The 83,657-nt window shown below is 45.2% G+C and carries 68 protein-coding genes, 1 pseudogene and 1 riboswitch; of the genes and pseudogenes, 41 read left to right on the top strand and 28 right to left on the bottom strand.

Translation table 11 applies throughout. The features are described from left to right. Window positions 1-59 precede the first annotated feature (59 nt). Complete coding sequence (locus tag QUB52_RS10715; RefSeq protein ID WP_332976171.1) at window positions 60-176, bottom strand: helix-turn-helix domain-containing protein; 117 nt, start codon at window positions 174-176, stop codon at window positions 60-62. A gap of 633 nt (window positions 177-809) precedes the next feature. Here QUB52_RS10715 and QUB52_RS10710 point away from each other — a divergent pair. The 3 genes from QUB52_RS10710 to QUB52_RS10700 all read left to right on the top strand — a co-directional run bounded on the left by QUB52_RS10710 (window position 810) and on the right by QUB52_RS10700 (window position 3,101). Further along, the gene (locus QUB52_RS10710; protein ID WP_332969546.1) at window positions 810-1,841 is read left to right on the top strand and encodes a glycosyltransferase family 2 protein; all 1,032 of its coding nucleotides are present in this window, start codon (window positions 810-812) and stop codon (window positions 1,839-1,841) included. A gap of 26 nt (window positions 1,842-1,867) precedes the next feature. Beyond that, window positions 1,868-2,179, top strand: coding sequence for a hypothetical protein (locus QUB52_RS10705; RefSeq protein ID WP_332973626.1), 312 nt, complete (start codon window positions 1,868-1,870; stop codon window positions 2,177-2,179). Between the two features lie 154 nt (window positions 2,180-2,333). Further along, the gene (locus tag QUB52_RS10700) at window positions 2,334-3,101 is read left to right on the top strand and encodes a DUF1350 family protein (protein WP_332969544.1); all 768 of its coding nucleotides are present in this window, start codon (window positions 2,334-2,336) and stop codon (window positions 3,099-3,101) included. A 15-nt stretch (window positions 3,102-3,116) separates the two neighbouring features. Here the strand turns inward: QUB52_RS10700 and QUB52_RS10695 are convergent, their stop codons facing one another. Further along, the gene (locus tag QUB52_RS10695) at window positions 3,117-3,623 is read right to left on the bottom strand and encodes an ATP-binding protein (protein ID WP_332969542.1); all 507 of its coding nucleotides are present in this window, start codon (window positions 3,621-3,623) and stop codon (window positions 3,117-3,119) included. Between the two features lie 521 nt (window positions 3,624-4,144). Between QUB52_RS10695 and QUB52_RS10690 the strand changes: the two genes are divergently transcribed. After that, window positions 4,145-5,281 carry a PP2C family protein-serine/threonine phosphatase gene (locus tag QUB52_RS10690; RefSeq protein WP_332973625.1) on the top strand — a complete coding sequence of 379 codons (1,137 nt, stop codon included), beginning with the start codon at window positions 4,145-4,147 and terminating at the stop codon, window positions 5,279-5,281. 56 nt (window positions 5,282-5,337) lie between these two features. On the opposite strand, the gene QUB52_RS10685 is transcribed toward QUB52_RS10690, so the two are convergent. From QUB52_RS10685 to QUB52_RS10670, 4 genes are all read right to left on the bottom strand, one after another. Beyond that, window positions 5,338-5,664 carry an STAS domain-containing protein gene (locus QUB52_RS10685; protein ID WP_265236924.1) on the bottom strand — a complete coding sequence of 109 codons (327 nt, stop codon included), beginning with the start codon at window positions 5,662-5,664 and terminating at the stop codon, window positions 5,338-5,340. 232 nt (window positions 5,665-5,896) lie between these two features. Continuing rightward, window positions 5,897-6,529: a helix-turn-helix transcriptional regulator gene (locus tag QUB52_RS10680; RefSeq protein ID WP_332973624.1), complete on the bottom strand. Its 633-nt coding sequence runs from the start codon at window positions 6,527-6,529 to the stop codon at window positions 5,897-5,899. 168 nt (window positions 6,530-6,697) lie between these two features. Continuing rightward, window positions 6,698-7,249 (bottom strand): DNA starvation/stationary phase protection protein Dps, encoded by a 552-nt coding sequence (gene dps / locus QUB52_RS10675; RefSeq protein WP_332973623.1) that lies wholly within the window; start codon window positions 7,247-7,249, stop codon window positions 6,698-6,700. 57 nt (window positions 7,250-7,306) lie between these two features. Continuing rightward, window positions 7,307-7,567 carry a sulfiredoxin gene (locus tag QUB52_RS10670; RefSeq protein ID WP_332973621.1) on the bottom strand — a complete coding sequence of 87 codons (261 nt, stop codon included), beginning with the start codon at window positions 7,565-7,567 and terminating at the stop codon, window positions 7,307-7,309. 146 nt (window positions 7,568-7,713) lie between these two features. Here QUB52_RS10670 and QUB52_RS10665 point away from each other — a divergent pair. The 3 genes and pseudogenes from QUB52_RS10665 to QUB52_RS10655 all read left to right on the top strand — a co-directional run. Next, window positions 7,714-7,812: pseudogene (locus QUB52_RS10665) on the top strand (DUF433 domain-containing protein); the annotation flags it as partial. 129 nt (window positions 7,813-7,941) lie between these two features. Further along, complete coding sequence (locus QUB52_RS10660; protein WP_332973620.1) at window positions 7,942-8,412, top strand: hypothetical protein; 471 nt, start codon at window positions 7,942-7,944, stop codon at window positions 8,410-8,412. Beyond that, window positions 8,409-9,077, top strand: coding sequence for a hypothetical protein (locus QUB52_RS10655; protein ID WP_332973619.1), 669 nt, complete (start codon window positions 8,409-8,411; stop codon window positions 9,075-9,077). Before QUB52_RS10660 ends, QUB52_RS10655 begins: the two co-directional genes overlap by 4 nt. 79 nt (window positions 9,078-9,156) lie before the next feature. Here the strand turns inward: QUB52_RS10655 and QUB52_RS10650 are convergent, their stop codons facing one another. Next, window positions 9,157-9,843 carry a DUF1345 domain-containing protein gene (locus QUB52_RS10650; RefSeq protein WP_332973618.1) on the bottom strand — a complete coding sequence of 229 codons (687 nt, stop codon included), beginning with the start codon at window positions 9,841-9,843 and terminating at the stop codon, window positions 9,157-9,159. A gap of 179 nt (window positions 9,844-10,022) precedes the next feature. Here QUB52_RS10650 and QUB52_RS10645 point away from each other — a divergent pair, with 179 nt between their 5' ends. The 8 genes from QUB52_RS10645 (at window position 10,023) to QUB52_RS10610 (ending at window position 21,528) form a co-directional block, all read left to right on the top strand. Beyond that, window positions 10,023-10,277: a hypothetical protein gene (locus QUB52_RS10645; RefSeq protein WP_332973617.1), complete on the top strand. Its 255-nt coding sequence runs from the start codon at window positions 10,023-10,025 to the stop codon at window positions 10,275-10,277. A 206-nt stretch (window positions 10,278-10,483) separates the two neighbouring features. Next, entirely contained in the window at window positions 10,484-11,440 is a 957-nt protein-coding gene (locus QUB52_RS10640) for an Hpt domain-containing protein (protein ID WP_442923193.1), read from the top strand. A 233-nt stretch (window positions 11,441-11,673) separates the two neighbouring features. Beyond that, window positions 11,674-12,138: a Fur family transcriptional regulator gene (locus tag QUB52_RS10635; RefSeq protein WP_265236906.1), complete on the top strand. Its 465-nt coding sequence runs from the start codon at window positions 11,674-11,676 to the stop codon at window positions 12,136-12,138. A 957-nt stretch (window positions 12,139-13,095) separates the two neighbouring features. Then, on the top strand, window positions 13,096-15,345 hold the full coding sequence (locus tag QUB52_RS10630) for a hypothetical protein (RefSeq protein ID WP_332973616.1): 2,250 nt from the start codon (window positions 13,096-13,098) through the stop codon (window positions 15,343-15,345). A gap of 40 nt (window positions 15,346-15,385) precedes the next feature. Continuing rightward, complete coding sequence (locus QUB52_RS10625; RefSeq protein ID WP_332973615.1) at window positions 15,386-17,332, top strand: DUF3685 domain-containing protein; 1,947 nt, start codon at window positions 15,386-15,388, stop codon at window positions 17,330-17,332. A 220-nt stretch (window positions 17,333-17,552) separates the two neighbouring features. Beyond that, window positions 17,553-18,038: a CRR6 family NdhI maturation factor gene (locus tag QUB52_RS10620; RefSeq protein ID WP_265236902.1), complete on the top strand. Its 486-nt coding sequence runs from the start codon at window positions 17,553-17,555 to the stop codon at window positions 18,036-18,038. 304 nt (window positions 18,039-18,342) lie between these two features. Continuing rightward, window positions 18,343-19,875, top strand: coding sequence for a phytoene desaturase family protein (locus QUB52_RS10615; protein WP_265236900.1), 1,533 nt, complete (start codon window positions 18,343-18,345; stop codon window positions 19,873-19,875). A gap of 438 nt (window positions 19,876-20,313) precedes the next feature. After that, entirely contained in the window at window positions 20,314-21,528 is a 1,215-nt protein-coding gene (locus tag QUB52_RS10610; protein ID WP_332970336.1) for an FAD-dependent oxidoreductase, read from the top strand. Window positions 21,529-21,653: 125 nt separating this feature from the next. On the opposite strand, the gene QUB52_RS10605 is transcribed toward QUB52_RS10610, so the two are convergent. After that, the gene (locus tag QUB52_RS10605) at window positions 21,654-22,526 is read right to left on the bottom strand and encodes a pentapeptide repeat-containing protein (RefSeq protein ID WP_332973614.1); all 873 of its coding nucleotides are present in this window, start codon (window positions 22,524-22,526) and stop codon (window positions 21,654-21,656) included. Between the two features lie 886 nt (window positions 22,527-23,412). Between QUB52_RS10605 and QUB52_RS10600 the strand changes: the two genes are divergently transcribed. Then, window positions 23,413-23,676, top strand: coding sequence for a helix-turn-helix domain-containing protein (locus QUB52_RS10600; RefSeq protein ID WP_332973613.1), 264 nt, complete (start codon window positions 23,413-23,415; stop codon window positions 23,674-23,676). After that, on the top strand, window positions 23,673-24,590 hold the full coding sequence (locus tag QUB52_RS10595; protein WP_332973612.1) for a hypothetical protein: 918 nt from the start codon (window positions 23,673-23,675) through the stop codon (window positions 24,588-24,590). Before QUB52_RS10600 ends, QUB52_RS10595 begins: the two co-directional genes overlap by 4 nt. On the opposite strand, the gene QUB52_RS10590 is transcribed toward QUB52_RS10595, so the two are convergent. Continuing rightward, window positions 24,556-25,641, bottom strand: coding sequence for a DNA methyltransferase (locus QUB52_RS10590; protein ID WP_332973610.1), 1,086 nt, complete (start codon window positions 25,639-25,641; stop codon window positions 24,556-24,558). The two genes, QUB52_RS10595 and QUB52_RS10590, sit on opposite strands and share 35 nt — an antisense overlap. A 132-nt stretch (window positions 25,642-25,773) precedes the next feature. Continuing rightward, a complete protein-coding gene (gene surE / locus QUB52_RS10585; protein WP_332973630.1) occupies window positions 25,774-26,451 on the bottom strand; it encodes a 5'/3'-nucleotidase SurE in 678 nt (225 codons plus the stop codon). Between the two features lie 697 nt (window positions 26,452-27,148). Between surE and QUB52_RS10580 the strand changes: the two genes are divergently transcribed. From QUB52_RS10580 to QUB52_RS10570, 3 genes are all read left to right on the top strand, one after another. Beyond that, window positions 27,149-29,125 (top strand): carotenoid oxygenase family protein, encoded by a 1,977-nt coding sequence (locus tag QUB52_RS10580; protein ID WP_332973608.1) that lies wholly within the window; start codon window positions 27,149-27,151, stop codon window positions 29,123-29,125. 74 nt (window positions 29,126-29,199) lie between these two features. After that, a complete protein-coding gene (locus QUB52_RS10575) occupies window positions 29,200-34,491 on the top strand; it encodes an AAA family ATPase (RefSeq protein ID WP_332973607.1) in 5,292 nt (1,763 codons plus the stop codon). Between the two features lie 360 nt (window positions 34,492-34,851). Continuing rightward, window positions 34,852-36,282, top strand: coding sequence for a DUF3370 domain-containing protein (locus QUB52_RS10570; protein WP_332973629.1), 1,431 nt, complete (start codon window positions 34,852-34,854; stop codon window positions 36,280-36,282). A gap of 305 nt (window positions 36,283-36,587) precedes the next feature. Here QUB52_RS10570 and QUB52_RS10565 read toward each other — a convergent pair whose 3' ends face one another. From QUB52_RS10565 to QUB52_RS10555, 3 genes are all read right to left on the bottom strand, one after another. Continuing rightward, complete coding sequence (locus QUB52_RS10565) at window positions 36,588-37,883, bottom strand: dihydrolipoamide acetyltransferase family protein (protein ID WP_332973628.1); 1,296 nt, start codon at window positions 37,881-37,883, stop codon at window positions 36,588-36,590. Between the two features lie 179 nt (window positions 37,884-38,062). Further along, the gene (locus tag QUB52_RS10560) at window positions 38,063-38,503 is read right to left on the bottom strand and encodes a YlqD family protein (RefSeq protein WP_265236890.1); all 441 of its coding nucleotides are present in this window, start codon (window positions 38,501-38,503) and stop codon (window positions 38,063-38,065) included. Between the two features lie 243 nt (window positions 38,504-38,746). Next, window positions 38,747-40,696, bottom strand: coding sequence for an AMP-dependent synthetase/ligase (locus QUB52_RS10555; RefSeq protein WP_332973606.1), 1,950 nt, complete (start codon window positions 40,694-40,696; stop codon window positions 38,747-38,749). A gap of 135 nt (window positions 40,697-40,831) precedes the next feature. On the opposite strand from QUB52_RS10555, the gene QUB52_RS10550 reads away from it, so the two are divergent. Genes QUB52_RS10550 through QUB52_RS10540 form a run of 3 tightly spaced genes read left to right on the top strand, consistent with a single transcriptional unit; the run spans window position 40,832 to window position 42,855 of the window. Then, the gene (locus QUB52_RS10550; RefSeq protein WP_332973605.1) at window positions 40,832-41,980 is read left to right on the top strand and encodes a leucine-rich repeat domain-containing protein; all 1,149 of its coding nucleotides are present in this window, start codon (window positions 40,832-40,834) and stop codon (window positions 41,978-41,980) included. A 55-nt stretch (window positions 41,981-42,035) separates the two neighbouring features. Further along, window positions 42,036-42,437, top strand: a complete 402-nt coding sequence (locus QUB52_RS10545) for an STAS/SEC14 domain-containing protein (protein WP_332973604.1) — start codon at window positions 42,036-42,038, stop codon at window positions 42,435-42,437. Continuing rightward, complete coding sequence (locus tag QUB52_RS10540; RefSeq protein ID WP_332973603.1) at window positions 42,430-42,855, top strand: HNH endonuclease; 426 nt, start codon at window positions 42,430-42,432, stop codon at window positions 42,853-42,855. Before QUB52_RS10545 ends, QUB52_RS10540 begins: the two co-directional genes overlap by 8 nt. Here the strand turns inward: QUB52_RS10540 and QUB52_RS10535 are convergent. From QUB52_RS10535 to QUB52_RS10520, 4 genes are all read right to left on the bottom strand, one after another. Beyond that, on the bottom strand, window positions 42,825-43,163 hold the full coding sequence (locus tag QUB52_RS10535; protein WP_332973602.1) for a UPF0175 family protein: 339 nt from the start codon (window positions 43,161-43,163) through the stop codon (window positions 42,825-42,827). The genes QUB52_RS10540 and QUB52_RS10535 overlap by 31 nt on opposite strands. 181 nt (window positions 43,164-43,344) lie before the next feature. Next, entirely contained in the window at window positions 43,345-46,548 is a 3,204-nt protein-coding gene (locus QUB52_RS10530; RefSeq protein ID WP_332973601.1) for an efflux RND transporter permease subunit, read from the bottom strand. A 236-nt stretch (window positions 46,549-46,784) separates the two neighbouring features. After that, window positions 46,785-48,563, bottom strand: a complete 1,779-nt coding sequence (locus QUB52_RS10525; protein WP_332973599.1) for an efflux RND transporter periplasmic adaptor subunit — start codon at window positions 48,561-48,563, stop codon at window positions 46,785-46,787. A gap of 455 nt (window positions 48,564-49,018) precedes the next feature. Then, window positions 49,019-49,558 carry a PadR family transcriptional regulator gene (locus tag QUB52_RS10520; protein WP_265237381.1) on the bottom strand — a complete coding sequence of 180 codons (540 nt, stop codon included), beginning with the start codon at window positions 49,556-49,558 and terminating at the stop codon, window positions 49,019-49,021. A gap of 84 nt (window positions 49,559-49,642) precedes the next feature. On the opposite strand from QUB52_RS10520, the gene QUB52_RS10515 reads away from it, so the two are divergent. Beyond that, the gene (locus QUB52_RS10515) at window positions 49,643-49,777 is read left to right on the top strand and encodes a hypothetical protein (protein WP_332973597.1); all 135 of its coding nucleotides are present in this window, start codon (window positions 49,643-49,645) and stop codon (window positions 49,775-49,777) included. Window positions 49,778-49,885: 108 nt separating this feature from the next. Here QUB52_RS10515 and QUB52_RS10510 read toward each other — a convergent pair whose 3' ends face one another. Genes QUB52_RS10510 through recQ form a run of 3 tightly spaced genes read right to left on the bottom strand, consistent with a single transcriptional unit; the run spans window position 49,886 to window position 53,973 of the window. Then, complete coding sequence (locus tag QUB52_RS10510; protein WP_265237378.1) at window positions 49,886-50,584, bottom strand: hypothetical protein; 699 nt, start codon at window positions 50,582-50,584, stop codon at window positions 49,886-49,888. Then, a complete protein-coding gene (locus QUB52_RS10505; protein ID WP_332973596.1) occupies window positions 50,581-51,726 on the bottom strand; it encodes an ATP-binding protein in 1,146 nt (381 codons plus the stop codon). The genes QUB52_RS10510 and QUB52_RS10505 overlap by 4 nt, the downstream gene beginning before the upstream one ends. A gap of 60 nt (window positions 51,727-51,786) precedes the next feature. Then, window positions 51,787-53,973, bottom strand: a complete 2,187-nt coding sequence (recQ, locus tag QUB52_RS10500) for a DNA helicase RecQ (protein WP_265237374.1) — start codon at window positions 53,971-53,973, stop codon at window positions 51,787-51,789. 97 nt (window positions 53,974-54,070) lie between these two features. Here recQ and QUB52_RS10495 point away from each other — a divergent pair, with 97 nt between their 5' ends. Beyond that, window positions 54,071-54,355: a DUF427 domain-containing protein gene (locus QUB52_RS10495; protein ID WP_190656114.1), complete on the top strand. Its 285-nt coding sequence runs from the start codon at window positions 54,071-54,073 to the stop codon at window positions 54,353-54,355. Window positions 54,356-54,665: 310 nt separating this feature from the next. On the opposite strand, the gene QUB52_RS10490 is transcribed toward QUB52_RS10495, so the two are convergent. After that, the gene (locus tag QUB52_RS10490; RefSeq protein WP_265237369.1) at window positions 54,666-55,331 is read right to left on the bottom strand and encodes an L-threonylcarbamoyladenylate synthase; all 666 of its coding nucleotides are present in this window, start codon (window positions 55,329-55,331) and stop codon (window positions 54,666-54,668) included. Between the two features lie 75 nt (window positions 55,332-55,406). Here QUB52_RS10490 and larC point away from each other — a divergent pair, with 75 nt between their 5' ends. Then, on the top strand, window positions 55,407-56,843 hold the full coding sequence (larC, locus tag QUB52_RS10485) for a nickel pincer cofactor biosynthesis protein LarC (protein ID WP_332973595.1): 1,437 nt from the start codon (window positions 55,407-55,409) through the stop codon (window positions 56,841-56,843). A 155-nt stretch (window positions 56,844-56,998) separates the two neighbouring features. On the opposite strand, the gene QUB52_RS10480 is transcribed toward larC, so the two are convergent. Both QUB52_RS10480 and QUB52_RS10475 read right to left on the bottom strand, forming a co-directional pair. Next, window positions 56,999-57,847 carry an energy-coupling factor ABC transporter ATP-binding protein gene (locus tag QUB52_RS10480; RefSeq protein WP_265237366.1) on the bottom strand — a complete coding sequence of 283 codons (849 nt, stop codon included), beginning with the start codon at window positions 57,845-57,847 and terminating at the stop codon, window positions 56,999-57,001. A 180-nt stretch (window positions 57,848-58,027) separates the two neighbouring features. After that, on the bottom strand, window positions 58,028-58,897 hold the full coding sequence (locus tag QUB52_RS10475) for a class I SAM-dependent methyltransferase (protein WP_265237364.1): 870 nt from the start codon (window positions 58,895-58,897) through the stop codon (window positions 58,028-58,030). A 212-nt stretch (window positions 58,898-59,109) separates the two neighbouring features. Beyond that, window positions 59,110-59,265: riboswitch (cobalamin riboswitch) on the bottom strand. Between the two features lie 164 nt (window positions 59,266-59,429). Between QUB52_RS10475 and QUB52_RS10470 the strand changes: the two genes are divergently transcribed. From QUB52_RS10470 to QUB52_RS10460, 3 genes are all read left to right on the top strand, one after another. Continuing rightward, complete coding sequence (locus QUB52_RS10470; protein WP_332973594.1) at window positions 59,430-60,488, top strand: metal ABC transporter substrate-binding protein; 1,059 nt, start codon at window positions 59,430-59,432, stop codon at window positions 60,486-60,488. 157 nt (window positions 60,489-60,645) lie between these two features. Continuing rightward, window positions 60,646-61,422 carry a metal ABC transporter ATP-binding protein gene (locus tag QUB52_RS10465; protein ID WP_332973593.1) on the top strand — a complete coding sequence of 259 codons (777 nt, stop codon included), beginning with the start codon at window positions 60,646-60,648 and terminating at the stop codon, window positions 61,420-61,422. Continuing rightward, window positions 61,422-62,276 carry a metal ABC transporter permease gene (locus QUB52_RS10460; protein WP_332973592.1) on the top strand — a complete coding sequence of 285 codons (855 nt, stop codon included), beginning with the start codon at window positions 61,422-61,424 and terminating at the stop codon, window positions 62,274-62,276. Before QUB52_RS10465 ends, QUB52_RS10460 begins: the two co-directional genes overlap by 1 nt. Before the next feature lie 52 nt (window positions 62,277-62,328). Here QUB52_RS10460 and QUB52_RS10455 read toward each other — a convergent pair whose 3' ends face one another. Both QUB52_RS10455 and lepA read right to left on the bottom strand, forming a co-directional pair. Next, a complete protein-coding gene (locus tag QUB52_RS10455; protein WP_332973591.1) occupies window positions 62,329-62,922 on the bottom strand; it encodes a Uma2 family endonuclease in 594 nt (197 codons plus the stop codon). 446 nt (window positions 62,923-63,368) lie between these two features. Continuing rightward, a complete protein-coding gene (gene lepA, locus QUB52_RS10450; protein WP_332969959.1) occupies window positions 63,369-65,183 on the bottom strand; it encodes a translation elongation factor 4 in 1,815 nt (604 codons plus the stop codon). Window positions 65,184-65,697: 514 nt separating this feature from the next. On the opposite strand from lepA, the gene QUB52_RS10445 reads away from it, so the two are divergent. Further along, a complete protein-coding gene (locus QUB52_RS10445) occupies window positions 65,698-65,925 on the top strand; it encodes a type II toxin-antitoxin system CcdA family antitoxin (RefSeq protein ID WP_265237347.1) in 228 nt (75 codons plus the stop codon). Between the two features lie 757 nt (window positions 65,926-66,682). After that, window positions 66,683-68,581 carry an ATP-binding protein gene (locus QUB52_RS10440; RefSeq protein WP_332973590.1) on the top strand — a complete coding sequence of 633 codons (1,899 nt, stop codon included), beginning with the start codon at window positions 66,683-66,685 and terminating at the stop codon, window positions 68,579-68,581. Window positions 68,582-69,223: 642 nt separating this feature from the next. Here the strand turns inward: QUB52_RS10440 and QUB52_RS10435 are convergent. Beyond that, entirely contained in the window at window positions 69,224-70,750 is a 1,527-nt protein-coding gene (locus QUB52_RS10435) for a PAS domain-containing protein (RefSeq protein WP_332973589.1), read from the bottom strand. A 634-nt stretch (window positions 70,751-71,384) separates the two neighbouring features. Between QUB52_RS10435 and QUB52_RS10430 the strand changes: the two genes are divergently transcribed. The 7 genes from QUB52_RS10430 to QUB52_RS10400 all read left to right on the top strand — a co-directional run bounded on the left by QUB52_RS10430 (window position 71,385) and on the right by QUB52_RS10400 (window position 79,289). Then, the gene (locus QUB52_RS10430) at window positions 71,385-72,035 is read left to right on the top strand and encodes a DUF3386 domain-containing protein (protein ID WP_265237341.1); all 651 of its coding nucleotides are present in this window, start codon (window positions 71,385-71,387) and stop codon (window positions 72,033-72,035) included. A 129-nt stretch (window positions 72,036-72,164) separates the two neighbouring features. Continuing rightward, window positions 72,165-72,404: a NifU family protein gene (locus tag QUB52_RS10425; RefSeq protein WP_193975189.1), complete on the top strand. Its 240-nt coding sequence runs from the start codon at window positions 72,165-72,167 to the stop codon at window positions 72,402-72,404. A gap of 313 nt (window positions 72,405-72,717) precedes the next feature. Next, entirely contained in the window at window positions 72,718-74,964 is a 2,247-nt protein-coding gene (locus tag QUB52_RS10420; RefSeq protein ID WP_332969960.1) for a glycoside hydrolase, read from the top strand. Window positions 74,965-75,132: 168 nt separating this feature from the next. After that, a complete protein-coding gene (locus QUB52_RS10415; RefSeq protein WP_332976169.1) occupies window positions 75,133-77,727 on the top strand; it encodes a PAS domain S-box protein in 2,595 nt (864 codons plus the stop codon). A 406-nt stretch (window positions 77,728-78,133) separates the two neighbouring features. Beyond that, a complete protein-coding gene (locus tag QUB52_RS10410; RefSeq protein ID WP_265237324.1) occupies window positions 78,134-78,526 on the top strand; it encodes a response regulator in 393 nt (130 codons plus the stop codon). An 82-nt stretch (window positions 78,527-78,608) separates the two neighbouring features. Beyond that, on the top strand, window positions 78,609-78,971 hold the full coding sequence (locus QUB52_RS10405; RefSeq protein ID WP_265237322.1) for a hypothetical protein: 363 nt from the start codon (window positions 78,609-78,611) through the stop codon (window positions 78,969-78,971). A gap of 105 nt (window positions 78,972-79,076) precedes the next feature. Beyond that, window positions 79,077-79,289 (top strand): hypothetical protein, encoded by a 213-nt coding sequence (locus tag QUB52_RS10400; RefSeq protein ID WP_265237320.1) that lies wholly within the window; start codon window positions 79,077-79,079, stop codon window positions 79,287-79,289. A gap of 192 nt (window positions 79,290-79,481) precedes the next feature. On the opposite strand, the gene QUB52_RS10395 is transcribed toward QUB52_RS10400, so the two are convergent. Further along, the gene (locus QUB52_RS10395) at window positions 79,482-79,625 is read right to left on the bottom strand and encodes a chlorophyll a/b-binding protein (protein ID WP_015176459.1); all 144 of its coding nucleotides are present in this window, start codon (window positions 79,623-79,625) and stop codon (window positions 79,482-79,484) included. A gap of 832 nt (window positions 79,626-80,457) precedes the next feature. Between QUB52_RS10395 and QUB52_RS10390 the strand changes: the two genes are divergently transcribed. Both QUB52_RS10390 and rnc read left to right on the top strand, forming a co-directional pair. Next, entirely contained in the window at window positions 80,458-80,958 is a 501-nt protein-coding gene (locus QUB52_RS10390; protein WP_332975434.1) for an NYN domain-containing protein, read from the top strand. 150 nt (window positions 80,959-81,108) lie between these two features. After that, complete coding sequence (rnc, locus tag QUB52_RS10385; protein ID WP_332975433.1) at window positions 81,109-81,822, top strand: ribonuclease III; 714 nt, start codon at window positions 81,109-81,111, stop codon at window positions 81,820-81,822. Window positions 81,823-81,945: 123 nt separating this feature from the next. Here the strand turns inward: rnc and QUB52_RS10380 are convergent, their stop codons facing one another. Continuing rightward, window positions 81,946-82,881 carry a polysaccharide deacetylase family protein gene (locus tag QUB52_RS10380; protein WP_265237312.1) on the bottom strand — a complete coding sequence of 312 codons (936 nt, stop codon included), beginning with the start codon at window positions 82,879-82,881 and terminating at the stop codon, window positions 81,946-81,948. A 216-nt stretch (window positions 82,882-83,097) separates the two neighbouring features. On the opposite strand from QUB52_RS10380, the gene QUB52_RS10375 reads away from it, so the two are divergent. Beyond that, window positions 83,098-83,577: a DUF1824 family protein gene (locus QUB52_RS10375; protein WP_332975432.1), complete on the top strand. Its 480-nt coding sequence runs from the start codon at window positions 83,098-83,100 to the stop codon at window positions 83,575-83,577. The last annotated feature ends 80 nt before the right edge of the window (window positions 83,578-83,657 follow it).

The raw sequence follows: 83,657 nt of genomic DNA, 5'->3' as shown, positions 1-83,657 counted from the left end.
CATCATTAAATGGTGCACACCCGATCATTGCCTTTTTGTCAAGTACAATTTATACCAAATTAGATGAGCTTGCCCTGGGCATCATTCCAGACTACCCGAACACAGCCAAACAACTTAGCTAAGCTAATTCTTTGTTCAATTGTCGGATAGAATCTGTATTGATAACGCCCTTTCATTATTCTTCCTTTGTATTCTTAATTTACTATATCATAGTATACTAAACAATCAGGAAGATTGGTAAATTAATTTCAAGGCGGTTGAAACCGCGCCTGACTTCATCCCCATATCTGAAGCTAGGGGCTTTCGTCTCGTTTTTCTGGTAACACTGTAAAAATTGCTTCCTTGCAAAATTCCTATATAATATTTCGATCGCCCTCGCTACAGCCCCAACGGCTCCAACAGACGGCTCTCCGGCCCAGAAACCAAGCGCAATATTGGCCGCGATCCCCTCCTGAAATTTGTCCCCTAGTCGATCGCACTTAGATCTGAAGCCTGTTATATTAGCTGTACGTAGGCAATCCGGGTGCAACTGTTAAAAGGTTCCAGTCCCCCTTACCTGGTGCGGGAGCTGGAAGCCGAAAGACTTACCACCTTTTTAATTGAGCACTAAACAGGTGTCTAACTCACGAGTTAACAGCTCAAACCCGATCGAGCTTTCATCGCGCTCGATCGCAGTCTGTGCGTTTCACAGCCAACAATTTTCAGTTTCAGCGCAAAATCCTTACTTTCTCCGTATTCCAATTCAGGGATCATATGTGGCGAAGACTATACTTCGGCGAACAACTAACAAACCACAACTAATTAAAGTTATGAACAGCCCAAAAGTCAGTGTAATCATTCCTGCATTCAATGCAGCCGAAACTCTGGCCGAGGCCGTTGCCTCCGTAGTTAATGGCAGCCACAAGCATCTAGAAATTTTAATTGTTGATGACTGCTCGACGGACGATACTAGCAATGTTGGTGCTAGGCTAGCCAAGCAAGATTCGAGAATTAAGTTCTATAGAAATCCCCAAAATTATGGCGTTTCCAAGTCTAGAAATTTAATGATCAAGCGGGCCACTGGCAAGTATGTAGCGTTTCTAGACAGCGACGATACCTGGGAACCCAACAAGCTAGAAGTTTGTTTGAAGATGCTCGCAGACAATCCCGAAGTCAAAACAGTTGCTCATGCCTTGCGGTATTTAGACAAGCGCGGCAACAAGTTGAGTTACGTTCCTACCTATCCTACAACTAAAGCAGAAATGCAGGCGATTAAGGAGACAGGCGAAAGTCCTTGGGTTTTCCCGTCTTCTGTGGTAGTCGATCGCTCCATTCTTCTCAAAGAAGGCGGGTTTGCAGAAGATTGGGAGGTAGGAGAAGATACAGAGTTATTTACCAAACTTGCTCAAAAGCACGGCTTGCTAGCGGCGACAGCACCTTTGGGAAATTATCGAATTAGAGGAAACTCTCTCACAGATAAGCACTGGCTGAAAAAGCGCATAGCTTCTGAGTGTGTCAAGGAAAATCAACTGCGACGCTTACGGGGAGAAAAAGAGTTATCGCTCAATGAGTACGAACAGTTATGCTTTAACAGTTTGCCCCTTTTGCCAAGGCTCAACAAATTCCGAGAAATTTTGGCACTGCACTACATGAGAAAGCTGGGACAAAGTTGGTTAAATCGGGAGGTTTTGCCTACTATTGTTTACGGCGTCGCTACCACAGTGCTTAATCCTCAAGCTACTGTGCACAAGTGGAAATGGATGAAGTCTCACGAAAAGTTGAGTCATCAAACCGCAGAAGGTATCAGTCATTCGGCAGAATTAAATCGCCAGCGATCGTCTGAAATCGGGGGGCTGTCCTAAAGGATGTTTCCTAAAGAATGTTATAGTTGTATGCGGGTTTAGTCAAGAAATTAGGTGCTGCCAATAAAGCCGAATCGAAGCCGATCGCCCAGAGACTGGTTAATACGCGATATTGGGGTTTTGAGCCGTATTTGACTGTTAAGATCCTGTCGGGTCAATTACCCGCAATACCAGCTACAGCGGCTTGCAGCCGTGCGATGGGACACGATATACAAATCTTTGAAAGCCGCGATCGGATGTCAGCCTTGATTTATTCTGCCACTAGCTTCAAGCCTATACAGGACGCTAATAGAAGCGTTCCCGCACCGTGCTATTTGTCGCCAAAACAGTTATACTAAATATCATATATAAGTAAAGAGCAAAGTTTATTGAATGAAAAAATGGGTGGCAAACCCTTTTTTGAAGCAGAAAATAAAAGCAAAAATTTAGCAAAAATTCTGCTTTCTACCTTCAGAGGACGATCGCCTTTTTACTTTAAACTTGATGAAATTTATGGACTGGCAAGAAGTTTCCGGCAACTGGGTATTAATTCCCTCTAAACCGATCGCGATCGTACATTTTCTCGGCGGTGCATTTGTGGCGACAGCACCGCAACTAACCTATCGCTGGCTGTTAGAGGCTGTGGCAAATCAAGGATATGTGGTAGTCGCAACACCGTTTGTGAATACTTTGGATCATATTGCGATCGCCCGCGATGTCCTCAACAAATTTGAAAATGCCCTGGATAGGTTGCATACCACTAAATTGCTCAAATCTTCGTATCTTCCAGTTTACGGCATGGGGCACAGCATGGGATGCAAACTGCACTTGCTGATCGGTTCGGTGTTTGATGTAGAAAGGGCAGGCAATATTCTGATCTCTTTCAACAATTATGCGGCATCCGAAGCAATCCCGATGGCCGAGCAAATTTCCCCCGTCTTTAAAGTAGAATTTACGCCTTCCCCGCAAGACACCAATCGCCTAGTGCAAGATAGCTATCAAATCCGGCGCAATCTTTTAGTCAAATTTAATGGCGACAACATCGACCAAACCCTGCTGTTGACAAATCTGCTCAAACCTAGATTTCCCGACATGATTACAGTTCAAACCCTGACGGGGAACCATCAAACGCCATTAGGTCAAGATGTTAGCTGGCCTGTGGGTCAAATTTTTACACCCTTCGACGCTCTTGGCCAATGGGTAAAACAAGAAGTGTATCGAGAATTAAATCAATTAAAACGGACAATTCTACTGTGGCTAAATCCTCTGTCGCGCGTTTAAAAACCGATCGGCCGATTAGCCCAAAAGTTCGTCCGGCAATTGCAAAATATCATCTTCGTCGCCCATCTCGGAGATAGGAGTATAGTTTTTGACGATCAACAGACAGTTACGGTCATCAGCCGTTCTCGTATAACTAAGACTGTCTGCGATGTCTTTCATCAACTTGAGCCCCCGCCCGCCCGAAGCTTCAGGATCGATTTCTGACATATCTCTAATTTTTTGGTCTAAATTAAAGATTGGGCCCGAATCCCAAATTTTAATCTCTACAGATTCAGTACACACCGTCACCTCAATATCAACCGGCAAATTCGGCTGTTTGCCCTGGTGGGCGTGGCGCACCGCATTGGTAAAGCCCTCAGCCAAAGCCAACTGACAGCGTATCCACACGCTGGTGGGAATTGCCCGATCGTACAATTGTGCAAACCACGACAAAACTGGGTCTAAAGCACTCAGACCAGTATTGATTTGAAGATCCGCTTTCTTTAGGACTTGCAACTTTTGGGAACCTTTTAATTCAATCACGCTCTGCCACTGAAATTATAGTTTTATAAAATAGAGGCAAATATTTTATTGCCTGTACTTTACGTTTTTAACTTTTTTGCCAAAAGCCGGGCCAACATCACCCATCGGAGTTATTCACAGGCAGCGTCATTTTCCACATTCTCGATCGGCTGCGGGCAATGTCAAACCGGGCAAAATTGAATGGGAGTTTTATAAGACTAGCTTTTGCGACCAGCAAAGTAAACGTCAAATCCACTAATCAGCTATTTATGATACCAGAAGTCCCGCCCAGATGTCAATTCGGCCCTGCTGCCCAAAAAAGTCCATCAAAGTTTATATTCTGAGTATAAACTGGGGGTGAAGTTCGATCGCGACCAAATTTCCATCAAATTTCAACGTAAATAGAACTCAATGGCTGGCAGGAAAAAGTATTTACCTGAAAAGCGATGTCAATAAACTATACTCTATCTCAGACAAGCGCGCTGATAAGATATATTTTTAATGACCCCCAGACCTTGAAAGACTTGTAGTACCTGAGTGCCATGTTTCAAATTCTGGTTATTGACGATGATACGGCTGTTCAAGAACTGCTGAGAAGAACCCTGAAAAAACAGGGTTACGAAGTGACAGTAGCAAGTAATGGCGAAGACGGTGTAGCCCAGGCGCAAAAATTGCGTCCGGCCCTGATAATTTGCGATTGGATCATGCCGCGCTTGACGGGCATAGATGTTTGCCGTCGAGTTAAGGCAGATCCAGATCTGTCAACTACACAATTCTTTTTGTTGACTTCTTTGGGTTCGATCGCCGATCGAGTCAAAGGGCTCGACGCCGGTGCCGACGATTTTATCTCAAAGCCGATCGAACTCAACGAATTGCAGGCGAGAGTACGCGCGGGATTGCGGCTGCACCAACTCAGCCGAGATTTAAAAATTGCCAAGCAAAATCTGGAAGCAGAATTAGCCGAGGCGGCGGAGTACGTGCAATCGCTGCTGCCAGATCCGATGACGGAACCTTTCAGCATCGAGGCAAAATTCATTCCCTCCCGGCAGTTAGGGGGAGATTGTTTCGACTACAACTGGCTGGATGCCGATTATTTGGCGATTTACTTGCTCGACGTAGCCGGTCACGGTTTGCGGGCGGCGCTGCCTTCTGTGGCCGTGCTGAATTTGCTGCGATCGCGCGCACTGCCCAACATTGACTACTACAAACCCAGCGACGTTTTGCGAGCCCTCAACACCACCTTCCAGATGAGCTACCAAAATGACAAATACTTCACCATCTGGTATGGCGTTTACAACCGCATTACTCGCCAGCTAACTTACGCCAGCGCCGGTCATCCCCCTGCCGTGTTGATTTCCCAGTCCCCTGCGAGCACTGCTAAAATCCAGCGATTAAAAACCCCCGGAATGCCAGTCGGGATGTTCCCGGACGCCCCCTATGTCGATAATTGCTGCGATGTCGAGGATTTAAGCACTCTCTACATCTTTAGCGACGGGGTATACGAGATCCACCAACCTGACGGCAATATCTGGGGGCTTGACCCTTTCATCGACCTGCTAGCAGCTTACAACGGTGCAAGTGCCGACCAGTTAGAACTGGTTTTGAACTACATTCTAAAGTTGAACGCTAAAGCAGTTTTTGATGATGATTGGTCTTTACTCAAGGTGAACTTTGGCTAGCTGACCTCTTGCAGCACATCTGCGACCAAATAGCAAGAAGGCAGCAGCCAAAAAAGTTAACTGGTAGAGAGAATTTTGCTATTAAAAGCATCGCGGGTCACAAATATCTCGAAAACTCGATCCATGCTGGTGAGTTCAAATAAGATGCGGATTTGCTCGTTGATAGAACAGACGACTAATTGACTCCCAGCGGCCCGGACTGTTTTGAGCGCCAAGACTAAAGCGCCCAAACCAGAACTATCCATAAATGTCACATCAGTGAAGTCTATCAATACCACATCGGCTCCCGCTTCCACTAGGTCGCTAATCTCTTGGCGGAATTGACTTGCCTTGGTGCCGTCTAAAATGCCAGAGGGCTGAATAATTTTAACTACAGGACTCATATTTTGCGGTGTTAATGTCAGAATTTCTAGCCAGACTAGGGCTAGTATAGCTGCGAGACGGACTCCGATCCAAATAAGAGAAAGGGAAAGTCCCAGAGCGGGAGAATATTTTTGAGTGCAAGAGATGGTGATCGTCGCGGATCGGAACGCTGATCAGACTCGCAGCGCTTCGCCGGGAGTGAATGTTGAGAGGGGGACAATCTTTGTTCTGCCGAATACCTTCTGCTATTAATCAAACTGGGCTAACTTTGGCGCGGTAGAGGAGTTTGTCGCCTTGTGTGTAGCCTGTGTAGCGGACTTTGACGGGTTCTCCGGGCTGGGCTGTTCCTTCGAGGAGTTGGTGTTGTTGCCCGTTGTAGGGAATCTCGGCTCCGACTGGGGCGATCGACTCTATGCCCCAATGCTGCAATAACTGCTCGACGGGGCGCAGCAACGGCAGCAGTTTCTGGGCTGGCAAATGGTGATTTTCCTGAGCTTTGCTGGCAGCCGTCGGCCACTGCAACATCCAAGATTCTAAAATTTGCACGCTAGCAAGTTGGAATTCCTGCATCAAAGACGATCGCTGTTGTGCGATCGAAGCTTGGAGGCGCTGATATTCTTGTTCTAGGGCTGTCGGTGCGGGCGGTTCTAACTCTACATAGTCTGGGGCCAAGGTTGCGAGCAGTTCGGTTAAGGAAATTTGCAAAGCTTGACTAATTTTGAGCAGGATGTCGGCTCGGGTTTTCAAAGCTAAGCCGCGCCGCAGACGGCTGAGCTGAATTTCGGGAACTCCTGCTTTTTGGCTGAGTTCTCGATCGCTCGAAATCCCGGCTTGTTGCATCAGGCGTTGCAGTTGAGGAGCATAATCAGGAATATTAGCTGCCACGAAAATTCATCCAAATTAATAAATGGACATATTCTCGATCGTAAACTGTCGGGAGCCTTAAGGAAATACATCTTTGGGGCGGGCTTTTGGGCCCGCCCCATCAGAGTTTTTGTGGCACAGGCATCTTGCCTGTGGCCGACTAGGAGCAACGCCCCACAAGAGAAGTAGCTATTTTACGGCAACTTGTTCGCGGACGGCTGCGGTTGCAGTTGTGGCAGAACCTTGCAAATGCGCTTCTAGGAACCACAAACGCTTGTCAATTGTCCGCGAAATTTCCGTGTACAAGTCGGCGGTATCAGCGTCACCGAGTTCGCCTGCTTTGTCGATCGCGACTCGCAGGTGTTTGGCATAGGGTGCGTAGCGATCGGCCAAAGCAGTGACGTATTCCTTGCCGTCTAGGATGTCAAAAGGAAATTCTGGCAGGATCGAATCTGCGGCGGCTGTGCGGGCTGTTCCGACAGCCAAAGCGCCCAAAGCTGTGACTCGTTCGGCAATGGTATCAACGTATTCTTCGAGTTCCCCCGCCATTTCGTCAAATAACAAGTGCAACTGGTAGAAGTCCATGCCTTTGACGTTCCAGTGAGCTTGCTTGACTTGAGTTTTTAAGTCTAGAGTCGTGGCCAGCGTGGCGTTGAGCAGCCCGACTACTTGAGTGCGGGTGGCGACTGGCATATCGATGCGGGTCGGGTACAGATGTTGTTTGTGGTTGTTGGTAGTCATAGGTTTTTAGGTTGTGAGTGGTGATTGTCGATCGAATATTTGCCTGTGATGAATTGCTCAAGCTAGGTGCATCTGCAACACAGAACGGGGAGCTCGGCGGATTTTACACGGGATAGTTTCTAAACCGAGACGCTGGCAAGCTTCGTAGCGGTGGCAGCCCGAAAATCCGTAATACTGGCCATCTACTTCTAGCACGTCGATGGGTTCGTTTAAACCTACCTCGCGGATGGATTCCATGAGGGCGGCTACTTTGGTTTGGTCGTTGACTCGCGGCAAGGGGCGGCGAATCTGGTTGAGGGGAATTTCTTCAATCCTCATGGCGGCTTTCTTTTTTGCTTATAGTTAAATCATACTCGTAATGACTTCGTTTTAGCAAAAAAAATCAGGACTGACGCAAAAATAAAGTTTGGACATGATTACTCGGTAAAATAGAGACAAACCAAGCAACTTGCAGGCAACCCCTGATGAACTCAACGACTGGCTTGTTAACTCGCATTACCCAAACCCCCGGTCAGTGTGGCGGTTGTCCCTGCATTCGAGGAATGCGAATTCGAGTCACCGACAATTGACAATTCGCTATATTAGGACTGCTAGGTGATATTCAGGGCTTAGCTGCGATCGCACATTTGTCGATCGCTTGTCTATAAAAGTAATTTACTACATAGCAAATAAATTCGCTGCGATATAGTGCCATGATGAAAACATCCCAACCAGATATTATTGTGACAAGCCAAGATGGAGAATATCTGATCGTCGTTGAGGTAAAGCTCAAAGACATCAGTATCGGGGTTCAAAACGCTATTGAACAGCTTAAACACACTATGGCATCTATTGGTTGCTCAGTTGGACTTGTCGTAGCTGGCGATCGTGTGATTCTCCTCCGCGACTCCTTAGAGAAATACAATGGTGAGTCAATTTATGTAGTTGGTGAAGCGAAACTTCCCCATTATCTGCTGCCATCGGCAGATGAGCAATGGAAAGGAAACCCTGCTATTGAGTTTGAATCGCAAGTTCAGCGATGGCTTGAGAAACTAAAGCTGACTGCTAGTATGGAGAACTTCCCAAGTGACTTAAGAAATCTACTTAGTGAATCAATAATGAGTCTTCTGCAAATTGGCGAAGTGAGAGCTGGTGGCCCTAGATGGAGCAAGGTTGCAAGGTGAAGCCCAAGGCAGTTTTAGTTGAGACAAATTGGGTAGTGGATGTTATTGCTCCAGCATACTTACAAAGTCCACAGGCTATTCAGTTGCTTGAACGTGCTCAGGCTGGTGAGTTTAAGCTATATGTGCCTGCAATATGCCTTGCAGAAGCACGAGAAACTGTACCTCGACGATTTTCCCCACGTTCTCGCTCTGATGATTTACGCAAATTTATTAAATGGGCAAGAGATGAAGGGCGAGTGACTCCTGATGAGGCTGATGCAGCATATCAGGTATTTGCTCAATTTGATGGATTAGTCGCAAATGAACTGACGAAAGTGAAAGTTTCAGAACGATTGGATGAATTAGCGAAACATCCTAGTCTCAACGTCTTTCCGCTGTCAGAACCTATGCTGGAGCGCCAAGTATCTATTGGTGCAATGGATATATCCCTTAAGCCATTTGATTTAGCAGTTTTAGCCGCTGTGATGGTTAAATCTGAAGAATTACAGCAAGAAGGGCACGCTTGGGTTGGTTTCTGTGAACTAGACTCCGATCTTCAACCGTGGGACAAATCCGGTGCCCGGAAACGTATTCTTTGCGATCTCTACGATGATGTCCGAATATTGGTGTACGCTGACTTCCTACTAGAAGATGTAAGTGAGCTTCCCGATGGTTGGACTACTTAAACTTAGCAATTAGCACTTAACTATTATTATGATCAAAGTTTCCGCATCATACTCGAAATCATACCACTGCTACTAAATCCTATCCATTCAATCCAGCAATAATATTGACACTCATCGCCAAAATAGCAGTGTTAAAAAAGAACGATAGCACGCTGTGAAAAAGCACGAGAAATCTCATGGAACGAGAAGTAGTTTGCACGTCTGCAACTTGGCAAGTCATCCCAATCCCAAAGGAGAAATATAAAAAATCTTTGTAGTCTGGTTCCTCATCGCCCGGAAAATCCAAACCATTCGCCTGCGAGTAACTGCCGTGCTGCTTGCTGCGGTTTCCGTAGTAGCTGTGGGCATAGTGCATCGTGAAGATAGTGTGCACCTGCATCCAAGAGCCAACAATTGTCAGCACAGAAAGCCCTAAGTGCAGAAATAGTAAATTTGGGGGCAAGCCTTTGGTATCGCGCAGCAGGAAGACGATCGCCAATAAGCTAGCACAAGCCGCTGCCATGATCGTACTTAAGATAGCCAAGCGGCCGGCGTCCAACTGCTGAGCGTTGTGGCGCATCAGTTCGGGAGTGCCTTGCAGCATCAGCATCCAAGTCAAAATCAGGAAACTGACAGCGCCCGCGTTCCAAATGCACAGCATCCGAGTCAGGAGGAAATAGTGAGGCGGCAGGAAAACAGCGACTGCTATAGCGAACAGAACAGACGCAAACAAGCGGTGCCGGACGCTCCACACCCACTGCATTTGAGATTTGGAAACATTTCTCACAGAAATCTAGCCTAGTAATGGTTAGAAAATGCCAACTACTGCTATCTTGCCAGGAAATCCCAAACAATAATCAATTGGTAACACGCGACACGGGCAGCATTTTTCATGCCTTTCGATAGATCGATCGACCTCAACGTTCTAGGTACAGTGGAAAAAAAGAGAAATTGTGGTTTGACATTATGGCATCCTCCCAACCCCTCAAAGGTATTGAATTGATCGACTGCGCCAAAGCCAACGCCCAACAAGGAATCGCCACAGCCGCCCAGCTTTGCGGCTACGGAGGCGACCTCAACACCTTCGAGCAGGAACTGAAACAGGCTTGCCAAAACATCGGTGTCGAAGTCAAGGAATTGAGCGACTTGATTACGGATCAGCAGATGATCAAACCAGGAATGGGCATCGAAATCGCTCCAGACACTCCCTCAGAACTCTAAGATCAATCTCCAGCGCACCAGCAAAGAGAGCTAAAACCGCCCAGACAGGAGTATTGTCAGTCTGTCACAAGAGGCAGGCTAGAATATTTGGCATGGGATCTTCTGACTTTTGGCAGGAGTCGTGTTTCCTCCCACGAAGAGGGTGCTTTCTGGAGGGTGCTGAGATTGTTAGGAGGACTGTCGTGTCAGATCAGCAAGACCGAATAATGCGTTTGTTTATAGAGGAGGCTAAGGAGCACCTCGATACTCTAGAAAATGGTTTGGTGGATTTGAAGTCCACGATGAAAGACCCCGAAAGCCTCCAAGAGATGTTTCGCGCCGCCCACTCGGTAAAAGGAGGGGCGGCTATGCTTGGCTTGGATAGTATTAAAACAACCGCTCACCGCTTGGAAGATTGTTTTAAGGTGCTCAAGGACGGGCCCGTCAAGCAGGTTGACCAAACGGCAGAATCCCTATTTTTAAAGGGAGTTGATACGCTTAAAGACTTGCTGAAGCGACTGGAAGGGCCTTTCGGGTTGAGGAATGAAGAGGGAGAAAAACTCGTCCAGCAGGTGATGCCTGTTTTTGCTCAACTGGAAACTCATCTCAACAACTTGGCTGCGGGCAAAGTTCAGCCGGTTCCTACTGCTGGATCTCGCGCGCCCGGGGTGGCTCAAACAGCGGGGGCGACGCCGGCGAATTTTGCTGGTGAAGTCATGGTTTTACTGAAAGAGATGTTGCAGGTGTTCAAGCAGAAAGAATCGGCTGCTAGTCGTCAGGAGTTGGCGGCTGTGTGCGTTCGACTCTATAAGTTGGGAGCTAAATTTGAGTCTTGGCAAAATTTAGTTAAAACTGCTAGAGGGGCGATCGTTAATCCGAAAAACTCTTATAAAGTCTTAGCTCCGTTGGTGATCAAAGAACTCAAGGAGGCTGGGGATTTGGTGCAAGGGGGGAAAGTCAAGACGATCGCTCCGAGTAAAAATTTGCTACTTTTGGCAGCAAGCCCAAAACCAACAGTTCCAGCAGCCCCAGCAGCTCCAGCAGCCCCAGCAGCAGCGTCGAAGCAAGTAGCTCTTCCCGCCGAACCGAAGGCGTTAGTCAGGCTTTTGCTCAAAACCTTTAACAAAAAGCAACTCTCGGAAATTGCCAAGTTACTGGTTCACGCCATCAAATCCTCTTCCTAGCAGTTGTTTCAGTAGAAGATAGAGTCAAAGCAATATTTTTGAAGCGGAGAATTTTTGGGTGCGTGCTGGCAGCCTGAGTTGAGCAGCAACTCGAAAAAATTCACTTGTTCAAGATTTTTGCCCTCTAGCTTCTACTGTTGGGCAACCCTGCGTTAGAATTAGTGGATATGGGGTCGGCGTGCAATGCTTTGTACCAGAATAAAAAATCGAGCAGGCTTTAGAAGGCGGTAGCTGTGAAACCAATTCGTTCATTAGAAGATGCTTTAAACCGCTGTCAGGCGATGGGAATGCGCTTGAGCCGCCAGCGTCGATTTATTCTAGAGCTTTTGTGGGATGCCAAAGAACATCTCTCGGCTCGCGAAATTTACGATCGCCTGAACCAACAAGCCAAGGGGATCGGTCATACTTCTGTTTATCAAAATCTGGACGCTTTGTCGAGAGAAGGGATTATTGAGTGCATCGAACGATCGGAGGGACGCTTGTACGGGAATGTCAGCGACTCTCACTCTCATGTCAATTGTCTGGATACGGCTCAGATTCTCGACGTTCATGTGGAATTGCCGATCGACTTGATTGAACAAATCCAACAGCAAACTGGTGTCAAAATTGTAGACTACCGGATAGATTTCTACGGATATCGATCGCCAGAGTCCGCCTTGGGCGCATCGACTGTTAGCGATACACCAAAGGCTTCGTAAACGATGAGGCAGCCTTGGTTAAAAGCAAGATGGATATTTTTGCTAGGGCTGTTTGAGGTATAAAATAATTTAAGTATTGATACTCCCCAGGGCTGAAGCCACGGGGATTCTTGAATGAATCCGAGAACTCTCAAAGGCGTTATCAAAGCACCTCTATACGCTCAAAACAACTACCAGTACAAAAGGTATTGCAATTGCGCTTACTTTTAAATTGTTTGCTTTCATAGTCCATCACAACGCCAGATAGGTACGCTTCACATTCTGCCATTATTTGTCAGTTATACAGGCTTACTACTCCTTAAGGAGTGTGGTGGCTCACTGTGCCGGGATTTCTCCGATACTAGAATGCTTCAACACGTAGATGGTTGTTTTACTTGCTAATCTAATTATAACAAAACCTTTCAATGAGTTGCGTAAATAAATGTTGAAGGCGGTTGAAACCGCTACCGAGTTCCTCCCCATGTCGTTAGCCCGGGGCTTCCCTCTCGTTTTTTGGTGAAACTCGATCGGCTGTTTGGGCGATCGGGAAATAAAATTGAGAACTCAGCAAAAAAATTTGTTATACCCGCTACAGGTATCAAGTTGAGACAAAACCAGGTTTAATACTCGCTTTATTTTTGAGTGCGCTGGAATCGGACGAAATTTTGTATAGCAACTTCCATACCACTCCCAAATGTATCTGTGGAGTCAAATCTCAAATCTCAAATCGCTCGACTGACGGGGGTTTCTACTGTTTTTTTAGCTCAACTGCACCCGGAAGCAGTGAATAATTGTTCGATAACTGGTATGATTTACGTGCTTCTTGAGCCGAAAATGCTCAGAAGCAAAAAGTGGGGCTGGACATGAGCCTGACTATAAAACGCCGTAGAGGGAAAAATTGCCAGTACCTTGAAGGAAGTTCTCGATCTCCTTAACAGGAGTCAGAAACCCACATCGAATCTATGATTTGATGTGGGAGTGTCACGCAGAGAGCGCATTACAGGACAGGCTGAAGTAATGGCGAGACGACAATCTGACCAATTCCACACACCACCGCAATACAACCCATCCCCCAAACCGATCGCACAGTTGAGTGCAGCGGCGACAGACGATGCGAGTTCCTCTAACCAAGCGTTGCCGATTGAGGGCAAAAGAACTTTTTGGCAGTGGCAACTGATCTGGCTGAGTCTCCTGGTGGGATTTGGTGTAACGGGTGTAGCTGCATTTCTGTGGTTGCTGACGATGCCACCGCCGCCTAATTGCCAGCAACTGTCGCCATTGGCGGCGGACGGAGAGCGACTCTACTGCGCTCAGCAAGCCGCTAAATCGGGCAAGCTAGAACAACTAGAATCGGCAATAGCACTGGTGCAGGCTTGGCCACAAGAACACCCGCTATACTCGCAAGGTCAACATTTGATCGGGGAATGGTCGAAAGCCATGCTCCGATTTGCCAGGGCAAAAATTGAGCTGGGCGATTTGAAGGGCGCTTTGGCGATTGTGGCGAAAATTCCCAAAACCAGTCCGTCTTACCCAGAGGTACAGGAGGCTGTGACTGCTTGGGAAAAAAATTGGCAGGAGGGTCAAAAACTCTACGATACAGCCCTAACAGCTTTGAAAAGTGAGGATTTAAAGAAAGCCTGGGATTACGCTCAAGCTCTGTTCAAGCTGGAAAATATTTTCTGGAGTCAGAAGCGTTACAACGAGCTGATCCAGCAGATTTCTATGGAAAGAAACGGCTGGCAGCGGTTGCAAGAGGCGAGAAATTTGGCGCAGGACGGAACTCCGCAAAAGTTCGCTGAGGCGATCGTCCTGGCTCGCAAAATTGACTCGCAGCTTTTTGCCCGGGCTAAAGCTGAGAAGGAAATTGAGGGCTGGAGCCGGACTTTGCTGGCAATGGCAAATAAGCGGTTGGGGGCGAAAGACCTGCCGGGGGCGATCGAGGCTGCTTCTGTGGTGCCGCAGAATTCGCCACTGTTTGCGGAAGCTCAAGATTTGATGCAGTTGGGTAGGGCTCAAGCGGTGATGTGGAACCAGTCGGTATCAACACCGCTGGCGCAACACATTTTTACTTTGCTCGAAGGGCGCGGGGCTGCTAGCCAAATTGCTCCGGGCCGCCCTCTGTACAAGCAGGCTCAAGTTCAAATTGAAAATTTGCAGGTGCAGTTTCAAGATTTGGTGCGGCTGGAAATGGCGAGCACGATCGCCAGTTTCGGTCAGATAGGAGCGTTTCAGGTAGCGATCGAGCAAGCGCAAACCATCGGACCCAAACAGCCGCGGCGGGTTCATGCTCAAACATTGGTGGCTACTTGGCGCCGGGAAATTCAGCGGATTGAAGACCAATCTTTTGTGAACCTGGCGAAGCAGTTGGCAGCACCGGGAACGGTTGAAGGACTTAAGGAAGGCATCGGTCAGGTACTTCTGATCTCTCAAAACCGTCCCCGCAGAGTAGAGGCGCAAAGTCTCTTGGCTCAGTGGACGAAACGCATAGAAATTATGCAAGATCAGCCTTTTTTGGATGATGCTATCGCCCTGGCTAAGCAAGGAAAACTGAGCGCGGCTATTGAAAAAGCTTCGGAAATTAAGAGCGGTAGGACTCTTTACGCTAAAGCTCAGGATAATGTCTATGAGTGGGTGAGCGAACTGCAAGTTGCTCAAGATCGTCCGATTCTGGATCGAGCTGCGGAATTAGCATCTCAAGGCAGTCTCTCGGCGGCGATCAATATGGCTTCCCAAATTGGTTACGGTAGGGCGCTGCACTCAGAGGCCGCAGGGGCGATCGGGCGCTGGAGCGCCGAACTGAGAGCCAACACTGCGCCTCCGCCGGAGCCCGCTCGCGAGTACGCACCGGCTCCGCGACAGGAAGAGTCCGCACCGGCTCCGCGACAGGAAGAGTACGCGCCAGCACCGCGACAGGAGGAGTACGCGCCACCTGCTCAAGCAGAACCTTACTATCCGCCCGCCAGACAAGAGGCCCCGGCTCCGGCTCCAGAACCTTACTATCCTCCGGCGAGGGAGCAGGAACCTTACTATCCTCCGGCGAGGGAGCAGGAACCGTACTATCCTCCGGCGAGGGAGCAGGAACCTTACTATCCGCCCGCCAGACAAGAGGCTCCGGCTCCGGCTCCGGCTCCAGATCCGGCTCCGGCTCCGGCTCCGGCTCCGGCTCCGGCTCCGCCATCTATTCCTGAATCGGCCGGGCCTCCTGATGCTAATTTGCTCCCTGAATAATTGGGTTTTCCGGCGATCGACCTCTAACATCTAAAATCGAGTGAGTAATTTGCAACTGCTGTCGATCGATAGCGACCCCATTTTTCGGCTGGGGCTGCGAGTATCCTGCGAGGAGTATCCAGACTTGGAAGTTGTCGCAGATGTTGCCACGGGTACCGAGGCGTTGCGGGTTCTGGAAACTCGCTCGCTGGGGTCTGGAGCAGCCAATAAGCCCGCAGATTTGGTAATTTTGGCTGTTGAAGTGTTAAGTTTGCGATCGGGTCAAATCGAAGCGCTGGCAGTTTGTCGCCAACTCAAAACTTTGTACCCCAACCTTCCGCTGTTACTGCTAGGCGGGCCGCTCACACCGGATCTGCTAACGCAGTTACAAGCTGCGGGCGCAAAGGGTTATTGTCCTAAAAATAGAGATGTTTCCCAGACAATAGAAGCTATTCGCGTGGTAGCATCCGGCGGCACTTATTGGCCGACTGATGCGCTAGAAAACTCGGAATTAAAACTAAATTCAGCGGTAGTTCCAATTATAAAAAACTCCCCAGCCAATCCCGAAGAAAACTCAAAGAATTTGATAGTTGATCGGCCAGTACGAAAAATCCTGGCTTATTTTTGTGTGCCTGGATTGCAGCAAATCGATGCAGCTTTGGCGGTTGTTCAAGCTGATTTGGAACAGATGAAAACCGCAAATTCGACAGATTTATCCACTACTTTAGATGGGATTGTAGTCAATGGACACCGCCGAGAATTGCTGGCAGCTCGTTGGATTGTTAGTCAGTTATTGTTTGATGGAAGAGGGGAGAAGGAAGAAGGAAGAAGGAATAAGGAAGAAGGAATAAGGAAGGCAGAAGGAAGGCAGAAGGAAGAGGCAGAAGGAAGACGAGAGAGTTTGTTGAATAATTCTCAGTTGCAAGTCGCGAATTCCGCAGTTTCGGGTGAAGCTTTGGCGGTTGCGAGTGATTGGCAAGGAAGTTTGTTTGATTCGGTGGCTGCTAAATTGCAGTTGGATTTGGTCAACTTGACTGGTGTGCCTTTGGAAATCGATATTTTGCGATCGACCAAAAAGCGCGAATTGATTAGCTCCATCCTGCGGAAGTTAGAGGATTTGCTGGAAGAATTACGCTTTTCGCAAGTCCAGCAAACTCAATTGTCCGAAAAAATGCCTGCTATTTTGCGGGATTTGTGGGAGGCGACAATCATAGATTTTTTTGGCAGATACTATACGCTGCAAACGGGAGAAAATCGGGTTTTAGACGGCAGTAAAACAAGCTTAAAACTGCCAGAAAGTCAAGGGGGAAGCGCTGCTGATCTATTGGCTAGCAGCAGCGTAGAAGTGGTGCCGGTGCTGCTGGCCAATGCTGATGCAGTTGCAGCCGAAATCCTTGACAAAATCCCGATGACTGTTGATTTTTTTGCACATTTGCTATTTGAAATTCCGCTAACAGTTGATAATATTTCTTCTCTGGCTGGCAGCCCGCAAGCGATGCAGCGAGCTGAAGCTTTGTTAGAAAATTTGGCAATTCAAATTGCTAGCGGAGTGGTACAGCCTCTGCTAAACAATTTTGCAAATATTGAGGAAATCAAGCAAATTTTTTACGATAGCAAGTTGATTTCGACACGGGAAATTGAGCGGTTTCGGAATAATGTATCGTGGAGATATCGATGGAATAGCTATTTTGTGGAACCGAAAGCTATTTTTGAAAGCAGGTTTTTGCTGTTTGTTTTGGGCGATTCGGGAATTAAGAGAATTTCTATTTATGCTCCGAGAAATCTAGAGTTAGCACAGCTTACTGGGTGGCAGTTGGCTTTGACTTTGCTGCTGGAAGCTAGGGATGCGATCGCACCTAGGGTTCGCGCGGTGATTTCGCTGTTGGGTGCTGCTGTTGTTTACGTTTTGACTCAGGTAATAGGGCGGGGAATTGGTTTGATCGGGCGGGGAATTATTCAGGGAATTGGTAATTCTTTGCAGGATAGCAAGTTTGGTAAAAATGGGTGAGTTGACAGTTGACAGTTGACAGAAGCAAGAATCAAAAAGGCAGAGTTGACAGTTGACAGTTGACAGTTGAGCGAAGCAAGAAGGAAGGAAGAATGAATAGGGGAATGTACGGGATTGAACGGATTGAGATGAATCACTCGAATTTCAGATAATTGGTAATTGCTAATTGGTGATTGGTGGTATTATAGATAATGACTTAATTATATAAGGTTAAATTTTTATGAGTATTATGATAGCGATAGATGCCGATCGCATAAACAGCTTAGATTTGTCTCCGGTGCGGACTGTGATTGAACAGTGGCTGGCGGCTGGGGCGATCGCCCAAAACGAACAACAGGTACAATTTGAAATTGAGTATCCGCGCGAAGAATTAGATCCGCGAGAAATATCCGAAATTCCCGAAGTGCGGCTGTGGTTTATCCGCTTGGATGCTTGTTATCCTTGGCTGCCGTTTTTGCTAGATTGGAAAGCGGGAGAATTGGCGCGCTATGCGGCGATGTTGGTGCCGCACCAGTTTCACCGCACCCAAGGCATTCAGTACAATCCTGAAGCTTTAGAAATGTTTTTGATGAGCAAAATTTTTGTGCTGACTGATTGGTTGAACCAGCAGGGAATTCCCAGTAAATCGAAGTTGATGGCGATGTCGCAGATGTTTGGTTATGATTTGGATGATGCTTTTTTTGATGTGATCGTCCCGCATCAATAATACCTAGCACCTCTAATTAACATCCTCCTAATTAGGTATACTAATCTCTATCTTAAGAATTATCTTACCAGGTATAAACCGGATTTTTTCAATTGTGGGGCAGGCTTTAAGACTCGCTCCACAAGCTATAAGTTAGATCGGGAAAGCTTAATTAATCTTAATAGTAACCGCAAAACGGCTTTAATACAATGCTTTGACCAGCTTGCCCAGCAATGCTGTTGGTTGACTTCACACTTTCCTCAGAATTTAGAGTTAGTTTAGATAGACACCGATCGCCCGATTCGATCGATCGAGGAAATGTCCCATGAAAACAGATTACCTCATCGTCGGCAGTGGTTTATCAGCACTGGTTTTCGGAGCCTTGATGGCCAATTCCGGCAAAATCGTACACATCCTCGAAGCTCACGAGCACCCCGGAGGCTTTGGCCACACCTTTACGATGGCCAAAAAATACACGTTTAATGCTCAATTTCACTACGTTTGGGACTGTGGCGAAGGACATACAGTCAATCGAGTCCTCAAAAAACTCGGTCTCGATCGCGATGTCACCTTTGAGCGGTACGATCCGAATGGCTACGACCACATGAGAATGCCTGGGTACGCGCTAGATATTCCCTCAGAACCAGAAGAACTAATCCGCAGATTGTCGGCGCTGTTTCCCGAAGCCAGCGAGAGAATTCGCAAATTTGTCAACGAAGTTGAGCAAACCGGCGCGGGACTCAGAAAACTCGCTCCTCCCGTCAAGCCAATTGAATTAATCAAAAATTTCGGTGACGTATTCTGCGCCATTCAACACCTCAATAGTACACTTCAAGACGTTTTCGACAAGTTCCAACTCCCGCAAGCCGCCCAAACTCTATTAGCCCTGCAATGGCCGGACTTTTTGCTACCTCCAAACCAGCTTTCTTTCTATGCTTGGATTGCTTTGTTTCGAGGCTATCAAGAAGGTGCATTTTACCCGACGCAGCATTTTGAAAATGTCATAAATTCTTTAGTTAAAGTCATTGAATCTAACGGCGGGAAAGTTCTACTAAACCATGAAGTCACAAATTTCAGGCTGACAGATAAAACTGTCACGGGAGTTGAAGCGATGGATTTGACCACGCATCAAACCCATGAATTCACGGGCGACACGGTGATTTGCAACCTTGACCCCAAAAGAGCGGCCAAGATGATTGGAGAGGAACAGTTCTCTAAAACAGTGCGGCGGAAACTCAACTATGAGTATTCGGCATCTAACTATATGGTGTACTGTGTTGTCAAAGATATCGATCTCCGAGACTATGGATTTGGCAAGTGGAATACGTTTCATTCCGAACATTTGGATCTGAATGAAGCTTTTGCTCAAATGTACGATAAAAATGATTTTTCTCGTCCGAGTTTTGCGATTACCACGCCGACTTTTTTGACAGAAGCGCGGCGGGATTGTCCAGAAGATTGTCAAATTGTGGAATTTCTGACTGTTGCTAATTACGGTTATTTTAAGCAACTTTGGGAGAGCGATAAAAAAGCTTACAGGCAGAAGAAACAAGAGATTTTAGACTCAATTTTAGACGTAGTTGAAAAACACTATGTTCCAGATTTTCGCAAACACATGGTTTTTCATATTACCGGAAGTCCTACCACTAACGAGCGCTTCTGCTGGTGCCCTAATGGCAATTCCTACGGTTCTATCCTGACGCCGAAAAACATGGGGGTCGATCGGCTAAATCACGAAACATCCCTCAACAATTTCTATTTCTGCAACGCTTCTTCGGGCTATCCAGGCTTTGCGCCGACATTTTGGACGGGGGCGCTGCTTTATCAGCGTTTATCCGGCGATGCGATTTTAGGGTGAGGAATCACAATTAAATAACAGCGATATTTCGGAGGTTGGGTTGAGGCTTTGGGCGATCGAAAATAGTCTGATATCTATGAGGAGACGGCAATGCCTATTTGTGTCAGCTTAGCATCAAATATAGCATGGATCTACTGTTTGATGCTGAGGTCCAGATCCCCCCTAGCCCCCCTTAAGAAGGGGGGGACAAGAAGTTATCAAAGTCCCCCTTTTTAAGGGGGATTTAGGGGGATCTGGTCTCGGCGATCAACGAGAAATACAAAAGTTTTTCTTCAAGTCCCCCTTTTTAAGGGGGATTTAGGGGGATCGAGACTCCGCTACAAACGAGAGATAAAAAGGTTTTTCTGGTTAAATTGACACCTCCGAGCGGTGCCGTTTCCTACCCGGAATACAAGCATTCAATTAATAGCGATCCAACCTATAAATTAGGAGTAAACTATGAAAATTGTAATTGTTGGGGGCGGAGCTAGCGGTATGGCGACAGCCTACTGGCTCGATAAACAGGGGCATCACGTCACTGTGTTGGAAAGAGAGCCGATTTTAGGCGGACACATTCGGACGCTCAACAAAAATGTTGAACCCAATCAATCTGAGTGCAATGAAATATTAGAAAATGGGGTGCTGGAATTTCCCACTGTGTTTTACAATTTCGTTGCTTTTATGCAGGAGTTAGGCGTTGAATTAGAACCTGTGCAGATTGGTTCAGCGCTGTTTTTTAAAGATGGCGAACACTTTTTGTCGCGAGTATCTATTGAAAAGAATTTCACCGGTATCCAACGCCTGAGTGAGTATTTGCGGCTCGATAGTCTCTACGCTCGTTCGGCTGGATTTATTTTAAAAATGCGGTTTGCTAAACAACACGATTTCTATGATATGCCGCTTTCTCAGAGTTTGAAAAGGTCGTGCGTCCGCAATGATTGGCTGAAGTTGCTGACGATGTACAGCTACTCGATACCGTTTGAATTGCTCGACAATTTTCCGGCAGAATTGGCGATGCCGATGCTACGCGCCTATGCCTCGGTTAGTTGGGTGAGGATTAAAGGCGGGGTGTATTCTTACATTGAAAAGATTCTGGGGCAATTTAAGGGTGATATACGGCTGAATGTGGAGATTGCCAATATTTTTAGAAGTGCTGATGCTGTAAAAATTGTGCTTTCAGATGGGGAGATTCAGGAGTTTGATAAGGTGGTTTTTGCGATGCCACCAGACCAAGTGATGAGGCTGTTGGCTGACCCGACGGATGCGGAAACGAAGCGGTTTTCGGCGTGGAAACCCAATTATGCCACGACGGTGCTACATTCGGATACTTCGATGTACGATCGCTATGGTATCCGCAAGTTATCAGAATTTGATTTTTTCGAGACGGACAAGGGATGGGGCTATAATGCGAGCTTGAATCAGCTTTGCGGCATTTCGTCACCGCGAGAGTATAGTTTAGCATTTCGACTTGATGAGGCGATCGCCAAAAACCAAATTATTCACATCCAAAAACATCACACGCCGCTGTATACTGTCGAGTCTTTTCGATACCGAGACGAAGTTATCGAGACTAACGGCGAGAACAACACTTATCATGCAGGAGCTTATTTGGGAGATGGTTTGCACGAAGGAGCGATTACCTCTGCTTTGCGAGTCGCGAAATTAATCGGGTAAGATCAATGGTGATGCTAAAAACTCTGGAAAATAGCGGTAAATTGCTTGTCTGTGCAGCACTCTCACAAAAGTAATGATGTCTGTATCAAAAGTTAAACCAATGCGAGAGTGATTTTTGCCGTTTACTAAACTGCGACAATATCCGCCACTGTTAGGTAGACACCATAGCTCACAGGTGCACCCTTTGTTGATCCGGCTAACACAGTACCCTCAAAGTTAGCTCCGATGAATGTTACGCCACTCAAGTCGGCTTCGCTCAAGTCGGCATAACACAGCCTAGCCCAATCGAGATTTGCCTGCACCAAAGAAACTCCCACCAGATTTGCCCTGGTTAAATCTGCTCCCATCAACTTGACACCACGCAACTGAGCACCGCTGAGATTGGCTGCTACCAAGTTCGAGCTTTCCAAATTGACCCCGTTCAGTTTGGATTCGCTGAGGTTGACGCCATTGAGATCCGTCCTGCTGAGGTCGATACCATTGATGTAAGCTTTCCTGAGATTGATGCCTGTTAGTTCAGTGGCAAAGAGCTTTGCACCGCTAAGTTTGGCCCCTCCGCAGTTAGCCCAGTTGAGGTTGGCTCCCGTGAGGTTCGCGCCCCGCAGGTTGGCGAATTGGAGGTTAGCCGTACATAAATTGGCGTTCCAGAGGATGGCGCTCCGCAGGTTACTACCGATGAGTTGGGCGCCGCTCAACTTTGCCCTGGGAAGTTTTGCTTTGACGAGGAAAGCTCCGCTGAGATTGGCTTTCGTGAGTTCTGCATCGGCTAATCTGGCTTGGCCCATTTTGGCAAAACTCAGATTTGCCCTGCAAAGGTTTGCGCCGTTGAGTTCTGCTTTGGTGAGATGGGCTCGACTCAGATTAGCTCCCGACAGGTTAGCCATCGAAAGGTTTACTCCGTCCAAAATGGCTCCGCCCAGATCGGCTCCGCCCAGATCGGCGCCAGCAAAGTCTCTGTTGCCATTTTCGTAGTCTTTGAGCAGCTCGGTTACTTCCATAGCGGTTAGATTCCTAATAGCGAAAATTTATCTAGAAATTCTTAGCCCTTGATAAATATTTTATATCTAACGGAGTTGGCGCGATCGCACTTTGAACAAAGCTGAAAATTAACTTTATATTTTTCAATATACTTTGTTCTTTGTGCAACACTTCGGACAGTTTTTGACTGTCAACCGTAGAATAAGGGTTTCAGGGGGAGCGGTACGAAGGCAACGCTTGCCGAGGCACACTATAGGCTTTCGGGTAAATCAAGGATTTCAGACTGGGACCTCAAAACAGTCCAGTTAAAAGTAATTTCATATATTTTATCGATGAGGAATTTATGGATATTCCTAGCGGTAGATGCTCTGTGTTCACAACCTAGTTGACAATCTACCACAGATCATAAAAAACTAACAGCGAGTAAGATCGTGTCCGCTGAAAAGACAGCAGTAAAATAGGTTTGATAGTTCGGAATGCGAGTCCTCAGCATTTTCAGAGGACTGAAGTCCGATGCTGCGAGCACATTTTCTTAAGGGTAATTGACCGGATACAATCTAAAATCCGTTTGAGGCAACCCGCTCTACTTGCGGTTAGGCAGATGTTTCAATCTATGTTATGCTGAGTGAAAATTGAGGAATCATCATGTCAAAAGAAAGAAAAAGCAACAAAGAAGTCAAAAAGCCCAAGAAACAACCTGACGGTGTGGCTAAGCCGAAGGATGACAACAAAAATTATGGCACAGACAACCGCAAGTAGAGATAGCTGCAAATCTTGGGATTTCGATTAATTTTGTTCAATTTTCATTACTATCGCTCCGCGACAGATTTCACTATCCTATTTTGGGATTATCCGAAAACAGGTTTATTATACTTAGGGTATATGCAGTGCTAAACCCAAAGTACAATGAAATCTGTTTTTAGCCATGAATATGAAACATTCCGTCGTTGCATGATTGCGGCTCGTAAAGAGGCACAACTAACTCAGGAGTCTGTTGCTAAATCTCTGAAAAAGCCCCAATCTTTCGTAGCCAAATATGAAAACGGTGAACGACGGTTAGATGTAATTGAGTTTCTGTTAGTTGCTCATGTAATTGGTGTAGATCCTTGCGATATTATTAGGGAAATTTCACAAAAAATATCTGAAGCATCTTGTGAGATCGAGATATGAATACTCAAGATGTCATCAGAGTTGCATCCCAATACCTCGATCGCCTATCGGGTCACACTTTCGACGTTCTAGAGGTATCTAAACCTGTTACCGTAGATGCAGCAGTGAATTTGTCTAAAGTTATCTCAAAGCTTTCGCCCTTAGTGGGAAATTTGATTGAATTTAACACCGTTGAATTCTTGAATCAACAAAATGAGTTCGCTGAATTTGGCAAGTGGCAAAGGCAAGATCCGGGCTTTCCAGATACTATTTTTGTCGGCACAGTTCAACCAACGCCAGGATTAGAAATTAAAGCGTGGTTCCCACTAGCAACAGAGATAACAGCACGTTTTAAAGATAGTCAGAATCACTTTAGGTGCGATCGCACCTACGTTGCTATTATCGCATGGCTACCCGATAAAATCATCTATGGCAAGCCTCGCATTCTTGATGTGTGCGTTGTCTCTGGTTTATCCGTAGCTGTAGCGAGAGATACCCACTATCACAATCCACCGGATTATCTTGTTTTAGAGCCGGAAGATACAACTCAAAGAACAGCAAATTTGCAACAGACAAACACCAGCGGATATAAATTCCAAGGCTCTACTGAGGAGTTTTTAGAAGCTGAGAAAATCGTTGATTCATGGGGTACTCAAGGAAAAGTCTATAAGCCGACTAGAGAGTATCAGCGCCTTCTACGCGAGCTACGGATACGGTATGAATACAGACTCGATACAAATTTTGCAAAGATGGATAGAATTGCACATCCAGGTATCGAGGAATTTAAGCGACGTGTCTACAATATTGAAGTTTCCGGTATGACTGTTGGTGGGTGGAATAAGCTTTTATCAAGTCGCCGAGAAGACAGCATCAAAAAATCACTACAAGATTATCTACAGATTAGAGAAGAGAGTATTGATGAACTTCTTGATTGAATCTTTGTACACCATAGTAGAAATAGTCTGAGTCTATCTCGCAAGAAAATGCTTTGCGTTTTAGTTGACGTGCTGCCAAAGATGCACTAAAAAGTCCGCCAAAAGGTTCCCATATAACATCGTTTTCATCGCTAGATGCCTCAACAATAAGGCTCATCAAATCCAGAGGTTTTTGGTTGAGATGTAATGCTTTTCCTGAGATAGTTTTAACTCTCTCATTGCCTCGTAAAGGTTGACGATCCCAAACGTTTGTAAAGCCGTGAGGGCATCTAAATTTCGATCGCATTTTACTCCATTCTTGTCCCGTTAAAGACTGATTGCCATCCAGAGAAAAGTAGGGTTTTCCTTGAGGACGACCATACTCATTTGCATAGTTCACTAGCCTTTCAAACATCTCCGTCGGAGGAAAATACCACAAATGCCCTTGATCGAAGTATTTTCTGGTTGCAGCATCCACCACCCCGCAAGCATCGTTCGCCCGTCGTAACGGCAATCCAGAGCGTTTCCACTCTTGCAGTAACCACGCTTTTAAGGTAAGTTCATTAACTGTTACTTCTCTTACATATTGAACGCAAACTTCTGTAACAACGGGGAACCTGCGAATTTTCTGTGTGTTAACATTCCCTGCGATATGACCTTTTCCCTTGTTCCAAATATTGGAATTGACATAGCGCCAACCATATTTTTCTAGAATTGGATGCAACACAGCCCAACCAATCTCTGAATTCCAAAACCAGAGTGTTGTACAGGGTATGGCTGCTTTTGACCATGCCTCGATATGAGGTTGATACCAATTAGGTAAATCAATGTGATCTGAAGTGTCTCCTTCAAACCCAAGAATACCGTAAGCTCCATCTGAAATGATGACAGTAGGTTGCTCCCAATTATCGTAGTGCTGGAGACTATTGCCTAGATTTAAAGTAACGTATTCGTCACTCCAGGCAGAAAAATTAAAGTTGGTATTGAGATTAGCTACTTTACCACGACCAACAGTGCTGCTCGCTTTGCGTTTTAAGATGCTGGGAGAATTCGGTTCTGCGTTAGGACTCATTTGTTGACTTACGTGACTGTAAAAATTAAGTACAAATATTTTATCCTGTTTTGGGATATTGAGGGAAGTGATACCAAAGTTAACCTACCTAGTTCCGCTTTTTTGCCCAAAAAATGTAGTTACCCAATCCCATCATAGCGATATCTCAGTCACAGCAATATTACCGCCAAAACAGACATCAACATCAGTTCCCGCCGCCCGATCGCGATTCCCATATTCTCCGACATAATAAAAATATTCTCCCTCCCTTTTGTACTCAACCGGCAGCGGCTCAGTCGAAGGCTTGCAAAACACAATTTCCGGTTCCGCACTTCCCGGCGCTAAATGTGGCAAATTCACATTCCAGAAACACCCAGGCTTCGATTCCCGATTGAGCAAATCCGCCAACACCCGCGATGTCCAGCGAGTCGCGACATCCCAGTCAATTTCCAGCGGCCTTTTAATTCTATGGGAAATTGCGATGCCCGGAATACCGTGCATTGCAGCTTCCCGCACAGCCGCAACCGTACCCGAAATATACACGTCAACCCCCAAATTGCCACCCGCGTTAATACCCGAAAGCACCAAATCCGGCTTCGCACAAACGTGATGAAAAGCAATACGCACGCAGTCTGCCGGTGTTCCCCCTACAGCATACTCAAATTCCGATCGCCGATCGACATGAATCGGACTGTGAGCCGTCACTTGATGCCCGCAGCCCGACAATTGCCCCTGCGGAGCCACCATAATTGTTTTGCCTTCTACAGCCTGCAAAAGTGCCTGAATCCCCGGAGCGTCGATGCCGTCGTCGTTGGTTAAAATTATCGTCATTAAAAATGTGTCGGTTTTATAGAACCGATTTGAGAGCGCAGAGGCTGGCAACTTTCTGGTAGCTCTAGCCCAAACTGGTTGTTGGTTGGTGGCGATCGTCAGTATGAGCATTGCCACTCATTTATATCATGGCATTAATTGAACAGTTGCCCCAGAAATGTGGCGCGCCACATTTTAGCCCAGCCGCATCTTGATGTGTCAGTTAAAGCGACTTGTTAGGCTTGCCGCAGTGCAGCATTCATGACATCAGTGTCGATGCAAACATCTAATCACATCATTTTTTCCTCGGCTCTCCCGGATGCTTGGTATCAAATGTAGCCCATGATACTTAGTATCTAAAAGCTGAATGTTGAAACCGTCGATCGTGCTAAATTATTAGCTTAAGTTATCACCATAAGTACGAGAGAGCCGATAATAAGTTAATGTCGATTCCAATTGCGCTTTGACGCAGGGGAGGGGAGAATAGATATCAAATCTGGCGTTGCTTATTTACGGTATGAAATAAATAATTGAAAAATCCAGAAGCTTTGTAGACGCTGGTTTTTATGAATTGCATATTTAGCCTTTCATACCGTAAATCAGCAACGCCCAAATCTTTATCCAAGATAGTATCTAAGTTACAGTCCTCATTTCCCATTCATAAATCAAATACTTATCTACACTGTTACCATTATTACATCTCACCCCGGAGAATCACATGAGTGAACCAACTCAGAGCAATACCAAAGCAAGCTGTCCCCCAGTTCCTCAGTCGATTATGACCGCAAGTCGGGAAGAACTCGACAATGTTGAACTGGAGATTTTTGAAGGCCACTTACCAGACGACTTACAGGGTCACATCTTTTTCGTTGGGCCAGTGGGTACCGTGGAATCAGGCGGTCTTCCCTTTAAAGACGGAGACTCATTCTTAAATGGCGACGGCATGGTTTACCGACTTGATTTCAATCAAAAAGGTAAAGTAACTGTGAAGACACAGATTGCCAAGCCGCTAGATTACTATTTTGACGAGGCAACTAAGGGTACCCAGTTGGGATTTCGCAATCATGGCATCTTAAGGTTTTCCTTACTTCTGGGCGCTCGCAACGAGTTAAATACAGCGTTTCTGCCGGTAAAATTCTCTCAAGACGAATCTGAGCGACTGCTAGTAACTTATGACGCGGGTCGTCCTTATGAAATTAATACACATACCCTTGAGGTGATTACTCCAGTTGGGTCAAATAAAGAGTGGCGCCCTGAAATTAATCTGCCCTATCTCTTTCCACCCATTTTTAGTACCGCACATCCTGCCTTTGATACCTACACCCACGAAATGTTTGCGGTCAATTACGGCAGATCGTTAGAAAATTTTATTGATACCATTCCTTCCCTTGAGGCAGTAGACAAACTTTTTCCAGAAGTCCGTCAACTTTGGGAACGATTTAAAGGTTTAGAAGATTTCGTCTATCTGATTCGTTGGGATGGCATAAATCCTTTAGAGCGATGGACGCTTGTCAACCCCGATGGTTCGCCAGTCAGCATCAAGCAAACTATTCATCAGATTGGAGTAACCAAAGATTATGTTGTTTTGATGGATACATCCTTTAGTACTGGAATCGAACAAATACTCAACAATCCTTTTCCAGACCACAAGGAGCGAGAAAGAATTCTCAGACAGTTGCTGGAAAGTCCGCCATCACCCGATTCAATCATCTATATTGTGAGCCGTAGTGACCTGGCAAAGGGACAACGCCCGGCCATGAATGAACCGGAAGTTAAAGTTGTCGTGCGGAAAGTGGTAGTTCCCCTCGAAGCTTCCCACTTTCTGGTGGACTATGACAATCCTGACGACAAAATTACGCTTCACATTTCTCATATTTGTGCTTGGGATGTTGCTGAATGGCTCCGCACGTATGACCTTTCTGCCTATCCACCCCACGATCCCGTGTCTTCTCCTTGGCCTGGGATGGAACTCAATCTGATGGATATTAGCCGCCTGGGACGCTATGTAATTGACGGCAAAAGCCAGGAGGAAGCACCCGTTGAATCAAAAGTTATTTCAGATCGAAGGTACACCTGGGGGCCATCGTTATACACCTATCTTGATAGACTCCCTTCGTCGGGTATGACTCCCGGAAAGTTAGATAATATTTACTGGAGTTCTTTTGGACTCTCGAAAAATCTGATGACCCAGTTCATGTGCGACCTCTTCAAAGACTATAAGTACCAGCAAGTGCCACAATCAAACCTGTTAAGCCTTGCTGAACAGGGTATACCACCTTGTTTGTTCCGACTGCAAACATGCTCGATGGAAATTGCCGATCAGTACCCGTTTCCTCCTGGCTATATGGTGAGTTCGCCACAGTTTATGCCGCGCCGTGGTAACCAAGGGAGTTCAACAGATGGTTATATTACTTGTAACGTTTTCACACCCGAAAGAAATGAAATCTGGATTTTCAAGGCAGATGCTTTAAGGCAGGGAGCAATATGCAAGCTTTACCATGAATCGCTCAACTTTGCATTTACATTACACACAGCTTGGTTACAACAAATAGGATCTCGTTTATCTGAATACAAAATCTCGCTGAAGGAAGATTACGAGGACTTAGCAAAGAACTTCCAATCTCCTCCAGAACTCGATAAAGAGATTCAGGATTTGTTTGCTAAAGAGTTGTACTCTCGCTTTGAAAGAGAGTAAAGATTTGATCCAGCCAGATTCTCCATGAATCTGGCTGGATATATAATAGTTTCTTAAAAGAAAAGGTAAAAATAATGATCGCCATTTCGGCCTACGAAATTAGAGAAAAGATTTACGACGGCATAAGAACCGTTGTTTATCGAGGTATAAGAAATCGAGATAGACAACCTGTTATTGTTAAAATCATAAAAGATGAACATCCTACCCTAGAACAAATCACAAATTTAAGGCAAGAGTTTATAATTACTCAAAATTTAGATTGTGAAGGGCTTGTCAAAACATACAGTTTAAACAACTATCAAAATAGTTATGCTCTGATATTAGAAGATTTTGGCGGTCAATCACTTGCTAATTTTATAGCGGCTAATAAACTGTCAATAACCGATTTTATAAGAGGCGCGATCGCTCTATCCGAAACTTTGAGCTATCTCCATCAAGTACCGATCATTCACAAAGACATTAAGCCCTCAAATATCATTATCAATCCAGCGACCGGAAAAGTAAAACTGACTGACTTTAGTATTTCATCGCGCTTGGAATTGAAAAACCAAAGCATTAGCAATCCCAACTTGCTAGAAGGGACTCTCGCTTATATGTCACCCGAACAAACGGGGAGGATGAATCGAGCCATTGACTATCGCACCGACTTCTATTCTTTGGGAGTGACTTTCTATGAAATGCTGACCAACCAGTTGCCATTTACTACCACCGATCCGATGGAGTTGGTTTACTGTCATATTGCCAAACAACCAGTCCCACCCAAAGAGGTAGCAGAAATTCCCCAAGCGGTTTCAGATATTGTGATAAAACTGTTAGCAAAAAATGCGGAAGACCGATATCAAAGTGCGGCGGGATTAAAATTTGACCTGGAAACTTGTTTGCAGCAATTGCAGACAACTGGCAAGATTGAAAACTTTCCCATCGGTCAACGCGATCGCGGCAACCAATTACTCATTCCCCAGAAGCTTTATGGCAGAGAAACCGAAGTCCAAACCCTTCTAGAGGCCTTTGGGCGAGTCAGCCTCGGTGCCACCGAGATGATGTTAGTTTCCGGTTATTCCGGGATTGGTAAAACTTCAATTGTCAATGAAGTTCATAAACCAATTGTAGCAGCGAGGGGGTATTTTATTGCGGGTAAATTTGACCAATTTAAGCGCAATATTCCCTATGCAGCTTTAATCCAAGCATTTCAAGAATTAGTCCGTCAACTATTAACCGAAAGTTCCGAACAGATTGCTATTTGGAAAGAAAACTTATTAAAAGCGCTAGGTACGAACGGTCAAGTTATTATTGATGTTATCCCCGAAGTCGAACTAATTATCGGTAAACAGCTTGAAGTTCCTCAACTGGGTTCATCGGAATCCCAAAACAGATTTAATCGGGTATTTCAACAATTTATTCGAGTTTTTTGTCAACCAGAACACCCGCTAGTCATATTCCTAGACGATTTGCAGTGGGCAGATTCGGCATCTCTAAAGTTAATCCAACTTTTGGCAACCGATCCAGATAACAAATATTTGTTAACGATTGGAGCTTATCGAGATAACGAAGTCAGTCCCGTGCATCCTTTAATTCAGACCATAGAAAAAATTCAAGAAACTGCAACGGTGGTGAATAATATCACCATTCAGGCCCTGGCTTTGGATAGCGTCAACCAATTAATCGCCGACACTCTCGATGCCAGCGTAAAGTCAGACAAAATTAAAGTTTTTTCTGAATTACTTTTTAATAAAACCCAAGGCAATCCATTTTTCTTGACACAGCTACTCAAAACCCTGTACTCGGAAAATCTGCTGGTTTATCAAGTAGATACAGACCGCTGGGAATGGAATATTCAACAAATCCAAGCCATTGGCATCGCAGATTTCAATATTGTTGAACTGGTTGCCAGAAATATTCGTAAACTCCCAGAAGCAACGCAGAAAGCATTAAAACTAGCGGCTTGTATCGGCAACCAATTTAACTTAGAAGTTTTATCAATTGTCAATGAAGAATCTAACTTAGCGACTGCTGCTCATTTGTGGGAGGCAATGCAAGCTGGTTTGATTCTGCCACTGTCGGAAAATTACAAAATTCCTCTAGTCTTTGCCCAGGAAGAGTTGGCATCTGTACGGGATATCAAAGTTGACTACAAATTTTTGCACGACAGAGTGCAGCAAGCAGCTTATTCTTTGATTCCAGAGTCAGAGAAAAAATCCACTCACCTGAAAATTGGTCAACTGCTGCTGAATAATACAACGCCTCAAGAGCGAAAAGAAAATATTTTTGCTCTAGTTAACCAACTGAATTTTGGCACAGATTTGCTAACTAATCAGTCACAAAAAGATGAGTTAGCTGAATTAAACCTGATCGCCGGACAGAAAGCAAAAGCAGCGACTGCGTATGAAGCTGCTGTTAATTATTTGAATGTAGGTATAGAACTCCTGAGTCAAGATAGCTGGGAAAGTAGATACGATCTGACATTTAATTTTTATCTGGAAGCGGCCGAAGCCGAATATCTCAATGCCAATTTAGAACGAGCTGGGCTCTTGTGCGATCGCGCTCTGCAAACCGCCAAAACTACCCTTGAAAAAGTTAAATTATACGATCTAAAAATTAGATTTGAAATTGCTAAAAACCAGATTAAATCTGCGTTAGATACCGGACTGCAAGTTCTAGAAATACTAGGAGTATCCCTAGCTGAATCAGCTCCGCAAAACTTAAATTTTGAAGAGTTAACTAACCTGCCAAGAATGACTGCTCCCTACAAGCTAGCGGCAATGCAAATTTTAATTCTTATATGGCCTCCTGCTTGTTTTGGATCGAGCGCAATGGCACTACCGATTCTATATACTATGATTGAACTCTCGATTCAGTATGGAAATTCGTTGCTTTCTACTTACGCTTATTCTATGTATGGTTCGCTCATATCTTGGCTAATACCAGATATAGATTCTGCCTATCAACTGAGTCAAATATCTTTGCAGTTATTGGAGCGGTCAAATGCAAAAGAGTTTTTATCTAAAGTATTCGTTAATATTTTTATCAGTATTCACCATCAAAAAAAGCCTTTGGCAACCACTATAGAACCCTTGCTTCAAGCAATTAATAACGGCTTAGAAGTCGGTGATATAGAATATGCTTGTCATGCTGCTGATTACTACTGCTCGCATCTATTTTTCAAGGGAGAGCATCTGGATTATGTGCAAGCGAAACAAAAACACTATAGCGATTTAACAGCTAATCTTTCCCAAGAACATCAGCTTTATCTCATCAAAATTATCGGTCAATTAGTGGCAAATTTAATGGGTCAAGCACACAATAAATTGCTATTAATTGGCGATTTATTAGATGAGAAAGAAACAATTGCATATCTTCAAAAAATTAATAATACAATTGCCTTGTTTAGAGTGTTTTTTGCTAAAACCATGCTTTGCTATTTATTTAAAGATTATGCAAGAGCTATAGATTATGGTGTTACAGGAGTCAATTATTCAACAATTATCCAAGCTAACTTTAGCTTTACCGAACATATTTTTTACTATTCTTTGGCTCTTTTAGCTCAGTATTTTCAGGAAACCGAGTCAAAGCAGCAACATTACTTAAAGCAAGTAGAAGAAAATCAGGAAAAAATGAAATATCGGGCTTCCCATTGCCCAATGAATTACCAACACAAGTATGACTTAGTAGAAGCAGAAAAAGCCCGCGTATTGGGGCAATCTCTCTCAGCAATGGAATATTACGACCGGGCGATTGATGGAGCCAAGGAAAATGGATATGTGCAGGATGAAGCCCTCGCCAATGAACTCGCAGCAGAATTTTATTTAACTTTAGGTCGTCAGAAAGTAGCGCGTACCTATTTAATTGACGCTTACTATGCTTATATTCGCTGGGGAGCAAAGGCAAAAGTTAAAGATTTAGAAGAGCGCCATGCTGAATTACTCGCACCTATCGTCGGTAGGAAAAAGAGCCTGACGAGTGGAAGAGACGAAATGATTGTTCAGACCAGAACCACTGTCACTTCTACCAGTTCAGGTGCTGCAAACGAGCTGGATTTATCAACAATTATCAAAGCCTCCCAAGCGCTTTCAGGGAAAGTTCATCTGGATGAATTGCTCTCGAATTTGATGCAAGTCTTGCTGGAAAACGCAGGAGCAGAAAAATTTTATTTCCTCATACCTGAACCAGCAGGTAAGTGGAAAATTGAAGCTCAATATACGGGTGAACGATGTCAATTAATCTCCAAGTCAGCGACTGAAAGTCAAGAGATTCCTATCTCGCTGGTTAATTATGTAGCACGCACGCAAGAAACTCTTGCGATCGATGATGCAACGAATAAAAGCAGGTTTGCATCTGACCCGTATATTATTCAGCAGCGACCTAAATCTATCTTGTGTAGCCCCCTGATTAACCAAGGTAAATTGGTAGGCATCTTATACCTAGAAAATAATTTAACAGCGGGGGCTTTTACGCGCGATCGCCTAGAAGTCCTCAACATAATTTCCGCCCAAGCTGCGATCTCCATTGAAAATGCCCGCCTCTATCAAACTTTAGAAGAAAAAGTGCAACAACGCACCGCCCAACTCGCCGAAGCAAACCAGGAAATTAGCGCCCTAAACTACAAACTTAAAGCCGAAAACATCCGCCTCAGTGCTGAGTTGGAAGTCACCAAACGACTGCAACAAATGATCTTGCCCAAACAATCAGAACTAGATCAAATTAAAGGATTAGAAATTGCTGGATATATGCAGCCTGCCGATGAAGTTGGTGGCGACTACTACGACGTGCTAACCCAAAATGATCAGGTAAAAATTAGCATCGGCGATGTTACGGGACATGGTTTAGAAAGTGGCGTATTAATGATTATGGCGCAAACCGCCGTCCGCACTCTCCAACAAATGAACGAAACCGATCCGGTGAAGTTTCTTGATGTGTTAAACCGCACCCTTTATGCCAATATCGAGCGCATTGAGTCGTCTAAAAATATGACCTTGGCTTTGTTAGATTATCAAGATAGTAACCTCACCATCAGCGGTCAACATGAAGAAATAATTGTAGTCCGTACTGATGGTAACATCGAACTGATCGATACAATGGAACTCGGCTTTCCTCTGGGATTAGAGGAAGATATTTCTGGTTTTGTTTCCCAAGTTCAAGTGCATCTTAATCCAGGGGATATAGTAGTGCTTTACACAGATGGAATTACCGAAGCTATAAATATAAATCGAGTGTATTACGGCATAGAAAGATTGTGCCAAGTGGCGAAAGAAAATCGCCACAAAACAGTTGAAGAAATTCGACAAGCAGTAATTGATGATGTGCGGCAACATATTGACAAGCAGAAAGTTTTTGACGACATTACGTTGGTAGTCCTAAAACAGAAATAACGCAAGTTGGTAATTGGTAATTGGTAATTAATCATATCAAGTCCGTTTGCACCGTCCTGGGTATAGTGGGGGTGTAGTCGATCGAGAGTGCGATCGCACAGTTATGGGCCAGTGCGTCTTGTCATCGGACCACATTTTTCCGTCGAAGAACTAATACCATTTTGCAAAATAAGTGCTACATAGAACTCCCCCTTATTAAGGGGGGGCTAGAACTTCATAAATTGGTCGATCGCCCTAATTACCGCAAACATTCACCTAAAATCCCAAAATCCCCAAAAATAGCAACCTAGTTGTGGTAAAGTTTTGTGTCGATTGCTCTGTCAAGACAATCCGCAAGTTCAGTTAGACGCGATCGCAGCTATGTTTTTGTTACCAATTCTACCCTTAGCTCAAGCAATCCCCACAAGTCCCGCCCAAGAACTGATCATCCAGCCAGAAGTACCGCTACCGGAAAACGAACGGGATGTGCCACCACCCGTGAGAACCGCCCCGCTGAACACTGTGTTGCAGCCCCAGCAAGTGCGCGTTTTGCCGGGAAAACTCGACAACATTCCCGTTTTCAACAGCAACAGCCCGGAAGTTGTGCAAACCGAAGGCATTTTGCTCTCCACATTTCCCCAAGAAGGCAAACAAGTACCTTCTGCACACTTAAACTTTCCCTTCAAAGGTCGATTTGATATCTTCGCCCACCACATCGCCAAAGCTAAAAATCGCCGGGAAACTCGCACCTTATTTCAAGGAATAATTGTCTACAATCCCAACTCGGAACCTGTTACTTTAAAAGTATTGCAAGGAGCTACCTATTTAACTCGCCCGGATGCGTTGTTTGTCGATTTGCCCTCGTATTTAGAAAATCGATTCGGCACGGTGTTTGCGGGGCCTGGAAGCCGGATTACGAGCGATGTGCTGCGGGGGTACAGACAAAGCATTTTGCCGGCGGAGATCGAGATTCCGGCCATGCAGAGCCGAATGCTGATGAATTTGCCGATACCTGTGGGGAATGTTACGCCTGCTTCCAACGGGCGATCGACTTTAATGCGAATGTCGAGCAGCAATTCGGTTTATGTTGCTAGTTTAGCAATGTTTGCTCCTCAAACTAAAAATGGAGTCGAACAATCTCCGACTTTAGAAGAGTGGGAAAATATTTTAAATACCAAAGGTTTAGCGGGGCCGAGAGATTTGGCGCCAACTCCGCCAGACGAAAATCCGCTGCAAAAAATTTACGGGCGCGTGGCGGGAGTAGCTGAAGGTTCTGAGTGGAAAGCTAAAATTACTGACAATTCGAGAACCGATTATTTAACGATTCCTAAGCGCGGCGAGTCATTTTCCTATGCTTTTAGCACTACTGATACGGGTACTTTTGGCACTGGCCAAGTTCAAAGCGCTAAAATGTTAGCTCGCTATCCCGATACTTCTTATTTTGCTCACGGGAATTACGGGATTCAATACAACTTAACTTTTCCGCTTTATAACAAATCTCGCGAGTCTCAATCGGTGAGTATTAGAATGCAAACACCGATTAAATCAAATACAAAATCGGGTGGATTGATGTTTTACGATCCGCCGGAAAATCGGATATTTTTCCGAGGTACGCTGCGGGTGATGTTTAATGATGATACGGGGAAAACTTTGACGCGCTACATTCACATCGTGCAGCGTCGCGGACAGCAGGGGGAACCTTTGGTGAATGTGAATATGAAGCCGGGGGAACGCCGTTTGGTGCAGGTGGATTTCTTGTATCCGCCGGATGCGACTCCGCCGCAAGTCTTGACTGTGCGATCGAGTCAGTAGTCAGTTGACAGTTGACAGTTGACAGTTGACAGTTGATAGTTGTCAGTTGACAGTTGACAGTTGTCATTGGTCATTGGTTATTGGTTATTAGTTGCGATCTCAAATCCGCTGATATCGGAATGATATTCGAGTGCTGTCCCCGTTCGCGATCGCAATGATACCAAGAAGTAGGGTGCGGAGCGAATAATCAGATTTTTGCTCTTTTACTCACAATCTCACAACTGACGCACCCTACCGCTAAAATCCTCACTAATAACTAATAACTAATGACTAATGACTACTGACTACTGACTACTGACTACTGATTAAAGCGTCAAAGATTGAGGATTTGTCTCAATCAATTTGGCTAAATCTTGCAAGAAAGATGCAGCGTCAGCACCGTAAATAATCCGGTGATCGCAGGTAATATTTACTTGCATTTGGCGCTTCACTCCCATCAAACCATCTTCGTTGGCTACCACTTGCGGCCGCGAAGAGCCGATCGCCAAAATCGAGCCTTGATTCGGGGGCAAAATCGCGTCAAACTTATCTACTCCATACATTCCCAAATTGGAAAGAGTAAAAGTTCCCGTGCTGTATTCGTCAGGTTTTAGCTGTTTGGCGCGGGCGCGATCGACTAAATCCTTCCAACTACGGGAGAGAGAATATATGTCGAGGCGATCGGCATTTTGCAACACCGGCGTAATCAAACCGCCGCCATCCATCGCCACCGCTACCGCCACATTAATATCAGCCCGGTGTTGAATTCCCGACTCCACATAACAAGCATTCAGCAGAGGATGTTTTTGTAAAGTTACTGCTACTGCTTTTGCCAGCATAGCCGTCATCGTGACGCCTTTCGACTTAATTTGTTTGTAGAGTTTGTCGAGATTGTCAGTAGTAATTGTATAGCCGACGCGGAAACAGGGCACGCTCAAACTTGCTTCCATATTGCGCACTACCGCATTTTGCAGCGCGTTCATCGGTACTCTGTTACCGGAAAGCGCCACTGCTGGGACTGGTGCGGGTGCGGGTTTCGCTGCTGCGGGTTTCGCTGCTGCGGGTGCTGCGGCTGCGGGTGTTGCGGGGACTGTGACTGGTTGCTGAACCGGAGCGGGTTGGGCTTTACCTGCTGCTGCTTCCACATCTTCTGCAACAATGCGACCGTTGGGGCCGCTGCCTTTGATCGAATTCAAATCTACTTTAAATTCTTTGGCTAACTTGCGAGCACGGGGAGAAACAATGCTGCGGCCGTTTTGGCGGCTGACGTTTTGCTGCAAACCTGCTGATGCGGTAGCTGCGACAGGGGCTGGGGCTGCTGGGGCTGCGGCTGCGGCTGCGGTTGCGCCGGCTCCTTGTTTCTGAGCTTCTGCAATTTCGGCTTCTGTTTCTGCGACAAGGGCGATCGCAGCTCCCACTGGAGCAACTTCGCCGGCTTGTACAATAATTATTGCTAGATAGCCTTCGTAGAAAGACTCGACATCCATGTCGGCTTTGTCGGATTCAACCACGACTACGGTTTCGCCCTTTTCTACTTTGTCGCCAGCGGATTTGACCCAGGAAACAATTTTGCCCTCTGTCATGGTAGAGCTCAGGGCTGGCATGAAAACTTCGCGAATCATCTGTAAAAAGTCCTTGTGAGTTGGTAATTGGCGATCGGTATTTGGCGATTGATAATTGGCGATCGGCAATCGGCAATAGTTATTATTATGCCAGCCTCTAGTCCGAAGATGTGGGGCCATCAACTCAAAATTACCTACCAATTACCAATTACCAATTACCAATTACCAATTTCTAAGTTCTAAATATCACCTCGAATTTCTTCGACAATGCCGTCGCGGAGCAGAACTTCTACTTGCATTTTTTGAATCAAGTTTTCTCCCAGCCCAACGGTGAACGTGCCGTCAATTTGACCTTGACTCACTTCTTGTTCGAGGTCTAGCACCTGCACTTGCTGAAGCTGTTGCAGGTTTTGATTTTTCTGTTCTAGCAGTTCACTCTTTCTTTGATTTACCTGCACTTGAATGTTTTCTATTTGCTGCATTACTTGCGGGCCGGGGGGTTGCAGGTTTTGCTTTTGGATTTCTGAAACCATCCGCTGCCCTTGCATTTCTAGCTGTTGTAGCTGAGAATCTATTTGATTGATTTGTGCTTGTAGTTGCTGTTGAGCTTCTTCTTTCCAGCGGGGAGTAACGACGACTTTAACGTTAATCGATCGCTTCAAGAGTAATTGTGCTTCCATAAATTTGTTGCTTGTCAATTGGGAATTAGGAATTAGTCGTTAGTCATTAATCATTAGTCATTAGTCATTAGTTGATAAACATTAGTTGATAAACATTTCCTCATGACTGAGGACTAATGACTCAGGACTAATGACTCAGGACTGAGGATTAAGGACTGAGGACTGAGGACTGAGGACTGGGACTCGCGACTCGGGTGTTGGGATAATTTTTGCTTTTCCATTCCCCAAGTCCTGCGAATATTTTCAAAACATCCCGTCAATCATATCGCGGTAGTGTTCAGTCAGAACCGGGCGCTTAATTTTCAGGGTCTGGGTCAACATTCCATTTTCCATCGAAAACGGCTCCTGAATCAACCGGAACGGGCCAATGCGATCGTCCGCGCGGTATCCGGGGCGATTTTTCACCTCCCGGTTCAACTCTTGGCGGAATAAGTCTTGAATTGTCTTGCTATTCCAGTCAATTTCCTGTATTGGCGGACTCTGAGTTTCGCCCCATTTGAGTAGGGCTTCTGAATTGGGGACAATTAAGGCGCCGATCGATTTTTGGTCTTGGCCTACTACGATAATTTGGTCGATGTAGGGGCTGCGGATGCAGGCATCTTCGATCGGCTGCGGTTCGATGTTTTCGCCGTTGCTGAGGACGATCGTATCTTTGGCCCGCCCAGTCAAAACTAAGTCGTTTCCCGGTGTCAGCCAGCCTAAATCGCCAGTGTCAAACCAGCCGTCGGAGTCGATCGCCTTAGCAGTAGCTTCGGGATTAAGATAATATCCTGCCATGATTTGCGGCCCGCGACCCAATACTAAACCGCGCTGGCCTGTGGGCAGTTGCTGTCTGGTTTCGGGATCTACTATTTTAATCTCGGTATGGGCGATCGGCTGTCCCGCCGAACCTTTAAGATTGTGCCAAGGGCGGCGGACAGTCAAAACTGGGGATGTTTCAGTTAAACCGTACCCCACCAACAAACCAATATTTGCGATTTCAAAGAAATTGTCTAAATGCGCGGCCAAAGAACCGCCACCGCTAATCGCCCACTTAAAACGTCCTCCCGTAGCTTCCCTGACTTTTTGGTAAACCAGTTTTTCGGCGAGGGCGTGCACGGGAGATAATAGAATGCTTTTGATGCGGGCGATAAATTTTTCCGAAGCAGAAGCTGGTTTCAAACTGAGAGTTAATCCTTGGAAAATGCGGCGGGCCTCGATGTATTGCTGGCTGGCAGATAACAGGAAATTTACCAATTTTTGTTTGTTGGCTGGCTGTTCCCGAAATTGCTTTTGTACTGCCTCGTAAATCGATTCCCAGATGCGCGGAACGCTAATCATGTACTGAGGTTTGCAAGTTTTAAAATCTTGTTTGAAATAGCGAATACTGGTGTAAATTTGCGTGCATCCTTGGGAAAGCAGGAAGTATTCGACTGTGCGTTCGTAGGCGTGCCAACTGGGGAGAATGCTGAGTGCAGAGTCGCCCGGTTCGGGCTGGAGAATTGTGCCGAAGGTGGTGACTTGGTGCAGCAGGTTGCCGTGAGTCAGCATGACGCCTTTGGGTTTGCCGGTGGTGCCGCTGGTGTAGAGGAGGGTGGCGAGGGTTTGCTGGTTGTGGTTGGCGGGTTTGAGGGGGCGGTTGGCGCCGGTGGCCATGACTTGGGAAAATTTGACTGTGTTGAGGGTTTGGCTGGTTTCTGGTTCTTCGTCGGAGAGGAGGACGATGAGTTGGATGGGCAAATCGGGGAGGCGGGCTTGCAGTTTTTTGAGTAATGCCAGGTTTTCGACTATTAAGGCGGTACTGCCGCTGTCTTGGATGATGTAAAGGAGTTCTTCGGGGTCGGCGGTGGCGCCTCGAACGGCGTTGGCTGCCCCGGCCATCATGATGCCTTGGTCGGCTATCAGCCAGCGGGGGCTGTTGTCGGCGAAGAGGGCGACGCGGGGAGGGATTGCTTCTTCGGGATTGGATTCGATTCCGAGGGCTTGCAAGCCACTGGCGAATTGTTGAATTTGTTGGTAAAGGTCGCTGTAGGTAAACTTGATTTCGGGCTGGCTGTGGGGATCGTGGAGGGCGACGGTTTGGGGAAATCGCTGTTTGACGATCGCCCAAATTTCTGGTATCGATCGAATGGAACTATAGTCGATCGTGCGGCTGAGGTTGGCGCGTTCAATGTCACTCATTTGAGAGGGGGCGTCAGGGGCGGGGCGGTTCATAGGGTATTTTCCTTGGTTTTGGGAGATAAAATTATTGGGTACAAGTTTAATATCAGAGCTATTTTAGAACTTTGTGGCAGTCTCGTGACAGTTGGGAAACCTGCCGTTGTCTATTCAGAAAATTAGGGATATCAGATGATGAGATTTATAGTTGGACAGAAACAGATTAATTTATCAAGGTTGATAGTATTTGCTTTGAGTGCGATCGTAGCATTGTCTGGAAATCTACTTTCCGCCGAAGTTGCACAGACGCAACCAGAAAATAGTAGACGAACATTTGCTGATTGGTGTCGCCAGAAAGCTGATTTGAGTCCTGAAACTAAACATACAGTTGATGTGTTGTTGAAGGAAGCAGGGACTACTGATTGCGATTTGGGCGATCGGAAACTTTCTGTTCTCACGGAACTAAACCTCTACAAAAATCAAATCAGTGACATCAAACCGCTAGCATCTTTGACTAAACTGACTGCGATCGAACTCTGGAACAATCAAATTAGCGATCTCAAACCCCTAGCATCCTTGACTACATTGACTCGGCTCTACCTCCACAACAATCAAATCAAGGACATCCAACCGCTAGCATCCTTGACTCACCTGACCGATCTCTTCCTCTACAACAATCAAATCAAGGACATCCAACCGCTAGCATCCTTGACTCACCTGATTAGGCTCCAACTCGAAAACAATCAAATCAGGGACATCCAACCGCTAGCATCCTTGACTCACCTGACTGATCTCGGCCTCCTCAAAAATCAAATCAGCGATATCAAACCGCTAGAATCTTTGACTAAACTGACTGAACTGGGGCTCACCAAAAATCAAATCAGCGACATCAAACCGTTAGCATCCTTGACTAACCTGACTGATCTCTACCTCGGCGACAATAAAATCAACGACATCAAACCGCTAGCATCCTTGACTAACCTGACTGGGCTCGGCCTCGGCGAAAATCAAATCAACGACATTAAACCGCTAGCATCCTTGACTAACCTGATTATTCTTGACCTCGATAACAATCAAATCAGGGACATCAAACCGCTAGCATCTTTGACTAACCTGACTGCTCTCTTCCTCGATAACAATCAAATCAACGACATCAAACCGGTAGCATCCTTGAGTAACCTGACTTGGCTCGGCCTCATCAACAATCAAATCAGTGACATCAAACCGCTAGTATCCTTGACTAACCTGACCAATCTCTACCTCGGCGACAATCCGATCGCACCCAAAACTTGCCCTCTCAAACCAGAGTCTATCTGTAAGTGGGAACCACCAAACACTTAGGCGATTTGTTACAATCGAGATAGCCAGAAATTTAAAAAACAATTGTTTACTTATCATGCCCACTGTTAAAATTGAAGCCCAAATCTCAGCCTTAGATTTACTTCAAGCTGTTCAGCAATTAAGTCAACCTGAATTAGAGCAATTTGTGGAGCAATTTATTCAATTACGTGCTCAAAATATTGCTCCTAGCTTGCCAAAAAAAGAGTCAGAATTGTTGATAAAAATCAATCAAGGTTTGCCTGAAGAATTGCAAGGTTTATATCAAAAATTAATTGACAAGCGCGATCGAGAAACTTTAACAGAATCAGAGTACCAACAACTATTAGAATCAACTGAGCAAGTAGAAAAGTATCAAGCTCAACGCTTAGAATATTTAACTCAATTAGCTCAAATACGTCAAATATCTCTTACCAAGTTAATTACACAAATGGGGCTTAAACCAATTAACAATGACTGATAGCAAACTTACTCTTCAACTCAAACAAGAAGTTAGATCGAGAGCAAAAAATTACTTTGAATATTGCTATTCTCAGGAAAAATTTGCTACCCACACTTTTTCTGTCGAGCATATTCAACCTTTAAGTAAAGGTGGTGACAGCAAGCTTGATAATTTAGCATTATCCTGTCAAGGATGTAACAACTATAAATACAACAAAACTGAAGGGAAAGATCCTATGACTGGATCTACGGTCGATCTTTATCATCCCCGACAACAAAATTGGCAAGAACATTTGAGTTGGAATCAAGATTATACTCTAATTATTGGTTTGACAACCATAGGAAGGGCTACGGTTGAAATTTTACGCTTAAATCGAGAAGGTTTAGTTAATCTACGACGTATTCTCTATGCAATGGGAGAACATCCTCCTGTATGAACTCGCCACTCATCAATGCCATCCCAGAGTTCAGAAATAGGATGAACTTTGCCTTCTTTAACTTGCTGCATAGAGTTGCGGAGGCTGGCTAGTATGAGTTCGGCAGGTTCGTCATCGGGATCTGCTGGCGGGGTGACGATATTGCGAGCGATTAATATTTGGTATAAATCGTCCGCTGAAATTTTAGCGAGTTGAGCGGCTTTATCTAGACGGAGGCTGTGTTGTTGATAAAGTCCGATCGCCAATTCTATCATCACATCGGCTTCAGTCAGGGGCAAATTGTCGGGAAGGTCGATCGTAATTTGCATGATTTAAGGTACTTTTTAATTTCTAGTTTATCTTTAAGTTTCACAATTTGACAATCCTACCAGAGCGCAATTATTAGCTAAATCTGCCAATTCTTGCCAAGTGTGAAAGGAAAAGTAGCGTTTGTTTGTTGCGTGATTCCATTCACCCTTTGGAACACTCCTCTCATGGCCGATCCAGCGGTTAAAGTGGCGCTACTTTATCGCGATCAACCTCTTCGCGGGGAGCCGTTTTCCCGTCCAAATTTGTGTCATCATGGGGCGGATTTTGCGGGCGATCGCGTTTCGTAAAGCGATCGCGAGCCGAGACAACCACCACATACAGCACCGGCACCATAAACAAACTCAAGAACGTAGAAACAACCATCCCGCCCGCGATCGCATTCCCCAGCGATCGGCGACTTGCCGCCCCCGCACCTTCCGGGTTAATTAGGGGAGCAATCCCCAAAATAAATGATAAAGAAGTCATCAAAATCGGTCGCAAACGCTCTTGAGCCGCCTCAACTGCCGCCTTAGCAATTGGATATCCCCGCTCCCGCAACTGATTAGCAAACTCCACGATTAAAATCGCGTTTTTACTAGCCAACCCAATCAACATCACCAAACCAATCTGGCAATAAACATCATTCGCCAAACCCCGCAACGACTGAGCTAAAAGTGCACCTAAAATCGCCAGAGGAACCGCCAGCAAAATAATGAAAGGATCGACATAATTCTCGTACTGAGCCGCCAAAACCAAGAACACAAAAACCAGCCCCAAACCAAAAATAATCGGCGCTTGACCCCCAGACTCAATTTCTTCTAAAGAACTCCCCGACCATTCATACCCAAAACCCGACGGCAAAACTTGAGCCGACACCTTTTCCATCGATTTTAGCGCCTGTCCAGAACTCGATCCCGGAGCCGGAGAGCCACTAATTTCAATTGACCTATATAAATTGTAGTGGTTAACAGTTTGCGCTCCCACCACCGGAGTTATCTTCACCAAATTGCTCAAAGAAATCATTTCATTCTTTCCAGAGCGGACATACAACTTACTAATATCTTCAGGGTTATCACGAAACTGTTTATCCGCCTGAACATACACCCGATAATTGCGCTGCTGTAGATTAAAATCATTCACATACTGAGAGCCCAGAGCCGTTTGTAACGTACTGAAAACATCATTAATGGGAATATCTAGAGCCTTAGCTCGATTGCGGTCAACTTCCACAATTAACTGAGGCGTATTCGCAGCAAACGTACTAAATACCGCTTGCAATCCCGGCGTCTGATTCGCCTGCTTTAAAATTCCACCCATCGCCTCAACCAGAGAATCTAAACCGCTGTTACCTTTGCGGTCTTGCAATTGAAATTGGAAACCTCCAAATTGACCTAAACCTTGAATAGCCGGCGGATTCACAGGGAAAATTCTAGCTTCTGGAATCGCGAAAAACTTACCCCGCAATTGACCAATAATCGCCTGTACAGTTTGCTCTTCTCCGTGACGTTCTTTCCAGGGTTTAAGGGTAGTAAATATAATCCCCTGATTGGAACTGTTACCACTAAAACCAAAGCCACCTACAGAAAAAGTCCCCACAACTTCAGGAACTTTGAGGATTTCTTTTTCAACTTCGTCCATCACCTGCTGGGTGTATTGCAGCGAAACGCCTTGAGGCCCTTGAATAATTGTCAGAAAATAGCCCTGGTCTTCCTCTGGGATAAATGCAGTCGGTACTGATAAATAAAGCCAAGCTGTGAATCCCAGAGAAGCAATAAACAACAGGGTAACAATGGTTTTAAATCGTGTTAAGAATATTAAGGAATCTCTATATTTCTTTTGCATCCAATCCAGAAAAATATTAATCCGGTTAAACACCCAACCCAACGGGCCGCCAAACTTCTTACCTGGGCGCAGTAATATAGCGGCAAGTGAGGGAGTAAGAGTAACCGCCATAAAGGTAGAAAGCAGAACGGAAAAAGCAATTGTTAAGGCAAATTGTTTATAGAGTGCTCCCGTTGTCCCAGGGAAAAATGCCACGGGTACGAACACGGCCATCAATACTAAGGAAGTGGCAATTACAGCACTAAAAAGTTCCCGCATTGACTCGGAAGCTGCTTGGCGGGCATTCATACCTTGGCGGACTAGGCGGTCAATATTTTCGACTACGATGATCGCGTCATCAACCACTAAACCTGTTGCTAAGGTAAGACCAAATAGAGACAAACTGTTAATCGTAAAGCCGAATGCTTTGATAAAGGCAAATGTCCCAATCAAGGAAATGGGAATTGTGATGGTGGGAATAATCGTAGTGCGCCAATCTTGCAGGAAAACAAAAATTACTATTACCACTAGCAAGACTGCTTCAAACAGAGTTTTGATTACTTCTGCCATTGACTCTTGGACAAATTGAGTCGTATCTAGTGCGGTTCTATGTATCACCCCTGGAGGGAAGTTTTTAGCTAATCTTGCCATTTCTGTTTTGACGGAATTGGCAACATTTAGAGCATTACTTCCGGGCAATTGGTAAATTCCTAAACCCACCGCGTCCTTACCTCGAAATCGCAGAAAAGAGTTATAATTTTCTGCTCCTAATTCGGCTCTACCAACATCTTTTAACTTAACTAAAGTTCCATTTGTTTCGTTTTTAATAACAATTTCTTCAAATTCTGTGGGGCTTTTGAGACGGCTTTCTGCACTTAAATCAATCTGATACATTTGCCCTTCTGGGGCGGGTTCTTGACCAATTCTTCCTACACCAACTTGCAAGTTTTGTTCGTTAATTGCTCTTGTTACATCTTGCATTGTTAGATTACGAGCCGCTAATTTATTGGGGTCGATCCACAGGCGCATAGCATAGCGTCTTTCCCCAAAAATTCGCACGTCGCCCACGCCTTTTACTCTTTTTAAAGTATCTGCTAAATAGAGGTCGGCGTAGTTGCTTAAAAATATGGTGTCGTATTCTTTGTTTTCGGTGAATAATCCTATAGCCAGCAGCAGGCTGTTAGATTGTTTTGTAACTGTAACTCCTGTGCGTTGTACGGCATCTGGGAGTTGTGGTTGAGCGACTGCAACTCGATTTTGCACATCGACGGCGGCGATATCTTTGTTGCGGGAAGTATCAAAGGTGGCTGTAATGGTGCTGGTTCCACTGTTAGTGCTACTGGAAGTTAGATATTTCAGTCCTTCAATGCCGTTGATTTGCCTTTCTAGGATGTTTGTTACCGCATTTTCGACAACTTCAGCATTGGCACCGCTATAGTTGGCTGTGACGTTGATTTGGGTGGGGCTGATGTCCGGGAAGCGTTCGATCGGCAATGTGGGAATGCTGATTGCGCCTACCAAAATGATAATTAAGGCGCAGACGCTCGCAAAGACAGGCCGTTTGATAAAGAAATCTGCAAACATTATTTGGGTAATTGATAATTGGTAATTGGTAATTGGTAAGTAGGTGGGTACAAATAAACATTAAATGGGTCGGGCGGGTTTTGCCTTAATCTTCTGGCTGATCTCATATATCCTACGCTAAACCCGCCCCTACGAGCGATCGGAATTTAAGGATTAAAGGATGAACAGGATTAATTTTAGTCATCTTCAATTCAATCCTATTAATCTTCAAAATTCTGTAAATCCTGATGCAGAAATTAATTTTTCCCTCCCACTGGTAATTTTCCCCCTTCCCCAACAGCTTGCTCTTGAGCAGTAACTGGAGCGCCGTCAGTCAAGTTGAGAATGCCTGCTACAATCACTTTTTCTCCGGCTTGCAAACCTTCGATAACTTGATAATTGTTCCCCTGAATGGTTCCCAATTTCACTGGTTTTTGCCGCGCGATTAAAGGTGGCATTCCAGGTTTTGGCTGTTCCGGTTTTTGAGCTGTGAAGACAAACGTTTGCCCGCCCAAGCGAGTGACTGCGATGACGGGAACTAAAATTCCCGGCTTTTCTTGCCAGATGACTTTGGCTTTGACAAATTGCAGGTTGAGCAGTTCGCCGCTGGGATTGGGAAAGGTGGCTTTAGCTAAGATTGTTTGGGAATTGGCGCTGACGTTTGGGGAGATGAAACTGATTTGACCGCTCGCGATCGCCTTGCCTTGATTATCCAGCATTTCTACGGGCAGCCCCAAGCGTAATTGAGGCTGACGCTCTAAAGGAATTGATAACCGCAAGTCGAGCAATTTGTTCTCTGTCAAAGTGGCGATCGGGTCGCCTGTTTTCAAGTAATCACCGACTTTCACTGGTATGTCGCCGATGACTCCGGCGAAGGGCGCGGTGACAGCAGTTTCTTGCAGTTGTATTTCAAAGCCGCGCACTTGGGCTTGAGCTTGGGCAACTTGCGCTTCGGCTTGATCTATCTGCTCTTGGCGAGTGCCGTTGGCTAACTGGGCTAATTTGCTCTTGGCTTGTGCGACTTCGGCTTCGGCTTTGGCTATTTCTTCTGGGCGCGCACCGTTTTGCAATTGCCGCAAGGCTTGCTGCTGCTGTTGCAAGGCTGCTGTGCGCTGCTGGATCTGGGTTTGCCTGTTTTTTTGGCGCTGATCCAACCGCCTTTGAGCTTCTCGGAGGTTGGCTTGGGCGCTGGTTTGTTTTTGGATGTATTGCTGGAGGGTGTTTTGTGACTCTGCGCCTTCTTTTGCCAATGCTTGATATCTGGCCAACTGCTGGCTGGCTAACTGTGCTTCGGCTTTGCTTGCCTCTATTTGGGCTCTGGCTTGGGCGATGTCTTCTAACAGAGTTCCGCTTTGGGCATCGGCTAGGTTGGCTTGGGCTTGGGCGACGCGGGCTTGGCCTTGGCCAACTTCTTCTGGGCGATTGCCCGATCGCAGTTGGGCTAGGTTGGCTTGGGCTTGGGCAACTTGGGCTTGAGCTTGGGCGATTTCTTCTGGCCTGCTGCCTGCTTGCAATTCGGCTAAGCGCGATCTAGCGGCGAGCAGGCTGGCTTGGGATTGTCTTAATTGAGCTTGGGCGCTGTCGCTTTTGATCCGGGCGATGGCTTGTCCTGTTTCGATCGAGTCCCCGGATTTGACAAAAATCTGCGTGACTAGCCCTTCTGTTTGGGGTTTGATTTGTACAGAACGCTTGGCTTCTAGGCTGCTGACAAATTCCGAAGCATCTTGGACTGAGCTGGTTTTAACGGCTGCCAGCTTGACTGGTATGCCTTTGGGTTGATTTGCTGCTGCCTGTGGTGGGCGATTATGGCTAGATTGCCATGAGTACAAGCCGATACCTGCGCCTGCTGTGCCGATCGCGATCGCGGCAATTAGGGGCCAGCGCGATCGCGGTTTAGCAACAGGGAGGGGGCGATCGGCAACAATTTCAAAATCCTGCGGTTGATAGCTGTCTGCATCAATTGGGTGCAGTTCCGGTGTAGTAGATTTTTGGTCTTCAGTTTCAACGACGGATTCAGGGGATTTAGGATAACTCATTCTCAACACCACTAATTTTTTTTATCAGAAAGAATTGGTTTAAAGCCCCTCTCTTGTAGGGAGAAATTAAAAGAAGACTATTCATTACTCCAATCCTCTTGCTTCCAGGTAGAGGTAGCTGTCAACTGTCAACTGTCAACTGTCAACTGTCAACTGACTTACCTAGAGTTTGGCGGCATCTTTGCTCCACCTAGCTTAGGGAATAAGGACAAGCCATCTTAAACAGAATGGAATAAGGACAAGTCGTCTTTTTAATCGGGGGATGTGCTTGGCTTTAGTCCGATCGCAGTTAGCCAAGCCGGGCCGCGATTATTTTTAGGAAAGTTGTTTGTTATCTCTCAAAAGTTATGATGTGCCACTGAGATTAGACATCCTCCTTATGACTCACTTGAGTGGGTGAGTGGGAGGGATTTTCTCACTTGAGTCGCCGGATTCAGGGGAGGTTGGGGAGTCAGTCACGCACAAGCCGAGATCGCGCGTTGTTCTTGGGCTAGTTGCTCTGTCAACCACTCGATTTCTAACTGGAGGGTAGCCGTACACCTTTCCCAGGATGCTGCTTGATACGAGTCAACGGGATTGTCATGTTCAGTTTGTTGGCCCTCTAGGTCGTCTTGGCGCAGGTAGCAAACTCTCAAGCGGTGTTCGAGCAACTTGATTCTTTCTGGGCTTTCTAAGTCACCAAAAAAGAAAAATTTGATTTGGAAGCGCGATCGACTGTTGACCCAGCTTTCTTGATGGTGTTCGAGCATTTTTTGTCGCCAGAGATCGCGCCCTTGGGCTGTAATGCCGTAGATTTTGCGCGGATTGCCGCCGTCTCCGGCGACTTCGGAAACTACCGAAATCTCGCCTCGCTCTTCCAACCGCTTCAGCAGCGGGTAAATCGCTCCGTAGTTGACGCTGATGCAACTGCTCATAAATAGCTCCAGTTGTTGCTTTAGCCGATAGCCGTGCAGGGGTTCCCGCTGTAGCAGACCAAGGGCTGATAATTCAAGCATTTATATCACTTTGATATTATAGTCTGGACTGTACAACTCTACCTGATTGAATGGCGATCGGCAAATAGCTAGTTTCACAAAAATTTGAGAGTTAAATACACATTTTATAAAGTTTGTCAATATCCTGAAGATGTATTGTTTGATAGTCAAGAGAGGGCGATCGATCGATCGACTAGCAAGGGGTTTGTGGGCGATCGGTGCGATCGCGTGACATTTTAGTAAAAAACCCGGTTTTGCGTCGGCGCTGAGCAAAATTGAGGATTTAGATTATATTGAGTTCTACATATAGAGGTTCTGCCTAAGTCTTGTAATTGTTGCCGTTTAATCTTACAATCTGGATTTAACTATATTGCAAAAATCGACAAAATCACGAAAAGTAGTCAATTGCCCTGGCTTCTCTTCAATTCTTTTCAATAGCTGTTCCAAATAAAATGGCTTTAGCACATCTCCAGGTCTTTTTTTAGAATATGTGGTGTTTTTAGCTTCAAATAACACTTTCAAATAAGCTCCATGAAACTGAGCATGGGTATTAAAATCTAAATATTTTCCCATTTTTTCAGGACAGTCAACTGAAACATTATAATATTTAGTATAATCTAATAAAAGTTTGGTTTTAGGATGTATTAACTTTTGAGAATGTGTTGCATAAATATTGCGATTGCCCAGCAGCCAAGTTTCCAAGCAGCGATTCTGAACAATTAGCACAAGTTCTGCATTTTTTAATTCTAGTTTTTCCTGATTGAAAAAATCATAAATTTCTGCGTGTCGTTCCGCAACAGTATTTTCCTCGGCATCAAGGCATACTACAAAATAGTTGTATTTTCCGCTTAAATTGATTTCCTCAATCGAAGGAGGAATGAAATCATATAATGATGGATATCCTTCGCCACTAATCAGGTAATAATTTTTGTCTTTCACCTCATCGTAACTCTGAACTTGTGTGAATTCAGGCAATAGATGACTTAACCAAGCTGGATAAACTTTTCTCTCCGATTGCATCCCTTCGACTAAAAAATATAGATTCATTCAACAAAGATTCCTTCGCTATATTCTTCAAGATTAATCAGTTGCGTAAACGCCTGATGCCTAGATTTTCCCAAGTTCAAATCTTTCGCATCCTTGACGGTGACAACGCCTCCTGTGCGGGTTACTATTTTCCAGTATTCCATGCTGATATTATTGATAATGTACGGGTGATGACTGGTGAGGATAAATTGAATATTTCTATTTTCCATGAGCAAATCGGTAACAAAATCGATACAGTTAATCCCTAAAGCATTTTCAAATTCATCTATCAGAATTACAGTTCCTTCTGGCGACAAGTAGATTTCGCTAATCAGAATTAGCGTTTTCAGCATTCCAGAGGAAATGTTATTTTGAGAAATCCAATTATTGACACCTTTTTCTCTGATTTTCACGGGATAACCTGAAAATGATAGACTATCATTTTCTTTTACTGCTTCTATTTTAACATCTTCAACTTGAGAAAATACCTCTCTAAATATGCGTTTAATGTTATCAAACACATCTGGATAATCGGTGGCTATTAAAGCCATTTTTAGAAGTATTGGTAAATTACTTCCTTTAATACTATCCAATGAAATGTTAATTTTTAATGAAACTTTACTTGATGTAAATATTGACATTAACCTGTGATGTATCGCTAATCCTCCATTGAAAGAGCTATAGTTATCACTGTAAATAACTTTATTAAAACCCTGCTGAACAGGGAAGATATCTTCTTCTTGATTTAAAATTTGCACTGCGCTTTGAAACGGTGATAATTTTGGCGTTGTCTTTCCTTTAAACTTGATTTCGGTAGAGTTTCTTTCGATAATTGTATCCCCATTTCTAGATAAATGCTCGCGAAGAATCCTAAAGTTACTGGCTTCGTCTTCCTCATCTGGAATTAGGACAGGAACTTTTTTTGTTTCAAACTCGCCTTGCCATTGGTACTCCACATCGTTGATTGTCGAAAATGTGATATCCCACGCTAAACCGTTTGACGAAGCACCATTCGCTATCTCTTTTAAACGCAAAATTCCTTTAAGTATTTGAGTTTTGCCAACCCCAGATACCCCAACTAGCAATGCAAGATTAGAAAAATAGATGGGTTCAAAACGCCACTCTAATACATGATCCCAAAAAGCTACTTGTTTAATTCTCATTTCCCCTTCCTATCTATCAATAATCTGCGTCCATCAGCGTTTATCCGCTGACATCTGCGGTTAAAAACTAACATAATTTTGCCGCCACCAAGCGCGGACAAACTTAATCTCATCAAACGTATAACGTTCTTGCAAAAACTCATAAATTGCTCTCAATCTTTCATCTCCAATAACTTCAATTGCGTTTACGATAGCCTGCTGGCTTTCCGATTCCACCAACAAATTTATATCAACTTCCCGGCCCATATCCATCAATTCTACCAAATGCCCAGAAATAGTATTAGGACTCATCCCCCGCGCATTTGCTATGGCTTGAACTGTCAAACCTTTTCGGTATAATTCCCAGGTTTGCATCTGGGAATAAGATGGAGAATTTGCTAGATTAACGACATCAGGAGATACAGGGCTAGTTGGCAATCCTTGTTCTTTGCAAAAAGTACGAATTGCTTCTAAGAAAACTTTGCCGTACTTATCGCGCTTGTTGCTGCCAACGCCGTAAACTTCCTCGAATTCGGTGAGAGTTTGCGGACGTTTTTCTGCCATGTCTCGCAAGCTTCTATCAGCAAAAACTACGTAAGGTGGCACAAATTGTTCGTCGGCAATTTGTTTGCGGAGACTTCGTAATATGGAAAATAAGCCTTCTACTTCTACGGCTAAAGACCGCACTCTTCCCTGTACTTCCCGCGGCGCTTCGATGGCGATTTCAACTGTGCGCTGGCGTTTCATGATTTCCCAACTTTTTTCGTTGAGTTTCAAAATGGGAAAGCCGTCTGTTTTTTCGTCTAAGAAGCCTTGATTTATCAGCGAACGACTTAACCTTTTCCACTCGTCTGGACTTCTATCTTTGCCAATGCCGTAAGTAGAAAGTTGGTTGTGCTGGTATTGCAATATTTTTTGATTTTTTGAGCCGCGTAGCACGTCAATAATATGATTCATGCCGAATTTTTCTTGGCATCTGGCGATGCAGGAAAGAAATTTCATGGCTTCAAGTGTCCAGTCTTCTACTGGTTTTTTGTTGCAACAGTTGTCGCAATTTCCGCAATTTCCGGGAAATGAATCGCCGAAATAACTTAACTGGACTGTGCGGCGGCAATCGCTGGATTCTGCATAGTTGATTACTCGCCGTAATTGTTGGCGGGCTATTCTTTGTTCTTGTTCGTCGGGTTTTTGTTCGATGATGTATTCGATGGTTTTGACATCGCCGAATCCGAAAAATAAGGTGCAGTGAGATGGTTCGTTGTCTCTGCCGGCGCGACCTGATTCTTGATAGTATCCTTCTAGGTTTTTGGGTAAGTCGTGGTGAATTACAAATCGCACGTCTGGTTTGTTGATTCCCATGCCGAAGGCGACTGTTGCTACCATTACTTGTACGTCGTCGCGGATGAATCGGGTTTGATTCGTCGATCGATCTACATCGTTCATTCCGGCATGGTATGGTAGGGCTTGGATGCCGCTTTGCTGCAATTTGTAGGCAACTTCGTCAACTTTTTTGCGGCTGAGACAGTAAATGATTCCTGAACCGCCTTTTTTTTGGATGATTTGCACAACTTCGGCAAAACTGTGCTTGGTTTTGGGGCGGACTTCGTAGTATAAATTTGGCCGGTTGAAGCTGGCGACGTGGATGTAGGGATTTCGCAGGGTTAACTGCTGGATGATGTCTTGGCGGACGCGCTCGGTGGCGGTGGCGGTTAGTCCCATAATTGGTATGTCGGGATATCGATCGCGCACTCGCTCCATTTGTCTGTATTCTGGTCGAAAGTCGTGTCCCCATTCCGAAACGCAGTGGGCTTCGTCGATCGCAAATGCCGAAATTCCTAACTTAGAAGCTACTATATCTAAAAACGGTAAAAATCTCTCACCCAGTAAGCGTTCGGGCGCAACGTACAGCAGTTTAATTTTACCTTCGAGAATTGCTGTTTCGCGCGATCGGGTTTCCATCGCGCTCAAAGTGCTGTTGAGAAAAGTCGCCCCAATGCCATTATCCTGCAAAGCTTCCACCTGGTCTTGCATTAGAGCAATCAGCGGCGAAACCACCACCGTCAATCCCGGTTTCAACAGCGCCGGTAATTGAAAGCACAAAGACTTGCCACCGCCAGTCGGCATGACAATCATCATATCCCGTTGTTGTAAAGCAGCTTCGACAATTTCCCGCTGCCCCGGGCGGAAAGAGTCATAGCCAAAGAAATGTTTGAGGGATTGTTCGAGGGATGAGGGCGCGAGAGATGTTGGCGGATTCGACCCTGACATTTGCAGTAATTGGTTGTTGACTTCTACCCTATTCTAGGTCTTTTGAGCACAAATACAGTTACAATATTTGAGAATCTCAATTTAAGCAGAGAAACCGATGCCGAAAGCAATTTGGAATGGTGCCGTTTTGGCCGAGAGCGACAAGTGCGAAATGGTAGACAATAACTATTATTTCCCGGCGGATGCAATCAACCGCGAGTATTTCAAGGACAGCAGCACTCACACTACTTGCGGTTGGAAAGGTGTTGCTAGTTATTACAGTGTTGAAGTTGGCGGACAAGTTAATAAGGATGCTGCTTGGTACTATCCTACTCCAAAAGATGCTGCTAAAAATATTGCAGGATATATTGCTTTTTGGAAAGGAGTTAAGGTAGAAGCTTAGGTTTTGTCCGCAGATTTGTTGTTTGCGATTCTGACAGATCATCGTGGAAAATAGAGGACACAACAATGTTCATTTGTGTCCAATTTAGCTGCGAACGTACTCATAAACTTCTGTTTACCGCCGAGGCCAGATCCCCCCTAGCCCCCCTTAAGAAGGGGGGGACAAGAGTATTCTCAAAGTCCCCCTTTTTAAGGGGGATTTAGGGGGATCTAGACTTGGATACTAACCAGAGATACAAAGGTTTGAGGCAATTGTTGACATGAATGAACATTGTTGTGTCCCTACAGTTTATCGCAATAGCCTACAAATTTTAATCTTGTTCCCAAGCAGCGGCGGCTTCCCATCCCAAACCGCGACGAACCACAATCGGCTCGCTTTCTGTCAAATCAAGAATGGTAGAAACTTGATATCCCGGATCGGAATCATCATCGACAATGATATCTACTAACTTTAAAAAAGAGTCAAATAATTCAGCTTTGCCAAAGCTTTCTTCTTGTTCAGACGGCACGGGTGCTGCACCTTCATCATCAGTGGTAATATGAGCAGATGTGGAAATAATCGGATTGCCCAAAGCTTCCACAAGTGTAAAACAAAGCGGGTGGTCGGGAACGCGAATACCGGTGGTTTTGCGTTTTGGACTCATTACCAATTTGGGCACTAACTTGGTAGCTGGTAGCACAAATGTGTAGGGCCCGGGGATTAACCGCTTGATAATTCTGTATGCTTGATCGCTGACGGCAGCATATTCGGTGATATTTGACAATGAGGAACACAGGAATGTTAAAGGCTTATCATTGGATAGTTGCTTGATCCGCCTGACTCGTTCTACGGCAGACTTGGAGTTTAGATCGCAGCCGATCGCGTAAACTGTATCTGTGGGATAAAGCATCACTGCCCCATCTTTGAGAGCTTTTGCAATCTTCTCGATTCTGTCTTTTTGGGGTGCAACTGGATGCAGTCCGTAAATAATTGCCATGTTAAGATATTGCAGGCTAAGTGGGCGATCGAAATATCGACTGAAACAATCAATGTTGAAAATTAATTGCTAATAATGAATAAAATAGCTTATTTTGACTGTCCAACCGGCATTGCTGGCGATATGTGTATCGGATCTCTCCTCCACGCTGGTGTTCCCCTAGACTACCTAATCGAAAAACTCAACTTACTCGGCATTTCGACAGAGTACCAATTGCGGGCGGAATTAGTCCACCGGAATACTCAACAAGCAACTAAATTTTATGTCGATTTAGCAGCCGATTTGCCTTTAAAGTCAAACAATCCGGCTGCTGACTCCGCCCTCGATCCCTCGGAAACGGAATCCCCGACTTTCGACAATCGGCACCACCACCACCACCATCATCACGGGGAAGAACATTCTCACAGTCACGGCGAAGAAAAGGCAGAAATTAGCCACATTCATCATCGCAACTTGCCAGAAATTGAGCAAATTATTGTCTTGGCAAAGTTGCCTCCGCGGGTGGAAGCGTGGAGTTTGGAGATATTTCGCAAATTAGCAGATGCAGAAGGTTCTGTGCATGGTATTCCAGCAAATGAGGTTCATTTTCATGAGGTGGGGGCTACGGATGCACTTGTTGATATTGTCGGTACTTGTTTGGGTTTGGATTGGTTGGATATTGATGAGTTTTACTTTTCGCCGATGCCGACTGGTGGGGGTACGGTGAAGGCTGCACATGGTAGGTTGGCGGTGCCCACGCCTGCGGTGATGCGGTTGTGGGAAACTCACCGAGTGCCTGTTTATAGCAATGGGATCGATCGCGAATTGTGCACTCCTACGGGTACTGCGATCGCTTGTACTCTCGCCTCTGCTTTTGGTCCGCCGCCGCTGATGCAGGTTCTGACTATTGGTTTGGGTGCAGGTTCTCGTAATCTGGCAATTCCTAATATTTTGCGCCTCTGGATTGGTAGGAAGGAAGAAGGAAGAGGGAAGAAGGAAGAAGGAAGAGGGAAGAAGGAAGAAGAAAGAGGGAAAAAGGAAGAAGGAAGAGAGGAGAATTCAACTAATGATCAATTAGCCATTACCAATTTGCAAGAAACAGTCTGTGTTTTGGAAACGCAAATTGATGATTTGAGTCCGCAGGCGATCGGCTATGTTTTTGATGCTTTGTTTGCGGCCGGATCTCTGGATGTTTTTACTACGCCTATTGTGATGAAAAAATCGCGGTTGGGTGTGCTGTTAACTGTGATTTGTCATCCCGAATTTCAGGATGCTTGCGAAGCTGTGATGTTTCGGGAGACTACTACTTTGGGTATTAGGCGATCGACTCAACAACGAACTATTTTACATCGAGAATTCGAGACTGTTCAAACTGAATACGGCGAAGTACAAATAAAAGTTGCGAAGTCTGGAGAAACGATTGTTAATGTGCAGCCGGAATATGAAGATTGTGCGGAAATTGCCCGACTTAAAAATGTTAGTTGGCGCGAGGTTCATCGGTTGGCGCTGCAAAGTTGGTACGATCGCACTTAATACACTATTCTGAAGAACAGGCAAGATGCCTGTTCCACAAAAAATTAATTTTCTTGTGGGGTGGGCATCCTGCCCGCCAATGAAGGCTAAATCCAGAAGAAGCGGCGGTTGAAACCGCGTCTATACAGACAAAACCTGCCTCCGCAGGTTGAAGATTAAAGTCGTCGGCGCGTGTCTAAAATTTGTTGTTGCAATTCCTCGAAAGCGGGCATTTTTGAGTTATCATTTTTCTCAAATATCGCCTTTATTTGGTCGATTAGCTCGATCGCCAGCGGTACGCCAAGCTGCAATTGTTCCAAGACATCCCGCTGAGCAAAAACGGTTTCCGGTGTTCCTTCTAGAATCAATTTTCCGCGATCCATCACAAACACCCAATCAGCCCAGCGGTAGATGAAATCGAGGTCGTGACTTGCTAAAAGGATGGTAGTTCCGGCTGCGTGGATTTGTTGCAGCAAACCGATGAGTTGTTTGGTGTGGCGCGGATCGAGATAGGCGGTAGGTTCGTCTAACAGCAGGAGTTTGGGTTTGAGAATCATGATATCTGCGATCGAAACGCGCTTTTTTTGTCCTAAACTGAGGTTATGGATTGGTTCGCGGGCGAGTTCGCTTAAGTTGAATTGCTCGATCGCCTTTTCCACTTTTTCAGCAATATCAGATTCCGGCAATCCTAGATTGTACAATCCGTAGGAGATATCTTCTTCTACTGTGGAAGCGACTAATTGATGTTCGGGATTTTGAAAGACGAGTCCGATTTGTTGGCGCAGTTGCGTGAGATATTTGCGATCGTAGCGGAAGGGTTCGCCTTCCCAGCTAATCATGCCATGTTGCGGTTGGTACAAGCCATTTGCTAGCAGAAACAAGGTGGTTTTGCCGCAGCCGTTTTGACCGATGAGTCCGCAGCGCTTCCCAGCGGGGATTTTGAGGCTTAAATCTTGAATTGCTACTCGCGAACCGCAGGGATATGAGTAGGAAGTGCGATCGAATTCGAGAATTGATTGAGACATATATTGATAATTAGATAAGATAAGATAAGATAAGATAAGACGGCGAATGGAATTCGCGACTATATAAACGATGTCCGCCTCCGCGGACTGAAGAAGATAACGTAATTTTAAGGGCTTTTCTTCAACCCGCGGAGGCGGGTTTTGTCTGTATAGACGCGGTTTCAACCGCCGATTCTTCTATTAACCGCGTTTATCTTTTTCTATCAACTGCCAAAGTTGAATCTCATAACAAAGATGCTGTTCAAAAAGTTGACTCGCCTCCAATCCTTCAACCACCAATTTTTTAAACCAGCGACGAAATATCCAACGCAGGAATTTATGAATTGGCGGAACTGCGATCGAAATTAAATCCGCAACATAAATCATTGTGTTCAGTCCATACCTGCGGAAAGTATCGACATATAGGTCAATTGTTGGTAAAATATGAGTGGAAATATCCTCAGCTTTTACTAAATTAAACCCCGCTTGCATTAATGCAGTTTCCAGCTCTTTGACAACATGACAATTAGAAAACATTCCTTCTGTATAATTAGGATTAGATCGCATCATATCCGCAAGCAGTACGTAGCCTCCAGGATTGAGTACAGTCGCCGCACCTTTAGCTATATCGACAGCAGACATATATTGGCTACTTTCGCTAAAGAGAACCAAATCGTAGGAGTGGGTGGCTTGGAAGTCTTCAAATTTGGTGAGGTGGAAGATGGCGCGATCGCCTGTACACTTGAGAAAGCGCTGTTGTTGGAACGGATCGGGCGCGAGTCCTTCCACTGCAAAAGCGCGATCGAGCAAATAAGCCGCATTTCCACCAATCCCGCATCCTACATCCAGCACAGTCTTGACTTCTTTGGGGATAAAATCTAACAATTTATCTGTGTAAGCTTGCTGAGCGTTGCGCAGGCGTGCGATCGTGAGTTCATCAGCAGGAACCGGCAGAGTCTTCCAATAGCCGTAATGAAGATAGGGCGAATCTGTCAGCCCCAAATAGTAATTCAGCGCTGCATTTTGGTAGCGAGTTACTTTGGAAATAGAAATTGATGTTTGCTTCGACATGGAGAGAATCGGGTAAATTTTAAGATTTCCGGGAGGGTTGAAATTCTTCCCAGCGCTTGCATATATGTTAATAGCACTGAATGGCAGAAATTTTCAACTTTTGCCACAAAATCCAAAATTCCCTTGTCATTCGCGATCGACAAACCGACAACAACAGCAGATTAATTGTAAAAATACTGAACTAACCATCATCTATACCTCGCAGATGAAAACAACAGGTAAACAAATCGGCGGGCATCCTGACTCGGAGATTTAACTATCCTAGTATCATCTCATTACAGTTGCGGGACAGCGCCGGATTTTCACCGAACTTTCCCCCTTGCGTCTGATGGCTGTTCTCCATCAGAGCCGATCGATCTGCCGAGATATTAGCACTATTTTAGATATTTCACAAAATACTGATTCTGTTGGGCGATCGCCCATTTACCACATTTTTCATAATTCTTTCATTTTTAGGGGTTCTGTGATAAATTCAAAAAATGAAAAGATTATGAAAATCAGCGATCGTCGATCGGGCTGTCTGCCGTAATCTGTGGCAAATTTAGCTAGCATTTTGAAATATATGCCCAAAAATCCTCAAATTCTCACTCCATCTCGCCCTTTCCCCCTATCCCTCCTCTCCTCTCCCGTTTGGAAACAGTATCAGATAATTGGGTTGGGGCTGCTGCTGGGAGTGTGCGTCAGCGGGTGCAACACTCAGACGACGGTTGAGCCTCCAACCAATCAAAATCGAGCTTCTAGCCCAACCGCCACCGATTCGACCCGAAAAGACAAAAAAGTTATTCTCACCACCTTCACGGTGCTAGCAGACATGGCGGAGAACGTCGCCGGTGACAAGGCAACTGTTCAATCCATTACCAAGCCAGGGGCGGAAATTCACGGCTATGAAGTCACTCCCAGCGACTTAACACGAGGGCAAAAAGCCGATTTAATTTTAGACAATGGCTTGAGCTTAGAACGCTGGGCAACTCGATTTTATAACAGTTTTCCCAAGGTTCCTCACATTACTTTGAGCGAGGGAGTCCAACCCGTTAATATTGCTGGCGATGCCTATCAAGGTAAACCAAATCCCCATGCTTGGATGTCGCCCAAAAATGCTTTGATTTATGTTGATAATATTCGCAAGGCTTTAGGAAATATCGATCCGGCTAATGCTGCAACCTATGACGCAAATGCCGCCAAATACAGTGAACAAATTCGGGCGATCGACGAAAAACTCAAACAAGCTATTTCAGCCATTCCCCCGGACAAACGCTACATAGTAAGTTGTGAAGGCGCTTTTTCTTACCTTGCCAACGATTACGGTTTGAAAGAAGTTTATATTTGGCCTGTCAACGCCGAACAGCAATCCACACCGAAACAAGTCGAACGGGTGATTAATACAGTCAAAGCAAACCAAATACCTGCTGTATTCTGCGAGAGTACCGTCAGCAACCAAGGACAGCTTCAGGTAGCCAAGGAAACAGGCGCAAAATTTGCCGGGGTGTTTTATGTCGATTCCCTCTCTCCAGCGGAAGGCCCAGCATCAACCTATCTTAAGTTACTTGAATACAATGTCAATACTTTGATAAAAGGGTTACAGGATAGTTGACAGTTGACAGTTGACAGTTGACAGTTGACAGTTGACAGCGAAGCTAAAAAAATGACGGTTGATGGTTGACGGCGAGGCTGAACAAACGGGGATTTAAACCTGGTTTATAACACCGCGTGCAAGTTCTGTAGGTAATTCATAATATGGAGAAAATTAGATGAATGAAATAAGTATCGATATTGAAAATGTCACTGTTGCCTATCACGGCAAAGTTGCCTTGCACAGCGCCTCGCTGCAACTCAAAGCAGGGACAATTTGCGGTTTGGTGGGGATGAATGGTGCGGGCAAATCCACGTTGTTTAAAGCCATTATGGGGTTTGTGAAACCAAACACTGGACGAGTTTTAATTAATGGGTTGCCCATTCGTCAAGTACAAAAACGCAATTTGGTTGCCTATGTGCCTCAGTCGGAAGAGGTAGATTGGAATTTTCCGGTGAATGTTCGCGATGTGGTGATGATGGGGCGCTATGGGTACATGAATCTGTTGCGGATTCCTAGATCGATCGACAAACAAGTGGTGCGAGAAAGCTTGGAAAGGGTGGAAATGTGGCAAATGCGCGATCGGCAAATCGGAGAGTTATCCGGCGGACAAAAGAAACGTACCTTTTTTGCGCGGGCGCTGGCGCAACAGGCAACGGTTTTGCTGCTGGATGAACCCTTTGCCGGAGTCGATATCAAAACTGAGAAAATGATGATTGATTTGTTGATGGATCTGCGTCAAACAGGACATACAATTCTCGTTTCAACTCACGATTTAGACTCTATTACCACGTTTTGCGACCAAGTTGTGTTAATTAATCGCAGCATTCTCGCCTATGGTAACACCTCTGATGTGTTTACCGAGGAAAATCTGTCCCGTACCTTTGGTGGTGCGATCGGTGATTTATCTTTGGCCAAAAATCGTTTAACTCAAGTCAATCAGGAGGAGCAATAATGGACTTAATTCAGTGGTTTGCCGCACCGTTGCAGTATGAATTTATGGTGAAGGCGATTTTAGTCAGCGCCTTAGTAGGGGTTGTTTGTTCGGCGCTTTCGTGCTATATGACTTTGAAGGGATGGGCATTGATGGGTGATGCGGTTTCTCATGCGGTGATGCCGGGGGTTGTGATTGCTTATGTGCTGAATATTCCTTTGGCGGTGGGGGCGTTTGTGTTTGGTGTGGGTTCGGTAATTGCGATCGGCTTTATCAAAGCGAAAACTCGCATCAAAGAAGACACGGTAATCGGTTTAGTGTTTACTGGATTTTTTGCCTTTGGTTTGGTGTTAATTTCTAAAGTCAGAAGTTCGATTGACTTGACGCATATCTTATTTGGCAATGTCTTAGGCATTTCTGATTCAGATATTGTTCAAACTGTAATTATTAGTGTCATAACCTTAGTGACGCTGGCAGTTTTACGCAAAGATTTAATTTTGTTTTGTTTTGATTCTACTCACGCGCGATCGATCGGTTTAAATATCACATTTCTATATTACGTGCTGCTATCTTTGCTATCGCTAACAGCAGTGGCTGGACTTCAGACAGTAGGGATTATTTTAGTAGTAGCAATGTTGGTGACTCCGGGAGCAACCGCCTATTTATTGAGCGATAATTTTGACCACATGATGCTAATTGCGATGGCGAGTGGGGTATTTTCTAGCGTCATGGGAACTTATATCAGCTATCACATAGATGGGGCGACGGGCGGATGTATTGTGGTGTTGCAAACGTTGCTGTTTGTGTTGGCGATGATTTTTGCTCCGAAACACGGTTTATTGGTTAGAGCTAGGAATTCACGGGCGATCGATTAATAAGAGTTGGCGGTTAAAACCGCTCTTAAACAAGCCTAATTCGCCTAGATATTTAAGCCGGATTAGGTATAACATCAAAGTCAATATTTTTATACAAATCTGCCAGCACAACTTCCACAGAAATAGAAGTTAAGGAAACTCGATCGCCCGCACAGCTATATTCCGAAAAAATCCACTTATTCGCGTCAATTTTAGAATATTGCTGCACTTGTAGCCGATATTGATCGATTAATAAATACTCCTGAAAACTCGGAATACTGCGATAAGCCGCAAACTTTTCATCGCGATCATAAGCTTTGGTACTTTTAGAAAGCACTTCCGCAATCAGCACAGGATTAGTAATTGTATCCGTCCGTCCCAATTGTAACTCGATCGGGCGCGCTACTACCATCACATCAGGGTAAGTATATTTGTTAAACTGCGGAACCAAAAGCCGTTGATCTGATGCAAAAATACTGTAATGTTTACCCTTGAGACTTACTCTCAATACAGAATTTAAGATGCTCGTAATTTCGCTATGATTTGGTGTGCCACCAGCTATCAGAATTATCTCCCCATTGATAAATTCATGTCGCTCTTCAGAATTGATTTCCAATTCTAGATATTCCTCAGCCTGGTAGGTTTTCGTTTGAACTTGCGCGATCATACACAACTCTCTCCTTTAATCGACTGATTCCAGTTTATCATATTCTTCTATGAGGACTGTCAAGGAAACATCAGCTAATTTTGACGACGGTTTTAGTAATATTTGAGTATTCATAAGAATAAATTCAAGTAACAATTATGCCCTTAATTATAACGGGCTTGCTAACTCCAGAGTGGGATAATTGAGAATGGTGCAAGATGTCTATCAATTCGCGATCGCACTTCCACACCTAGAAACCGAGTTTTTACCAATTCTACGGGCTGGAACCTATGGATTTCCCTAAAAAACCCGGTTTCTGGCCACCCGTGCTTCCAAGAGTTAGGACGGGCTAGAAGCCCATCCCACAATTGTTTTTTCTTGTGGGATGTTGCTCTGAGCATCGTCCCGAATCTACAATTTAAATGGGCAACAGACGATCGCACGCGCGATCGCCCTCCTCACACAAACTACGAATCGCGATCGAGCTTCAGCACAGCCATAAAAGCCTCCTGCGGCACATCCACAGTACCAACAGACTTCATCCGCTTCTTACCCTTCGCCTGCTTTTGCAGCAACTTCTTCTTCCGCGAAATATCACCACCGTAACACTTCGCCAACACATCCTTCCGCAAAGCCGGAATATGTTCCGAAGCAATCACTTTCGCGCCAATAGTCGCTTGAATCGGCACCTTAAACTGGTGGCGAGGAATCAACTCCTTGAGTTTCTCCGTCAAGCCCCGGCCAACATTGTAAGCCTTATCCCGGTGTACGATCATCGCCAAAGCATCAACCGGATCGCCATTAATTAAAATGTCCAATTTCACCAACGGATTTTCGCGATAACCGATCAGGTGATACTCCATACTCGCATAACCGCGCGATCGCGATTTCATCTGATCAAAAAAGTCCGTCACCACCTCCGCCAAAGGCAACTCATAAACCAGCGTAGTCCGCCCCTGACTCAGATACTTCATATCCATAAAAATGCCCCGCCGATTTTGAGATAATTCCATCAGCGCGCCCACATAAGTTTCCGGCGACAGCATTTCTACCCGCACATAAGGTTCCTCAATCTTCTCCCGATACTGAGGATCTGGCAAGTGACTTGGATTGTCAATTGTTAACACTTCTCCTTTAATTGTTGTGACTTGATAAACTACAGAAGGAGCCGTAACAATCAAATCCAAATTGTATTCTCTTTCAAGTCTTTCTTGCACAATTTCCATGTGCAGCAAACCCAAGAAACCGCAGCGGAAACCAAATCCCATTGCGCTCGAAGTTTCCGGTTCGTAGGAAAGCGCCGCATCGTTGAGTTCCAGTTTTTCTAGAGCTTCCCGCAAGTCTGGAAATTGGTCAGCATCGATCGGGAATAAGCCACAAAAAACCATCGGTTTAGCCTCTGTATAACCCGGCCAAGGCTCAGATGCAGGCTTTTTGACCAAAGTAATCGTATCCCCGACGCGAGCATCAGCTACCGCCTTAATTGCCGCGCCCAGATAACCAACTTCCCCCGCGTGCAGTTCATCTACTTGCACTTGCGTCGGTGAAAGGATGCCCAATTCATCGATGACATATTCCTTCCCCGAAACCATCAACAACACCCGATCGCCCTTTTTGACACTTCCGTCCATCACCCGGAAATACACAATTACCCCACGGTAAGCATCATAATAACTATCAAAAATTAGCGCCCTGAGCGGTTTATCAACAGTATCCTGCGGCGGCGGCACCAATTCGACGATCGCCTCCAAAATCTCATCAATACCAATTCCTTCCTTAGCAGAAGCCTCAATCGCCCCGCTACAGTCCAGACCGATAATCTCTTCAATTTCCCCTTTAACCCGTTCCGGTTCCGCCCCCGGTAGGTCAATTTTATTTAGAACCGGAATAATTTCTAAATTATTTCCCAAGGCAAGGTAGACATTTGCCAAGGTTTGTGCTTCCACGCCTTGAGATGCGTCTACCACCAGCAGCGCCCCTTCGCAAGCAGCGAGCGATCGCGAAACCTCGTAGGAGAAGTCAACGTGTCCGGGAGTGTCGATCAGGTTCAGCACGTAATCCTGACCGTCCTTGGCAGTGTAATTCATCCGAGCCGCTTGCAGCTTGATCGTAATGCCACGTTCACGTTCGATATCCATATTGTCTAAAAACTGCTCCTTCATCTCCCGTGCTTGGACAGTCCCAGTTTGCTGCAACAGGCGATCGGCCAAGGTGGATTTTCCGTGGTCGATGTGAGCAATAATCGAAAAATTACGAATGCGAGATACAGGAACGTTTGTCATAAAACCTATCGGCAAAAGATTGACTTTTGTTGTATTATAAAACTTCATTCAATCTACAGTCATTTATAGTCATTTAGAGACTTAGATCCAATTTAATTTTTTATCGGCGGTGGGTTGACAGATCCATTATATTTATGCTATGTTCATCAACCACACTTCAGTCAAAACGCCCTGCTGAGAAAAAAAATTGATCTCTGTGATTGTACAAAAAGCTGTTGAACGGTTGGGAATATCGCCGATCGCCAACATTCGCCCTCAAACCTCCAGTCCAGTCAGGTTATTCTATAAAAGGCGATCGTCAACTTAAAAATATTACTGAGAAGTTGCTGGCGCTTGACAATAAGCAAATAATTTGGTCAAATAACGGAAGCGGGACGGTAAGGATCTAAAAAGTATAGGTTTTGATCCGCTGTGCATCTCTACCAGGGATCGGGCATCACTTCCTTCACAACAAAAAAGCGTAAATTCCTAGAAGGAATTGAAACTTAAGAATTAAAACTAGGACTTTTTAACTATGAGCGAGTCAAGGATACCATCCCACAGTTCGTCAGAAAAAGTGGAACTATCTATCCATATAGATTCTGAACTGCTAGACCAAATTAAGCACCTGACGAATGACCCCAGCAAAGTCATTGAAACAGCAATCAAGCAGTGGCTCAGAGGCGAGCGTCGCGAAGACGATCAGGCTATGAGCTTGCGTCGCAACCCTCCAGTCCCGCCCCGTGGCGAGTGGAACGACTGAGGTTCTGTCCTCTCTCGCCCGATACAGCGCGTGCAAATCTGCTGGGTGCAAATCTGCTGGGTGTGAAATTCGCCCGCGCGAACTCTGGCTGCGATCTCCGGCAGATTTCAGGGCGAAATACAGGTTGTTCGGAGCAATCTGGGGCAAACTCACAACCTGGGAACTTTTCTCTTGTGACGGCAAAAAAACGCCAGCCAGTCCCCGACTTGAGTTACCCGCAGCCTAAAATTTTGGTGGAATTTTCAAACTAGATCGTTAATCAGTGCAGACTACTAATTCCTAAATCTTAATTTGTATTTTTTGATTCCCCAAAATAGCTGACAATAAATAGTTGTGAGTTTTGAGTTGAGTTCTGAATTAAATAATTAATATTGTTTGAGTTCATTAATAACTCAAAACTCAATGGTATCAGCCTAAAATAGTTGTGAAGTGTGAGTGTTGAGCTGTGAATTATCAATTAAAAAGCCAACAACTTTTTAATTAATTAATATAGCAACCGCGCCAGACGGTGAGGAAGTTCTTAATTGCTGAAACATAAACGGTCAATTCCTTCTATCCGTGACATCCGTTAAATCCGTTAAAAAATCCGTTGCCGAACTTCCTCCTATCCGTTAAATCCCGTACATTGCTCGTTGCCGAACTTTCTTCTGCCATAACTCACAACTTAACCGTCGAAGCCCAAAACAATTTTGAGTATTGATTTTTGCATTTAAATTTCAAAACTCAAAAATCTGAACTACTTTCATCCCCAACTCTGATGGACTCTAACACCGATTTCCGGCGATCGAGCCTCGCCTCTACAGCATTTTTTCAAGAGTTAGGGGCAGAATTAGTATTTACCCAAGACGCAAGGGGTAGATATCTATCTTTTTACTGGGAAAAAGCCGATCAGTACAACCTCACAGCAGACCAAATTGTCGATCGCCCCCTCAGCGAAACCCTACAACCCATCGCCCCTGTACCTTATCTAGATCGCCTGCGCAGGGTGCTAGAAACCCTCGTCCCGCAAAGGTTCAGCTATCCATTTTGCCACGCCGGACAATATTTTCTGTTAGATTTGACAGTCACTCCCGCGATCGACTCCAACGGCAAAGCTACAAAAGTCTTAGTTATGGGAAGACTGCTGTCTGACAAACCCACAGACAGGCCACCAGATTCCGCAGAATTCATGCTCTATCGAGCTGTGCCATCCCCCTCCGACGCGCGCCAACAAATGCTGCTTCCCGCAAGCCGCAACCGCAGTCGATCGCTCCCTCCCTACTCAAAAATTGATCGCACAATCATCTCCCAAATTGCTCAAAACCTGCACAGAACCCTCGATCTAGAGACAATTTGGCAACAAACAGCTAACAGTTTGGGTCAAGTCTTGAACGCGAGCCGCTGCATCATCTGTTCCTCCAAAAAAGACAGCGAAAACCTCGAATATTCGGACTTTCTTCCCTCAGAAAATCCCCAAAAATATCCAGTCCCAACAGCCGAATTACAACAATCAATTACCAGCGATCGATCGCCCCCGCTGTCTGCCGATCAAATCGAAAATCTCCAATCCAAAACCTTTAAAATAGTAGCTGAGTACCGCCAAGAATCTTACTCTTCGATGCTGGGACTAGAACTGCGCGCAGCCGAACAGGCGGGATGGATTCAAACTTTAGCCACCTTAAAACCCGTAGCAGTCGATTACGCATCCCCCATTGTCGATCGCTTCGATCGCCATTCCGTCCTCGTAGCAGCTACCTCCTATGAAGGCCAACCCAATGCCCTCATCTGCTTGCACCGCTGCGGCAGTTCCCCAAAATGGAGTCCAGTCGAACTCGAATTCGCCCGCGAATTAGTCGCCCAAGTCGGCAGCGCGATCGCCCACGCTACACTTTACCAAGAATTAGAACAAGCCCGCGCCGAAGCCGTAGCTCTTTCCCAACTGAAAAGTCAATTTCTTGCCAATACTTCCCACGAACTCCGCACCCCCCTCAACGGCATTCTCGGCTTCCTGAAACTGGTGATGGATGGCATGGCAGATGACCCCGAAGAAGCGCACCAATTTATCACAGAAGCTTATCAATCGGCATTACACTTGTTCAATGTGATTAACGATATTTTGGATATCGCTAAAATCGAAGCTGGCAAAATGGAGTTAGATCTCGCTCCTGTCAAACTAGGCGAACTGTTGCAGCAAGTAGAGAATTTTACGATGGTTCAAGTGCAGCAAAAGCGATTGCAATTTCAAATCCAAACATCTACCGCCGAGGAGGAGATTATTTTGTACGCCAACTACCAACGCCTGCTTCAGGTAATCTTGAACCTCACTGGAAACGCGATTAAATTTACCAAGGAAGGGGGAATTCGCATTAGTGCCGAAGTTATTAAGAAAAAAGTGACTGTTAACAACCAGGAGTTCCCCGGAATCGTGAAAATCCGAGTCGCTGATACTGGCATTGGGGTTTCTCTGGACAAGCAATATAAATTATTTGAGTCATTTTTTCAGGTAGACGGCGATCGTACCAGGCAATACGGCGGCACCGGTTTGGGATTGGCTATTTCTCAAAAGCTGATAGAAGCAATGGGCGGTACAGTAAATTTTTACAGTATGGGGGAAGGACTCGGATCAACTGTTACTTTTACCGTCCCGCTTTATCAAGAACCGCTCTTTAAAAATTAATCATCGGCAATCTGGACGTTGCAAGAAGGAAGAAGCAAGAAGCAACAAGGGAGTTAGTTGCTGTCAGGAGCAAGGAGGAATCTGGGCACCAGTAAAGATTTAAGTCCCGCATTCAAAAAGTCGAATATTTACCGTGCAGACAAGTCTTCTGCCTGGAAAATATGACACTTGCATCTATATATTCCTTAACAGTTGACAGTTAACAGTTGACAGTTGACAGCGAAGTTTTCAGGCAGGGGATTTAAGCCCCAGCCTAAAAACAATCCACCTAAAGGTGGGGGCTTAAATCCCCTGTGCTTTGGTTAATAAATTCGGTGGCTGGTTACTCAATTATTTTTAGGTAATTAGGGTTTTGTGCAGCACAGCATACCAACTACCAAACGTAGCATCTGGTATACTTATCCTATAGCGGTTCTCAAAAAAATGAGGTAGGCTCTATGCCTTATGCCCCATGCCCTATGCCCTATGCCCTATGCCCTATGCCCTATGCCTACCCGATCTTTCTGAGAAAGGCTATATGATGTGCGATCGAACTAACCCCATCAAATAGATTATTTTACCGGAAATGATATTCCCAGCATAAGATGGCAGTTTCGCACTTTTAATGTTTTTAACTTGTGCTTGACGAAATTACCAATCGCCCTATTTTTTCTTGGTTGGTGGAGGGCTGACATAGCGCGCCCAAAAAGGTTCTTCCATATTTTTCACTGCTGCTAGTTTTTGGCGTTCCTCCTGTATGCGCTGGCGTTCTGAAAGGTTAGAAAATATGTTGATACTGCCGAAAATCTCGCCAACCGCATCTTGCACGGGTGCAGCCCAAACCCAAATATCGATCGAACTACCGTCCTTTTTTAACAAAGACACTTCCAAACCGCTTTCCGGTTTTCCATTACCCGCAGACTTCAGCAGCGCGTAAAAATCCTGCTTTTGCCCTTCAGGAATATTCGGCAATGGTTGCCCTAAAACCTCAGCCGCAGTCCAGCCAAAAAGTTGTTCGGCGGCGCGGTTCCAGACAAGAGTACGGCCGTCATTGCTGGTACAATTAATCGCTAGTGGCGCTGATCCAATTTGTGCTTGCAAAACTCCGCCCGCGAGTTGCAGTTTCAATTCTACTTGCTTGCGATCGGTAATTTCCTGACAAGCACCCCACAAACGAACAACCCGCCCTTCAGTTTTGTCCCACACCGCTTGCCAGCAGTCCCGCACCCAGCGCACACCACCATTTTTGTTAACAATGCGATACTCATTGACCCCCATACTTCTAGAAGTACAGCCTTCTAATTGTTTAATTAACATTTCCCTGTCATCAGGGTGAACGATATTTGAACTCCACCAGCCCGACGCAATTAATTCTTCAGGAAGATGACCACTCACGCGCGCCAAAGCTTCCGTTACCCACTCACAAACAAAGTTACCGTTGGGAAGTGCCTGAAAAGAATAGGCAAAATCCGAAGTAATTTGTGACATAATTTTGTAGTGCCGTTGCGAATCTTGGATGGCGATTTCTGCTTGCTTGCGTTCCCCAATTTCGCGATAATTAATCAAAATTCCCTGCACACTAGAATCGTAAAGCAAATTGTTGCCGATCGCCTCCATGTACCTCCAAGAACCGTCAGCGTGGCGTTTCCGATATTCGATCGGCCCCGCAATTCCTGGCTTTTCTAGCAACTTGCCAAAATATGCCTGCCAAGTCAGCAAATCGTCTGGATGAATCAACTCGCCATGAAACTTGCCAATTCTCTCTTCGGGCTTGTAACCAAAAATTCGCTCTAGGGCTCCGCTGTGGTATCGGACTCGCCCGTCGGAGGCGATAATACTAATTAGATCAGGAGAACTACGCAGTATAGTTTGCAGTTTTGCTTCACTTTTAGTTAATGCTTGATTGTGCCGGCGCTGCTGACTGATTTCTTTGTCCAATTTCTCCTGTAGCTGTCTGATTTGCGCTCTTTGCTGCGCGATTGTGCGTTCCAAAAGTCGATTTAAATTTTCTGCCTCAACTAACTTTGCTGCATTATTAGTCACGCTTTCAAACTGGGGAATGGTTGCCATTTCCTGCAAAGAATTTGACAGATTTTCCACGGTTTTTATTAAAATCGCCTGTTGCGGAGTTGGCAAATGGTTAACTTGTTCCTGCAACGTTTCTAAGTATTTGTAAAGTGTTTCTAGCATTTTATTAATTAGGGAACCGAATAGTTGCCACAGGTGGAAAATCTTAAAAGCGGACAGAATTTTTTTTTAAGATAACCCATAACTAAGACTGCTGTCAGGCGATCGAATGTGATTTTAATCCCACCTTCGGCACCCTCAACTGTCACAATCGGTTTTTACTTACTTTTATTGATATATTAAGTTATAAATTATACTTATATTATACATTTTAAATGATAAATATTTTAGCAAAGGCATAATTTATCACTTGAAAAATCGATATTTTCCGAATAATTATACCGTGTGACACCCTAAATGCGGAAGGCTGTCCTGATTTTGTGGTGATAAGAAAACCGCATATCCTTACTCCGAGGGCATCATAGAATCACAAACAGTTGTGCTTGATACCGTATACATCATAAACCCAGGAGAGCCATGCGCGGAATGTGATTTTAATTACTAGCCATATTATGACTTTATTTTTCAAATTATAGCAACCGAGACAGAAAGTAAATTTTTGTTGCGCTAAGATCAACATCGCAGCAGCAGCCTCAAGAAGTGCTCGTGCCAGAGTCGGGAACCCGCCTATGCACTGAATGTGGGGGCAGCCAGCGGTTAAGCTAAACTAGATGGGTGTCAACACAAAGAGGAATTTATGTCAGAGCAAGCCAACGGTCGCGATTTGTTTCGCGCTGCTTACGAACACCGTTATACCTGGGATGCCAACTTTCCCGGTTACAGCGCCGATATTGAACTCAAACAAGGCAACGAAGTATATACGGGTCATGTTTCCATCAAACCAGACATGACAGTGGAAGTCAGCGGGATTGCAGATGAGGAAGTAAAGCAGAGCGTTTACACCCAAATGCGGGATATTGTGACTCACCGCAAGCGATCGACATTTGAAAAATCCCACGGCAAAAATAGCTTCACCCTGGGCGAGAAGGACAGCACCGACGCTGTGGATATTTTAGTGCAAGGCGACTCAATGGGCTCGAATTATAAAATCCGAGGTCTGTCAATTTGTCAAGTCAGCCGGGTGATGGGCCGCATGGCTTTCGTCATTGACACGCACAAAAGCTTAGAGACTCCTGAAGGTTCTTTGGCCAGCCATTACGATGCCGTTTTCCGCAACCCCGAAACCAACGAAATCACTAGAGAACTGGAATTTGAAGATACTTTTGACAAGATAGGCGACTATTATGTCATGACTAAGCAAGTAGTGCGATCGAAAGAAAAAGGTCAAGAAACGACAACCGAGTTTAACTACTCCAACGTCAAAATGCTAGAACCAGCAGTAGTCTAGGGTTACAGGTAAGGTGCGCACTGCGCACCCTACATGAATCGAAGTTGTGCGTCAGTCCTGCTGGATTTAGCAGCAAGTAACGGTACGATCGAACTAAGTCAATTGTACGAATAATTTTTGAGGTAAAATATGACGACACTAGCACTAACCAGAGATAACGTCGAAACAGTTCTCGATGAAATGCGCCCCTACCTGATATCCGACGGCGGCAACGTGGAACTCGTAGAAATCGACGGCCCAGTCGTACACCTGAGACTGCAAGGAGCTTGCGGTTCTTGCCCAAGTTCCACAATGACTCTGAGAATGGGCATTGAACGTCGCCTGCGCGAGGCCATCCCAGAAATTTCTGAAGTCGAACAGGTAATGTAATTAGTCAGTTGACAGTTGACAGTTGACAGTTGACAGTTGACAGTTGACAGTTGACAGTTGACAGTTGACAGTTGACAGTTGACGGCTGACTGTTGACTGTTAACAATTACTAATTACTAATTCCCGAAGATAGCGGTTCTCAAAAAAGTGAGGATAGCCCTATGCCCTATGCTCTATGCCCTATGCCGGATAGTACCTCATCTTTCTGAAAAAGGCTATATCAATCACTAATTATCAATTACCAGTTACCAATTATCAATTCCCTAATATCAATCACAAATTACCAATTACCAATTACCAATTACCAAAATCAATGTCTCATCCCCTTTACGTAGCCTTCATTTGGCACCAACACCAACCGCTCTACAAATCCAGAGTATTAGCTAGCGCAGGAGCATCCGAGTATCGACTGCCTTGGGTGCGCTTGCACGGAGTTAAAGACTACTTGGATTTAGTGCTGCTTCTGGCAAAATATCCCAAACTGCATCAAACCGTAAACCTGGTTCCTTCCTTGATTTTGCAGATAGAAGACTGTATCGCAGACCAAGCATTAGACCCTTATTTGGCGGTGACATTAAAGTCGGCAAAAAGTTTAAACATCGAAGAACAAGAGTTCATTTTAGAACACTTCTTTGATGCTAATTACCACACCCTGATTCAGCCGCATCCCCGCTACGCTCAACTCTACACTCAGCGGCAGGAAAAAGGCATTCAGTGGTGCTTGGCAAACTGGAAAGTGCAGGATTTTGGCGACTTGCTGGCGTGGCACAATTTAGCTTGGATTGACCCAATGTTTTGGGATGACCCGGAGATTGCAGGGTGGCTGAAACAAGGACAAAATTTCAATCTGGTAGACCGAAAAAATATCTATTCAAAACAAAAAGAAATCCTCGCCAGAATCATTCCACAGCACCGTAAAATGCAAGCTGAGGGACAGTTGGAAGTCTCCACAACTCCCTACACGCACCCGATTTTACCGCTACTTGCTGATACCAATGGCGGCCGCATAGCGATTCCTAACATGACGTTGCCAGAACATCGGTTTCAGTGGGCAGAAGATATTCCCAGACATTTGAGAAAATCTTGGGATATGTATCAAGATAGGTTCCATTGCGAACCGCGGGGTTTGTGGCCGTCGGAACAGGCAGTTAGCCCGGAAATTTTGCCCTATATTGCTAAACAAGGCTTTAAATGGATAGTCTCGGATGAGGCAGTATTGGGGTGGACAATTAAACACTTTTTTAACCGCGATGCGACGGGGAATGTCTGTGAACCAGAATTGTTATATCGCCCTTACCGTCTAGAAACTCCTGATGGCGATTTGGCGATCGTATTTCGAGACCACAGATTGTCTGATTTGATTGGTTTTACCTACGGTTCGATGGAACCGGAAAAAGCAGCATCGGATTTGGTGGGACACTTGGAGGCGATCGGCAGAACTCTCAAACACCGACAACCCGACGGCCAAACAGCTTTAGAAAATCCGTGGTTGGTGACGATCGCCCTAGACGGCGAAAATTGCTGGGAATTCTATCCCCAAGACGGCAAACCGTTCTTAGAATCACTCTATCAAACTCTCAGCGACAATCCAGATATCAAATTAGTCACAGTCTCGGAATTTCTCGACAAATTCCCGGCCACCGAAACCATACCCGCCGCCCAACTACACACCGGTTCCTGGGTTGACGGTTCCCTGACAACTTGGATCGGCGATCCCGCAAAAAATCGCGCTTGGGACTTGTTAGGGGCGGCGAGACAGGTATTGGCAAACCATCCAGAAGCCACAGAAGAGAGCAATCCAGAAGCTTGGGAAGCGCTGTTCGCGGCGGAAGGTTCCGACTGGTTCTGGTGGTTTGGCGAGGGCCACACGTCGAATCAAGATGCTATGTTCGATCGGCTATTTCGCGAACACGTAGCTGCAATCTACGAAGCTCTGGGCGAGCCTGTACCCCTAGAAGTGTGGCGGGAAGTAGAGGTGCACGAGGTTCAAGGTGACCACCAGCCGCTGAGCTTTATTCACCCGATTATCGACGGTATCGGCAACGAACAGGATTGGGACAAAGCCGGCCGGATTGAAGTTGGGGGAGCAAGGGGCACGATGCACCGGAGTTCGGCAATTCAGCGGCTTTGGTACGGGGTTGATCACTTGAATTTTTACCTTCGCGCCGACTTCAAGACTGGGGTGCGGCCGGGTATTGATTGCCCGCCGGAGTTAAATTTGTTGTGGTTTTATCCCGATCGCACAATGCACAATAGTCTGATGCCACTGTCTGGTTTGCCCGACGAAGCACCGCTAAACTATCGATTCCACCATCATTTAGAGATTAATTTGCTGACGAAATCGATTTGGTTTCAGGAAGCAGGAGAGGGCGATGAGTGGCATTCCCGCATCAGCCGCGCCCAAGTGGGATTGGATAAATGTTTGGAGGTAGCAGTGCCCTGGGCGGATTTGAATATTACGCCGGACTGGCAAATGAGGCTGATTGCGGTTTTATCGGAAGGGGAGCGTTACTCTACCTGTATGCCGGAAGATGCTTTGATTGCGATCGGAATGCCTTAAAGTGTCAGTTGACAGTTGACAGTTGACAGTTGACAGTTGTCAGTTGTCAGTAGTGCGAACTTAAGAGATCGCGAACGTTATTAGTTATCATCGGGTTTGCGTTTGCACGGGCATTATAATTTTCGCCGGTTCGTAGTGAGGACTTCAGTCCTCATTACAAACCCGATAGTGAGTAAATTTATTGGAAATCAGATCATTAGTCATTGGGAAATTATCAAGCTAATGAGCCGCATTTTGCTATTGGTCGATCGCCTCGAACAACATTTGCCGATCGCACACCTCAACACCGAGCATGAGGTGATCGTACTCGATCGCACTTCCGAACCAAGCTCCGAATTTTCGATTGCCAAAATCGCTTTTGACTTGTGCATTCTCGACGAGGCAAATTTCGATCGCATTGGGCCGGTGGTAGAAGCATTAAAAGCTGCCACCGAGCCGATATTTTTACCGTTTTTGCTCCTGAGAAAATCCCAAATATCGGCTGTTTCTGAGCCACCGTTTTCTCTAACAGCAAAACAACTCCAAGGCAAAATTGACGATTTAATCACAACTCCCGTAGATGCCACCCAACTGCACTTACGGGCAGAAAATTTGTTGGCGCGCAGGCGATTGTCCCTAGAAATCCATAGACTTCAGGAAGTAATTAAAGAACGCACTTTTACCGAAAGTTTGTTAATCGATTCGCTGCAAACGGCAAACGAAAACCTGCAACAGGAAATCCCTAAGCGGGCCCAGGTTGAAGCTGCACTGCGATCAAACTCCTACCTCGATTTGCTGATGAATGCCATGCCAGATATTGTCTGCTTTAAAGATGGCGAGGGCAGGTGGCAGGAGGCAAATCAAGCGATATTGGAATTGTTTGAGCTATCAGCAGATGAATACCGCGGACTCACAGATTCTCAGCTAGGAGAACTCAGCAGTTTTTACCGGGAGGCTCTACAGGGGTGCGAGGTGAGCGATGGAGAAGCGTGGGCAAAAGGTAAGCTTTTTAGAACAGAAGAAGTGGTTCTGCGATCGAATGGTACTGTAAAAATCTATGATGTGATTAAAGTACCGGTATTTTACCCCGACGGCAGACGCAAAAGTATCGTGATTTTGGGTCGCGACATTACCGAATACAAACAAGCACAAGACGAACTCGTGCGCTTAGCGTCCATTGTCGAGTCTTCCGATGACGGTATCATAGGAAAAACCATCGCCGGGACGATTCAAAGCTGGAACGCCGGGGCAGAGAATATTTACGGCTACTGTGCGCAGGAAATTAAAGGAAAGTCGATCGAGATTTTAGCAATTCCCGAACGCCCCAAGGAAATTCCCCAAATTCTGGAAAATATTCGGGCTGGAACCACCATTGACCATTACGAAACCGTACACTTGCGCAAAGACGGCCAACAGATAGATGTGTCCCTAACGATTTCTCCGATTAAAGACGCGACAGGAAAACTAACGGGCATTTCGACAATCGCTCGCGACATCAGCGACCGTAAGCGCATCGAAAAAGCGCTCGAACAACTCCGCCACCAAACAGAAATGATTTTGTTCTCCGCAGGAGAAGGAATTTGCGGGTTGAACAAACAAGGAAAAGTAACTTTTGTGAATCCGGCGGCGGTAAGAATGACCGGCTGCGAATCTAAGGAATTGATCGATCGACCACTTTATGAAAGCTTACACCGTTCACAGGCAGAATGCTCGCGGGCGATCGAGCAAATCTCATCTTTAACAGACATCAATTCCGCATCTCAACTTCCCCCAGATAGCGCCGCACCTGCGATGGGCCAACTGTCGAACCCAGTAAGTTCTCAAATTTTAGCCACCTTGGCAGACGGAGAGGCGCGGCGCGTCACCGATGAGGTTTTTTGGCGGCGAGATGGCAGCAGTTTTCCGGTTGAGTACGTTGTCGCTCCGATGCGAGAACAAGGCGAAATTATTGGCGCTGTGGTGACTTTTAAAGATATCACCGATCGGCTGGCGATCGATCGCATGAAAGATGAATTCATCTCCGTTGTCAGCCACGAACTGCGCACGCCGATGACCTCGATTCACGGCGCTCTCGGCCTCCTCAACAGCGGAGTGCTTGAGGCTTACCCCCAGAAAGCCAAGCGGATGCTGGAGATTGCTGTCACTAATACTGGCCGCTTGGTGCGATTGATCAACGACATCCTGGATTTAGAGCGCATGGATTCTAATTACAGCACTGCAATCAAACAAACTTGCAATGTCGCTGAGTTGATGTTGCAGGCGGCAGAGGAGATGCAGGGCATGGCTCAGCAGGCGGGAGTTACTCTGTCGGTGAGGCCTGTGGGAGCGCAATTACTGGCTATTCCCGATCGGCTAATTCAGACCTTGACAAATCTGCTCAGTAATGCTATCAAATTTTCGCCTCCGGGTGCTACGATTTGGCTAAGCGGGGAGTTGACGCACGATCGAGATTTGGCAGAAAAATCTGGGTTGAAGTCAGTGTCGTCTCCTGAATCTACCGGCATCAATCCGCACGTAGCAGTGAGTTCGGAAATCCTGATTACTGTGAAAGACCAAGGGCGGGGCATTCCGGCGGACAAGCTAGAGATGGTCTTTGAACGCTTCCAACAAGTTGATGCTTCTGATTCTCGCCAAAAGGAAGGTACTGGTTTGGGGCTGGCTATTTGTCGCAGTATCGTGCAGCAGCACGGAGGCCGGATTTGGGTGGAGAGCGTTTTGGGGGAGGGCAGCACTTTTTTCTTAAGTCTGCCAGTGATCAGGGAAGGGCTGGCGAGTGAAAGTTAATTTCTACCCATGTTTACCCACAGTTAGTCATTTTGTGCAGATTCTTGGCTGAAGTCATCGACAAACAATCTCAGCCTTTTATGCCATCATGGACTGCGGGCAAACATCGCGATTTGAAGTCGAAAAGCGGATTTTTGGGGACTCGGTTGTATAGCAACGCCCAAGGCGGTTACGACGTTCTTAATTGCTGAAACCCTTGCGGTTGATTGCTGCTCTCGCGACGATAACTAAAGCCTTCCTTCTTCCCTCTTCCTTCTTCCCTCTTCCTTCTTCCTTCTTCCTTCGGAAGCCTTCTGCTATACAGTTTTGAAAATTTACTGTAAAGTTCGATCGGGTAAAACAGTTGGCTTTACAAAATATTCACATTTAGCCTCTAGTCTGTGATCAGTTCTGATTGTTAAAAAAAATGTTAATTTTGACTGCCAAGCGCATCTTGGTGATTGATGATGCGGAAGATATTCGGGAAGTGGCTCAAGTCAGTCTTGAGGTGGTGGGTGGCTGGGAAGTCCTGACCGCGAGTTCTGGCCGCGAGGGTGTGGCTAAGGCTCTGGCTGAACAGCCTGATGCTATTCTCTTGGACGTGATGATGCCCGACCAAGATGGGCCTACTACTTTTAAACAGTTACAAGCTAATCATGCTACCCAGCATATTCCGGTAATTTTACTGACGGCTAAGGCTCTCGCTAGCGACAGGCGGATGTTCGCGGATTTGGGGGTGGTGAGTGTGATTGCTAAGCCTTTTGAACCGATGTCTTTGGCTACTCAGGTGGCTGAAGCTTTGGGCTGGGATCAAGCATAGGTCGTTAGCGCAGCCCTCGAAGAGGATCGTACACCTTGAATTCTATAATCAAAAAAAAATAAATTCTGCCTGCTCGGTTTTTATGCTGAATATAATTGGGCAGGATGATATTTTCTTTTGTAACAACTTGCCGATCTTCATCAGTTCTTCAGGTTTGGGCTTTAATTTAAGCATAGTGTCAGGGATCGATCCTGACTGTTGGCAGACACCTTGGGACAAGACGATTATGCCTTCAGCTTACATTTTGCTACTGATAGTTTCTCTGGCAGCAGTCTGGATTTACTGGCAAACCTCTCAAGATATTTTTGTTCTGGTTGGTTTGGCTGGACTGGGTTGCTTTGTTTGGGGTTTCTCTTTAGCCCCTTGGATTGTTCAGCTTCTGATTATGGTGTTGCTTTTTGGCGTGCAAAAGTGCTACTTGCGAGATGCTCAAAGTTTTGAGTGAAAAGAGATTTTTTTTGTCATGTCTGAATTTTAGATGCCCCGGCATTCGTCAATCCCTGTAATGAATTCGTTATCGATCCATATCTTAAAGAAGGTTTAAAATACCATGAATAGTTGCCCTTGTTGCTCATCTACACTGCTCCGACACGCTCGCCACAATCGCGTTTATTGGTTCTGTTCGCGCTGCTGGCAGGAAATGCCGGATCTGTCGGAGATGATTTTAGGTAATAGCCTGCGGACTCACAAACGGGATGGTTTGGTGAAGGTTCCGGCTTTGATTCCTCAAGTCAGGATTTTAAATTCAGTAGGAATTGCTTAGGAAAGCTGGAGTTAGTCTCGATATAAATATTGAGACGGAAAAGATTTTTGATTGTGCCATCGGTTTGAGTTTTTAATAAAAAGGCAAAAGCCCCTTCACTATCAATGAAGGGGGCTTATTGGTGAGCGATCGCACTTGTAAGGGGGTCGATCGCCCACCACACATTACAGCTATTGTATGGAGTTAAGCTGATTACATCAAACCGATTTGAGAGAGAATGCCTTGACCGGTGAGGAACTCGGTAGCTAAGCCAATAACGAAGCCCAGCATTGCCAAACGGCCGTTCCAGGTTTCAGCGAACTCGGTGAAGCCTACTTTTGCGTCTTTGTTTTCCATGACCAGAAACCTCGTTTAATTTCAACCTTATGTAACTAAACTTAACATAACAACAGAAACATTGCAACATATTTTTACATTTATTTTTCAAATGCTGGCGATAAGTGGGATGAATCTATGGGTCGAGGGGCTTGTGGGCGATCGCCCTTGTCAGGCGAGAAACCGGGTTTCTTGCGTGATTTCTCGTGACTCATCGCCAAAACTCGTAGAAACCCGGTTTCTGAGGGTGCGTAACTGGCGGTATCAGGTGGGCGAGAAACCGGGTTTCTTGGTAGATTTCTCGTGACTCGTCGCCAAAACTCGTAGAAACCCGGTTTCTGAGGGCGCGTAACTGGCGGTATCAGGTGGGCGAAAACCTTGCTGAGATATATAAGGATGTCAGAAAAACAATTTTTACTTAATACTTGACATCCAATAGTTAAAACGTTATGGTAAAGGCAGAGCTAAAACTAAATATCGCATTCAAAGTTAAGGAATGTTGATTGAGTCGTCTTAGCTACATGGTTTATAGAACTGGAACAAGCTTCTAGCACCCGGTTGAGCGGAAAGTAAGTCTAATGTCGTGTTAACAAGTTGATACAAGCTTGAGAAAACCGAAACATTATAGAGTTAGATTTCCCTTCAACGGGCTGCTACTAAGCTCCTTCCAGTTCTATAAATCCTGTAGCTAAGACGCTAATCAAATCCCTACAAAATCAAAGTGTTCTATGGTAACAGATTGTCTGGTGCGGAAATGTTCATTTTTGAGCAAATCCACAGGCAACGTTCCATTAATCCTAGATGCGTGATATGTCGAGGCTGTCCAGTCAACCTAATTTTAGGAATTACTCACATGGACGCTCATCGAACCTCAAATGGATTAATCTACCAACAGCAAGCTTTAGTTTCCATTTATTGGGATTATCAAAACATCCCAACTTTAAAACTAGCCCCAGAATTATTGCTCTTGGCTAGTGAATTTGGATATGTAGTCAACCGAAAAGTTTACGACTATTGGGAACAACGAAATAAGGCAGCACAAGAAACTTTACGCTCTCTAAATTTTGAATGTTCTCATGAACCCGTAAAAATCAAAAATGCTGTAGACTTTAATTTGTTTGGCGACTGCTGTAGCGAGGGGTCAAGTAGCCTATACCCACACACATTTATTATTGTATCGGGAGACGGCTACGGTAAAATTTTGATTCGCAAGCTGCAAGAAAAGGGTAAGAAGGTAATAATTGTTGCCCGCAAAGGTAATAATGATAGCGACAATCTGAAAAAGCTTGCCGATCGATTTTACTTTGTCGATGAATTGCCCAAGTCGATCGAGACTTACAAACTGACTGCCTAAACTTCCTAGACATTCACCCCGCCGCCGATAGCAAAAATCCAGTTTATTTGATAAACTAGATTCTCCAAGCCAACCGCTATCTGCGGCTCTTTCATGTCCGCCAACATAACAACACGAAACTTCAAAATCAATCACAATTATCCAACTCCCATGCTATTAACTAACCAAACACAAGAACTCCAAATAACCATTCCCCAATTCAACAATGAAAAACTGCTGCGCCAAGCACTAACCCACCGTTCCTACGTCAACGAAAACCCCACATTCCGCGAAGCAGACAACGAACGCTTAGAATTTCTCGGCGATGCTTTGCTGACATTTCTCAGCGGCGAATATCTCTATCAGCGTCACCCAGAAATGGGAGAAGATCAAATGACTCGCCGCCGTTCTGCATTAGTAGATGAAAAACAATTAGCCAGATTTGCTACTGAAATCAGTTTAGACTTAAAAATGCGACTCGGCAAAGGAGCTTATCGAGAAGGTGGAATTACTAATCCAAATTTGCTCAGCAGTACCTTTGAAGCATTCATTGGCGCTTACTATCTGGACACGGAAGATATGGACAAAGTTCGCGAGTTTGTGTGGCAAATGTTTGATTCTGTTCCCGAAAATGTTGTGGAAACGCGATCGACTGTAGACTCGAAAAACCGCTTTCAGGAGTGGGTACAAGCCAACGGTGACACGACTCCGCCCAAATACGTCACAGTCCAAGAAGGAGGTACGCCCCACCAGCCCCAATTTCTCGCTAAAGTTTATGTCGCAGACAAATCTTACGGAGAAGGTAAAGGTAAAAGCAAAAAAGATGCTGAAAAAAATGCCGCCGAAGATGCGCTAGCAAAGCTGAAAAAACGCGGACTGATCTAAACTAGAAAATATCGCTAAAAACTACTAGCTTTTTTGCCAGATGACACAAAAAAAACTGCCTCCCCGACTCTGGGGACAAATAAACTCGCCCAATCAAGGAGATAGAAAAACCCCAAATACTGCCTAAAGCGACTCTTTTTTTGTCAGAGTAGAAGCTCTTTTCGCTATGCGAATTAAAGCTCTAGGCGACATATCTTTATCGACAGTGATGCGAGAAATGCGGTAGTTATTTTTCAGTCGGTTTACTCTGAATAAATGGTCATCGTACAAAAAGCCTGTTAAATGATATTTAGGCAAAAGCTTTTCCACTTCCCTGTCTGATGCGCCGTAGGGATAGGCGATGTGAGCGCCAATAACTTTATTTTTGTCCAAATCTCCCATACATTTTCTCAATTCAGACTTAGATTTAGCAATTTCAAATTCTAATTCTTTTCCGCTAATTTGAGTAAAATTTTTGTGAGTAAAACCGTGAGACTGAACGTCATAAAAACCTTTTTGATATCCGTCTCTTAAATCGTTGCAAGTAGTGTGGGCTATAAAATTTTTGCCCATATTCACACCTAAAAAGTGAGGATTTACAAATAACACAAATTTGCCTTGTTTGTTGTGAACTACTGAAAGTTTTTCTAAGATCGGAAGTGCATTTTCATGAACGCCTTTATACCCGTCATCAAAGGATATCATAATCGGTTTTTGACCCAATCTTTGAGCGGGGATTGGCTGGGACTTGTCGATAAAGTATACGTACAAGTCTTGAGATGATAATAACCAATAGTTTTCTTTCATTATATATTCTAAAAATACTGACAAATCTTGTTTGCTGTAGTCTATGGAAAAAGCAAGCCGCTTCGGTGGCAATTGGGCGGGATTTTGAGTGTCTACAATGTCGTGAAAGCCGATTAAAGGGATTTTGATGAAATTAGATTCTACTGTCCAGCCAGAAACACCTATACTGATAGCAAATATCAGCAATAAGTAAATCAGTTTGGCTTTGTGTAGGAGCCGAAACAGAAAACTTCTCAAAAATTTTATGTTTTCTAGCAATTGATCGAGCCTCATACTTTTTTTACCAATTTGTGTGCTTTTCATCTCTACCATTAATAGATGCAAATTCAGCTAACTTGACATTTTTTTGATATTTATTTGAAATCTAGGTAGAGTGTGCGGTGCAGTAGCCCGATCGCCCAAACTGATTTCCAGAACCCACAATGCGCTATAATCGGGGCTGGCGCGAGTGTTACGGCTGTCATCGAGGGTTGCAATGGCAGAAATCCGTTGACGAGTACCCAAGTGTCGATCGTACTTTTGGAAATATCAGAGCAATTGATGTCTACTCAAAACCCGACTACCCTGACTGTTGAAGCGGCACAGCAAATCCTCAAAGATTTTACTTGTCTGGATATGCAATCTGTAGCATCGCCGCTGGAAAAACAGGCGCTGCGTGAAGCGATTTTGCTGGTAGCAAGTTTGTCGGATTACCAAATGCTGGGAGTTTGCGCTACTTCGACGGATGAGGGCTTTTCAGCTTTAGCAACTTATTTGAAGGCTTTGGGATATCAAGCTGTTTTAGATCCAAGTGCTTTTGCTTCATTTACTGGTTCGGTTTATATTAAGTTTAATACTTTGAAGGGTTCGTATTATGTTGATGGCTATCCGGGAACTTATCGGGGCGTGTTAGTATCGTGCCAATTTTCCTCGGAAGATGGAGTTAGCGGGACTTACGGTCATTTACCTCTTGATTTATTTGTTGATTAATTGGGAAGAAGGAAGAAGGAAGAAGGAAGAAGGAAGAAGGAAGAAGGAAGAAGGAAGAAGGAAGAAGGAAGAAGGAAGAA

Origin of the sequence: Microcoleus sp. A6-C6, from assembly GCF_036705955.1 — a bacterium.
Taxonomy (GTDB): domain Bacteria; phylum Cyanobacteriota; class Cyanobacteriia; order Cyanobacteriales; family Microcoleaceae; genus Microcoleus.
This window is presented reverse-complemented; position numbering and strand designations above follow the sequence as displayed.

What these genes read in the sequence shown, in the direction of transcription:
- QUB52_RS10715 (WP_332976171.1), bottom strand. Translation starts at nt 176, where the DNA reads ATGAAAGGGCGTTATCAATACAGATTCTATCCGACAATTGAACAAAGA.
- QUB52_RS10710 (WP_332969546.1), top strand. Translation starts at nt 810, where the DNA reads ATGAACAGCCCAAAAGTCAGTGTAATCATTCCTGCATTCAATGCAGCC.
- QUB52_RS10700 (WP_332969544.1), top strand. Translation starts at nt 2,334, where the DNA reads ATGGACTGGCAAGAAGTTTCCGGCAACTGGGTATTAATTCCCTCTAAA.
- QUB52_RS10690 (WP_332973625.1), top strand. Translation starts at nt 4,145, where the DNA reads ATGTTTCAAATTCTGGTTATTGACGATGATACGGCTGTTCAAGAACTG.
- QUB52_RS10685 (WP_265236924.1), bottom strand. Translation starts at nt 5,664, where the DNA reads ATGAGTCCTGTAGTTAAAATTATTCAGCCCTCTGGCATTTTAGACGGC.
- dps (WP_332973623.1), bottom strand. Translation starts at nt 7,249, where the DNA reads ATGACTACCAACAACCACAAACAACATCTGTACCCGACCCGCATCGAT.
- QUB52_RS10670 (WP_332973621.1), bottom strand. Translation starts at nt 7,567, where the DNA reads ATGAGGATTGAAGAAATTCCCCTCAACCAGATTCGCCGCCCCTTGCCG.
- QUB52_RS10660 (WP_332973620.1), top strand. Translation starts at nt 7,942, where the DNA reads ATGATGAAAACATCCCAACCAGATATTATTGTGACAAGCCAAGATGGA.
- QUB52_RS10645 (WP_332973617.1), top strand. Translation starts at nt 10,023, where the DNA reads ATGGCATCCTCCCAACCCCTCAAAGGTATTGAATTGATCGACTGCGCC.
- QUB52_RS10640 (WP_442923193.1), top strand. Translation starts at nt 10,484, where the DNA reads ATGCGTTTGTTTATAGAGGAGGCTAAGGAGCACCTCGATACTCTAGAA.
- QUB52_RS10620 (WP_265236902.1), top strand. Translation starts at nt 17,553, where the DNA reads ATGAGTATTATGATAGCGATAGATGCCGATCGCATAAACAGCTTAGAT.
- QUB52_RS10615 (WP_265236900.1), top strand. Translation starts at nt 18,343, where the DNA reads ATGAAAACAGATTACCTCATCGTCGGCAGTGGTTTATCAGCACTGGTT.
- QUB52_RS10610 (WP_332970336.1), top strand. Translation starts at nt 20,314, where the DNA reads ATGAAAATTGTAATTGTTGGGGGCGGAGCTAGCGGTATGGCGACAGCC.
- QUB52_RS10605 (WP_332973614.1), bottom strand. Translation starts at nt 22,526, where the DNA reads ATGGAAGTAACCGAGCTGCTCAAAGACTACGAAAATGGCAACAGAGAC.
- QUB52_RS10600 (WP_332973613.1), top strand. Translation starts at nt 23,413, where the DNA reads ATGAAATCTGTTTTTAGCCATGAATATGAAACATTCCGTCGTTGCATG.
- QUB52_RS10595 (WP_332973612.1), top strand. Translation starts at nt 23,673, where the DNA reads ATGAATACTCAAGATGTCATCAGAGTTGCATCCCAATACCTCGATCGC.
- QUB52_RS10590 (WP_332973610.1), bottom strand. Translation starts at nt 25,641, where the DNA reads ATGAGTCCTAACGCAGAACCGAATTCTCCCAGCATCTTAAAACGCAAA.
- surE (WP_332973630.1), bottom strand. Translation starts at nt 26,451, where the DNA reads ATGACGATAATTTTAACCAACGACGACGGCATCGACGCTCCGGGGATT.
- QUB52_RS10580 (WP_332973608.1), top strand. Translation starts at nt 27,149, where the DNA reads ATGAGTGAACCAACTCAGAGCAATACCAAAGCAAGCTGTCCCCCAGTT.
- QUB52_RS10575 (WP_332973607.1), top strand. Translation starts at nt 29,200, where the DNA reads ATGATCGCCATTTCGGCCTACGAAATTAGAGAAAAGATTTACGACGGC.
- QUB52_RS10570 (WP_332973629.1), top strand. Translation starts at nt 34,852, where the DNA reads ATGTTTTTGTTACCAATTCTACCCTTAGCTCAAGCAATCCCCACAAGT.
- QUB52_RS10565 (WP_332973628.1), bottom strand. Translation starts at nt 37,883, where the DNA reads ATGATTCGCGAAGTTTTCATGCCAGCCCTGAGCTCTACCATGACAGAG.
- QUB52_RS10560 (WP_265236890.1), bottom strand. Translation starts at nt 38,503, where the DNA reads ATGGAAGCACAATTACTCTTGAAGCGATCGATTAACGTTAAAGTCGTC.
- QUB52_RS10555 (WP_332973606.1), bottom strand. Translation starts at nt 40,696, where the DNA reads ATGAACCGCCCCGCCCCTGACGCCCCCTCTCAAATGAGTGACATTGAA.
- QUB52_RS10550 (WP_332973605.1), top strand. Translation starts at nt 40,832, where the DNA reads ATGATGAGATTTATAGTTGGACAGAAACAGATTAATTTATCAAGGTTG.
- QUB52_RS10545 (WP_332973604.1), top strand. Translation starts at nt 42,036, where the DNA reads ATGCCCACTGTTAAAATTGAAGCCCAAATCTCAGCCTTAGATTTACTT.
- QUB52_RS10540 (WP_332973603.1), top strand. Translation starts at nt 42,430, where the DNA reads ATGACTGATAGCAAACTTACTCTTCAACTCAAACAAGAAGTTAGATCG.
- QUB52_RS10535 (WP_332973602.1), bottom strand. Translation starts at nt 43,163, where the DNA reads ATGCAAATTACGATCGACCTTCCCGACAATTTGCCCCTGACTGAAGCC.
- QUB52_RS10530 (WP_332973601.1), bottom strand. Translation starts at nt 46,548, where the DNA reads ATGTTTGCAGATTTCTTTATCAAACGGCCTGTCTTTGCGAGCGTCTGC.
- QUB52_RS10525 (WP_332973599.1), bottom strand. Translation starts at nt 48,563, where the DNA reads ATGAGTTATCCTAAATCCCCTGAATCCGTCGTTGAAACTGAAGACCAA.
- QUB52_RS10520 (WP_265237381.1), bottom strand. Translation starts at nt 49,558, where the DNA reads ATGCTTGAATTATCAGCCCTTGGTCTGCTACAGCGGGAACCCCTGCAC.
- QUB52_RS10510 (WP_265237378.1), bottom strand. Translation starts at nt 50,584, where the DNA reads ATGAATCTATATTTTTTAGTCGAAGGGATGCAATCGGAGAGAAAAGTT.
- QUB52_RS10505 (WP_332973596.1), bottom strand. Translation starts at nt 51,726, where the DNA reads ATGAGAATTAAACAAGTAGCTTTTTGGGATCATGTATTAGAGTGGCGT.
- recQ (WP_265237374.1), bottom strand. Translation starts at nt 53,973, where the DNA reads ATGTCAGGGTCGAATCCGCCAACATCTCTCGCGCCCTCATCCCTCGAA.
- QUB52_RS10495 (WP_190656114.1), top strand. Translation starts at nt 54,071, where the DNA reads ATGCCGAAAGCAATTTGGAATGGTGCCGTTTTGGCCGAGAGCGACAAG.
- QUB52_RS10490 (WP_265237369.1), bottom strand. Translation starts at nt 55,331, where the DNA reads ATGGCAATTATTTACGGACTGCATCCAGTTGCACCCCAAAAAGACAGA.
- larC (WP_332973595.1), top strand. Translation starts at nt 55,407, where the DNA reads ATGAATAAAATAGCTTATTTTGACTGTCCAACCGGCATTGCTGGCGAT.
- QUB52_RS10480 (WP_265237366.1), bottom strand. Translation starts at nt 57,847, where the DNA reads ATGTCTCAATCAATTCTCGAATTCGATCGCACTTCCTACTCATATCCC.
- QUB52_RS10475 (WP_265237364.1), bottom strand. Translation starts at nt 58,897, where the DNA reads ATGTCGAAGCAAACATCAATTTCTATTTCCAAAGTAACTCGCTACCAA.
- QUB52_RS10465 (WP_332973593.1), top strand. Translation starts at nt 60,646, where the DNA reads ATGAATGAAATAAGTATCGATATTGAAAATGTCACTGTTGCCTATCAC.
- QUB52_RS10460 (WP_332973592.1), top strand. Translation starts at nt 61,422, where the DNA reads ATGGACTTAATTCAGTGGTTTGCCGCACCGTTGCAGTATGAATTTATG.
- QUB52_RS10455 (WP_332973591.1), bottom strand. Translation starts at nt 62,922, where the DNA reads ATGATCGCGCAAGTTCAAACGAAAACCTACCAGGCTGAGGAATATCTA.
- lepA (WP_332969959.1), bottom strand. Translation starts at nt 65,183, where the DNA reads ATGACAAACGTTCCTGTATCTCGCATTCGTAATTTTTCGATTATTGCT.
- QUB52_RS10445 (WP_265237347.1), top strand. Translation starts at nt 65,698, where the DNA reads ATGAGCGAGTCAAGGATACCATCCCACAGTTCGTCAGAAAAAGTGGAA.
- QUB52_RS10440 (WP_332973590.1), top strand. Translation starts at nt 66,683, where the DNA reads ATGGACTCTAACACCGATTTCCGGCGATCGAGCCTCGCCTCTACAGCA.
- QUB52_RS10435 (WP_332973589.1), bottom strand. Translation starts at nt 70,750, where the DNA reads ATGCTAGAAACACTTTACAAATACTTAGAAACGTTGCAGGAACAAGTT.
- QUB52_RS10430 (WP_265237341.1), top strand. Translation starts at nt 71,385, where the DNA reads ATGTCAGAGCAAGCCAACGGTCGCGATTTGTTTCGCGCTGCTTACGAA.
- QUB52_RS10425 (WP_193975189.1), top strand. Translation starts at nt 72,165, where the DNA reads ATGACGACACTAGCACTAACCAGAGATAACGTCGAAACAGTTCTCGAT.
- QUB52_RS10420 (WP_332969960.1), top strand. Translation starts at nt 72,718, where the DNA reads ATGTCTCATCCCCTTTACGTAGCCTTCATTTGGCACCAACACCAACCG.
- QUB52_RS10410 (WP_265237324.1), top strand. Translation starts at nt 78,134, where the DNA reads ATGTTAATTTTGACTGCCAAGCGCATCTTGGTGATTGATGATGCGGAA.
- QUB52_RS10405 (WP_265237322.1), top strand. Translation starts at nt 78,609, where the DNA reads ATGCTGAATATAATTGGGCAGGATGATATTTTCTTTTGTAACAACTTG.
- QUB52_RS10400 (WP_265237320.1), top strand. Translation starts at nt 79,077, where the DNA reads ATGAATAGTTGCCCTTGTTGCTCATCTACACTGCTCCGACACGCTCGC.
- QUB52_RS10395 (WP_015176459.1), bottom strand. Translation starts at nt 79,625, where the DNA reads ATGGAAAACAAAGACGCAAAAGTAGGCTTCACCGAGTTCGCTGAAACC.
- QUB52_RS10390 (WP_332975434.1), top strand. Translation starts at nt 80,458, where the DNA reads ATGGACGCTCATCGAACCTCAAATGGATTAATCTACCAACAGCAAGCT.
- rnc (WP_332975433.1), top strand. Translation starts at nt 81,109, where the DNA reads ATGCTATTAACTAACCAAACACAAGAACTCCAAATAACCATTCCCCAA.
- QUB52_RS10380 (WP_265237312.1), bottom strand. Translation starts at nt 82,881, where the DNA reads ATGAGGCTCGATCAATTGCTAGAAAACATAAAATTTTTGAGAAGTTTT.